The sequence below is a fragment of the Chitinophaga caeni genome, from assembly GCF_002557795.1.
Classification (GTDB): Bacteria; Bacteroidota; Bacteroidia; order Chitinophagales; family Chitinophagaceae; genus Chitinophaga; species Chitinophaga caeni.
In genome coordinates this window covers 807,401-922,743 of the sequence record NZ_CP023777.1, presented here as the reverse complement: position 1 = coordinate 922,743, position 115,343 = coordinate 807,401, and the positions used below count along the sequence as shown (strand labels likewise).

The 115,343-nt window shown below is 42.2% G+C and carries 111 protein-coding genes and 1 tRNA gene (1 of these 112 cut by a window edge); 70 read left to right on the top strand and 42 right to left on the bottom strand.

Annotated elements, in window-relative coordinates; translation table 11 throughout:
- Positions 1–98: 98 nt before the first annotated feature.
- The 13 genes from nrfD (at position 99) to COR50_RS03805 (ending at position 11,665) form a co-directional block, all read left to right on the top strand.
- Positions 99–1,535, top strand: a complete 1,437-nt coding sequence (gene nrfD / locus COR50_RS03865) for an NrfD/PsrC family molybdoenzyme membrane anchor subunit (RefSeq protein ID WP_098192766.1) — start codon at positions 99–101, stop codon at positions 1,533–1,535.
- Positions 1,536–1,627: 92 nt separating this feature from the next.
- On the top strand, positions 1,628–2,212 hold the full coding sequence (locus tag COR50_RS03860; RefSeq protein WP_098192765.1) for a DUF3341 domain-containing protein: 585 nt from the start codon (positions 1,628–1,630) through the stop codon (positions 2,210–2,212).
- Between the two features lie 43 nt (positions 2,213–2,255).
- Positions 2,256–2,849, top strand: a complete 594-nt coding sequence (locus COR50_RS03855; RefSeq protein WP_098192764.1) for a c-type cytochrome — start codon at positions 2,256–2,258, stop codon at positions 2,847–2,849.
- Between the two features lie 41 nt (positions 2,850–2,890).
- Positions 2,891–4,099: a quinol:cytochrome C oxidoreductase gene (locus COR50_RS03850; RefSeq protein ID WP_098192763.1), complete on the top strand. Its 1,209-nt coding sequence runs from the start codon at positions 2,891–2,893 to the stop codon at positions 4,097–4,099.
- A 65-nt stretch (positions 4,100–4,164) separates the two neighbouring features.
- Positions 4,165–5,211 (top strand): cytochrome c oxidase subunit II, encoded by a 1,047-nt coding sequence (locus COR50_RS03845; protein ID WP_098192762.1) that lies wholly within the window; start codon positions 4,165–4,167, stop codon positions 5,209–5,211.
- Positions 5,212–5,314: 103 nt separating this feature from the next.
- Entirely contained in the window at positions 5,315–7,150 is a 1,836-nt protein-coding gene (locus tag COR50_RS03840; RefSeq protein ID WP_098192761.1) for a cytochrome c oxidase subunit I, read from the top strand.
- Between the two features lie 98 nt (positions 7,151–7,248).
- A complete protein-coding gene (gene cyoE / locus COR50_RS03835; protein WP_232516268.1) occupies positions 7,249–8,124 on the top strand; it encodes a heme o synthase in 876 nt (291 codons plus the stop codon).
- A 10-nt stretch (positions 8,125–8,134) separates the two neighbouring features.
- The gene (locus COR50_RS03830) at positions 8,135–8,698 is read left to right on the top strand and encodes a cytochrome c oxidase subunit 3 (protein ID WP_098192759.1); all 564 of its coding nucleotides are present in this window, start codon (positions 8,135–8,137) and stop codon (positions 8,696–8,698) included.
- A gap of 56 nt (positions 8,699–8,754) precedes the next feature.
- Positions 8,755–9,432 carry a cytochrome c oxidase subunit 3 gene (locus tag COR50_RS03825; RefSeq protein ID WP_098192758.1) on the top strand — a complete coding sequence of 226 codons (678 nt, stop codon included), beginning with the start codon at positions 8,755–8,757 and terminating at the stop codon, positions 9,430–9,432.
- Between the two features lie 81 nt (positions 9,433–9,513).
- Positions 9,514–9,921 carry a cytochrome C oxidase subunit IV family protein gene (locus COR50_RS03820; RefSeq protein ID WP_098196088.1) on the top strand — a complete coding sequence of 136 codons (408 nt, stop codon included), beginning with the start codon at positions 9,514–9,516 and terminating at the stop codon, positions 9,919–9,921.
- An 83-nt stretch (positions 9,922–10,004) separates the two neighbouring features.
- The gene (locus COR50_RS03815; RefSeq protein ID WP_157760606.1) at positions 10,005–10,670 is read left to right on the top strand and encodes an SCO family protein; all 666 of its coding nucleotides are present in this window, start codon (positions 10,005–10,007) and stop codon (positions 10,668–10,670) included.
- Between the two features lie 20 nt (positions 10,671–10,690).
- Positions 10,691–11,263, top strand: a complete 573-nt coding sequence (locus COR50_RS03810) for a DUF420 domain-containing protein (RefSeq protein ID WP_098192756.1) — start codon at positions 10,691–10,693, stop codon at positions 11,261–11,263.
- A 174-nt stretch (positions 11,264–11,437) separates the two neighbouring features.
- The gene (locus COR50_RS03805; RefSeq protein WP_098192755.1) at positions 11,438–11,665 is read left to right on the top strand and encodes a hypothetical protein; all 228 of its coding nucleotides are present in this window, start codon (positions 11,438–11,440) and stop codon (positions 11,663–11,665) included.
- A 48-nt stretch (positions 11,666–11,713) separates the two neighbouring features.
- Here the strand turns inward: COR50_RS03805 and COR50_RS03800 are convergent, their stop codons facing one another.
- The 5 genes from COR50_RS03800 to meaB form a co-directional block, all read right to left on the bottom strand.
- Complete coding sequence (locus tag COR50_RS03800; RefSeq protein ID WP_098192754.1) at positions 11,714–12,328, bottom strand: MarR family winged helix-turn-helix transcriptional regulator; 615 nt, start codon at positions 12,326–12,328, stop codon at positions 11,714–11,716.
- Positions 12,329–12,572: 244 nt separating this feature from the next.
- On the bottom strand, positions 12,573–12,896 hold the full coding sequence (locus COR50_RS03795) for a DMT family transporter (RefSeq protein ID WP_098192753.1): 324 nt from the start codon (positions 12,894–12,896) through the stop codon (positions 12,573–12,575).
- A gap of 198 nt (positions 12,897–13,094) precedes the next feature.
- Positions 13,095–13,766 carry a DNA alkylation repair protein gene (locus COR50_RS03790; protein ID WP_098192752.1) on the bottom strand — a complete coding sequence of 224 codons (672 nt, stop codon included), beginning with the start codon at positions 13,764–13,766 and terminating at the stop codon, positions 13,095–13,097.
- A gap of 10 nt (positions 13,767–13,776) precedes the next feature.
- The gene (locus COR50_RS03785; protein ID WP_098192751.1) at positions 13,777–14,160 is read right to left on the bottom strand and encodes a VOC family protein; all 384 of its coding nucleotides are present in this window, start codon (positions 14,158–14,160) and stop codon (positions 13,777–13,779) included.
- Between the two features lie 29 nt (positions 14,161–14,189).
- Complete coding sequence (meaB, locus tag COR50_RS03780) at positions 14,190–15,131, bottom strand: methylmalonyl Co-A mutase-associated GTPase MeaB (protein WP_232516267.1); 942 nt, start codon at positions 15,129–15,131, stop codon at positions 14,190–14,192.
- A gap of 140 nt (positions 15,132–15,271) precedes the next feature.
- On the opposite strand from meaB, the gene COR50_RS03775 reads away from it, so the two are divergent.
- From COR50_RS03775 to COR50_RS03755, 5 genes are all read left to right on the top strand, one after another.
- Entirely contained in the window at positions 15,272–15,907 is a 636-nt protein-coding gene (locus COR50_RS03775; protein ID WP_098192750.1) for an LON peptidase substrate-binding domain-containing protein, read from the top strand.
- A gap of 9 nt (positions 15,908–15,916) precedes the next feature.
- A complete protein-coding gene (locus COR50_RS03770; protein WP_098192749.1) occupies positions 15,917–16,663 on the top strand; it encodes a type III pantothenate kinase in 747 nt (248 codons plus the stop codon).
- Positions 16,644–17,948 (top strand): hypothetical protein, encoded by a 1,305-nt coding sequence (locus tag COR50_RS03765; protein WP_098192748.1) that lies wholly within the window; start codon positions 16,644–16,646, stop codon positions 17,946–17,948. Before COR50_RS03770 ends, COR50_RS03765 begins: the two co-directional genes overlap by 20 nt.
- An 8-nt stretch (positions 17,949–17,956) precedes the next feature.
- Positions 17,957–18,667, top strand: a complete 711-nt coding sequence (gene lptC / locus COR50_RS03760; RefSeq protein ID WP_098192747.1) for an LPS export ABC transporter periplasmic protein LptC — start codon at positions 17,957–17,959, stop codon at positions 18,665–18,667.
- Positions 18,668–18,864: 197 nt separating this feature from the next.
- Positions 18,865–19,854, top strand: a complete 990-nt coding sequence (locus tag COR50_RS03755; RefSeq protein WP_098192746.1) for a potassium channel beta subunit family protein — start codon at positions 18,865–18,867, stop codon at positions 19,852–19,854.
- Positions 19,855–19,926: 72 nt separating this feature from the next.
- Here the strand turns inward: COR50_RS03755 and COR50_RS03750 are convergent, their stop codons facing one another.
- The gene (locus tag COR50_RS03750; protein WP_098192745.1) at positions 19,927–20,400 is read right to left on the bottom strand and encodes a hypothetical protein; all 474 of its coding nucleotides are present in this window, start codon (positions 20,398–20,400) and stop codon (positions 19,927–19,929) included.
- Positions 20,401–20,520: 120 nt separating this feature from the next.
- Here COR50_RS03750 and COR50_RS03745 point away from each other — a divergent pair, with 120 nt between their 5' ends.
- Positions 20,521–20,859: a tRNA-binding protein gene (locus tag COR50_RS03745; RefSeq protein ID WP_098192744.1), complete on the top strand. Its 339-nt coding sequence runs from the start codon at positions 20,521–20,523 to the stop codon at positions 20,857–20,859.
- Positions 20,860–23,057: 2,198 nt separating this feature from the next.
- On the opposite strand, the gene COR50_RS03735 is transcribed toward COR50_RS03745, so the two are convergent.
- Both COR50_RS03735 and lysS read right to left on the bottom strand, forming a co-directional pair.
- Positions 23,058–25,205, bottom strand: coding sequence for a S9 family peptidase (locus COR50_RS03735; protein WP_098192742.1), 2,148 nt, complete (start codon positions 25,203–25,205; stop codon positions 23,058–23,060).
- A 235-nt stretch (positions 25,206–25,440) separates the two neighbouring features.
- Positions 25,441–26,988, bottom strand: coding sequence for a lysine--tRNA ligase (lysS, locus tag COR50_RS03725; protein ID WP_098192740.1), 1,548 nt, complete (start codon positions 26,986–26,988; stop codon positions 25,441–25,443).
- Positions 26,989–27,254: 266 nt separating this feature from the next.
- On the opposite strand from lysS, the gene COR50_RS03720 reads away from it, so the two are divergent.
- Together COR50_RS03720 and COR50_RS03715 are read left to right on the top strand one after the other, a co-directional pair.
- Positions 27,255–28,088, top strand: coding sequence for a universal stress protein (locus tag COR50_RS03720; protein WP_098192739.1), 834 nt, complete (start codon positions 27,255–27,257; stop codon positions 28,086–28,088).
- Positions 28,089–28,181: 93 nt separating this feature from the next.
- Complete coding sequence (locus tag COR50_RS03715) at positions 28,182–29,000, top strand: DUF4197 domain-containing protein (RefSeq protein WP_232516265.1); 819 nt, start codon at positions 28,182–28,184, stop codon at positions 28,998–29,000.
- A gap of 165 nt (positions 29,001–29,165) precedes the next feature.
- Here the strand turns inward: COR50_RS03715 and COR50_RS03710 are convergent, their stop codons facing one another.
- Both COR50_RS03710 and COR50_RS03705 read right to left on the bottom strand, forming a co-directional pair.
- Entirely contained in the window at positions 29,166–30,053 is an 888-nt protein-coding gene (locus COR50_RS03710) for a flavin reductase family protein (RefSeq protein ID WP_098196085.1), read from the bottom strand.
- A gap of 14 nt (positions 30,054–30,067) precedes the next feature.
- Positions 30,068–31,081 carry a fumarylacetoacetate hydrolase family protein gene (locus COR50_RS03705; protein ID WP_098192738.1) on the bottom strand — a complete coding sequence of 338 codons (1,014 nt, stop codon included), beginning with the start codon at positions 31,079–31,081 and terminating at the stop codon, positions 30,068–30,070.
- 149 nt (positions 31,082–31,230) lie between these two features.
- Between COR50_RS03705 and COR50_RS03700 the strand changes: the two genes are divergently transcribed.
- Positions 31,231–32,475 (top strand): serine hydrolase, encoded by a 1,245-nt coding sequence (locus tag COR50_RS03700; protein ID WP_098192737.1) that lies wholly within the window; start codon positions 31,231–31,233, stop codon positions 32,473–32,475.
- A gap of 627 nt (positions 32,476–33,102) precedes the next feature.
- Positions 33,103–33,765: a sterol desaturase family protein gene (locus tag COR50_RS03690; protein WP_098192735.1), complete on the top strand. Its 663-nt coding sequence runs from the start codon at positions 33,103–33,105 to the stop codon at positions 33,763–33,765.
- Between the two features lie 69 nt (positions 33,766–33,834).
- Here the strand turns inward: COR50_RS03690 and COR50_RS03685 are convergent, their stop codons facing one another.
- From COR50_RS03685 to COR50_RS03660, 6 genes are all read right to left on the bottom strand, one after another.
- Positions 33,835–34,185: a hypothetical protein gene (locus COR50_RS03685; RefSeq protein ID WP_098192734.1), complete on the bottom strand. Its 351-nt coding sequence runs from the start codon at positions 34,183–34,185 to the stop codon at positions 33,835–33,837.
- Between the two features lie 5 nt (positions 34,186–34,190).
- Positions 34,191–35,150: a DUF6263 family protein gene (locus tag COR50_RS03680; RefSeq protein WP_098192733.1), complete on the bottom strand. Its 960-nt coding sequence runs from the start codon at positions 35,148–35,150 to the stop codon at positions 34,191–34,193.
- The gene (locus COR50_RS03675; RefSeq protein ID WP_098192732.1) at positions 35,151–35,924 is read right to left on the bottom strand and encodes a TIGR02757 family protein; all 774 of its coding nucleotides are present in this window, start codon (positions 35,922–35,924) and stop codon (positions 35,151–35,153) included.
- Between the two features lie 146 nt (positions 35,925–36,070).
- Positions 36,071–37,210 (bottom strand): cystathionine gamma-synthase, encoded by a 1,140-nt coding sequence (locus COR50_RS03670; protein ID WP_098192731.1) that lies wholly within the window; start codon positions 37,208–37,210, stop codon positions 36,071–36,073.
- A 505-nt stretch (positions 37,211–37,715) separates the two neighbouring features.
- Positions 37,716–38,345 (bottom strand): DUF2911 domain-containing protein, encoded by a 630-nt coding sequence (locus COR50_RS03665; protein ID WP_232516264.1) that lies wholly within the window; start codon positions 38,343–38,345, stop codon positions 37,716–37,718.
- A 108-nt stretch (positions 38,346–38,453) separates the two neighbouring features.
- Entirely contained in the window at positions 38,454–39,050 is a 597-nt protein-coding gene (locus COR50_RS03660; RefSeq protein WP_098192730.1) for an acyl carrier protein phosphodiesterase, read from the bottom strand.
- A 413-nt stretch (positions 39,051–39,463) separates the two neighbouring features.
- Between COR50_RS03660 and COR50_RS03655 the strand changes: the two genes are divergently transcribed.
- The 3 genes from COR50_RS03655 (at position 39,464) to COR50_RS03645 (ending at position 42,391) form a co-directional block, all read left to right on the top strand.
- A complete protein-coding gene (locus COR50_RS03655; protein WP_098192729.1) occupies positions 39,464–39,919 on the top strand; it encodes a PepSY-like domain-containing protein in 456 nt (151 codons plus the stop codon).
- 170 nt (positions 39,920–40,089) lie between these two features.
- Complete coding sequence (locus COR50_RS03650; protein WP_098192728.1) at positions 40,090–41,064, top strand: deoxyhypusine synthase family protein; 975 nt, start codon at positions 40,090–40,092, stop codon at positions 41,062–41,064.
- Between the two features lie 241 nt (positions 41,065–41,305).
- The gene (locus COR50_RS03645; RefSeq protein WP_232516263.1) at positions 41,306–42,391 is read left to right on the top strand and encodes an aldose epimerase family protein; all 1,086 of its coding nucleotides are present in this window, start codon (positions 41,306–41,308) and stop codon (positions 42,389–42,391) included.
- Between the two features lie 230 nt (positions 42,392–42,621).
- Here the strand turns inward: COR50_RS03645 and chrA are convergent, their stop codons facing one another.
- The 5 genes from chrA to asnS form a co-directional block, all read right to left on the bottom strand.
- Entirely contained in the window at positions 42,622–43,818 is a 1,197-nt protein-coding gene (chrA, locus tag COR50_RS03640) for a chromate efflux transporter (RefSeq protein WP_098192726.1), read from the bottom strand.
- A 155-nt stretch (positions 43,819–43,973) separates the two neighbouring features.
- A complete protein-coding gene (locus COR50_RS03635) occupies positions 43,974–44,930 on the bottom strand; it encodes an isopenicillin N synthase family dioxygenase (RefSeq protein WP_098192725.1) in 957 nt (318 codons plus the stop codon).
- A 117-nt stretch (positions 44,931–45,047) separates the two neighbouring features.
- Complete coding sequence (locus tag COR50_RS03630; RefSeq protein ID WP_157760605.1) at positions 45,048–45,563, bottom strand: ExbD/TolR family protein; 516 nt, start codon at positions 45,561–45,563, stop codon at positions 45,048–45,050.
- A 766-nt stretch (positions 45,564–46,329) separates the two neighbouring features.
- Positions 46,330–46,770 (bottom strand): PepSY-like domain-containing protein, encoded by a 441-nt coding sequence (locus COR50_RS03625; RefSeq protein ID WP_098192723.1) that lies wholly within the window; start codon positions 46,768–46,770, stop codon positions 46,330–46,332.
- A 143-nt stretch (positions 46,771–46,913) separates the two neighbouring features.
- Positions 46,914–48,350 carry an asparagine--tRNA ligase gene (gene asnS, locus COR50_RS03620; protein WP_098192722.1) on the bottom strand — a complete coding sequence of 479 codons (1,437 nt, stop codon included), beginning with the start codon at positions 48,348–48,350 and terminating at the stop codon, positions 46,914–46,916.
- 513 nt (positions 48,351–48,863) lie between these two features.
- Here asnS and rho point away from each other — a divergent pair.
- On the top strand, positions 48,864–50,570 hold the full coding sequence (gene rho / locus COR50_RS03615; protein WP_098196083.1) for a transcription termination factor Rho: 1,707 nt from the start codon (positions 48,864–48,866) through the stop codon (positions 50,568–50,570).
- Positions 50,571–50,684: 114 nt separating this feature from the next.
- Here rho and COR50_RS03610 read toward each other — a convergent pair whose 3' ends face one another.
- The 8 genes from COR50_RS03610 to trmB all read right to left on the bottom strand — a co-directional run bounded on the left by COR50_RS03610 (position 50,685) and on the right by trmB (position 56,300).
- Positions 50,685–51,293 carry a TetR/AcrR family transcriptional regulator gene (locus COR50_RS03610; protein WP_098192721.1) on the bottom strand — a complete coding sequence of 203 codons (609 nt, stop codon included), beginning with the start codon at positions 51,291–51,293 and terminating at the stop codon, positions 50,685–50,687.
- Between the two features lie 89 nt (positions 51,294–51,382).
- Positions 51,383–52,123 carry a LytR/AlgR family response regulator transcription factor gene (locus COR50_RS03605; protein ID WP_098192720.1) on the bottom strand — a complete coding sequence of 247 codons (741 nt, stop codon included), beginning with the start codon at positions 52,121–52,123 and terminating at the stop codon, positions 51,383–51,385.
- Positions 52,124–52,141: 18 nt separating this feature from the next.
- Positions 52,142–54,202: a histidine kinase gene (locus COR50_RS03600; protein WP_198405770.1), complete on the bottom strand. Its 2,061-nt coding sequence runs from the start codon at positions 54,200–54,202 to the stop codon at positions 52,142–52,144.
- A 20-nt stretch (positions 54,203–54,222) separates the two neighbouring features.
- Positions 54,223–54,453, bottom strand: coding sequence for a 4a-hydroxytetrahydrobiopterin dehydratase (locus COR50_RS03595; protein ID WP_098192718.1), 231 nt, complete (start codon positions 54,451–54,453; stop codon positions 54,223–54,225).
- A gap of 100 nt (positions 54,454–54,553) precedes the next feature.
- Entirely contained in the window at positions 54,554–55,111 is a 558-nt protein-coding gene (locus tag COR50_RS03590; RefSeq protein WP_232516262.1) for an IPExxxVDY family protein, read from the bottom strand.
- Positions 55,108–55,491: an MGMT family protein gene (locus COR50_RS03585; RefSeq protein ID WP_232516261.1), complete on the bottom strand. Its 384-nt coding sequence runs from the start codon at positions 55,489–55,491 to the stop codon at positions 55,108–55,110. The genes COR50_RS03590 and COR50_RS03585 overlap by 4 nt, the downstream gene beginning before the upstream one ends.
- Entirely contained in the window at positions 55,430–55,567 is a 138-nt protein-coding gene (locus COR50_RS22405) for a DUF5522 domain-containing protein (protein ID WP_232516361.1), read from the bottom strand. The genes COR50_RS03585 and COR50_RS22405 overlap by 62 nt, the downstream gene beginning before the upstream one ends.
- A gap of 25 nt (positions 55,568–55,592) precedes the next feature.
- Positions 55,593–56,300, bottom strand: a complete 708-nt coding sequence (gene trmB, locus COR50_RS03575; RefSeq protein WP_098192715.1) for a tRNA (guanosine(46)-N7)-methyltransferase TrmB — start codon at positions 56,298–56,300, stop codon at positions 55,593–55,595.
- A 156-nt stretch (positions 56,301–56,456) separates the two neighbouring features.
- Here trmB and COR50_RS03570 point away from each other — a divergent pair, with 156 nt between their 5' ends.
- Positions 56,457–58,058, top strand: a complete 1,602-nt coding sequence (locus COR50_RS03570) for an ArnT family glycosyltransferase (RefSeq protein WP_098192714.1) — start codon at positions 56,457–56,459, stop codon at positions 58,056–58,058.
- A 78-nt stretch (positions 58,059–58,136) separates the two neighbouring features.
- Here the strand turns inward: COR50_RS03570 and COR50_RS22215 are convergent.
- Positions 58,137–58,282, bottom strand: a tRNA-Asp gene (locus tag COR50_RS22215).
- 188 nt (positions 58,283–58,470) lie between these two features.
- Here COR50_RS22215 and COR50_RS03565 point away from each other — a divergent pair.
- Positions 58,471–58,938 carry an Lrp/AsnC ligand binding domain-containing protein gene (locus tag COR50_RS03565; RefSeq protein WP_098192713.1) on the top strand — a complete coding sequence of 156 codons (468 nt, stop codon included), beginning with the start codon at positions 58,471–58,473 and terminating at the stop codon, positions 58,936–58,938.
- 103 nt (positions 58,939–59,041) lie between these two features.
- Complete coding sequence (locus COR50_RS03560; protein ID WP_098192712.1) at positions 59,042–59,968, top strand: tryptophan 2,3-dioxygenase family protein; 927 nt, start codon at positions 59,042–59,044, stop codon at positions 59,966–59,968.
- Positions 59,969–60,030: 62 nt separating this feature from the next.
- Here COR50_RS03560 and COR50_RS03555 read toward each other — a convergent pair whose 3' ends face one another.
- A complete protein-coding gene (locus COR50_RS03555; RefSeq protein ID WP_098192711.1) occupies positions 60,031–60,816 on the bottom strand; it encodes an SDR family oxidoreductase in 786 nt (261 codons plus the stop codon).
- Positions 60,817–61,060: 244 nt separating this feature from the next.
- Here COR50_RS03555 and COR50_RS03545 point away from each other — a divergent pair, with 244 nt between their 5' ends.
- The 8 genes from COR50_RS03545 to COR50_RS03505 all read left to right on the top strand — a co-directional run bounded on the left by COR50_RS03545 (position 61,061) and on the right by COR50_RS03505 (position 69,701).
- Positions 61,061–61,738: a DUF4290 domain-containing protein gene (locus COR50_RS03545; RefSeq protein WP_098192709.1), complete on the top strand. Its 678-nt coding sequence runs from the start codon at positions 61,061–61,063 to the stop codon at positions 61,736–61,738.
- Complete coding sequence (gene murA, locus COR50_RS03540) at positions 61,735–63,042, top strand: UDP-N-acetylglucosamine 1-carboxyvinyltransferase (RefSeq protein WP_098192708.1); 1,308 nt, start codon at positions 61,735–61,737, stop codon at positions 63,040–63,042. Before COR50_RS03545 ends, murA begins: the two co-directional genes overlap by 4 nt.
- A gap of 295 nt (positions 63,043–63,337) precedes the next feature.
- A complete protein-coding gene (gene gmk / locus COR50_RS03535; protein WP_098192707.1) occupies positions 63,338–63,910 on the top strand; it encodes a guanylate kinase in 573 nt (190 codons plus the stop codon).
- A gap of 68 nt (positions 63,911–63,978) precedes the next feature.
- Entirely contained in the window at positions 63,979–65,247 is a 1,269-nt protein-coding gene (locus COR50_RS03530) for a hemolysin family protein (protein WP_098192706.1), read from the top strand.
- 810 nt (positions 65,248–66,057) lie between these two features.
- A complete protein-coding gene (gene tatC, locus COR50_RS03520; RefSeq protein ID WP_098192704.1) occupies positions 66,058–66,906 on the top strand; it encodes a twin-arginine translocase subunit TatC in 849 nt (282 codons plus the stop codon).
- A 40-nt stretch (positions 66,907–66,946) separates the two neighbouring features.
- Positions 66,947–67,405 carry a ribose 5-phosphate isomerase B gene (gene rpiB / locus COR50_RS03515; RefSeq protein WP_098192703.1) on the top strand — a complete coding sequence of 153 codons (459 nt, stop codon included), beginning with the start codon at positions 66,947–66,949 and terminating at the stop codon, positions 67,403–67,405.
- Positions 67,406–67,536: 131 nt separating this feature from the next.
- A complete protein-coding gene (locus COR50_RS03510; RefSeq protein WP_198405769.1) occupies positions 67,537–69,039 on the top strand; it encodes a M28 family peptidase in 1,503 nt (500 codons plus the stop codon).
- 113 nt (positions 69,040–69,152) lie between these two features.
- The gene (locus COR50_RS03505; RefSeq protein WP_157760604.1) at positions 69,153–69,701 is read left to right on the top strand and encodes a DUF4136 domain-containing protein; all 549 of its coding nucleotides are present in this window, start codon (positions 69,153–69,155) and stop codon (positions 69,699–69,701) included.
- Between the two features lie 248 nt (positions 69,702–69,949).
- Here COR50_RS03505 and COR50_RS03500 read toward each other — a convergent pair whose 3' ends face one another.
- Entirely contained in the window at positions 69,950–70,255 is a 306-nt protein-coding gene (locus tag COR50_RS03500) for a hypothetical protein (RefSeq protein WP_098192701.1), read from the bottom strand.
- 547 nt (positions 70,256–70,802) lie between these two features.
- Between COR50_RS03500 and COR50_RS03490 the strand changes: the two genes are divergently transcribed.
- From COR50_RS03490 to COR50_RS03470, 5 genes are all read left to right on the top strand, one after another.
- The gene (locus COR50_RS03490; RefSeq protein ID WP_098192699.1) at positions 70,803–73,133 is read left to right on the top strand and encodes an ATP-dependent helicase; all 2,331 of its coding nucleotides are present in this window, start codon (positions 70,803–70,805) and stop codon (positions 73,131–73,133) included.
- Positions 73,134–73,179: 46 nt separating this feature from the next.
- A complete protein-coding gene (locus COR50_RS03485) occupies positions 73,180–73,656 on the top strand; it encodes a regulatory protein RecX (protein WP_098192698.1) in 477 nt (158 codons plus the stop codon).
- A 74-nt stretch (positions 73,657–73,730) separates the two neighbouring features.
- Complete coding sequence (locus tag COR50_RS03480; RefSeq protein ID WP_098192697.1) at positions 73,731–74,519, top strand: amidohydrolase; 789 nt, start codon at positions 73,731–73,733, stop codon at positions 74,517–74,519.
- A gap of 40 nt (positions 74,520–74,559) precedes the next feature.
- Positions 74,560–75,675, top strand: a complete 1,116-nt coding sequence (gene nagA / locus COR50_RS03475; protein WP_098192696.1) for an N-acetylglucosamine-6-phosphate deacetylase — start codon at positions 74,560–74,562, stop codon at positions 75,673–75,675.
- 35 nt (positions 75,676–75,710) lie between these two features.
- On the top strand, positions 75,711–77,393 hold the full coding sequence (locus tag COR50_RS03470; protein ID WP_098192695.1) for an ArnT family glycosyltransferase: 1,683 nt from the start codon (positions 75,711–75,713) through the stop codon (positions 77,391–77,393).
- A gap of 177 nt (positions 77,394–77,570) precedes the next feature.
- On the opposite strand, the gene thiL is transcribed toward COR50_RS03470, so the two are convergent.
- The gene (thiL, locus tag COR50_RS03465; RefSeq protein ID WP_098192694.1) at positions 77,571–78,602 is read right to left on the bottom strand and encodes a thiamine-phosphate kinase; all 1,032 of its coding nucleotides are present in this window, start codon (positions 78,600–78,602) and stop codon (positions 77,571–77,573) included.
- Between the two features lie 32 nt (positions 78,603–78,634).
- Positions 78,635–79,405, bottom strand: a complete 771-nt coding sequence (locus COR50_RS03460; RefSeq protein ID WP_098192693.1) for an inositol monophosphatase family protein — start codon at positions 79,403–79,405, stop codon at positions 78,635–78,637.
- A 755-nt stretch (positions 79,406–80,160) separates the two neighbouring features.
- On the opposite strand from COR50_RS03460, the gene COR50_RS03455 reads away from it, so the two are divergent.
- On the top strand, positions 80,161–81,705 hold the full coding sequence (locus COR50_RS03455) for a GH3 family domain-containing protein (protein WP_098192692.1): 1,545 nt from the start codon (positions 80,161–80,163) through the stop codon (positions 81,703–81,705).
- A 135-nt stretch (positions 81,706–81,840) separates the two neighbouring features.
- On the top strand, positions 81,841–82,482 hold the full coding sequence (locus COR50_RS03450; RefSeq protein ID WP_098192691.1) for a LysE family translocator: 642 nt from the start codon (positions 81,841–81,843) through the stop codon (positions 82,480–82,482).
- 67 nt (positions 82,483–82,549) lie between these two features.
- Here the strand turns inward: COR50_RS03450 and COR50_RS03445 are convergent, their stop codons facing one another.
- The 4 genes from COR50_RS03445 to COR50_RS03430 form a co-directional block, all read right to left on the bottom strand.
- Positions 82,550–83,584 (bottom strand): 2-oxoacid:ferredoxin oxidoreductase subunit beta, encoded by a 1,035-nt coding sequence (locus tag COR50_RS03445; protein WP_098192690.1) that lies wholly within the window; start codon positions 83,582–83,584, stop codon positions 82,550–82,552.
- A gap of 79 nt (positions 83,585–83,663) precedes the next feature.
- Positions 83,664–84,008, bottom strand: coding sequence for a carboxymuconolactone decarboxylase family protein (locus COR50_RS03440; protein ID WP_098192689.1), 345 nt, complete (start codon positions 84,006–84,008; stop codon positions 83,664–83,666).
- A gap of 184 nt (positions 84,009–84,192) precedes the next feature.
- A complete protein-coding gene (locus tag COR50_RS03435) occupies positions 84,193–85,941 on the bottom strand; it encodes an N-acetylmuramoyl-L-alanine amidase (protein WP_098192688.1) in 1,749 nt (582 codons plus the stop codon).
- Positions 85,942–86,412: 471 nt separating this feature from the next.
- The gene (locus tag COR50_RS03430; protein ID WP_098192687.1) at positions 86,413–88,206 is read right to left on the bottom strand and encodes an acyl-CoA dehydrogenase family protein; all 1,794 of its coding nucleotides are present in this window, start codon (positions 88,204–88,206) and stop codon (positions 86,413–86,415) included.
- A gap of 81 nt (positions 88,207–88,287) precedes the next feature.
- On the opposite strand from COR50_RS03430, the gene COR50_RS03425 reads away from it, so the two are divergent.
- Together COR50_RS03425 and COR50_RS03420 are read left to right on the top strand one after the other, a co-directional pair.
- A complete protein-coding gene (locus COR50_RS03425; protein WP_098192686.1) occupies positions 88,288–89,088 on the top strand; it encodes an alpha/beta fold hydrolase in 801 nt (266 codons plus the stop codon).
- 10 nt (positions 89,089–89,098) lie between these two features.
- Positions 89,099–90,238, top strand: coding sequence for a glycosyltransferase (locus COR50_RS03420; protein ID WP_098192685.1), 1,140 nt, complete (start codon positions 89,099–89,101; stop codon positions 90,236–90,238).
- 94 nt (positions 90,239–90,332) lie between these two features.
- Here COR50_RS03420 and COR50_RS03415 read toward each other — a convergent pair whose 3' ends face one another.
- Positions 90,333–91,337, bottom strand: a complete 1,005-nt coding sequence (locus tag COR50_RS03415) for a terpene synthase family protein (RefSeq protein ID WP_157760603.1) — start codon at positions 91,335–91,337, stop codon at positions 90,333–90,335.
- Positions 91,338–91,697: 360 nt separating this feature from the next.
- Between COR50_RS03415 and COR50_RS03410 the strand changes: the two genes are divergently transcribed.
- The 21 genes from COR50_RS03410 to COR50_RS03310 all read left to right on the top strand — a co-directional run bounded on the left by COR50_RS03410 (position 91,698) and on the right by COR50_RS03310 (position 111,488).
- Positions 91,698–92,846 carry an ABC transporter permease gene (locus COR50_RS03410; RefSeq protein WP_098192683.1) on the top strand — a complete coding sequence of 383 codons (1,149 nt, stop codon included), beginning with the start codon at positions 91,698–91,700 and terminating at the stop codon, positions 92,844–92,846.
- A 66-nt stretch (positions 92,847–92,912) separates the two neighbouring features.
- Positions 92,913–93,341: a hypothetical protein gene (locus tag COR50_RS03405; protein WP_098192682.1), complete on the top strand. Its 429-nt coding sequence runs from the start codon at positions 92,913–92,915 to the stop codon at positions 93,339–93,341.
- Positions 93,342–93,422: 81 nt separating this feature from the next.
- Positions 93,423–94,505 carry a glycosyltransferase gene (locus COR50_RS03400; RefSeq protein WP_098192681.1) on the top strand — a complete coding sequence of 361 codons (1,083 nt, stop codon included), beginning with the start codon at positions 93,423–93,425 and terminating at the stop codon, positions 94,503–94,505.
- A 52-nt stretch (positions 94,506–94,557) separates the two neighbouring features.
- Positions 94,558–94,911: a gliding motility protein GldC gene (gene gldC / locus COR50_RS03395; protein WP_098192680.1), complete on the top strand. Its 354-nt coding sequence runs from the start codon at positions 94,558–94,560 to the stop codon at positions 94,909–94,911.
- Positions 94,912–94,975: 64 nt separating this feature from the next.
- The gene (locus COR50_RS03390) at positions 94,976–95,428 is read left to right on the top strand and encodes a GatB/YqeY domain-containing protein (protein WP_098192679.1); all 453 of its coding nucleotides are present in this window, start codon (positions 94,976–94,978) and stop codon (positions 95,426–95,428) included.
- 37 nt (positions 95,429–95,465) lie between these two features.
- Positions 95,466–96,005, top strand: a complete 540-nt coding sequence (locus COR50_RS03385; RefSeq protein WP_098192678.1) for a CvpA family protein — start codon at positions 95,466–95,468, stop codon at positions 96,003–96,005.
- Between the two features lie 75 nt (positions 96,006–96,080).
- Positions 96,081–96,848: an alpha/beta fold hydrolase gene (locus tag COR50_RS03380; RefSeq protein ID WP_098192677.1), complete on the top strand. Its 768-nt coding sequence runs from the start codon at positions 96,081–96,083 to the stop codon at positions 96,846–96,848.
- Between the two features lie 205 nt (positions 96,849–97,053).
- Positions 97,054–97,716: a CBS domain-containing protein gene (locus COR50_RS03375; protein WP_098192676.1), complete on the top strand. Its 663-nt coding sequence runs from the start codon at positions 97,054–97,056 to the stop codon at positions 97,714–97,716.
- A gap of 74 nt (positions 97,717–97,790) precedes the next feature.
- Positions 97,791–99,218 (top strand): BamA/TamA family outer membrane protein, encoded by a 1,428-nt coding sequence (locus COR50_RS03370; protein WP_098192675.1) that lies wholly within the window; start codon positions 97,791–97,793, stop codon positions 99,216–99,218.
- Between the two features lie 81 nt (positions 99,219–99,299).
- Entirely contained in the window at positions 99,300–100,193 is an 894-nt protein-coding gene (locus tag COR50_RS03365) for an NAD kinase (protein ID WP_098192674.1), read from the top strand.
- A gap of 73 nt (positions 100,194–100,266) precedes the next feature.
- Entirely contained in the window at positions 100,267–101,142 is an 876-nt protein-coding gene (locus COR50_RS03360) for a DUF6089 family protein (protein WP_394336705.1), read from the top strand.
- Between the two features lie 206 nt (positions 101,143–101,348).
- Positions 101,349–102,110, top strand: coding sequence for an isoprenyl transferase (locus tag COR50_RS03355; RefSeq protein ID WP_098192673.1), 762 nt, complete (start codon positions 101,349–101,351; stop codon positions 102,108–102,110).
- Positions 102,091–104,814: a BamA/OMP85 family outer membrane protein gene (locus COR50_RS03350; RefSeq protein WP_098192672.1), complete on the top strand. Its 2,724-nt coding sequence runs from the start codon at positions 102,091–102,093 to the stop codon at positions 104,812–104,814. Before COR50_RS03355 ends, COR50_RS03350 begins: the two co-directional genes overlap by 20 nt.
- Before the next feature lie 141 nt (positions 104,815–104,955).
- A complete protein-coding gene (locus COR50_RS03345) occupies positions 104,956–105,468 on the top strand; it encodes an OmpH family outer membrane protein (protein ID WP_098192671.1) in 513 nt (170 codons plus the stop codon).
- A gap of 56 nt (positions 105,469–105,524) precedes the next feature.
- Positions 105,525–106,037 carry an OmpH family outer membrane protein gene (locus COR50_RS03340; protein ID WP_098192670.1) on the top strand — a complete coding sequence of 171 codons (513 nt, stop codon included), beginning with the start codon at positions 105,525–105,527 and terminating at the stop codon, positions 106,035–106,037.
- A 276-nt stretch (positions 106,038–106,313) separates the two neighbouring features.
- A complete protein-coding gene (gene rpmH, locus COR50_RS03335) occupies positions 106,314–106,469 on the top strand; it encodes a 50S ribosomal protein L34 (protein ID WP_012788729.1) in 156 nt (51 codons plus the stop codon).
- 13 nt (positions 106,470–106,482) lie between these two features.
- Positions 106,483–106,911, top strand: a complete 429-nt coding sequence (locus COR50_RS03330) for a ribonuclease P protein component (protein WP_098192669.1) — start codon at positions 106,483–106,485, stop codon at positions 106,909–106,911.
- A gap of 12 nt (positions 106,912–106,923) precedes the next feature.
- Positions 106,924–107,154 (top strand): membrane protein insertion efficiency factor YidD, encoded by a 231-nt coding sequence (yidD, locus tag COR50_RS03325; RefSeq protein WP_098192668.1) that lies wholly within the window; start codon positions 106,924–106,926, stop codon positions 107,152–107,154.
- Between the two features lie 55 nt (positions 107,155–107,209).
- On the top strand, positions 107,210–108,865 hold the full coding sequence (locus COR50_RS03320; RefSeq protein WP_098192667.1) for a S41 family peptidase: 1,656 nt from the start codon (positions 107,210–107,212) through the stop codon (positions 108,863–108,865).
- Between the two features lie 440 nt (positions 108,866–109,305).
- Positions 109,306–110,694: a Gfo/Idh/MocA family protein gene (locus COR50_RS03315; RefSeq protein ID WP_098192666.1), complete on the top strand. Its 1,389-nt coding sequence runs from the start codon at positions 109,306–109,308 to the stop codon at positions 110,692–110,694.
- Positions 110,695–110,705: 11 nt separating this feature from the next.
- The gene (locus tag COR50_RS03310; RefSeq protein ID WP_098192665.1) at positions 110,706–111,488 is read left to right on the top strand and encodes a 3-keto-disaccharide hydrolase; all 783 of its coding nucleotides are present in this window, start codon (positions 110,706–110,708) and stop codon (positions 111,486–111,488) included.
- Between the two features lie 156 nt (positions 111,489–111,644).
- On the opposite strand, the gene COR50_RS03305 is transcribed toward COR50_RS03310, so the two are convergent.
- Entirely contained in the window at positions 111,645–112,247 is a 603-nt protein-coding gene (locus tag COR50_RS03305; RefSeq protein ID WP_098192664.1) for a superoxide dismutase, read from the bottom strand.
- A 330-nt stretch (positions 112,248–112,577) separates the two neighbouring features.
- Between COR50_RS03305 and COR50_RS03300 the strand changes: the two genes are divergently transcribed.
- Together COR50_RS03300 and COR50_RS03295 are read left to right on the top strand one after the other, a co-directional pair.
- Complete coding sequence (locus COR50_RS03300; RefSeq protein WP_198405767.1) at positions 112,578–113,270, top strand: LuxR C-terminal-related transcriptional regulator; 693 nt, start codon at positions 112,578–112,580, stop codon at positions 113,268–113,270.
- Between the two features lie 338 nt (positions 113,271–113,608).
- Positions 113,609–113,818, top strand: a complete 210-nt coding sequence (locus COR50_RS03295) for a hypothetical protein (RefSeq protein WP_098192662.1) — start codon at positions 113,609–113,611, stop codon at positions 113,816–113,818.
- Between the two features lie 631 nt (positions 113,819–114,449).
- On the opposite strand, the gene COR50_RS03285 is transcribed toward COR50_RS03295, so the two are convergent.
- Positions 114,450–114,890 (bottom strand): nucleoside deaminase, encoded by a 441-nt coding sequence (locus tag COR50_RS03285; RefSeq protein ID WP_098192660.1) that lies wholly within the window; start codon positions 114,888–114,890, stop codon positions 114,450–114,452.
- Between the two features lies 1 nt (position 114,891).
- Positions 114,892–115,343, bottom strand: partial view of an NAD-dependent DNA ligase LigA gene (gene ligA / locus COR50_RS03280; RefSeq protein WP_098192659.1) — the 3' end only. It continues 1,663 nt past the right edge of the window; the window shows 452 of its 2,115 coding nt (coding positions 1,664–2,115); its start codon lies beyond the right edge, outside the window; it ends in the stop codon at positions 114,892–114,894.

Sequence of the window (115,343 nt, the reverse complement as noted above, 5' to 3'; positions counted from 1 at the left end):
GTACCCTTCCGGTACTTTGCTGCATTTTGAAGAAAGAGAACAGGATTTAAAAAAGTAAAAAGCCCGTGGGGGACTGCCGGCTAAAAGCTTAAAACATTATGCAATTAAAGTACGAATCCACACTGAGAGAACCTTTAGTAGATGGGGTTAAGGATTATCACCAGGTAACCGAAGACATCGTGCGTCCTATCGAGGCGAAGCCTGGTAAAATGTGGTATGTAGGTTTTGCTCTCTCGGTGATTTTATTGTTATTCGGTGTATTCTCCGTATTCTGGGAAGTTTACTTCGGTATCGGTGTATGGAACTTGAATAAAACGATCGGCTGGGGTTGGGATATCACCAACTTCGTATGGTGGGTAGGTATCGGTCACGCCGGTACACTGATCTCCGCTATCTTGTTATTATTCCGTCAAGGCTGGCGTACCGGTGTAAACCGTGCGGCGGAAGCGATGACCATCTTCGCCGTTATGTGCGCGGGCCAGTTCCCGATCTTCCACATGGGTCGTGTTTGGATGGCTTTCTTCGTATTACCTTACCCTAATACCCGCGGTCCTTTATGGGTGAACTTCAACTCGCCTTTGCTTTGGGACGTATTCGCGATCTCCACTTACTTCACGGTATCTTTATTGTTCTGGTATTCTGGTTTATTACCTGACTTTGCAACGGTTCGTGATAGGGCAAAAACTAAATTGCGTAAATTATTATACGGTATAGCGTCTTTCGGTTGGACAGGTTCTACCAAGCACTGGCAACGTCACGAGGCATTGTCCTTGGTATTGGCAGGTTTGTCTACCCCGCTGGTACTTTCCGTACACACCATCGTATCATTTGACTTTGCAACTTCCGTGATTCCCGGTTGGCACACCACGATCTTCCCGCCGTACTTCGTTGCGGGTGCGATCTTCTCCGGTTTCGCGATGGTACAAACATTATTGATTATCTGCCGTAAGATCATGGGCTTGGAAGAGTACATCACCATGGGACACATCGAAGCGATGAACAAAGTAATCGTATTGACGGGTTCTATCGTGGGTGTTGCTTACTTGACCGAGTTGTTCATGGCATGGTACGGCGCTAGCCAATATGAATTTGCAACGTTCTACAAATACCGCGCTGCCGGTCCTTTGGGTTGGTCTTACTGGATCATGATGACCTGTAACGTAATCACCCCGCAAGTATTCTGGTTCCGCAAGATGAGAAGGAATATCATGGTAACCTTTATCATGTCCATCATCGTGAACATCGGTATGTGGTTCGAGCGTTTCGTGATTATCTGTACTTCTTTGTACCGTGACTATTTACCATCAAGCTGGGCTTACTATCGCCCTTCTTGGCCGGAAATCGGTTTCTACGTAGGTACCTTCGGTTTATTCTTTACTTGTTTCTTCTTATTCTCTAAATACTTCCCGGTAATTGCAGTAGCAGAGATCAAGAGTATCTTGAAAACTAGCGGTGAAAGCTTCAAGAATAAGATGACAGGTTACGAAGAAGAAAGCATTGAGAAATTTGAACACGATGCACATCACGCGCACTAAGTAAGATCGGGTTTCGAGTTTGAACCTGTGAAGGAGGTAAACCCGGGTAAAAAGAATAAACAGTATTACAAGGAATTTGAATTTATCATAATATGGCTGTAAAAAAATTTGTTGTAGGTTGCTTTGATGATGAGGCGGTATTGTTCCCAGCAGTAAAGAAAGTAAGAACAGCTGGTTACAAAATACACGATGTGTACACGCCTTTCCCTGTGCATGGATTAGATCATGCTTTGGGTTTACGTGAAACGAGCTTGCATACTGCCGGCTTCATCTATGGTATTACCGGTACAACTACGGCACTGTCTTTTATGAGTTGGGTGTTTACGTCAGATTGGCCGATGAACATCGGTGGTAAACCTCACTTCCCATTACCGGCATTCATCCCGATTACTTTCGAGTTGACCGTATTGTTTGCCGCCGTGGGTATGGTACTTACTTTTTGTTATCTCTGCCAGTTGGCTCCATTCGTGAAGAAACACGTTTTCCATCCCCGTCAAACAGACGATCTATTCGTGATGGCGATCGAGATCAGTGAGAAAGCTAATGCCGAAGAAGCGAAAGCCTTCTTGACAAGCGTAGGCGCTAAGGAGATCAACGAGCAAACAGCAGAAACAGGCTGGTGGATAGGTAGATTTGACAAAGTAGAGACCTTCTATTCAAAAGCAGTAACTGCTTAATGTATAAACAATTAAGACTAGAAAGTAAGTAATAAATAAATTGATGAAAAGGACTTCCAACATATTGATCGCAGCTGCTTTGGCAAGTGGAACTTTCCTCGCGGCTTGTAGTACAGATCACAGAAAGCCTGGTAGGATCTATATGCCTGATATGTACGAATCCCGCGCATATGAATTCTATAATAAAGATTTAGCTAGCTTGAAACCAGTGGAAGGTACTGTGAAAAGAGGGGAATTGTTGCCTTACCATTTGAAAGAAGCAGATACAGCACAAGCGAATTTGCATAAGAATCCGTTAACGCTGACAGCTGATGATATCACAGAAGGTAAGCGCTTGTACGATATTTACTGTGGAATTTGCCACGGGCAAAAATTGGATGGTAACGGTCCATTGTATAAAGATGGAACCGGTCCATTATTAGCTGCTCCAGCCAACTTCTTGTCTGGCAAAGTTGCCGCTTATACCGAAGGACGCATCTTCCATGTTATTACTTACGGTTTCAACATGATGGGTAGCTATGCTAGCCAGCTCGACCAAACGCAACGTTGGAAGGTCATAGCTTATATTAAGAGCGTTCAACATCCGGAATCTGCACCGGCAGCCTCCGGATCTGATTCAACTGCTACAGCGCAGTAATTTTTAAACAGTATTTCTATTAAGTATTTTAATATACAGTAATGAAAGACCAATTTGTAGTACCAGCAAGATTTAGAACGATAAGTTTCGTGCTTTTAGGGATCGGCTTGCTGACTTTATTGATCGGCTTATTCACATTTAGTGGTGAACACAGCACCCGTATTTGGGCTGGACTTTTGCAAAATGTTACCTTCTTTACCTTGGTAGCATTGGCAAGCACCTTCTTCTTATCGGTTACTACCATGGCTCATGGTGGTTGGCAGATTGCGTTCCGCAGGGTACCGGAAGCGATTTCTATGGCAGTACCTGTATTGGCAGTGATTACTTTCGTGATCCTGATGCTGATCGTATTTACTGATCAACATCATATTTACCACTGGGTAGATGCCGAGCACGTAAAACACGATAAAATCCTTACCTGGAAAAGTGCCTTCTTAAACCCTACCTTCTTCACGGTAGCTACAATTATTACTTTAGCACTCTGGTCTTTCTTTACTATTAAAATCCGTAACCTTTCATTACAAGAAGATACTTGGGCAATGACCCCCGAATTGGGCAGGAAATTGATCTGGAGAAATACCGTATGGTGCGCCGGGTTCGTAGTAGTATTTGCATTGAGCGTTGGTTCCACTACACCTTGGTTGTGGTTGATGAGTATCGATGCGCACTGGTTCTCAACTATGTATAGCTGGTATACATTTGCCAGTACTTGGGTATCCGGTATCGCCTTGATCACGCTTTTCGTGATTTACCTGAAAAGGTTGGGTTATTTACCATTCGTAACAGAAGAACATTTGCATGACTTGGGTAAATTCTTGTTTGCCTTCAGTATATTCTGGACTTACTTGTGGTTCTCTCAATACATGTTGATTTGGTATGCAAACTTACCTGAAGAAACAATCTACTTCCAACCACGCGTATGGGGTGAATTCAGGCCGGTGTTCTTCCTGAACTTGATCGTGAACTTTATCGTTCCGTTGTTATACTTAATGAAGCGTAGTACTAAACGTAACTATACATCCTTAGTGTTTATTTCCGTGTTGATTTTGATTGGCCACTGGGTAGATTTCTTCCAAATGGTTGCTCCCGGCACTCAAAATGGCGAATTGCACTTCCCTTGGTTTGAATTAGGTTTAGGTGTAGGTTTCGTTGGATTGATCATGTTGCTGACTGGCCGTCAATTGGCTAAAGCACCGTTAACGGCGAAGAACCACCCTTACCTGAGGGAAAGTATTATTCACCATACTTAATATGGCTGGATAAACTATTAAGAAACAACAAACGCAATTAGATAACTTAATTATTTCAAATAGCAATGTCAGGATTTTTAGCAGTCTTAGTTGTTGTCCTCATATTCGTAGTCATCTTCCAGATTTCGAAGGCTAGTGAATATGTGTCTATTCTGAAGGGAGAAAAGAAGACGCGCGAGCAAAGTAACCGTATTAACGGTTTCCTTATGATCGTGTTCCTGGTCTTAGGACTGATCGGAGTATGGTGGTGTAACGATTTATTGAAAGATAAAATGTTACCGGAAGCATCTTCCGTGCAAGGCGAAGGGATTGATTCGATGATCAAAACCACGCTTTGGATGACAGGTGGTGTATTCTTGATCACCCAAATATTACTTTTTTGGTTTGCATACAAATACCAGGAGAAAAGTGGTCGTAAAGCCGCTTTCTTCCCTCATAATAATATGATGGAAATAATTTGGACAGTGGTTCCGGCAATCGCTTTGACCGTCCTGGTATTGAACGGTATCAGGCACTGGATGAATATCACTTCCGAAGCTCCGGCAGATGCCATGGTGGTTGAAATTACCGGTAAGCAATTTAACTGGTTAATTCGCTATCCAGGGCATGACGGTCAATTTGGCCGTAAGAACTATAAATTAATCAATGATATCGACAACCCTGTTGGCCAGGATTGGGATGATCAATTGAATAAAGATGATTTCATGTCAACTGAAGTTCACTTGGTAGTAAACAAACCGGTGAAATTCGTAATCGGTTCCCGTGATGTTGTACATGATGTAGGTTTGGCGCACTTCCGCATGAAAATGGATGCCGTCCCCGGTATTCCTACTACGATGTGGATTACGCCTAAGTTCACTACGGCAGAGATGAAGAAGAAAACAGGTAATCCTGATTTCGTTTATGAAATCTCTTGCGACCAGATGTGCGGCAGTGGTCACTATTCCATGAAAGCGAACATCGTGGTTGAAACACAGGAAGAATTTGATAAATGGACCGCCGCTCAGAAGTCTCAATATAGCTTAGCACATGCTGATGAGACTCCAGCCGCACCGGCCGCCGCAGCAGATAGCACTTCGAAATTAACCGCTGATGCTACGCCGGTAAAGTAAATTCGTGATTGATAAGTTTTTGACGGAGATTAAAATAATTCAATGCAATAATTGCCAACAACGATATTACCGCGTTTTTGGCGAACAATAAACAGAACCGATTATGAGTAACGACGCAACATTGCACAGTCAACAAGAGGTAATGCATGGTGCAATAGCACACGATCACAATGGCCACGGCCACGATCACCATCATGAAGAGTCCTTCATATCGAAGTATATCTTCAGTATGGATCACAAGATGATCGCAAAACAATTCTTGGTAACAGGTATTATTTGGGCTATCATCGGTGCATTTTTTTCTGTACTGTTCCGTTTGCAATTAGGTTATCCTGATGCTACTTTCCCATGGTTGGAAAGCATTTTAGGGCACTGGGCCGAAGGCGGTAGAATTTCGCCGGAAGCATATTATGCCTTGGTAACTATGCATGGTACCATCTTGATATTCTTTGTACTAACAGCAGGTTTGAGTGGAACATTCTCTAACTTCCTGATCCCTTTACAAGTGGGCGCTCGTGATATGGCATCACCATTCATGAATATGCTGAGCTATTGGTTCTTCTTTATAGCTAGCGTTGTAATGATGAGCTCTTTATTTGTACAAACAGGGCCTGCTTCGGGTGGTTGGACTTCTTACCCGCCGTTAAGTGCTTTGGGGGATGCCTCTATCGGTTCGAAAATAGGTATGGATCTCTGGTTAATAGCCATGACCCTATTCGTTGTGTCTTCTTTATTGGGTAGTTTGAACTATATCTCTACCATCTTGAATATGCGTACGAAAGGTATGAGCATGACCAAGCTGCCGTTGACTATCTGGGCATTGTTCTTCACCGCTGTATTAGGTGTGTTGTCTTTCCCTGTATTGGTTTCCGGTTTCGTATTATTGATATTCGACCGTCACTTCGGTACAAGCTTCTACCTGTCTGAATTATTCGTGGCCGGTAAAGCATTGTCTAACGAAGGTGGTTCCGCTATATTATATCAACACTTATTCTGGTTCTTGGGTCACCCTGAGGTATATATCATTATCCTTCCCGCGATGGGTATGGTGTCCGAGATCTTGGCGGTTAACTCCCGCAAACCGATCTTCGGTTACCTCGCGATGGTGGGCTCCATGTTCGCGATCGTGCTCCTGGCTTTCTTGGTTTGGGCGCACCACATGTTCGTATCCGGTCTTAACCCCTTATTAGGTTCAGTATTCGTATTGTTGACATTACTGATCGCGATACCTTCTGCGATCAAGGTGTTCAACTGGTTAACGACCATCTGGAGAGGTAATATCCGCTTTACCCCTGCTGCCTTGTTCTCTATCGGTTTCGTAAGTACTTTCATCTCCGGTGGTTTAACGGGTATCTGGTTGGGTAACTCATCAATCGATATTCACTTACACGATACATACTTCGTAATTGCACACTTCCATATCGTAATGGGTGTATCTGCCTTCTTCGGTATGTTCGCCGGTATTTACCATTGGTTCCCGAAAATGTACGGTCGCTATATGAACAATACCGTGTCTTACATGCACTTCTGGATTACTTTGGTCGGCGCTTACCTGATCTTCTGGCCTATGCACTACGAAGGTATTGCAGGTATGCCACGTAGGTATTATGATTACGCTACATGGGAAACGTTCAAGCAATTCGCAGAATTGAACAAGTTCATTTCAACCGTGGTAATCATCGTGTTCTTGGCGCAATTGATGTTCGTATTTAACTTCTTCTACAGCATATTTAAAGGTCGTAAAGTAACTAGCTTGAACCCTTGGGGCGCTACTACTTTGGAATGGACGGTTCCATTGAGACCCGGGCACGGCAACTGGCCTGGAGAAATTCCGGAAGTACACCGTTGGCCGTATGACTATAGTAAAGAGAGCGGTGAAGAAGGTAAAGACTTTATTCTTCAAACAACGCCGCTGGGCCCGAACGAAACGGCTCACTAGGTGTTGCATAAGTAGGATTACAATCTTTGAAATATGGGCTATGTAACATAGCATGGCCCATATCTTGAAATAAAATGTTACAAGAAAATTCCATAAAATTGTCTGTATCATATGCAGTAGCAAGCCGGGCTAAAGATTACTTCCAATTAATGAAGTTCACACTTACTTTTTTGGTAGTTTTCTCCTGTGTTGTGAGTTATTTGTTGGTGCCCGGGGTGGAATTTACACTGGTAGAAGTTCTTTTATTATTCTTGGGAGGTATCTTGGTATCCGGTTCGGGAAGCATCGTGAACCAGATCATTGAGCGGGACTCTGATAAACTGATGGCCCGTACTGCCAACCGCCCCTTACCTGCAGGACGGGTATCGGTAACGGAAGCCAGCATATTGGCTTTTATTACCGGTATTGCTGGAATCTTGGTAATGGGACTCGTTTTCAACTGGTTAAGTGCCGGCTTGAGTTTGCTTTCCTTGGTTTTATACGGCTTCGTTTATACTCCTTGGAAAAAATGGAATTCATTCGCGGTATTTATCGGGGCTATACCGGGAGCATTACCTCCGTTAATCGGTTGGGTTGCAGGCGCCGGGGAGTTCTCTGAAGGTGGTTGGGCTATGTTTGCCATCCAATTTTTATGGCAGTTCCCGCATTTTTGGGCTATTGCTTGGGTTGCACATAATGATTATACCAAGGCCGGGTTTAAACTATTACCGGCAGGGACAGGACCAAGCAGGTATATCGCGATCCAGTCAACATTATATACATTATTGTTGATACCTGCGGGCGTTGCGCCATATTTCTTGAAATTGTCAGGTGCAATTGGCGCAGTTGTTACGATCTTGGCAGGCCTGTTTTACCTGTACCGCGCGGTAATGTTGGTGAAGAATGCTGATGTACCATCAGCTAGGAGATTAATGTTCGGTTCTTATATTTACTTAGCAGTAACATTCTTGGCTATTTTGGCCGATAAACTATAAAATTGAGGAGATGGCGACAATGAGTGTACAAAGGAATAAAATCCACCCGCATAAATACTCTTTGTGGATTGCAATGGGCAGCATCGTGATGATGTTCGTAGCATTCACGAGTGCTTACGTGGTGAAAAGGACTCAAGCCAACTGGCAAGCATTCGAATTGCCGCATATCTTTTGGTTGTCAACAGCTTTTATATTGATCAGTAGTTTGACGATCCAATTAGCCATGCGTCAATTCAAGGCGAGGAATTTAACTCAATACAAGTTATTGATCACGATCACGGCTATTTTAGGTTTCGCTTTTATCATCTGTCAATACCTGGGATTCAAGGAGATGTATGATCGCAACCTGCCCTTGGATGGACCGGCTTCCGCCTCGTTCATTTACGTGATCCTGGGGATGCACATTTTGCACGTTTTGGGCGGAATTGTAGCATTAACGGTGATTTTTTTGAGGGCCTTTAATACGAAAGTGAAAAGTTATAATCCTGTTCCGATAGAAATTGTTGCAACTTATTGGCATTTCGTGGACGGACTCTGGATATATTTATTGATCTTTTTAACTTTGGCTAGATAAGATCCGGAATTAGGATTTAAATCAATTTAAGAAGCTAAAATTCACAAATAATACAAATGGAATCAGCAGTAACAGCGAAGAAAAAATGGTGGGCCGGGGGATATTCTCCCTTTAACGTGAGCTATGGAAAGTTGATGATGTGGTATTTCCTGATGTCGGATGCGTTTACATTTGGCGCATTACTGATCTCATACGGTACAGTTCGTTTTTCCAACACCTCATGGCCTGACCCTAACGAAGTTTTCCATTCCTTCCCATTAATGGGTGAGGCTCATATGCCACTCGTATTCGTGAGCTTGATGACCTTCATCTTGATCATGAGTTCCGTGACCATGGTATTGGCTGTACATGCCGGTAAGTTCATGGACAAGAAACAAGTTGTTAAATGGCTTTCTTTGACTATCGTAGGTGGTATTGCTTTCTTGAGCTGCCAAGCTTGGGAATGGACACACTTACACCATCAAGGTGCTTGGTGGGGAAGTAATCCATTTGTTAACATTGATGGTACTGGTCCGCTCAACTCTAACTTTACAGATTTCTTCTTTACCATTACCGGTTTCCACGGTTTGCACGTAACTTCCGGTGTGATCTTGAATATCATCGTTCTGATCAATGTATTGAAAGGTACGTACGAGCATAGGGGGCATTATGAAATGGTTGAGAAAGTTGGTTTATACTGGCACTTTGTAGATTTAGTTTGGGTATTCGTATTCACCTGTTTCTATTTGCTCTAAACCTTGACCTGCATTCACCTAAAAGCGAAAGCTTTAGGTATTGAAAAGAATTTTTAGAACTTATTTGAACTTTATATGAGCATGGAACATACATCAGAAGAACTGATTTATCGTCACGCACCGCAAGATAAGTCTACTAAGACGATCTGGAAAACTTTCTGGATCTTATTAGCTATCACTATCGTGGAAATCGTTTTCGCATTTATTCACTTGGAATACCATTGGCCTGCAAGATGGATTTTAAATGGTTTCTTCATCATCATGACCTTGTTTAAAGCATACTTCATCGTGGATGAATTTATGCACTTAGGTCATGAAGTGAAAAATCTGATTATGACGATTATTATGCCTTTGTTGCTTTTCGTATGGTTTATCATCGCGTTCTTATATGAGGGAGATGCTTGGAAAAACCTTCGTAAAGATTTAGCGCCCGGTACCCCGGCTGCTGTAGAAGCTCCTGCTGCCCCGGCACATGGCGCTCATCACTAAATGGAATTATTGTAAACTTAAATTTTACTGTCATCTCAAAACGTGCTTTAATAGGGGTTGCGTTGGCCATATTGGTGCCACTTGTGGGGTTTTTGATAGTAGATCATTACAGTAAAAATATTGTATCCATACCGAGGTATTACGTTGCCGAAGGTGTGGATACTGTTTTTAAAGACGGTAAGACTACTTACGATACGGTATATCATCAAGTCAAAAATTTCCAATTAACCAACCAACTAGGTCAGCAGGTAAGCCTTGATGATCTCGATGGGAAAATCGTAGTAGTGAATTTATTCTTTACCCATTGCCCGGTAGTTTGTCCGAAATTAACTAAGAATATCAAATCACTACAGGATGCTTTCGTTAAAAACGATACGCTGGTACAGTTTCTTTCGCTTTCCGTTGATCCGGTAAGGGATAGTGTTTCGCAATTGAAGCGTTACGCGGATCATTTCGATATCGATCCCGGAAACTGGTGGTTAATGACAGGAAGTAAACAGGAAATATATGACTTGGCCCGTCATGAACTTTTTGTTTCAGCTACGGAAGGTGATGGTGGCCCCAATGATTTTATACATAGCGAGAAGCTGATCGTACTGGATAAGAACCGCTATATCAGGGGGTATTATAATGGGTTAGATTCAACCGATTTAGGTCGTTGCGCAGCAGATGTGGCGTTCCTCTTCCTTGAAAAAGATCATACGAAACCGGGTTTGCTCAAAAGAATATTTAGCGGGGGCGATCATTAATCAACAAATTCTTTATTAACATGGAACTGAAGAATAGGAACTTGAATGTACCGATAGCCATCATTTCTATCGTGATACCGGTGGTGGTAGCCATCTTATTCTACCTCCCGCACCCGGGAATTGAGGCCGGTTTCGACATCAGGATATTACCACTTTTCCACGCCATCTTGAACTCGGCTACCGCTGTGCTTTTGGCGGCAAGTCTTTATTTCATTAAGAATCAATATAAGAAAGCGCATAAAATAGCGAACTTGATAGCGGTTGTATTATCAATAGTGTTCCTGTTGAGCTATGTTACGTACCATTTCCTGGCGCCCAAAACAATGTTTGGTGATATGAACCATGACCTTGTACTGGATGCCGCGGAGAAGGCCGCGGTGGGTAGCGTGCGTTATGTTTATTATTTTATCCTGCTTACACACATCGTATTGGCGGCAATCATTATCCCATTTGTACTCTTTACTTTGCTGAGAGCCTTTCAAGGAGATTGGCCAAAGCATCGTAAAATTGCTAAGATTACTTGGCCCATGTGGTTTTATGTAGCAGTAACCGGGGTAATCGTATATATTATGATTTCTCCTTATTATGTTTAATAGCTTTATATAAAATATATTGGAACCGTTACAATCTTGTAGCGGTTTTTTTATACGGATTTTTTCAAACTGATGAAAATCATGAATAAAATGGCGTAATCAGGCGATCTTTATTATTCTCAGAACAGTTGAAATGATGTAATTTTACACAGCAAACAGTCAAAACAATACATTATGAAGAAAATATGGGGTAGCTTGGTATTCGCTTTGATCTTATTTGCCGGGAATACAGCTTCGGCACAATGTTCGCTTTGTACCAAAACCGCGCAACAACTGGGTGAAGGTCCAGCCCAGGGCTTGAACCAGGGGATATTATACCTGGCATTTACGCCTTTATTAATTATCGGTGTATTAGGTTACCGTTGGTGGAGAAATAATAGGGAAAGCAACCCGGTTGATTAGGCGCTTCCCTATTCAATTCATTTGATCCTTTGCATTACTTATTGATTCTTACGCTTCTGCCAACAAGAACTCCGGGCATTCTACCCTTAGGTCGGCAGCTTTTAAATTCTTCTTTACAAATTGGCAATAATGCCCCCTTGATTTCTGTTCGTAATAGTTGCAATTAAAGCACATATGTTGAACATTAATCACATCATTACAATTCAGATCGTAAATAATTTCCATTAATTGTTCCAGCAAGTAAGCCTGCTGTGCGGAGGGGATGTTTGCTATGGTTTTTTGCATCGGTTGTGCAAACTGTTCCACCTTGGCTGCCAAGGACTTTCCCTGCTTGGTCAGTACTAAGCTATGGCTGCGGGTATCGTTTGGTATAACTTCCCGTTTTAAATATCCTTTTTGTTCCAAGGTTTTTACCGCATCACTGATCGTTGCCTTGGTCAAATTAAAATGTTCTGCCAAGTAAGTGATCGTCTTTTGTTCTTTCGGATAATGTAATAAGAACGTTAGCAATTGTACTTGAATCGTACTGCTAATGCCATGTTGCTTGGCCTCTTGCCACATTAAAACGCGGAATGCTTCTGATAACCGCTCCAGGGCGGCAACAATCTTGCTGGCGGTATTGCTTGATTGTTGAGCTGGGTTAAAGGTAAACTCTTTTGCCATAGAAAGTTATGGTTACTGCTTAAGGTTATTAAACGGGCAAAGTACGAAAGTTTCAGAATCCTTTTATCCCACATTCATGGCATATAGGCGGAGGTTGGGCTGCATGCGTATGTAGAGCCAAGGCAAACCTCGGCTCTACAATTTCCCTTATGAAAATCTCCCGTAAAGGGGAAATTATATTTTCCATTTACGGTGGGAGACACGCGGATGCACCGCGCGGATGGATCCAAGGCATGCCTTGGCACTACTCGGGGGATACGAACTTTAGACCTATGATCGATCCGATCAACATCAACAAGAAAAATACCCTCCAAAAAAATGCCGGCTCCTTGAACAACAACATCCCGGCAATGGCCGTTCCTGCCGCCCCGATACCCGTCCACACGGCATAAGCCGTACCGATGGGAATGCCTTGGTTAATGGCCCTGTTTAGAAATAGGAAACTAAGCGTAATACAGATTACGAAGCTGATCGATGGGTATAACTTGGTAAAGTTCTCCGCGTATTTCAATGAAATGGTAAAGCCAATTTCAAATAATCCACCGATTATTAAGAATAACCATGCCATAATCTCAATGATTATTTAAATAGTAAAACAATAAATTAATAAAGAAAGTTGGTTGGGGGAAATGAACAAACTGTTTACGGAATTATAGCATCCCGTAGTTGTATACCGCGTAAGTGAAGCCTAATTGTATGATTGCAAATTCTAGCATCCCGTGATTTTTTCTATTTGCGAGTATGCAAACTTACACCTTTTATGCGATTAACCAATATGCTTTAATGCTTCCCGCTTCGATAAGGGCGCTAGATCTGTTGAACTAACAAAATGGTAAACCGATTTCGGGGCTATTTTGGCATATTGTCGCAAGGCTGTGCCGATGGCCTTCTGGATAAAAAATTCTTTAGATGAACATTGTTGTGCAATATATTGATACAGTAGTTTTTGATCTGTTTTATCCTTGTAATGTACTTGAAATAAAATGGCGCTTCTTTGCAACCACATATTGTTTGAATGGATCCAACGCGAGGTAACCGGCCGCATTTCAGCGGGGAATCTCTTAAAGAAATCTGCCGCTGCATGGCTCGCTAAAAAATCAACTGTATCCCACCACGATTTATGTACGATTAAATACTCTATTAACTTGATATCATTAGGAACCAGGTGTTTCCTCATTTTATCCCAGGTATCTATTGCAACATATTGCATTTCTCTATAGGGGCTTTCCCAGAGATCTTTCATTACACGGCTCAGTTCTTCTTTAGTTGGCAGTCCATTCGAAAGGATAAATTCATTGAGAAGGAATTTTCTTCTTGGCGATGGGATGCCTAAAAATTCGAATTGCCCTTTCATGTATTTTGCCATCGGGCTGGCAGATGTTGCATTTTTATAATGGTAAAAGAATAAAAGTATCGATTCTGAATATGAATGTGGCATTATTGATATTTTACTGTTCAGAATGCAATGCCATCCTGTTGCCTTCGGTGTCATTAAAAAATGCCATGTAGCCTAATTCTTCATTAATCATGGTTTTGGCTAATGTTATTTTTCCGCCGGCTTTGGGTACACGGTTCAAAATTTCCAACAAATCCGGGTTGCCATTTAAATAGATAATTACACCTTTATGTGAAGGCTCATAGCCTTCGCCTTGGCAAAGTGCGCCATGAACTTTCCTACTATTTAGCTCACTGGGAAATAAAGCCATTTTAACATCGTTGATCTCCATTTCTATCATATGCAGATCGAAGATGTATTCGTAGAATTTTTTGGCTCTTTCAAAATCGAGGACGGGTATCTCGAACCAGTTGATGGAGTTTACATTGGGTGTCATGTCTCATAATTTTGGTGAATATTAACAATTCAATTAACAAAACTTTTTACCATTTTATAAAGATTGAAGTTCCCCTTTTCCAATTCTTCTTTAACAACATTCAATAACTCCAATTTGTTAATATCATGCATGCGCCGGTATTGTATAAGCTGGTAAAGTTTGTCTGTTAATAACAATGCTTTCCTTGCCGGTATCTGTTCTAAGGCCTCCTGGTGTTTGTTGATCGCTTCAATGATAGCGTCAATTCCAACTCCCCGCGTAGCTATGGACTTAATTACCGGGATTTCCCAGCTTTCGCTCCGTTTTGTATGGGCCAATAACCGGAGGTTCTTCACGAAAGTATCCGCCGTGGGACGATCAGATTTATTTACGACAAATATGTTGGCAATTTCCATTAACCCGGCTTTCATCGTTTGTATTTCATCTCCCGCTTCGGGAACCAATACTACGATACTTGTATCGGCAATACCCGCGATGTCAACCTCGCTTTGTCCTACCCCAACTGTTTCTATAAATAAATAGTCGAAATGGGCTGCTTTCACAACTTCTGCAATCTCGATGATTTTGGGGCTTAGTCCGCCCAAGGCGCCACGGCTAGCTAATGATCGTATATATACATTGGGGCTGTTGAAATGCTGGCTCATCCTGATACGGTCCCCGAGTAATGCTCCCATGTTAAATGGGGAAGATGGATCCACGGCGATAATAGCAACTTTTTTCCCCACTTTCAGCAATGATTGGATTAATTCATTTACCAAGGTACTTTTTCCGGCACCCGGGGGGCCTGTAATACCTACAATCTTCGTGCTATTCGCACCCGGTAACTTCTCCAGCAACTCTTCAAACCCTGCCGATTCATTTTCCACGATGGAAATACATCGCGACAAGGATCGTATATCTCCTTTCAATAACCCTGTTAAATAATTTGCTATCATAATTCCTGCCGGTGGTAAGATTACGAAAATAAGCATTTCACCAAGAAAATTCCCTTATTGGGAAACTGGCATGAATCTGTTAACTTTAGAAAAGCCCGTGGTTATGCGGCGGAAGCTGACGAAGGAAGCATGGGTGAAATAACAACATTAAGCACCAAGGGTAAAAGCAATGCAGCATGACAAATTTTATTCCCATATTTCCATTGAATGTAGTGGTATATCCAGGAGAACACCTCAATTTGCACATATTCGAACCGAGGTACAAGCAATTAACCAGGGAGTGTTGGGAAGAGGGGAAGCCATTTGGCATTCCTACCGTGCTGAATGACAAAGTTGGTGAATACGGGACCTTGGTACAGATCAACTCGATCGAAAAGGAATACGAGAACGGCGAATTGGACATTAAGACTGAAGGGGTGAAGGTATTCCGCGTACTGGAGATAATCAGGGATGTGCCTGAAAAATTATATGCAGGCGCCGTGGTTAATTACCCCGATGAAGAAGCCGCCCAGCATCAAAAACTATTAAAGCAGGTGGTAGGAGCAGTTAGGGAGTTGCATAAAATCTTGCAGATTGATAAGAATTTTAAGAAGGAAGACGAGGCATTATTATCCTACGATATAGCCCATCATGCGGGTCTCTCCCTGGAAGAAGAGTACGAGTTGCTTCAATATTTCAATGAAACTTTCCGCCTGGAATATTTGAAAAGACACCTTTATAAAGTCATTCCCATGATGGCCGAGATGGAAAATTTAAAAGAAAGGGTGAAATTGAACGGTCATTTCAAGAATTTATCTGTAGATAATTTTTAATTTGGCCGAATGATTGGGCGATTTTTATGTGTCGATTTCGGGAATTCAAGGCAAAAATGTGCCTTGATGGAGCATGGGCAGCTAAAAGATGAGATATATTTTACTGCCGGGGAAGATCTATTACAACAAGTGCAGGGCGTTGTAAGGAAGGAAAACCCCCAAGCTGTAATCTTATCTTCCGTTATCAACCATCCGCCGGGGTTAGAAGCATGGCTTAACCAGCATGTTCAATTTATCAAGCTGGGGCATCAAACTCCGTTACCAATTAAAATAATGTACGATAAACCGACTACCCTCGGGGTAGACAGGATTGCACTGTCGGTTGGCGCATGGTCAAAGTTTCCGGGGCAGCATAGCCTGGTAATCGCAGCAGGTTCCGCCATTACTTACAATTTTGTTCACAAGTCGGGAAGTTTGATCGGTGGGGGTATCAGCCCGGGTATAGAGATGCGTTTTAAAGCATTACACAGCTTTACGGATCAATTGCCCTTGGTGGAAGCCAGCACCCAATATTCAATGATCGGCTACAACACCAGGCAATCGATTTTGAGTGGTGTAATGGAAGGGGCGGTAGCAGAAGTTAGCGGTATGATCCAGTCCTACGCCCAAAAGTACCGGAACTTTAACGTGCTTTTAACAGGGGGAAATTTGGAATTTTTTGCTTCCCGCCTTAAAAATAAGATATTTGCAGACCCATTTTTATTATATCAAGGCTTAAATTCAATACTCGAACTCAATGCAATGGATCAAAGCTAGCATTATATGCTTACTGAGTGGCGCATTCCTATTAGTAACTAGCGGTGTTTCCGCCCAAAGTAATTCACCCTATTCCCGCTACGGTATCGGTGAATTGAGTAATACTCAAAATGCGGTAAACCGTGCTATGGGAGGCGTTTCACAGGGGTATGCAGATCCCCAGGTGGTGAACTTCGTAAACCCTGCGAGCTATTCTAACTTGATGCTGACCACTTTTGATGTGGGCGTTGAAGCAGGTTATAAAAGCCTATCCAACGGGGTAGATAATTATAGATCCGGGTTCGGAACGCTTTCATATATCCAGCTGGGTATCCCGCTCCGTAAGAAATGGGGGATGAACGTGGGGCTTCGTCCTTTTTCCGATGTTTCGTATAATATCAGCTCTACCGAAGAACGTACCATGTTTGATACCTTGAACACCACGGTATTGAATCAATATGAAGGAAGCGGCGGTATTTACCAGGCTTATATAGGTACCGGTTTCGGCATCGGAAATTTAAGTATAGGTGCTAATTTAGGTTACCTGTTCGGGAATATTAATAATAGTACGAAGACTATTTTGCCGCCAGCCGGTGGTGTTTATCCCAGCATGCACAGCGTTAAAAGAGTTTATAATAGTTTTTATTACAACCTGGGTTTACAGTATGCATTCAAAGTGTCCAAGGATGTAAAAGTAACAATCGGGGCTACGGGAAGTTTCCAACAGGAACTTAAAACCAAGCAGAGTAGTATGATCGAATCTTTATATTACGATGCTACCTCCCAAGATTATGGCACCCTGGACACGATAAGCTATACCAGGAATGCACAAGCCAATACCATCTTCCCAACACAATTAGGAGCCGGTATCATGGTGACGAAAACAGATAAATACTCCTTCGGGGTGGATTATAATATGGGAAAATGGAGCGATTTTAGAAATTACGACAAGATCGATTCTGTTTCTGATGCTTGGAAATTGAGCATAGGCGGACAAATTACCCCCAACGCAACGGCAGTATCTGGAAGTTATTGGAACAAGGTTACTTACAGGCTGGGGGCGTTCGTTGGTAAAGATTATATCCATCTAAACGGGGAAAACCTCCCCATATTCGGGGTAAGTGCGGGTGTTGGATTGCCGATCCGTAGGTTTAGCAATTATACCAGCCAATTTACTGCCATCAATATCGGTTTTGAGGGCGGACGAAGGGGGAATAATAACTCCCCGCTGAAAGAGTCATATTTCCGGGCTATAATCGGTTTTACCTTGAGCGATATCTGGTTTAGAAAGAATACTTATCGTTAGACAAATACTTGAGACAGATACTTTTATACAGCGTTTTTCTTGCCATTGTTAGTTTGGCCGCCTGCGAAAATGATATCGCGGAAGTGGCCGCCTTCGATGACAAAAATACGGGCGTAGAAAAGGCTGATAGCATAGAAGCTATTTATAGCCAGATTGGTATTGTAAAAGGAAGGTTGATTTCTCCTTACATGGAAAGGCATATCGAATCGGCGAAACCTTATGCCGAATTTCCAAAAGGGCTACATGTTGATTTCTATGAAGATAGCACCTTGCAAGTTACCGGTACCCTGGATGCCGACTATGGCAAGTATTTCGATGTTGAAGGAGATATCCTGTTAAAGAAACACGTTGTATTTATAAACTTCAAAGAGAAACGCCGCCTGGATTGCGAAGAACTAAGGTGGGATGCCAAGAAAGCCAAGTTCATTTCAGAAACCAATATCAGGATTTCAACTCCGACCGATACCCTGTACGGAACAGGCATGCAAACAGATCAAAATTTCAAGAACTATGAAATTTATGTGCCGAGGGGTTCATTACCGGGTGAATTTATGAACGTAGAAAGAGGTGCGGAAGTTTCCACTGATTCAACGGTGTCAAACGCTGCTGACACAGCCGTAACCGGATTACCTAAACCGCCTGCCGCAAGGGACAGCTTTAGGCTACGGAGCCCCCAAATAAAACCTGGTTCCAACAAAGCCAAGTTACCACAGCAATAAACAAATTGATCTATAGATAAATACACGAAAGCCCAACATGTTGAATGTTGGGCTTTTATGCTTTAACCTATTTTTAACCTAAAATTTCTATACTTGTTAGCCCAAAAAACATGCCAAGGATATGACAAAACAGCTGTTCCAGGTAAAGGGAACTTGGTAATTTTGAGCTAATTTGTATTATTAAAACTTTATTTGTTATGGAATACAGAAGGTTAGGTAAAACAGGATTACAATTAAGTGTATTGTCTTTCGGGAGCTGGGTAACTTTCCATAAGCAGATTGATGACCAGTTAGTAGATCAGCTTATGGGAATTGCCTACGATCATGGTATCAATTTCTTTGACAATGCCGAAGTGTATGCATTGGGCCAGTCTGAACTAATGATGGGGCGGATACTGAAGAAAAAAAATTGGGACAGAACTTCGTATACAGTTTCGAGTAAAGCTTTTTTCGGAAGTAGGGGTAAGGAAAATAAGCCTAATCAAACCGGTTTAAGCCGCAAACACCTGGTAGAAGCTTGCCATGAAGCATTACAACGGTTACAGGTCGATTACCTGGATTTGTATTATTGTCACCGTCCGGATAAAAACACGCCTATCGAGGAGGTGGTATGGACGATGAACTTATTAATTCAGCAAGGAAAGATCTTGTACTGGGGTACTTCTGAATGGAGCGCCCAAGAAATTATGGAAGCCCATATGGTAGCGCGCGAATTGCATTTGATTGGACCGGCCATGGAGCAACCGGAATATAATATGTTCAACAGAACTAAGGTTGAGAAGGATTATTTGCAAATCTATAAAACTGTAGGCCTAGGTACCACGATATGGTCGCCGCTGGCTTCAGGTTTATTGACCGGAAAGTATAACGATGGCATCCCCGAAGGCTCCCGTTTAGGTTTGGAAGGGTTTGAATGGTTGAAAGATTCAACTTACGTGGAAGAGAAACTACAGAAAGTTCGGAACTTGAAAAAAGTTGCTGATCAGTTGGGAACGAGCTTGGCAACATTATCAATCGCTTGGTGTATTCAAAATCCAAATGTTACTACGGCGATTTTAGGCGCCACGAAACCGCAACAACTGGAAGAGAATCTGAAAGCCATTGAAGTGGTAAAACAATTAACGGCCGATCTAATGGCGCAGATCGAAGGAATTATAAAAACAGCGCCGATCCAACCGCTTTATTAATTCTAGGCCGGTATTCAAAAAGTCCTTCCATTTGGCATATAATCCTTGGAAGGACTTTTTTAACAGTACACCCTAAAAGCGTTGAAACAGTATAGGGTACCTTGTCCGGATACTATCTTCTTGTTCTCTCGATAACTTTTCAGCAGAAACATGGTATAAATCGTTTGCAACGATGCTCAAGATGCTTTTTTGCGCTTCCCCAACCACATCTTTTACATTTCCCCTTACACCCATAAGTATAATATCAGAAAAACGCAGCTCCAGGTGCTTCGGGAGTGAATGCATAGTTTGGTACATCGTATTCAGGGTATCGATAAGTTGGCTACCGAGGTCGGCATTGTTATAAACCTGTTTTCCTGCTACGGTAACCATGCCGGTATCCACGGAGACCAAGATATCTTCAGGAACAATCATGGCAGGAAGCGTGGTGGTATCTCCATCCGGAAGCACCATCACTGTATCTTGGGATTTATTGGGGCCATTATTATTTTGACATGCGGCAAAGCCGGTGCAAACTAATAAGGAAATAATGGTGAAAAATTTCATACGAAAGATTTTTTTAAAGCAATTCAATTGAATATACTCAGAAATTATTCCAAAATAACGGGAATAGTAATTATTTTACTATAACAACTTTGTTAATTGATTGATAATAAATAAGTAATAATGGAAACGATCACATGGAACGATTTTGAGAAAATTAATATACGTGTCGGAACGATTATCGAGGCCAAGGTATTTGAAAAGGCTAAGCGGCCGGCATATCAACTTTTAATTGACTTTGGATCAGAAATCGGGCTCCGAAAATCCTCGGCGCAGATTACAGATCTTTATAATGTTAATGATTTGATTGGAAAACAAATTATCGCGGTTATCAACTTTCCGGTGAAGCAAATTGCGAACTTTTTTTCCGAATGCCTGGTACTAGGAGCGGTCGATGAAAATAAACAAGTGATTCTTTTACAAGCAGATAGGAAGGTTGAAAACGGTCTGAAAATCGCCTAATGGTAAATAATATTAATTTGTAAAAATATTTAATATGTATGCTCCCTGCTCGATTTAGGTGCTTCACGAACAATTTTGCTACGTTCACGGAAATAGGAAAATATTACAGATCTTATGAGCTTATATTTGCATTAGGTTTTTCATAGGATATGGTTAAAATTATTACAAAGGCGGTATTCTTACCGCCTTTCTACTTTTAAGGAACCTTTCATTTCCGCCCACTTCTCTTTTTACATCCTTGAATTTCAAGTTCTGTACTCAAATTACATTTTTACCAACTGTAGGGATGGATTCAATTGTATGTAAACTATAATTATGTTTTATCTGTTGATAAATAGTGCTATATAAAGAATTTGCTGATTATGGAGCTTTCCTGCTAAGCTAAGCCGGAATCTAATTGTTTAGAGATGTGGGAAAACGATAATCCTGCATTTTGATACGTTCACTAGAAAAAATATAGCGTTTACTAGATTGCAGATTAATGTTAGTTCTAAATTATAGAAATTTGTACTAGGTTTTTCAATAAAGATATGGTTAAAATTTTTCGGGGCAGTATTCTTACCGCCCTGTTTTTTTGCCCCTACCCCAAGGATTCATTCTCTTAAACAATCCATTTTTTACATTCACATTCAGTATTGCCGGACTAAATTCTCAATGGGCAGATTAATAATCTCCCTCAAAAGTTTGACTGAATGTCCATCAGCCCGTTTCTTGTATTTTTTGTGCTGCCACAAAAAGTTGCGCTTGCCTGTTTCAATCACCTATAAGAACACTCCTGGTAAGGGGCGGCATACCCGGGGTAAATTACTCTAACGATGGCGCCCGGAACTCCAACGAAGAAGTCCAAGAAGGCAAAGCCGCTGTTCGGAACTCCAGTGCCGGAGTCCTGGGCTTGAAAGCTAGGGTAAATAACTCCGGCGCTGGTGTTATTTACCCCGACTTTGGATCTCCGGGATCCGGCATCGGGGTTCTAAACCCCGACTTTGGAGCAAATAACCTCTTCATCGGAGCTCGGAGCGCCTAATTTGGGAATTTTTTCCCACTTGTATACTTATTTTGAATAAAAATGGTGTATAAAATCCCAAACATTCATGAAAAATACGGTATTGCCTTTTATAAATATTGAAATTCTAACTCGGGAACTATCGTGTTGGCAGCATTAGAACTCCGGCAAATGGGCGTTTATGGTGCAGGGAGTACTTGCCGCGCGGTTTCGTTTTCAATACAATTTTATGTGTCCTTGATTGCGCGTTGGTCCGAGCTTGGAAGCTCGAACCAGCAAGGGGATTTTTTCCCACTTGTATATTTATTTGAATAAAAAATGCCATATAAAATCCCACTCATTCATGAAAAATACGGGTAATAACTTTTATCACTATTGAAATTCTAACTCGGGAACTACCGTGTTGGCAGTATTTGAACTCGGACAAATGGGTGTTTATGGTGCAGGGAGTACTTGCCGCGCAGTTTCGTTTTCAACACTATTTTAAGTTTCCTTAATTGAGCGTTGGTCCGAGCTTGGAAGCTCGAACCAGCAAGGGGGGGCGCTAGCATATTTATTTTGAATAAAAATGACATATGAAATCCTACTCTTTCATGAAAAATACGGTATTGCCTTTTATCACTATTGAAATTCTAACTCGGGAACTACCGTGTTGGCAGTATTTGAACTCGGACAAATGGGTGTTTATGGTGCAGGGAGTACTTGCCGCGCGGTTTCGTTTTCAATACAATTTTAAGTGTCCTTGATTGCGCGTTGGTCCGAGCTTGGAAGCTCGAACCAGCAAGGGGATTTTTCCCACTTGTATATTTATTTGAATAAAAAATGCCATATAAAATCTTACTCATTCATGAAAAATACGGGTAATACCTTTTATCACTATTGAAATTCTAACTCGGAAACTACCGTGTTAGCAGTATTTGAACTCCGACAAATGGGTGTGTATGGTGCAGGGAGTACTTGCCGCGCGGTTTCGTTTTCAATACAATTTTATGTGTCCTTAATTGCGCGTTGGTCCGGGCTTGGAAGCTCGAACCAGCAAGGAGCCAATGTTTTTGGGCGTTTTGGCAGGCATTCAGAAACCTAAGCGGGGTTTCGAACACTTGTGGATTCAGGGCTCGGACTTCATTGCCATCCATTGGCACGAAAAAAGCAGCCATGAACTGAATCATGACTGCTTTAAAAAAGTTTCAAAAAACTATTTCCAATGGGTGTAAAATTCCTTTGGTAATTGTTTTTCCAATAAGTTGTTGTAATAAAAACGGTATGCTTCCAGGGTTGAATGGCGCGACTTAAGTCCTCCCCAACCATGACGTTCACCCGGATATAACATAAATTCGAAATGCTTATTCAAATCTTCGAGTTTATCGACAAGTTGAATGCTGTTTTGCATATGAACATTATCATCCATCGTACCATGAACGATTCTTAGCAAACCTTTGTACTTATCGGCATGCGTCATAACTGCCGTATTTTTATATCCTTCGGGATTATCTGCCGGGGTGTCCATATATCTTTCGGTATAATGACTATCATATAATTGCCAGTCTGTTACGGAGAAGCTGGCAATCCCGTATTTGAATACATCGGCGCCATAAGTCAAGGCCATGCAGGTCATATAGCCGCCAAAGCTACCGCCGGTGATACAAACCTTATCCGGATTCACCCCTTCCCTGGTATTCAACCAACGGGTAGCGTCCATGAAATCTTCAATTTCGTGGATGCCCAAGTTGCGGTGGATGTAGTTCATGCCGATTTTTCCGAGGTGACCACCTGCCCTATTATCGATCGTTACTTGGATAACTCCTTCTTTCGCAAGCCACTGTTTTGCTAATCCCCGTGGCCATATTTCATAAATGCTGCCCGCATCCGGTCCGCCGTAAACGGAAATTAATACCGGGTATTTTTTACCTGCTTCCATATGTAGCGGCCACATGATGGTCATGGGTAAGGTCAGACCATCCCGGGTTTTGTAGCTGGTCAGCAAGGTTGGCGCCAAGTTATATTTATCAAATTCCGGCCCTTTCATATCTCCCAGTTCCCGGATGATTTTGCCGTTGGTATTTAACAAAGCAACTTTCGTTGGTGTGCTGAGATTGCTATAAGTGGTGATGAAATATTTTCCGGAAGGGGAAAGTTTCACGCTATGGGAATAATCACCGAAGGTCAGCCGTGTAGGTGTACCGCCTTCCAGGCTCACTTTATACAAGTCGTACCGCGTAGTGGCTTCTTTACGGGCCGTAAAGTAGACGAGATTTTTCTTTTCATCAACTAACAATACATCCTTTACCCGCCAATCGCCGTTGGTGATTTGTTTGTTTAAAGAGCCGTCCATATTGTAATGGTAAATATGATCCCACCCGGATTTGCTGCTCAGCACGATAAAGCCTTTATTGTTTTTTAAGAAATTGACATCATAATACCAATCCACCCAAGTATCCTGTTTCTCATCATACATCTCTTTCTTTTTACCGGAAGCAGGATCGATGGCGTAGATTTTTAAATTATTTTGATCACGCGGCATCCATTGCATCCATAGGGCGCTGCCATCGGGAGTCCAAAAAGGAGTACCGAAATATTGATCTTCTTGTTCATCGAAATCGGCCCAGGCAATGTGCCCCCCGGTTACGGGTACAATACCCATTTTCACCGTTGGGTTCGGATCCCCCGCTTTGGGGTAACGGGTATTCTCCAGGTAGCCATGTTGACCTACTTCGCTATAGATCGGGAAGATCGGCACTTTCGTATCATCGAAACGCATGAACGCTATATGGCGACTATCGGGGCTCCACCAAAAGGCGCGGTATCTCGTGGCACGACCTAAAATTTCTTCATAATAAACCCAAGAAGCCCAACCATTATAAATTACGTCGGAACCATCCCTTGTGAATTGCGTTTCTTTTTTGCTGGCAACTTCCACGGCATAGAGGTTATTATTCCGGGTGAAGGCCACGTATTTTTCATCTGGAGAGAGGGTTGGATTTTTTTCTTCTTCCCCGTTGTTGGTAAGCCTGGTTTCTTCGCCTGCCGGGGTTTTAATGAACACATCGTTATCTTTCACGTACACGACATTATGCGTTCCTACCGGTGGTACATACACGCTGGCTTTACCTTTATCGGCAGTAACCCTGTATGATTGGGATTTACCGTTGGCATCAGTACGAATTTCGATATAAGCATCATTATCTGCCCATTCACCGATGCGGGGTAAAGAATTGTAAAAACCTTTGGGTTGATTTTTCCAAATCTCATCGAAGCTGAGATCTTTTTTTGTTTGCGCATCCGCTAGCATAGGGCTAATTAACAGCGCTAACCCGGCAAAAGCTGCTGGGAATAATTTGTTCATACTGCTCATTTTTAGTGTATTGTGCCAATTTAATTCAGAATAATGAATAAATGGCCGATGATTATATGAAACGGAGTATTCATAATGTGTACGGAAATGTACAGGCAATAGTCAAAAAATTCTCCTGGAAAAAAAGAGCCGGGAACATTCCCGGCTCAAGTATCAAAATAATTAATTCAAAAAATAAAAAAGGAAAAAAGAATAAAAATCCTGAAAACGGTGATCAAAATTCGTGTTAATCTTCATTTTCCGTATTAATCCTTGACTCTGGGCGCATTTGTGGGAAGAACAGCACATCTTGAATCGAAGGTTGATTGGTCATCAACATCGTCAAACGATCGATGCCGATACCGATACCGGAAGTTGGCGGCATACCGTATTCCAGGGCCCTCAAGAAATCATAATCGATATACATCGCTTCATCATCCCCCCTTTCCATCAATTTCAATTGCTCTTCAAAACGCTCCCGCTGATCGATCGGGTCATTAAGCTCCGAATATGCATTGGCGATTTCTTTACCGTTTACTATCAATTCAAAACGTTCTACCAGCCCGGGTTTGCTCCGGTGTTTTTTAGTTAAAGGGCTCATCTCGACAGGATAATCGATGATAAACGTAGGTTGTACGTAATGATCTTCACATTTTTCACCGAATATTTCATCGATCAACTTTCCTTTACCCCAAGACGCTTCAGCATGGATATCTAATTTTTTACAAACCTCGCGGATGCCGGTTTCATCCATTTCGCTGATATCGAAGCCGGTATGTTCTTTAATAGCATCATACATAGTCACCCTTTGGAACGGCGCTTTGAAGTCGATCAATTTATCGCCCACCGGTACTTCCGTAGTGCCATGCAGGTTCAAAGCGATCTTTTCCAACAAGGTTTCTGTCGTTTTCATCATCCACTCGTAATCCTTGTAAGCGGCGTACATTTCCATCACGGTAAATTCCGGGTTGTGTGTACGATCCATTCCCTCGTTACGGAAATCCTTGGCAAATTCATAAACACCTTCAAACCCGCCTACAATTAACCTTTTGAGGTATAATTCATTCGCAATACGCAAGTACAGCGGCATATCCAAAGCATTGTGATGCGTAATAAACGGCCTTGCGGCAGCTCCACCGGGGATTGCTTGCAAAATGGGCGTTTCCACTTCAAGGTAACCCAGGTTATTATAAAAATCCCGGATCGTTTGCATGATCTTGGTACGCTTGATAAATACTTCCTTCACATCGGGATTGATGATCAGGTCAGCATAGCGTTGACGGTATTTAAACTCGGGATCAGTTACGGCATCAAAAGTCTCCCCTTCTTTCTCCTTTACGATGGAGATCGGGCGTAAAGATTTTGATAACAGCACCAGTTCCTGCGCATGGATAGATATTTCTCCTTTCTTCGTAATGAATACAAATCCTTTCACACCAACAATATCACCGATATCGATCAATTTTTTCCAAATGGTATCGAACAGTGTTTTATCCTCGCCGGGACAAATATCATCCCTGCGGATATAAACCTGTATGCGGTCGGTATGATCTTGAAGTACTGCAAAGTTAGCCTTACCCATATCGCGAACAGTCATAACACGGCCGGCGATGCAAACATTTTCGAAATCAGCTTTGGTTTCTTCAGTATAGCGTTGCTTTATATAACTGGCCGTAGTATTTACCGGGTATTCCGGCGCCGGGTATGGATCAATGCCCATTTTTTGCAACTCCTGCAATTTCTCGCGCCTGATAATTTCTTGTTCAGATAAATGTTGAGTACTACTTACGCTCATGTTATTAAGATTCGGGTTTGTCGCCCCTTTGATAAATAATGCTTCAATTATTGGAGTGCAAAAATAATTTATTTCGACGTTATTGCTGCATTCTCGTTTATTGTATTAAAATTTAGCTTAACTTCTACTTGTATTCCGCACCTGTCCCCGTTCTTTATATAAATTATTTTTAAATATTATGAAGTGGTAAGATTATTGTATAATAATTAATTGTTATTAGACCAATCGTTCGAGTGGTGCGGCTTTTACTTTTAAATTAGTTTAACATGAAAACGATCTTAGTTCCAACAGATTTTTCCGATGCAGCTTACAATGCTGCCGAGTATGCTTTGAAGTTAGCCGCCCAAATTGAGGCGACGCGGGTAGTATTGTTTCATGCTTATGAGCTGGTTGTCCCGATACCGGATTTACCTACCGCAGTACCCATGGTAGACATGGAAGAGTTGAAAGCGTCTAGTTTGGAAGGGCTGAAGAAAATGGCGGATGATCTGAAAGGTACCGTTCCGCAAGGTTGTGAGCTGGCTTACCGTGCTGAAAATCAATTGTTAGCGGCATCAATTAACGATGTGGCTACAGCAGAGAAAGCCGATTTTATCGTGATGGGGATTATCGGTGGCAGCAATTTGGAAGAAATATTCGTGGGTTCCAATACGGTGGATGTAGTGAAAAATACGCAATTCCCTGTAATCGTAGTGCCGGTAGAAGCCAGCTTCAAAGGTATAAAGAAAATAGTTTTTGCCTGTGACTTGAAAAGGGTAATGGAAACCACGCCGATTAAAAAATTAACCGCTTTGCTGGATATTTTCAAACCGGAACTCGTCGTGGTGAATGTTCATAAAGAAGGAAAGGAAATCACCGGCAATCAACCGATGGAAGGTTTGATGCTGGATGCATTCCTCGCCCCTTATAATCCCGATTACCGTTTCGTGGAAAGTGATAATGTTCCGAATGCAGTAGTAAATTTTGCAAAAGAAGAGAATGCCGATCTAATTTTGGTCGTGCCACGCAAGCATGGATTTTTCGATAGTATTTTCAAAAGAAGTAATACGTCTAAAATGGCCTTTAGGTCAAGTATTCCGCTGATCAGCCTGCACCAGTAATGTTAAATTGTGTTAGCATTCGCCTAGAAAAAGGAATTATTTTGTTTCTTAGTGCCGGGTAAGCATACACTTATACCGAATCTTATTAAAAGTATGAAAAAATCAATCCTGTTTACGTTGATGCTTGCTTTAGTGGCAGGTGCATCTTTCGGTCAAAAAAAGAAAAAGAAATTTAGTCTCAAGGATATTTTGAGCGACAGCACTCAAACAAAATCCACCGCTGATACTACCCCGGCGAAAAGCTCCGGTATCTTGGGGAGCGTTTTGAAATCAGTATCCGGTAGCACTAGTGGAAGTGGTGACTATACAGAAAGCGAAGCGGCTGCCGGTATCAAGGAAGCCCTTGCCCAAGGCGTTGCCAACGGTATCAGTTTCCTCAATAAAAAAGACGGCTTTTTTGGAAGTGATATTTACAAGGTGTTATTGCCACCCGATGCCGTGAAACTTGAAAGTACCTTGCGTGGTATCGGTTTAGGAAAACAGGTTGATAAAGCTATTTTGCAAATCAACCGCGCTGCTGAAGATGCAGTGGGTTTTGCGAAACCAATCTTTGTAAATGCTATTAAGCAGATGTCTATCCAGGATGCTATAAAATTAGTAACCGGTGGCAGTCATTCGGCAACGGATTATTTCCGTTCCAAGACAACAGATACCTTAAAGCAAGCATTCATGCCATCGATAGAGAGCTCACTGAATAAAACCAGCGCGACTCAATATTATACGCAGATCGTGAATACTTACAATAAGCTGCCCACTACGATGAACAAGATGGATCCGGACCTGAAAAGTTATGTAACGGGGATGGCGGTCAATGCTTTGTTTGATCAAATCGCGAAGGAAGAAGAAAATATCCGTAAAAATCCCGGGGCAAGGGTTACTTCATTGTTACAAAAAGTATTTGGTGGAAGTTGATGATAGGCTTGCATTGAAGTAGATAAATATCCATCTCTAAAGAGATCAATTCTGAATAATAAAAAATCCCTGTTGGTATAAAAACTAACAGGGATTTTACTTTTTATCCTGTTCGCGGGGATGGCTGATTAGAGTTCGGAAGCTTCAACCAGCATGATTTTATGGCTAATTCCCTCCTGCCAATAAGACCTGCCAGGCAGCCGCTACTTCCGACTGTTCCAGTAATTGCTTTGCATAGCGATGCAATTCCTGCTCCATTTCTGTTGGATTGACACTATAATATTGGATAATCTGCTTGAGATGATCGTCGTTGAAGCCCGGATCTATCATCGGCACTTCGGTTACATTCGCTAATTGCCCCAGATCGTTGCCGGTTAAAATATGGCTATTCTTGATGGCAAGGGGAAGAGCATCTACCCCGATCCCCAAATTGGTATTGGGTTTGGCTACTTCGAATACGGCATTCCCGGAAGCGCGGCAATAATAGTCGCCGCCCATGCGTGCCACGAGATCAATCTTATGAGGATCAATCTTCCCTTCCGCATTCAGTATGTCTTCATTGATGTGAATCGCTACCGGCTCGCAGATCACGAGGTTGCCGGCGCCACCTTCGGTTCCGGTTTCAATAACTTCCCTAACGATACATTCAATCTGCACGGGGCTTTCCTTCACTCTAAAGGGTTTGATTTTTTCCGATGGCAGCGGTGTAAAGCCCGCCTTCTCAAATTCATTCACCCCTTCGGGATATTCACAACTAGCCAATGACGCCTGTTGCACCATGGCATAATTAACCACGTTGATAACAACTTCCCTGGTAGCATAAACATTATTCAGGGTATGCTTAACCGTATTATCGCGTACCCTGCGAGAAGGTGAAAATATTAAAGTGGCGGGGTTCGATCCAAAAACATTGAAGAAACTAAAAGGCGATAGATTTGGTCGCCCCTGCTCATCGATCGTACTGGCGAAGCAAATCGGGCGCGGGGCAACGGCGCTTAATAAATAAGCGTGCAATACGTTAGTTTTAACCGTACCGGGTATGATCGTTTTCATGTTAAAGGATTGCATTAAACGTTTTTCTTTAGAGCCAAGATGGAGAAGTCGTTTTCTTCTTCCACGATGGTGTTTTTCAAGATGCCCAGGCCGTCAATTTCCATTTCAACGACATCCCCGGGTTGAAGCCATTGCTCTTGGTAATTAGGGTCATTTAATTTACCGGTACCGTTCAATTCCAGGAAACAACCCGTACCTACCGTACCGCTTCCGATCACATCGCCGGGGAGAATGTTGGCGCCGTAAGCGCATCTTTCCACGATTTCGGCAAAGGTCCAATCCATATCGGACATATTGCCCTGGCTAACTTGTTTGCCATTAACCCAGCAGCGCATTTGCAGGTTGTAATTATTGCCTACATGACCCTCTTTGGCCGGAACCTTAAAAGCTTCCAGTTCGTCTGGCGTCACTAGCATGGGACCGATTACGGTGCTGAAATCCTTCCCTTTGGCGGGGCCGAGGTTCAGCTTCATCTCTTCCATCTGCAAAGTGCGGGCGCTCATATCGTTCATGATCATGTAACCGCCAATGTAGTCATCTGCTTCTGCAGCGGAGATGTTCCTGCCTGCTTTACAAATTACGATGGCAGCTTCCAATTCAAAATCCAGTTTATTGAAATGATCCGGCATGCAGTAAATATTACCCGGTCCCTGGATAGCGTTATGGTTGGTGAAATAAAAGATCGGGTATTGATCAAATTCGGGGATCATTTCAACGCGGCGGTTTCTGCGTGCTGCTGCTACGTGTTGGCGGAAGGCATATCCATCGCGGCAAGAAGTTGGAAACGGCACAGGAGCCAATAGGTGAACACTTTCAAAAGGAATACCTTGTGCTTTCGTTGCACGTTGACCAGATTTTAAGCTAGCATCCACACTTTTGGCAAGATCGATCACGTCTTCCCACATCATTAAGAACATGTTCATGTTCGAAGGAAGATCGGGATGTAAGTCTTGTAGGTTGTAGAGTTGTCCATCGACCAATAAGGCCAAGTGGTCTACTTCATCTTTTAGATAAGTTACCAGTTTCATTTTGTTGTATTTTGGCGCAATAATTCATCAAATATAAGCCGACACCCCAAGATTGCGAAATCTCCGGGGGATTATAGAAGCTGGGAAGGATTTTATATCTTTAATTATAGCCACCCTTACAGATTGATTCAACTAATTTGCATTTCAACATGAAATATTATTGCAGTTTGTTGCTGCTTTGTACCTTCTTGTCGAACGTTAGAGCACAGGAGCGTAACAGCAAATTTTTAAAACAATTGATTTATGAACAGGCTTCCCCGGCCTTGAAACATATTTTGGCCCATCCCGACTCTTTTCAATACCAATTGATATATACTAAAATTGATCGCGGCAGGGATAACCGGCCTCAGCTGTCAAATTATTATTTAAATGTAGATTCTACCCGCTATTTCAACCCGGCCTCCACGGTAAAATTACCTACGGTTTTATTGGCCTTGGAAAAAGTACACCGGCTGCCGGTTAAAGGCATTGATAAATATACCACGATGCTTACCGATAGCGGATACAGCAGGCAAACGGAGGTTGCGGAAGATAGCTCTGCCGAAGATGGTTTGCCCTCTATTGCCCAATACGCCCGGAAAGTATTTCTTGTAAGTGATAATGATGCCTATAATAGGTTGTACGAATTTGTAGGGCAGCAAACATTAAATGAAGGGTTATGGAAAAAAGGGTATAAAAATGTAAGGATCGTGCGGCGCTTCGTAGCGATGAACGAAGATGAAAATCGACATACCAACCCGGTTCGGTTCATGAAAGATGGACAATTATTATATAAGCAACCGCCGGAAGTGGCCACTGTAAAGTATGATTTCAGCAGGCCTGTATTTTTCGGCAAAGGACATTGGGATGCACAAGATCATTTGATCGAGCGGCCGATGGATTTTACCACGCATAATAATTTGCCGTTGCAAGCGCTTCAACGGCTATTACAATCAGTGATCTTCCCCGAAACGGTACCCGCGTGGCAAAGATTTGAGCTAAATGATGATGATTACAGGTTTTTATATCAATATATGAGCGAATTGCCTTCCGAATCTGCTTATCCGGAGTATGATACGGTAGAATATTTCGACAGTTATACCAAGTTCTTCCTGTTCAAAGACGGGAAAAGGAAGCTGCCGCTGAATATTAGGGTTTTCAATAAAACGGGGTGGTCGTATGGCTTCCTGACAGATGCAGCATACATTGTTGATTTTGAGCACAAGGTGGAATTTATGCTATGCGGGGTGATTTATGTAAACCGGGATGGCATTTTAAATGACAATAAATATGAGTACGAATCCCTGGGTTATCCTTTTTTCCGTGAAATAGGAGAGATCATTTACCGTTATGAATTAAGTAGAAAGCGAAAAAATGAACCGCGACTGGATAAATTCCGTTGTACATATCAATAATAATGAATAATAATCATTGTTGACCGACTAAAAATGCTTTAAAGGTACTTGAATTCCTTACCAGGTCAAGGATATAAGCGAAGGATGATACATTCACCCCCCGCCAAGAGAACCGTGGCACTTCGCACCGTTGATAGCGAAGGGAAGCTTGGCCATACAGTAGTAGTAAGGCCGGATCGAGCGATCAAATTGGCGGCCGTGATGGCCAATTTGTGCCCTTTTTTGGTACCTTTTTTGGGCAAGCAAAAAAGTACAAGAAACGGGCAGATGAACATTGAATCGAACTATTGAGGGCCCCGGTTAAAATTTCGTCGGACAATAATGAATAATAGTGTAAAATTTAGGATGAAGGCAAGGGAGAAGATTGTTAAAAAGGAATAAAATTTACATTTGCATATAAGGTTGGAGCTTTTTTTGCTTGAAATACTGATGAAAATCATATACTTACTCCATTTGTAAAGCAAATTTCTTTTTTCAAATGGACAAATTGATACGATATTTGTAATATATAATACAGGACAATTAACCGGGTACCCCCATAAATTATAAGATATCCGTTTTGTATAAATATTGTGAACCTACAGCCGTTACCAAGTGTTTTGGGATACATAAATTAAATAGGAACACATGAAATTCGAAAAGATAAAGAATAAAGGCCAGGCAAGGTTATTTGAGAGTCAATATTTGGAAATGCTTACGAAAACCCATCCATTGGTGATATGGGGTATGTATATTCCGATCATTGGGTACTCTCTTTTCTATAGTTACGACAGTTTACATTTCAGTTTGGGAACCATCGCGGCGATATTTTTCGGGGCCATGTTTTTTTGGTCATTCTTCGAATATATCATGCACCGGTATATTTTTCATTTCGCGGCGGAAAGCCCGCGAATGAGAAGAATAATATATGTCATGCATGGCAATCACCATGAATACCCCAGGGATAAAGAGCGTTTGTTTATGCCGCCGGTGCCGAGTTTGATCCTGGCTTCGGCATTGTTCGGCATATTTTATTTGTTGCTGCAACAGTATGCATTCATGTTCTTCCCCGGCTTCTTACTTGGCTACCTGATCTATGGAAGCATGCACTACGCGATCCATGCTTGGAACCCTCCATTTAAATCTTGGAAACCGGTTTGGAGAAACCATCATTTGCATCATTATAAAAATGAAGAAAAGGGATTCGGCGTAAGTTCTTCTATATGGGATTATGTATTCGGAACCTCTTTTGATTTGGATAAGGAAAAGGAAGATAAGGAGAAAGTGAAAGAGTTGATGTTTGAGAAATAAAGAGTAAATAATTATACGATAATAACAAAGGGGTTGATGCTATCACAAGTAACATCAACCCCTTGTTTTTTACCATCTTTCTTCCCCGTCATCATCTTGGGGATTATTATTTTTGTTGGCCTGCCGGGAAATAAACTTTTGTACTTGCCGGTCGATTATTAACCGTGCAATATGGTAGTATACTTCAGGATATTCACCCGTAGCTAATAGCTCTTTAACCTTGATTTCCGGGACATCGATCCTGTATAAGAGCTGGATAAATTGCTCGAAATCGTCATTGACTAACTTTTCCAGTCTTTGTGCTAAAATCTTTACCAAGGTAGCTTCGTCAAGCTGATTTGGTGGTAAGCTCAACCCAAAGTTTTTTGATAACCAATGACCTGTTGCTTCGAGGTGTTGAGGAAGCATGGGTTGTTGCATATACGTTATTTGTATCGTTTAATTTTATACGATGCATTATTTACGATACGTACCGGTACCTCTATATCTTTTTTAATCCTTTTCTTCTTGTTCGCTTTATAAATATATTTACCATTCATCTCGGTGTTTTGCACACAGATACGGGGTAAGCCGGTTTCACGATCGATTAAATAATTGCTTTGAACGGTGCCGGTAATTTCGGCGGTTGCTTGAATGCCTTCTTCTACTGTGAATGTTTCTAATTTATCGGTTTTAATATTGCCCGTGCCAGCAATTTTCGCCGTTTGGGAATCCCAATGTTGCAAGTTCCAATATAAATCGATGCGGCCTATCAAGCCTGTTCGTAACGGAACGCTTTCATCCCATTGGGTACCCGTTTTGATGGCATGGGATTGATATATAACTAGTAATTGTTCCAACCAGGAGCGGAATGCATCCGTTCCAAACTGATCGGCCAATATTTTTCTATATGCTGCCTGTTCGTTTTCTTTCAGATCTTTAAAAGCTACTTCGCAAGCTTTTAAAGCGTACTCCAAGCCTGAAACCTGCTTGATATAACCGGAACCATCAATATCGACGGTAAAAGTTTGATCCAGTAGAATATTCAATGCTTTCTGGAGAGGTTCTTTCGGATCATCTTTCTTGGCATCTACCACGATATTGCGATTGCTTGCATTGAAGATGAATAGTAATTCCTTGTACTGGAATTGCAAGGTAAAGTGATTGGGGCCGGCATCGCTGATCGTAAACGCCAACGTGTTGTTAAAATCGCGGGTAGTGCGATTCATGATATCATTGACGGTAACATAGCTTTCATTCTTACTCTCCTGTTTCAACTCAAATTCCCATCCCTTCTGGAAATTATATCCTAATTCAATATATTCTTGTGCATTACTGGAGAATACAATACTAAAACTGGCAATCAGTAAAAAAAGTAAACGCTTCATCTTCAATCTTAAAATCATTTAAACATATTTTTCTTCTACGCCCAAACCAAATAAAGCATAATCATACACTGCCGGATCTTCCGGGTTAAATTCCCGTAATGCTTCCGTTAGCTGCAAAGCATGTTGCCAATTGGCCACCGGTTTGTCTATTAACCCGAGCTTAAAAGCTACGCGGGCAACGTGTACATCCATCGGGCAAACTAGTTGCCGGGGCTGTATGTACTTCCATAATCCAAAATCCACGCCATTTTCATCTTGTCTCACCATCCAGCGCAGGTACATATTCAGCCGCTTACAAGCCGCGTTAGCCGCGGGGGTTGCAATATGCTTGCGTGTCCTGTCGGGATGCTCCAATGAAAAAAACATCTTTCTAAAGCCGATCAATGCTTTTTCTACGGTTGCATCTTCCGCGGTTATATGGCCGCTAAAAGCAAATTCCAAAGAAGTTACTTGCTGGTAATAATGTTGCAAGTACTCCACGAAATACAGCAAGTCCAAGCCGTTGAACGTGCGGTGCTTAAACGACATAAAACGCATCCTGTCGCGGGCCTGGTGATTAATAATGAAATCGTAAGGCGCATTGTCAAACAATTGCATCAGTTCGTTGCACTTGTTGATGATGGTAGTACGATTTCCCCAAGCTAGTACTGCTGCAAATAAACCGGCAATTTCTATGTCCTGCAACTTGCTAAATTGATGCGGTATAGTGACCGGGTCTTTGGTAACAAAACTAGGTTGATTGTAATGTGCCGCTTTCGCGTCTAAAAATGCTTTCAGTTCCTGGCGTTTCATAGTCTATTTTCAGCACTTGCTATTACAAGTTATGGTTCGGTGCGATCGGACCCGCTACTTTTATGTTGCGGGTGGTTAAATTTAAGGTCTTTCAATAAAAAAAACGCATCCACGGTGATAAAGTGGATGGGCGGTAGTTAAAATAATTAGCCGATGGCCTGTTTTAGATCATCTTGCAGGTCCCCGGCATCTTCAATTCCGACACTTAACCGGATCAGCGAATCTACCAGGCCGTTTTTTAAACGCTCTTCCCTCGGTATCGATGCATGGGTCATGCTGGCAGGGTGACCGATCAGCGACTCCACGCCACCTAATGATTCGGCAAGAGAAAAGAAATGGGTGCGGCTCAATACTTTTTGAGCTGCCTCGGCGCTATCATCTTTTAATGTAAATGACATCATGCCACCGAAACCCCTCATTTGTTCCTTGGCAATATCATGGTTGGGATGGTCCGTAAACCCACACCAAAATACTTTATCTACCTTCGGATGGTTTCTTAGAAAATGGGCGATGATCTCCCCGTTTTCGCAATGCCGCTGCATCCGTACATGCAGGGTTTTTAATCCCCTGAGCACCAGGAAGCAATCTTGCGGCCCCGGAACAGCTCCGCAACTATTTTGTATAAAGGCTAGCTGTTGCGCGATAGATTCTTCTTTCACGATAATAGCGCCATGTACAACATCACTGTGGCCGCCAATATATTTCGTGGCGGAATGGACAACCATATCGGCCCCCAAATCCAAGGGATTTTGCAGGTAAGGCGAAGCAAAGGTATTATCAACGCAAAGCAACAGGTTATGCTGTTGTGCAACGCGCGCAGCTCCTTCGATATCTATAATATTTAGTAAGGGATTAGTAGGCGTTTCGATCCATACCATCCTGGTATTTTCATTAACAAAGTTGCTGATGTTATTCACATCACTCATGCTGATGAAATGGAAGCGGATACCATACCGTTCAAATACCTTGGTAAAAATGCGGTATGTACCGCCGTATAAATCGTTGGTAGCAATGATTTCATCACCGGGGTTTAATAGCTTCAATATCGCATCCGTAGCCGCTAAGCCACTACCGAAACAAAGACCGTGATTTCCATTCTCAACCGCGGCGAGTGCATTTTGTAAAGCAGTCCTGGTAGGATTTCCCGTACGGGCATATTCATATCCTTTATGCACACCGGGAGCTTCCTGGACAAATGTAGAAGTTTGGTAAATGGGCGTCATGATGGCGCCGGTAGCAGGGTCAGGAGCTACGCCGGCATGGATTAATTTAGTGCCTAACTTCATGGTGACTTAATTTTTCATTGGTTAAAACGCAATCTATATCCGATTCTTTCCAAGTAGCTAAAGGTACACAAAAAAAGAGTGTATTCGACAGCGTGAGAGCGCCGGGTCATAATACTATCCATAACTATATGAAGTTTTTAAACATTATTGCTAAATGTAAATTATATGTTAATGGCTCTCAGCGCTGAAAAAATGATGCAGGAAAATTTAGGGGGAATTAACCTGGGAGGTTTTGCAGAAAAAGGGAATTTTAATGCACTCACAAGGTTTTTTAATGCGTTCACGAGAATGTGCTTCCCTTGTATAGTAATTTAGCCTAATTTCATGTCAGGTTTTTCATAGGATATGGTTAAAATTTCTGAAGGCGGTATTCTTACCGCTTTTTTCTTCTTAAAGAGTTGCTGCGATCGGGAGACGTTTATATCCTGTAGCGGCGTAGGAATATATCAAATAAAAAAAGCGTCTTGTTGTTCAAGACGCTTTTTTTATTTACCTGGTAACCAGGTTATTTCTTCGCGGTAGCCTTACCTTTTTTCATGGTATTGCTAGCCATATCGTTAAACTTGATCGGTAAACTTACCTGGCTTTTATCCCAAGCCATTACCAAATTGGCGCCTCCCGGGGCTTTTTCGAATATCATGGTTAATGCTTCTACCTCGTTAGCTGTTGTTGTTACCGGGATTGATGTACGGACAACATCTAACTTCTCATCGTATTTATAAGCGCCCCAGATGTCGGTTTCTTTATTCAAGATGATTGTCCAGTTATTAGCTGTTGGTATACAATATAAAGTATACCTGCCTTTAGCAATGTTTTTGCCGCCAATGGAAACAGGTTGATAAAATTCTACTTCGGTAGCTTCATTCGCTCCCAAGCGCCATACCTTTCCATATTCTTCCAATTCACCGAAGATCTTACGCCCTTTCTTTTGCGGCCTGCTGTATATAACACGGGCTACAAGGTTGCCAGGCTGACCTTTCAACTTTACTAGGTAAGGATACATCGGAGGATAATATGCCATATCCATGGGGCTTTGATCCAAAGGTGGCAGTTTTTTATCTTGACCATTGGAAATCAATGCTGCACAAACTAGGAATGCGGACATACCCAGCGCTAATAACTTATTTTTCATCATGGTAAAATTTTGTTGTTGGAGTTGTTGTCAATGTAAAATTATGTGTTTATACATGTATTGCCAAAAATTGAATGGCAATCGGCATAATCAGCAATCTAAAATAACAAATTATTTGCTAAAATGCTGACTGGCATAGATTTTAACAAAATCTTCCATTTCGGGGAAAAGCATTTTATATTGATCTCCCAGGGCATAATAATTTGCTTCGAATACAGCGAATGTTTTTTCAGGGGGTACTGTAAGATATTTGGCTCTCCGGCTAACACCTTTAAAAGTTTGAAAAATACCTTGCCTTGTTCCGTATCCGACCAGCCAGTTCTCCCGTTGCATATAAAAGAAAATCCTTTCAAAGGCAGCAGGGAGTATTGGTTGGTGTGTATTTAAGACGTTATAAGCTTCTTGTGCAAATTCTTGGAGCTCCTTGCCCGGGAACCGCGTGGCATCATTCGCTAAGAAATGATCGAACAGGATATCGGTAAATACACCGCTATACAAGCCAACTACCGGCTTGAAAAATTCCTTGGCAGCGAGAGTCGCTTTATGATGATCCGTAAACTCATCTATAGCCCTGTGCAACAAGATGCCTTGTTGTATAGCGGGGCTGAATTTCATCCAATTTTTTCCTTTTACGAAATCCGCGATGAAGTTTCCCGTCATTATAGCGGGATCATGATAAGATAAGTAAGCGTGGGCCAGGTAATTCATTTGAAACGTTTCTATTATTAGTCCTTACACATGCTAGATTTCGGAGGTAATTGTTATGACAATGATTCCCGGAAGCTATTTTCAAATATAAGATAATTTGATGGTGAGGGTATAAAAATGAACAATAGTGTCCGCTTTTGTAACACCTTAATACCCCTTTACCAATGGTACCAGATTTTGAGTTTAACAAAAGCTTAACGGGGCATTTTGAAACTATTTTTAATTCCGCGCAACACTGCTTCCAGTAAGTGTTTTGGGGAGCTTTTTACCCCCTTTTTTTATAAGTGTGATAACACGCTTAACACTCAATTAATCATGCTCCGCCACTCTTACAGTATTTCTTGCCGCCCGTCACAACACGTACTACTTTTGTATCAGCAATAAAATTATGCGAAACAAAAAATTTTTCCGCCATGAAAAAACTAATCGCCATTTTAAGTATTGCTACCCTATTGATCGCAAATTCAACTTTTGCCAAGGATAGCAAGTCTATTAGTAACCAGAAGGTAATGGATACATTCAACGAAGAATTCGTGGGTGCCTCCGATGTAACCTGGTACACCAGCGACAGCAAAGATAGTTATGTTGCTCGCTTCACTATTAAGGAAACCAAAGTTACCGCGCATTTCGATAAGCATGGTAATTTGTTGGCTACCTCCCGCTACATTTCTGATAGCGATCTTCCATTGCCTGTTATCACCAGGCTCATGAACCGTTACCCTAATGAAAACATTAGGAACATCGTAGAATATACGGTGTCCGGTCAAGTCAGCTATGTAATTACGTTAGAAAATACAACTCAATGGAAAGTTGTAAAAGCGCATCCGGGTGGGGCTTTGAGCATTATGCAAAAATTGCGTAAGGCTTAACAACTACTAGATGTGTATGTGTTAAAACTGAATTAAACTGTTAATTGAATCCCGGTATTTCATATGCCGGGATTTTTTTATGCGTTTTAAGCTTTTAAATCACCTGCCCAATATCCCGACATTCCCTTAACTTTGCGGTCTTAAGCATTTATATAAAATACTTGTAAATCATGAATAAGGGACCTGTTTCTCAATTTATCCAACATCATTACCGCCATTTCAATGCCGCGGCCTTGGTGGATGCTGCTAAGGGTTATGAAACTCACTTGCTGGAAGGTGGTAAAATGATGGTAACCCTCGCCGGTGCCATGAGTACCGCCGAATTGGGGATTTCTTTCGCGGAAATGATCCGCGCCGGAAAAGTTGATATCATCTCTTGCACGGGCGCTAACCTGGAAGAAGATATCATGAATCTCGTTGCCCATACGCATTATAAAAGGGTGCCCCATTACCGTGATCTTAGCCCGAAGGAAGAATGGGAATTATTAGAACAAGGGTTTAACCGCGTTACAGATACTTGTATCCCTGAAGAAGAAGCATTCCGCCGCATACAAAAACATATTTATAAAATATGGAAAGATGCCGATGATAAAGGTGAGAGGTATTTCCCGCATGAGTACATGTATAAATTGCTCTTAAGCGGCGTAATGAAAGAAAATTACGAGATCGATCCAAAGAATAGCTGGATGCTGGCCGCTGCCGAGAAAAATATTCCGATCATCGTGCCGGGATGGGAAGATTCTACCATGGGTAATATCTTCGCTTCCTACTGCATCAAGGGCGAGCTGAAAACGGCTACCATGAAAAGCGGTATCGAATACATGATGTTTTTAACCGAATGGTACCGCGCCAACTCGGCCGGTAAAGGTGTCGGCTTCTTCCAAATTGGTGGTGGCATCGCCGGTGACTTCCCGATCTGCGTTGTGCCGATGATGTACCAAGATTTGGAATGGAAAGATGTTCCTTTCTGGAGTTATTTCTGCCAGATTTCTGATTCTACCACTTCTTATGGTTCTTACAGCGGCGCTGTTCCCAACGAAAAAATCACCTGGGGTAAATTAGATATCGATACGCCTAAGTTTATCGTTGAATCTGATGCAACCATCGTTGCACCTTTGATTTTCGCTTATTTATTGGGTTGGTAATTCAATCCTTGATCATATGTATTACGGTCGGCCACGGGTAAGTTGGTCGACCGTTTTTTTTATATAGGGTACATTTTTGGATTTTTTTTGTAGTTTTCAAGGCGGGTAAATACTCCGCATCATTTTGAATTTAATTTAAAGCCAAAGTCTAATGATACGTTCCTCACTTTTTGTAGCAATATGCAGCCTTGTATTTTTAGCCTGCCAAAATTCTCCCAGCTCTAAGAATACGGGTACTGGTATGCAAGATTCACTAGCCCCTGCTTACGATTCTTTTATGCTGGATGCTAAGAAGTTTGATACGACGATAGGTGGCAATCCCGTTGCCTTGTATTTCTTGCGAAATTCGCACGGGATGAAGATGGCGGTGACCAACTACGGCGCCAAGGTAGTATCCTTGTTAGTGCCGGACAAAAATGGCTTGCCGGAAGATGTCGTATTGGGCTTTGATCATATTGGAGGGTACTTTAATGCCGCGGAAAAATATTATGGAGGTGTTGTAGGAAGGTTTGCCAACCGAATAGGCAAAAGTAAATTTACCATGGATGGTAAAACCTATCACCTGTATTCTAATAATGGTAATAATACTTTGCACGGCGGCAAAAGTGGCTTCAATAGCGTTGTTTGGGAAGTGAGCCAGCCAGATAGCAGCAGCCTCGTATTTCATTACCGCTCCATCGATGGTGAAGAGGGCTTCCCCGGGAACCTGGATGTAACGATGGTTTATACCCTAACTGAGAATAATATCTTCAGGATTCATTATAAAGCCATCACCGATAAACCAACGCAGGTGAATCTGAGCCATCATTCCTTCTTTAACTTGCACGGCGCGGGAAATGGCAGCATAGAAGATCATATCGTAACGATAAATGCCGATAAGTACACGCCTATAGATGACGAATTTATTCCTACTGGCATCATTGCACCGGTAAAAAATACGCCGATGGATTTCACCAACCCTACTAAAATTTCGGATGCATTGGATAGTACTTTTGACCAGGTCCGTTTCGGAAAAGGTTATGATCATAACTGGGTATTAAATAATCAACAGGGAAATCTATCATTAGCTGCAACCGTTTACGAGCCTAAAAGCGGGAGAACCATGGAAGTATGGACAACCGAGCCGGGTTTGCAATTTTATACCGGCAACTTTCAAACCGGTGCAGACACAGGGAAGCTACATAAAGCATACCGCTTCAGGGAAGCTTTCTGCATGGAAACTCAGCATTTTCCTAACACGCCTAATCAACCTAATTTCCCAAGTACAAGGTTAGAGCCAGGGCAAACATATACGCATACTTGTGAATACCGTTTTTCGGCTAAATAATATTATGCGCGGAGCGGACTGGATGCATCTGGTTGTTGAATGCCTTTTATCTTAATTTTCGGAAAATGACCTCAATTGTTCGTGGGTGCGAGCTTGGAAGCTCGAACCAGCAAATGTTTTGGGTATTTTGGGAAAGGATTGACAAAAAACGCGCCCGGGTTTCGAATACTTGTTGCTTCGAAGCTAGAACCAAGTAGGTTTTTGGATAGGCTCATTTGAAAATTTCAAGATCATTTACACAACCAGCCCAAAAGGATGCAGGCCAACACGATAACCGGGGAAGGAATCTTGGTGTAAAGTAAGATCAGCAGGGCGCCTAACATGAAGGCTATGTTGTACCAATTCATCGTGATTGCCGAGATGAAGATGAAGGTAGCCGACCACATTAAGCCAACCACTACGGCATTAATACCTTCTAATGCCCGGTAAATCACAACGTGTTTCTTCAGGTTTTGCCAGATCGGGAAGAAAAACAGTACTAACAATAAGCTTGGTAAAAAGATGGCTACCGGTGCAATCATACAACCCAATAACTGGTAACCTGTTCCGAAGTTGCGCATAACCATACCACCTACATACGCAGTTACCGAAAATGTAGGCCCGGGAATTGCCCGCATAATACCGACACCGGTCAATAATTCTTCAGCAGATAAATATTGTGTTTTCTCGCGCGATACATACTGTTCCAACATCATCGCGATGAGTACATCGCCGCCGCCGAATACAAGGCTGCCGAAACGGTAAAAGTTCTCAAAAAGGTTGAACGGTCTCCTGGTGATCCAATCATTCGTACGCGCTACTTCCGATAAGACACCCGCGAGGATGAAGATTAATGCGAACAACCATAGATTGTTCCATTGGATCTTTTTCGGTTTCTCCTCTAAATCGGGGATCCTTTTATTAGAGAAATTGGAAATGACCCCACCGATGATGATCAAGGCAGGAAACGTCCAAGGTGATTTAAAGAATAATGCAATGACCAGGGAAAAAATTGCAATAAAAAATGTAGCGATGTTTTTTACGCTGATCTTGTACGCTTTGATACCGCCGAATAATAGGAAACCTACCGCCATTGGCTGCACGTACTTGAAAATATCTTGATGTAAAGCTTGCTTGTCGAAATATTGTAGTAAAAAGCTAAGGGAACCCATTAATAAGCAGGCGGGTGAAATCCAGATCAATAGCGTGACTATTGCCAAGGGTATGCCGCCCCTTTTATAACCGATTAACGTTAAGGTTTGGGAAGATGATGCACCCGGTAGTAGCTGGCAAAAGGCTGTATATTCCATCAGTTCCTTTTCCGTAACATCCTTGCGTTGTTGCACGAAAGTTTTCATCATCATTGCCAGGTGCCCCTGCGGACCTCCATAGGCAGAGATGCTGTGCAACAAAACAGCTCGCAAGAAAGTAAGGTGTCTTAGAAACAAATTTTACTCAGTTATAAGGTTCTATCAGCCGAAAATAAGTAATTGTACGCGGATTTTCATCTAAAGGGGCCACAAATTGACGAGTATCATGATTTCCCGGTTTTGTTCAATTAGAATTTAAACAAAACCGGGAACCTATATTGAAATACAATTTCTTATTTCTTCAGGCCGATTTCCCTTAACCGTTCATCGAGGTATGCTCCAGCTGTGATAGGTTCGTATTGCAATGGGTTATTTTCAGATATGCAGCTTTGCAGGCTGCTGAGATCCATTTCGGACTTGGGATGTAAAAAGAATGGAATGGAAAAACGGGATGTGCCCCACTTTTCCCTGGGTGGATTTACCACCCGGTGCGTGGTACTTTTCAGGCGGTTATTGGTGAGCCTTTGTAGCATATCGCCAACGTTCACCACGATCTGTTCCGGTAAGGATGTAACCGGCACCCAGTGATCTTGTTTGTCCAAAATTTCGAGCCCATCGGCAGAGGCGCCTACCAATAATGTAATCAGGTTAATATCTTCATGCTGTTCAGCGCGGATAGCGGATTTTGGTTCTTGAGTAATGGGAGGGTAATGTATTGCTCTTAAAATGGAATTCCCATTATGTATTTTATCATCGAAATAATATTGATCCAAGCCCAAGTAGATAGCGATGGCTTGTAATAATGATTTCCCCGATCTTTCGAAGTAACGGTAAGCTTCTTCCATGGTCGGTGAAAACTTGGGGACTTCCCGCACTTGAACATTATTAGGGTATTCGGATTGAATAGGATCACTGTCAATCACGGTTTGTCCAAATTGGAAAAATTCTTTCAGATCCGGGGCATCGAAACCCTTGGCGTGTTCTTTACCGAAAGATGTATAGCCTCTTTGGCCCGCAAGCTCCGGAATTTCATATTGTTCTTTTACATCGAATGGCAGCGAAAAAAATTCTTGGACATGTTTATACAATTGTTCTATCAATGCATCGGGGATGCCATGATTTTTAACGGCCACGAAACCTACTTCTTCGTAGGCTTTTCCAAGTTGTTGTACAAATGCTGCTTTTTGCTGCGCATCTCCGCTGGTGAATAGGGAGAGATCTACCGTTGGGATTGAATTAACATTAGCCATAATATTTATTTTGGAATAATAAAGATACGGCTTTTCAAAGTATCCAATCAAAACAGCAGCCCACAAAAGAAGGCTGCTGTATCGTGTTTGCTTAGTGGAGTTACAACAATAGTTAGGTTACTTGTTTTGTAGTAAAGCAATTTCAATAGAATCTATTTTTACGGTAGCGTATTTTCTTATATCATTAATTGATATTTCATCCATTATGTCAATATAGTCTTTGTAAACGGATTGATCGGTTGGTTTTATGATGACCATTAGTGAAGATGCATCTCCGTATTTATCGGCTACCAGTTTCTTTTTCCATCTTAAAACTTCCCCGATTCCTTTCGCCGGACTGAAATTGGTTTCCTGTATTTGTTCGATATTTTCTCCTTCGTAATAATAAACTTTGTGTTGATCGGCCAAGATGACTGTTAATGATTTGCTGGAAGATATCGGCATGGGTGGCCCATCGGCGGGCATTACAAGATTCATAGTCCTAGGTTTTGCCAACATTGCCGTGAGCATAAAGAAGGTAATCAGCAAAAAACCAAGGTCAACCATCGGCGTCATATCAACCCTTGTTGAATGTTTCTTGCTCCTGTTTTTACTATTCCCATCGAGGGATGGGTGTTGATTTATTTCAGCCATAGCTAAGGTTTTTGGTTGAAAAACGGATTTAAATTCCAGCGATGGGAACGATACCCATCGCTGTTCCATTGGTACACACACATTGTATACTTGTCATCCTTTTCTATGCTATATAGATGTTGATCTTTTCAAGATTCCATAAATAAGCTTGAAATTTTTTTCTTTTTCATTATTGTCCGACTAAATTTAAACCGTGAGAACTTTTGATCCCTCAATAGTTCGATTCAATGTTCATCTGCTCGTTTCTTGTACTTTTTTGCTTGCCCAAAAAAGCACCAAAAAAGGGCACAAATTGGCCATTACGGCCGCCAATTTGATCGCTCGATCCAGCTTTTGTACTACTGTATGGACCAGCTACCGTTCGCTATTAACAGTGCGTAGATACACGGTATTCTTGGCGGGGCTGAATAGATCATCATTCGCTTATATCCTTGACCAGGTAAGGAATTCAAGTAAATTGGATGCAATTTTAGTCGGATAACAATGATTCTTTTTAAATGTTGAACTGTGGAAGGTTTGGCAGAAAAATATGTTTATATGCCGCTGAATTATAAGCGTGTAGATTACTGCATTATTGTATCTAAACAAACAAACGGCATGCAGAATGCGGATCAGTTCCCTGTTCTTTTGGTCATATCGATTTAATGCTAAATAGTATGGGGGAGATGAACGGAGCGTCGCAACTACTGTTGGATAGCAGCACAATGTTGATTACAAAAATATTATGTCAACCCCGGGTGATTCATTCAATATATCAATAAAAGCATCACATTAATATAGTAAACAATTCGCCGCTGGGTGTATAAAGGTTTGTAATAATTTTTTTCTTTTCTTGGAAGGTGAGTTTATAATAAATATTGTGTAAGGCGGAGTTAATTTTAGCGGCGTTTTTCAATACATCGCCGGTATGTTGCCGGTCGATGGCAGTTTGTACTGCCGGGGGCAAATCCTTTGCAGAGATGGTATATTCCTCTTCCATCCATTCGCCGGACTGGTTAAAACGGGCAAGTTTGCGCTTATTGTCTTGGCGGAAAGAAACTTGCCAGCGGTTGTAGGTGATGCTTTCCCATTTACCGGGTTTTACATCCGGGTACTTCTCCGTGAAATTTTGCACGATTTCACTGGGTACCTTATTTTTATTTTGTTGGGCTGTTGCGGGGATAACGATGCCCAAACATATCAAGAGGGTATAAAACAATTGTTTCATCGTCAACAGGTTGTAAGGTGTGAAAAAAAGCTAGTATTTTTCGCTCCGACCGGGATGAGTGCCTATAAAATAAGGGATAAAAAAATACCCCGTACTGGAGAATCCATACGGGGTAAAATTAAAATTTTATACTGACTTATAGCTTAAAATTCTGCATTTTTTGGCGTCCTGGGGAAAGGTATTACGTCGCGGATGTTAGTCATTCCGGTAACGAACAAGATCAGCCTTTCGAAACCTAGCCCGAAGCCGCTATGTACGGCAGATCCGAACCTGCGGGTGTCGAGATACCAATACATTTCCTCAACCGGGAGATTCAATGCTTCCATTTTGGCAACCAGTTTATCATAATTCTCTTCCCTTTGTGAGCCGCCTACGATTTCACCGATGCCTGGGAACAGGATGTCCATAGCGCGAACCGTATTACCATCATCATTTTGTTTCATGTAAAATGATTTGATAGCCGCTGGATAGTCCGTGATAATTACCGGTTTTTTGAAATGTTTTTCGACCAGGTAACGTTCGTGTTCACTTTGCAAGTCCGTACCCCAATCGTTTACCGGGTATTGGAATTTTTTATTTTTGTTAGGCTTGCTATTTTTCAGGATATCAATTGCCTGGGTATAAGTAATTCTTTCGAACTGGTTGTGTAATACAAATTCCAGTTTTTCTACCAACCCCATCTCGCTGCGTTCTGCCTGCGGTTTTTGTTTTTCTTCTTCTACCAAACGCTGAGCTAAGAACTCGATGTCATCGCGGTTGTGTTCCAAGGCGTAACCGACAACGAACTTGATAAATTCTTCAGCGAGGTTCATATTGTCCTCGAGGTCGTAAAACGCCATTTCCGGTTCTATCATCCAGAATTCGGCCAAGTGCCTCGCGGTGTTGGAATTTTCTGCGCGGAAAGTGGGGCCGAATGTGTATATATCGCTGAGAGCCATGGCGCCCAGCTCACCTTCGAGTTGCCCGGAAACCGTTAAGTTGGTAGCGCGGCCGAAGAAATCTTCCTTGAAGTCAACCTGTCCTTCATCGGTAAGTGGCGGGTTGATGGGATCGAGGGTGGTGACGCGGAACATCTCCCCTGCACCTTCGGCATCGGATGCCGTTACGATAGGGGTATGTAAATAAACAAAACCCTTGTCGTTAAAGAACTTATGCACAGCGTAAGCGAGGGTGTGCCGCACGCGGAACACGGCGCCGAAAGTAGCGGTACGGAACCTGAGGTGGGCGATTTCCCTTAAAAATTCAAGGCTGTGTTTCTTGGGTTGTAGCGGGTATGTTTCCGGGTCGCTATCGCCCAGGATTTCAATGTTTTTGGCCTGCATTTCCACCTTTTGGCCGGAGCCGAGGGAAGGAACGATGGTACCGGTAGCGCTGATGGCAGCGCCCGTGGTGATCCTTTTCAAAGTGGCAGGATCCATATTTTCAAAATCTACTACGATTTGCAAATTATTATTAGTAGAGCCATCATTTAACGCTATAAACCGGTTGCTGCGGAAAGTGCGCACCCAACCCTTAACCGTTGTTTCATACTGCACAGCTTCATTGCTCAGGAGCTGTTTAATCTTAACTCTTTGGCTCATAAATAAAGTTTTATAAAAGTTTTAAGGACTGCAAAAATAGCAAATCTCAACTATTGTAATAGTAGGAGTTACGACGAAAAAGCGAAGAAATTTGTTAAATTGGCCTAGAAATTGCTATATTTGCAGGTAACCCGCGATCAAAAAAGGAAACCCACAGTTTCCGAGGGGTATAAAAAGCTAAGCAAATAGCCATAATATACTACCAACTCGAGTTAATCAGCACTGATTCCAACAATATAGTCCAAAAAAATGTTAATTATAGAAAGGTGGAGCTTGTTCGTATAATATTTTTTTGGATAAATCTAAAACTTGTTTTAATCTTGTGCTCTAATCTGCCTGATTAAGTAATGTTTCTTTTGCCATCTTCATCAGCAGTCCTTAACTCAAGTGATCCCTACTAAATTTAATGACCAAACTTTTTTAATTGAAGGAAAACAATTATTCATAATTGGTGGATGTTGGTATGCTGTGGTACCCGCCTCACAATACTTCTAAAATTTGACAACTCAGATGATGTACGACATCTTACAACTGAACGACATGCTCGTTCCTGAACTGCTTGATATAGCAGAAAAAATCGACATTCCAAACGCGAAGAAACTTGATAAGCAATCCTTAATCTACAAAATCCTTGATAAACAAGCAGTAATGGCTTCTGAAGATCAGCAGGAAGGTGAAGAGAAAAAGACCAGGAAGCGTAAAACAACAACGAAGAAAGAAGAACAACCCGCTACGGAAGAGGAAGAAAAACCCAAAAGAGGACGTAAGCCTGCTGCCAGCAAAACTGCTGCTAAGGAAGAGGAGAAAGAAAAAAAGGAAACCAAAGCTAGCGAAGCACCTAAAAAACGCGTGTTAGACCTCGATATCGATCTTGATATACCTTCCCTGACTTTTGATGACGATGAAGATATCATTTTGCCGGCCCTCACGGGTGAAGAAGAAGCCGTGGAAGAAGTAGAGGAGGAAGAAGATGATGAACCGATCGTAGATCTTTCGGCTTTCGAAGATCTTCCTGCCGCGACAGAAGAGGCTAGCCCGGTGGAAGAACCGGTTGCTCAACAAAAGCAAAAATTTGGAAAAAGGGAATCCTCTTTTAATATTGAATTTGACGGCGTAATCGTTAGTGAAGGCGTATTGGAAATGATGCCTGATGGCTATGGGTTCTTACGTTCCTCCGATTACAATTACCTCAGTTCCCCAGACGATATTTACGTATCTCCTTCCCAAATCAAATTATTCGGTTTGAAGACCGGGGATACGGTGAAAGGCGCTGTTCGCCCACCCAAAGAAGGTGAAAAATATTTCGCCTTACTGAAAGTGGAAACCATCAATGGCAAACGCCCGGATGAAGTGCGCGACCGCGTTCCTTTCGATTACTTAACACCGCTGTTCCCATTCGAAAAATTCACGCTTACCACTACTCAAAATAACTACTCAACCCGTATCATGGACCTGTTTACCCCGATCGGTAAAGGGCAACGTGGTTTGATCGTAGCGCAACCGAAAGTTGGTAAAACCATGTTGCTGAAAGAAGTGGCTAACGCGATCGCTACCAACCACCCCGAAGTTTACCTGATGGTGGTTTTGATCGATGAGCGTCCTGAAGAGGTAACCGATATGGAGCGTAGCGTCAAAGCGGAAGTGATCGCTTCTACTTTCGATGAACCGGCTGAAAAACACGTAAAAGTATCTGCTATCGCCTTGCAAAAAGCAAAACGGTTGGTAGAATGCGGCCACGATGTTGTGATCTTATTAGATTCCATCACCCGCCTGGCACGTGCCCACAATACCGTGGCTCCTGCTTCCGGTAAAGTATTGAGCGGTGGTGTGGAAGCTAACGCGATGCAGAAACCGAAACAATTCTTCGGCGCTGCCCGTAAGATCGAAAACGGTGGTTCCCTTACCATACTGGCTACAGCCTTGATTGACACCGGCTCCAAAATGGATGAGGTGATCTTCGAAGAGTTTAAAGGTACCGGTAACATGGAATTGCAATTGGATCGCCGCTTAGCTAACAGGCGTATCTTCCCTGCTATTGATGTGGTAGCTTCTTCTACCCGTAGGGATGACTTACTGTTGGATAGAGAGGTGTTATCCCGTGTTCATATCCTGCGCAATCACTTGGCAGATATGAATACCGAAGAATCGATGCAATTTATGTTGCAGCATATGCGCGGCACGAGAAGCAACGAAGAATTCTTGACAACGATGAACCGGTAAGATCGGTTTTATATATGACTTTATACACGGGAAGAGACAAGGCATGACTTGTCTCTTCCCGTTTTATGATGACTCATTTATAAGTTTATAAGGGCAAAAATCATCCCGTGATTTTTATCGCAATCCCCGGAAAAATATATTCAACAAGGTATTTTCCAATTGCATATACTCCTGCAATTTTTCCCGGTTTTGAAGATCCAATTCGTTGCCCTGCCTCTTACACCAAACCACCCAGTTTCCGAATAAGGTGCCGGCGAGTATCATTGCTACTTTTCCGGGATCATGTTCTTTAGAAACCTCTCCCAAAGCCTGCCCTTTCTCGATCCATTGGCTTAAAAATTGAATTTCCGATTGTTCTACCAAATCGCTTACTTGCCGCATCAATGATGAAGGGCGATCCGAAATCCATTCGTGGATGCCGAATAGGAAATGGTAGTCGGACAGTACTTTTTCCTTTAACATCTGGTATCGTTCCTGTACGGCTTTCATCGAGGAAGTTGTTTTCGTGAAAGCGCTAATATCTTCAAAAACGGTATTTACAATCTGTTCGATGGCGGCAACGTAAATACTATCTTTATCAGCGAAATAATAATATAAAGAGCCTTTGGATATATCAAGATCCCTGGCAATCTCTTCCATCGTAGTTTTAGCTAAACCGTAACGTTGGAAGCGTTTGACCGCTGCATCGATAATAAGTTTTCTTTTCTGATCTTGCACCGCCATAAGTGTATGTAATTGTTATAGGTGTTGAGCTGCAAATATGTGATTATTCATTGAAAAGTTATTACATAATTGCCAGAACTGTATGGAATTTATTTTAATTGGCTGATCAAATCTTTCCTTCTACGATCGGTAACCTCCAATTTTGTACCACTTTTTAGATGTAAAAAATTACTGCTATCAAGTTTTTTGACATGTGAAAGTTGTACGAGCTGCGTATTATTGACCTGGTAAAAGCCCATGTGCGAGAACAGTTCCGCATAATATCGGAAGCTTTTAGTAGTGCGGATCGTGCCGGCATCGGCAAGGTGTATGAAAGCGTATTCCCCGTTGTTTTCTATATAGTCAATCTTATTTACCGGTATACAATTTTCTTGCCCATCCGCTTGTGTGCTAATAAGGTAACGGGGATAAGGCGCATGAGGATCGAAATTTTTAAGCAATGCATCATAGCGCTTACTTTCCATTTTATTGGCCAACCTTTCTTCAACTTGGCCGACAGTTTGAACGAGGCTTTCTTTGTCGATCGGTTTAAGCATTAAAGCGATCTCGCTAAAGCGTATGGCATGCAGGAAACGTTTTTCGAATGCGGTTACGAAAACAGCTTCGAAAGAACCATCGTAGGCGCCGTTCAATACATCGAAGCCGGTGCCATCGGGCATTTCGAGATCAAGAAAAACCAGTTGTGGACGGTGAATCTTGATGTGTTCGATACCTTCTTTACAATTGGAGGCCATGGAAACCACCTCGATCTGCGGGCAATACCTAGCTAACATTAAAGAAATGATATCGCGGCTATTACGTTCATCGTCTATAATAATGGCTTTAATCATATTGGCAATATTGGGGTCTTATAATTGCGGTATCAATATCCTTACCAATGTACCTGTGCATGAACTTTCTTGGCTACTTTTATCTATTATTTCAATTTGGATACCGGTATTATACATCTTATTAAGAATTTCAGCCCTATTATGGCTGATCTCCAAACCGGAAGATTGGTGATTTGAATGTAAGTTACGAATTGCTTTGCTTCGTTCAATGCCGATACCATTATCTTCTATTATACATTCTAAAATATCATTATGAAGCAAATGAAACCTGATGTATAACATCCCTGTAACCTGCTGTTCATTATTCATCCCGTGTTTTACAGCGTTTTCAACATAGGGTTGTAATAACATCGCGGGGACTTCCAGTTCTGAAATGGGTATATTGTTTTCCACCAGGACCTGGTATTCCATTTTATTTTCAAAGCGCATCTTCTCCAAACCGAGGTAAGTATTTAGGTAAGCTATTTCATCGGAAAGGGTGATGAAATTTCTACGGGAGAAATCCAGGGTTTTACGGATAAGATAAGAGAAATCGGATAGGTATTTTTGCGCGTATTCGTAATCTCTCTGCATCACGAATAGCTGGATGGAGTTGAGGCAGTTGAAAATAAAATGGGGGTTGATTTGTGCCCTGATGGCTTTCAGTTCTATTTCAGAGAACTTCTTCTCGTATTCCATCTCCATCTGTAATTTACGTTGCTCTTCCAGCTCCTGTTTTTTCCTGAGAATTTCTGTCGTTTGTTCTTTTACGAGTTCTTCTAGTTGTTCGTTTAGCTTTCTTTGTAAGGATTTATTTTTATTTAATTGTTTTATCAATAATTCCTGTGTCTTAGTTTTATCTTGATGCAGCATCTTGTTCCTGTAGCTCAGTCCCGCGGCAAAGAAGAGCGCCTGTAATATTACCCCGGCAGAAAGCGTTGCAGGGGATGGTGCGAGTTCTGGTAACGCGCTTACATTCGGAGCATGGTGAAGGAAAAGGAAGCTGTAAACGGAAACGAAATAAGGGCATAATGAACCCAGTATAAAAAATCTTGCCAATGGGTGGTGCTTAGTTCTCCTTGTTAGCGCAATTAACACGATAACTAATGGTACGAAGCTGGAGAAATATGTATATGAAAAAATGTTGGCGGCTATATCGAAATGATCGAAATAAATGCAACTTGCCGTAATGATTAATAAAACCGTAGCAAGAACGGCTGCTATTTTAAATACCTTACCCATGAGTGGGTAACGTTCCCGCAGGCTAAGAAAACTGTTCCCAAACAGTAAGTGCACGATGAAAAAGCAAAACAAAATGGCGGGGATATCTGCATAGTACTTCAGCATCGGCCAGCGGTGGAAATACGATAATTGGAAGGGCCGGAACTCTATCCTCAATGCATACATGAATATTAACCCGAGAAGGTATGCCGCGAAAAATAAGGATGATCTATCCGGCAATTGTGTATAGTTAATAATTGTTATGCATAGCAAGGCCAATAACATGCCGATCATCGTATTATAAATGATCGTCATGGAATCGTATTTTACATATTCGCGGTGTTTAAAATTTTGATACGTTAAGGGGTTATGTAAAGTTGGTGAAAAAGCGGCCTCGACATAAAATGAATTTTTGATATGTAGCAGGAAAGTCCTGGTTTCGCCGGGGGGGACCTGCACGGGCATCGCGAAGTTGTCCCATCGTCTTACCCCGGTTGGATCCATCATCATCCCGGCAGTTTGCAGGAGCTGATATTTTCCTGAAACATCTTTTTTATACCAGTATAACTTATCGTGCCAACCAGTAAACAGGTAATTATCGAGCTCGGATGCAGTAGCGTTGTGGATAGAAAAACGGAGCCAGTAATCTCTTTTCCCGTTAGCCCTGATCTTATCATCATGGAAAATGCCGGCTGGGGTGGCGAATAATTTTTCATCGATCTGCGTAGCGTCGACCCGGTGGCTGCTGTCAACCATTGCTTGAAGATTATCTTGCAGGTTTACCGGGTAATGCAGCCCTTCATCTATGCGCACCGTATCCTGGGCCAATGAAATTTGACCAAAAACCAAGCAGCAGCAGATGAGGAATAAATATCGCACAGGTAGGGAAATATTAGTCATTAAACCAGTTCATCGATCGCTTTCGCGAGGCGCCGATCCTTATCAGTTACAGTATCCCCGGCATCGTGGGTAGATAAAGATATTTCTACCTTGTTATATACATTCGACCAATTGGGATGATGATCCATCTTTTCGGCTATCAAAGCCACCTTGGTCATGAAGGCAAACGCCTCTTTAAAGTCCTTGAACGTAAAGGATCGAAACAAGCGATCTCGTTGTTCTTGCCACATAAAGAATTATTTTGGGATGAAGGAATCCCATCGGAAAAGGATTCGAAATACTATCTATATCAAAAAGATACAATACTTTATCAAACGAACGGAAAAGATACTAAAAAATTAGGTTCATTCTATTTCTTAAATCCTTTATATCCACTATAGAAACAAGCTGGACGAATTCTAATTTACGAACCTGGTCAATCAATTTCTTGATATCATCAACCTGGTAATAATTGCCTTTTATCAGCCATAAATAATCAATGTGTTTTAGTTCCGGCATTAAAAATTCGGCCTTGCAATGATTATTATATAAATAGTGTGATACGGATTTTATGTTTTCCCGGTCTTCGTAAACGGTAAAGTGAAAATGGCGGTTATTTTTCGTAAGGTTAATCTCCAAGGTATTGTTGACCTTAAAACGGTATCCCAGCTCACGGTTAACCTGCCAACAAAGTTGGTAATCCCTCACGGGAGAAACAATCCCGACCAAGTAAGTAGACTCAAAAAAGTCATCTACTAGTTGATCTTGATCCAATTTCAGCTTTAATACCGACATATACGGAGATTGTGGATAAATACTATCGTATTGTTGTGTATACTGATTACCGCTCGTCGATGAATACTTTACTACCTTTAATTGATGATTACTGCCGTTTCCTTTATCTTTCATTTATGTTCATTCGGATCCCAGTAAAACTTTTTGAACTGTTGGATTTTGCCATCCTTCACGGTAAGCCCTTCGGCTTCTAACAAAGCTTGCATTAAACCGGGCTGTTCGAAATGGTCTTTGCCCGATAATTCCCCCAACCTATTCACAACCCTATGCGCCGGTACTTTCGGTTTTGCCGAACCTGCGGCATGCATGGCCCAACCTACCATCCTCGGCGTTATGCGCAAACCAGTTGCTTCCGCAATGGCGCCGTAAGTACTAACGCGACCTTTCGGTATTTTCCTGGCCACCTCGAATACGGCTTCAAAGAAGGAGGTTTTATCCTTGCTTTTGCCGGTCGTTGAGGAGCTTTGTTTTTTTGGGCTCGGGAACATTTTCATAATTATACGGGCAATGTTTACAGCCGTTACCACAGCAATGCCCTCTTTCCAAGTGAAATTTTGCTGTCAATACCATCAGGCCATCGCCGTTATAATAAAAGTCAATCCCCTCCTCCAGTTTCTTTTTCATCGGTGCTGAGTCTGATTTTTTTCCAATCTATCGGTTCACCCGGTAATGTAAATTTAAGAAAACGAATGGTTCTGCCATCGGCAAGATGCATTCTTTCGTAAAAAGTTTTAATATCTAGTATGGGTTCAATTGCTGGTTGGGCATATACATCCGGAATATCTTCCAATAAAGGGCAATTTACCACGGAAACTACTTCCTTGGTAAATTCATACAATTCCGGTGAATCCGTTTTGAGATTTACGGTAGCACCGGGTATTAATACTTTTTGATATATACCCAGGAATTTCGGATGCGTCAAACGTTTCTTGGCTTTGGAATTACGTAAAAACGGATCGGGAAAAGTGATCCATATTTCGGCTACTTCGCCGGGATTAAAATAATTATCGAGCTTGTCGATCTGGGTACGTAAGAAAGCCACGTTTTGCAAACCTTCATCCAAGGCCGATTTGGCGCCTTTCCAGATGCGGTTTCCCTTCAGGTCCACGCCCATAAAATTACGATCGGGAAACATCCTGGCTAAACCAAGGGTGTAGTCGCCTTTCCCGCAAGCCAACTCCAGGGTTAGCGGATGATCGTTCTTAAAATGTTCCTTCCATCGCCCTTTCATGTTTTCAGGGTAGATCAAAACGTTGGGGAACGTTTCTATTTCAGCGAATCGTTGCAATTTCTTTTGTCCCATGGGGCGCAAAATTACTTAATTATTTCAGTACTTATAAAACAAGTATACGCGGTATCATTTTGCCAATTAGCAGCTATTAATGGGTAATTAACAAATAGAAATAGGAATTTATATTGAATTTCTTTTACTTCACGCTACACGCAAATACAATTGTGAATGCATCCCATACGTAACCAGGCCTCAAATAATTGGTGGAGATACTTACTTGTTTTCGGAGTAATATTATGTTTCATTTTACTTTCTTTTCCCGGTAACCGCAGTGAGGCTGATGATGGATTTTATTATGCGTACCTGGTCCGCGATAATTCATGGGAACGGCTGTTCCAATCCAGGTATTTACTATTCTTGCCATTTTTGAAAGCTGCGCATACTTTCTTCTGGCAGCTTGGTTGGCATGCCGATGTATACAAATTCATGTGTTATGTAAGCGCAGCCTGTAGTGCTGCTACCTGCGTGCTGGTCTATTATACGTTGAATAATGTATTTAATATAAAGAGAACTACCGCGGTTTGGGGTGCGGTTTTATTAATGATCTGCTATGGCTTTTGGAGATATGCCGTGGAAGCAGAAGTATATGCCATTTCCAATTTATTGTCTATCCTCGTTTTTCTGTGTATGTGGCGTATGACCAAGGAGCGGGGTTCCAGGAAATGGTTGTTGATCACCAGCGTGCTGGCCGGGGTATCCGTATTGTTTTACAAGCCAAACGTGATCCCGTTGTTTTTTGCGTTCCCCTTCTGGTTGCTGATTAGGCGGCAATGGTCATTTACATTTGCTTACGGTATTTTGGGGTTCTTGGTTGTTTTGGCAGGTTATTATTCCGTGTACAGCGTATTCCCGGGCGATATGACATTCAGGGAGTTCTTTTTAGATGGCGCCAGCCAGTCATACGGTAGTCCTTTGGTTACCATTTTCGTGATCGGGGCCAATATTTTGGCAACCGGTTTTATATATGGATTTGAGAAGGTCGCGGGGTTTATTCATCACCGTTTCCCGGCAAATATTATCGCGGAAGAAGTATATGCCGCTAATTCCAATCCTGTCGGTAATAAGATTGCCGTAGTGACCACCATTTTGGCCGTGCTGAGTATCTTGGCAACTTTGATCCTGGTGTTCTTGAAACGGAAACGGTTAAAATTGTTAACTGCACAGGTCATCCTGGTTTTATGGATCGGGATTTACGCGATGATGTTGCTATACCTCGACCCCAATTCCCCGGAACCCTGGACGATGCTGTTGTTGCCCATGGTATTATTGATCAGTTCCTGGGTGGGGCAATTGCCGCGGGACAAGTGGGTATTCTTACCTTGGGCCATGCTGCTTTGCATCGGTCTGCATAATTTTTTCGGTGGATATCAAGTGATCCGGAAGCAATCCGGCGATTTGATCGTCCACGAAACCGGGTGGCTGGAAGGACATACATCGCAGGGCGATTTGGTAATGTCTCTAGGCGCCGGTAGCAAGCTAAACTATATTGCTTATAATACGCCGGCAACCGTTTATTCGCTGGAGCAACATTATGATAAAGCCAAGTTGAATATCCGTAATACTTTGGCAGGGCAAAAGAAGGTCTATATCCTCGAAGATGCGATCGAAATCGACCCGGCTGTGAAGTTCCGGCATCCTGAAGCGTATGAAAAGTCTATGGCGATCGTCGCGGAGCTAAAACCCTATTTAATATTGCAAAACCCCGGTGATCCTAAGTTTGCACCGGTATATGCTTTGGATCCCACTTATTTAAAAATATTAGAAAGATGACCATATGGGGGCTAATGCTTACATTAGCGGAAAATAAAAAAAGCCTGGGATGTTATAATCCCAGGCTTTTAGATAAATTGGCTGTAGGGGGAGGAGTCGAACCTCCACGTGGTAGTTAGCCCAGGCACAAGTAAGATTAGTGGTCAACCCATTATGCGAAGGTTTATCCTATGCTCCACACCCCCGAGACAAGAGGGCATGTCTGCCAATTTCATCACCCCACAATTTTTATAATGATTCGTTGTGCGTGAGAAATGATTGCTTTGAAATCACTATCGTTTTTCAATGAATCTGATGCAAATCTAAAGAGATTGGTTATTTCTTGCAAATTTTTCAAGAAAAATTTTTCAATTTTCGAAATTTTTCAAATATTTGCATAACGGTTTAAAACATTCAAAAACAAATTGTAAAAATGAGCCACAATTTGAATATTGACAAACTTGATTTACAGATCATCAGCGAGATGATGACCAATGCGGAAATTTCATACGCTGATCTCGGTAAGAAGCTATTTGTTTCCGGGGGTACGATCCACGTTAGAATGAAGAAGCTGCAAGAACTGGGTATAGCTAAAGGAACTAAATTACAGGTAGATCTGAAAATGATCGGTTACGATGTAATCGCGTTTATCGGCATTTACCTGGAAAAAAGCTCCTTGTATGACGGGGTTGCCCGTGATTTGCGCAAGATCCCCGAAATTGTTCGCCTCAATTATACAACCGGTAGTTATAGCATGTGGGCCGAGATCATATGTAAAGATATTACACAGCTCCGCCGCGTATTACACGATGAATTGCAAAAAATCAAAGGAATCGAACGCACCGAAACTTTCATCTCCCTCGAAGAAAGCTTCACCCGTACTATTAACGTAGTAGAATAGTTTATTCCAGGTAAAGATATTAGGTTCCATGGCCCGGTTGTATTTGCCGGGCCTATGAACTGTGACCATTGGTAATTACAGGTTAATTACTTAATCTTGTTCCATGGTTACAACTGAAATCGCCGAAAAAATCAAGCGGCTGGAAGAAAAGTATGCCGCTATGGGCCAAGATCTGTCGTCGTACCTCGACGGCCTCCTGTACGCAGATTATCTTACCTATTGGGATTACATCCAGCTGGATGTATTGCTCAACCTGCAACATCCCCGCACGCCCATCCCCGATGAAAGCATCTTTATTATTTACCACCAGATCACGGAACTGTATTTCAAGCTTGTGTTGAAAGCCATCGACCAAATTTGCCTCGCAGACCAACCAACCGAAGAAATTTTTGCCACCCAAATCAAGCGGATCAACAATTATTTCCGCAACCTGATTAACTCTTTCGAGATCATGGTAGACGGGATGGACAAACACCAATTCTTGCAGTTCAGGATGGCATTGCTCCCGGCGAGTGGCTTCCAAAGCGGACAATTCCGTAAGATCGAGATCTGTTCTACCGACCTGCTCAACCTCGTTTATGAATCGGAAAGACCGGCGGTAAATACGAAAGATTTGAAGTCGGTGTTGGAACACATCTACTGGCGTAAAGGAGCTACGGAATTAGCTACGGGCAAGAAAACGCTGACATTGCGTCAATTTGAAGCGAAGTACATGAACGAGTTCCTGGAACTGGCCACGAAGTATGAAGGCCGTACCATGGCTGCTACTTTTGCCAAATTGCCCAAGGATGCGCAACAAAACTTGCTGCCGCTGCTGAAAGAGTATGATTTGAACATCAATGTTAAATGGCCATTGATGCATTACAAATCTGCCGTGCGCTATTTACATAAAAAGCCGGAAGATATCGCGGCAACAGGTGGTACTAACTGGCAACAGTATTTACCTCCTAAAAATAAGCGTATCGTGTTCTTTAAAGACATTTGGACAGATGCCGAATTGGATGATTGGGGTAAGAACATCGTGATTTGATGCCGAAGTATTTCGAGATCTTGCAAGGTAGTAATATCCTTGCAAGATCTTTTTTTATCTAGTTATAAACTTGGGCTGCGTCCACCATCTACCGGGAGGTTGATCCCCGTAATATAGCTCCCGGCCGGGCTGGCTAGGAAAGCAACGGCGGCGCCAAACTCCCTTGGATCACCGAATCTCCCCATCGGTATTTCCTTCAGCCATTCGGCCTCGATCTCCTTTTCTCCCACCTGCCTAGCGGCTGCTTGCGCTTTGAATAAGCTGAATAATCGATCCGTAGTCATCGAGCCGGGCAGCACATTGTTGACCGTGATCCCGTAGGGTGCTAATTCCCCGGCTAAAGTTTTTGCCCAGTTGGCCACGGCGGCGCGGATGGTATTAGAAACGCCGAGGTTTTTAATGGGGGCTTTAACCGAGGTGGAAATTATTTGTATAATCCTCCCATACTTTTTGGATTTCATTCCCGGAATGACTGCCTGCACCAATAATTGATTCACGATCACATGCTGTTGGAAGGCATTGAGAAAGGCTTCAGGTTGAGCCCCGGTGATTGGCCCGCCGGCAGGTCCACCGGAATTATTGACCAGGATGTGTACCGGTTTTTCCTGCACTAAAGATTGGATCCATTCTTTTACGGCCGAAAGGTTGGAAAAATCGATGGAAAAATAACGATGTTGTTGTCCTTTCGATGTATCAAGTGAAGCCAGGGCCGTTTTCAACGTTTCTTCATTTCTAGCCACGAGTGTACAATCAGCGCCCAATAAAGCGATTTCTTGTGCAGAAGCTAGACCTAAGCCCTGTGAACTGCCGCAGATCAGCGCATGATTTCCTGTCAATGATAAATTCATGGTATGAAAAGTTTTGAGTATAAAAATAAATTTACAATAAAGTGGTATGGTTATTGGCAAAATGAAAATATTCTGCTATTTTTCGTTAAGTTTGCAGTTCAATTAATAAACTGCACCCTTACCAGGGCTATTATATACCTTAGGGCAAATAAAGAATTCCTTCCCTGCTTACATTTGTCCCCTCTGCGTAAGAAATAGCATTTAGCAAAAAATTTAATATTTTTTATAGTTATAATAACTACAAATGGAATATAATACCACACGCAATCATTTAATTATGCGGGAGTATGGCAGGAATATCCAGAAAATGGTAGAATTTCTGCTGTCCATCAAAGATAAGGAGCAGCGCCAACGCAATGCTTTTGCGCTAATAGAGTTGATGGGAACTTTGAACCCGCACTTGAGAAATGTCGAAGACTTTCGCCATAAATTATGGGATCATTTATTCTTGATCTCCGATTTTAAACTGGATGTGGAATCCCCTTACCCCATCCCTACCCGCGAATCTTTAAAGGCCAAACCGGATCCTTTACCGTACCCAAAAAAATACCCGGAGTTCCGGCATATCGGGAAGAACCTGGAAATGGTTATCAAGAAAGCCATAGAAGAAGAAGATCCGGAAAAGAAAGAAGGCTTTACCCAATGCGTCGGCAATTACATGAAACTGGCTTATGCTAACTGGCATAAGGAAAATGTTCATGATGACGCTATTAGGACTGAATTGTCTGCCATCACGGACAGCCAGTTGCAATATCAAACCGGCCTGGGCAGCGCAAGTTTCAGTAGCGGCGATAATTACCGTTCTTCAGGTTCAGGCGGCAGCAACAAGCGCAAGAATTTCCAACAAGGAAGCAAATTCAAAGGCGGTAGTAACAACAACAAAGGAAATAAGCATAATAAATACAAAAATAGGAACAAGTGAGTAGCGCTTTCGAAGTAAGAGGCGGGCAACGCCTTTCCGGTGAAATTATACCACAGGGTGCTAAGAATGAAGCCTTGCAAATTATCAGCGCCGTTCTTTTGACACCCGAAAAAGTAGTCATCCATAACATTCCCGATATCTTGGACGTCAACCTAATGATCGAATTGTTAGGTGATATGGGCGTTAAGCTCAATAGGATTTCCCGTTCTGTTTGCGAATTCCAGGCTGATGAGGTAGATTTCGAGTACATGCATTCTCCCGAGTTTAAGAAAAAGACGGGGAAGCTGCGTGGCTCGGTGATGTTTGCAGGCCCCTTATTGGCCCGGTTTGGTAAAGCTTTTATTCCAAAACCGGGTGGCGATAAGATCGGCCGCCGCAGGTTGGATACGCATATCATCGGTTTTGAAAAATTAGGCGCCAAGTTTGTTTACGAAACGGGCGATAATTATTTCAGGTTAGAAAGCGAGCAACTGAAAGGCGCGTACATGCTTTTGGACGAACCTTCAGTTACCGGTACGGCCAATATCGTGATGGCGGCAGTGATGGCAAAAGGGACTACTACCATTTATAATGCCGCTTGCGAACCTTACCTGCAACAACTTTGTAAGATGCTCAACGGCATGGGCGCCAAGATCTCCGGCGTTGGTTCCAACCTGTTGACCATTGAAGGGGTTACTTACCTCGGTGGATGCGAGCATACAATGTTGCCGGATATGATCGAGATCGGCTCTTTCATCGGTTTAGCAGCCATGACTCAAAGTGAGATCACCATCAAAAATGCCGGGATTCAACACCTGGGTATTATCCCAGAAAAGTTCCAACAGTTAGGCATACAGATGGAGTTCCGGGGAGATGATATTTATATCCCCTCGCAGGAACAATACGAAATACAAACATTCATCGACGGTTCTATACTCACCATTTCCGATCACCCTTGGCCAGGCTTTACACCTGACCTCTTGAGTATCGTTTTAGTGGTAGCAACACAAGCGAAAGGCAGCGTGTTGGTGCACCAGAAGATGTTTGAAAGCAGGTTGTTCTTCGTCGATAAATTGATCGATATGGGTGCGCAGATTATCCTTTGTGATCCACATCGCGCGGCCGTAATTGGCTTGAATAGGACACACGAACTAAGAGGAATCACGATGACATCGCCAGATATCCGTGCCGGCGTCAGCTTATTAATCGCCGCATTGAGTGCAGAAGGGAAAAGCACGATTCATAACATTGATCAAATCGATCGCGGTTATCAATATATAGATGAACGCTTGAGGAATTTAGGTGCTGATATCAAAAGGGTGTAAGTCAAAAATTTGACTATCAATAAATATAGCATCTCGATAGAACGTTTGTTTTAATTGCAATATTAATTTGTATAATGTAAGGGAACGGAAGCTTGACTTCAGGGTAGTACTATAGCATCCTCGAACGACCGTGGAAGGTATTGCTGGTTTGAGCTTCCAAGCTCGGTTGAAGACATTCAGGATTTTATTGAGAACGAAAATGCAGGTATATACAATGGAGCTTACAATTTGCTTTTATTCGTAAATATATCTTTGTCATTAATACTATATCCAGAAAGGAAATTTTTTATTTATAATGGCTTCGAAGCATAAAATCATTATCGTAACAGCGCCATCAGGCGCCGGTAAAACCACCATTGTAAGGAAATTATTGAGCAGCATGCCCGTGCTGGAGTTTTCCGTTTCAGCGGCTACACGCGCCCCCAGGGGGAATGAACAAGATGGGAAAGACTATTACTTTATGAGTCCCGAAGCATTCCAACAGAAAATCGAGGAAAATGCTTTTGCCGAATACGAGATGGTATACGCCGGGAAGTATTACGGTACGCTTAAAAGTGAATTGCAAAGGATCTGGGACGATGGAAGGGTGCCAATGGTGGATATCGATGTAAAAGGAGCTTTGTCGATCAAGGAAAAGTATCATGGGGATGCTTTGACTGTATTTATCGAACCCCCTTCTATAGATGCATTGCGCGAAAGGTTGAGCGAAAGGGGAACGGAAAACCAGGCATCGATAGAAGAAAGGCTTGGGAAAGCGAAATATGAATTATCATTTGCCCGTGAATTTGATTATATTGTAATAAATGAAGTCTTGGAAACTGCTTATCAAGAAGTTAGGTCGATCATTGAGAATTTCTTGAACAGTTAACCGGGAATAGCGTTATCCTAGGGTAAGCAAATGATGGGATTGGATTTATTCACGTTATCTTTGTTTCGATGGATATTACTACGGTTATCTTTCTAGTGCTAACATTGTTACTGACCGGTTTATTTGCCGGTGTAGAAACCGCCTTTGCAAACATCAACAAGCTAAGTGTAGAGCTGCGTAAAAAGCAAGGTCGCACCACGGGTCGTATCTTGGCTGGATTTATAGAAAACCCCGCCCGGCTTTTGGCTACCAGTTTAATCGGTTTATGTATCATGACCGTGATTTACGGGATGTTGGTGGCCGGCTTGTTGGACCCGGTTTGGAATTATTTTTGGGATACGGAATACCAGGAGCGTATCCGTCCTGCCCTGATCTTCGCAGAAGTGATCATCGCCTCCATCGTGATGTTATTTTTCGGCTTTTTTATCCCGAGGAGTATTTTCCGTTCAAGGCCGGAAGGGATGCTGAGTTTCTTCGCATTGCCAATTTCCGTTTTGGCTAAACCTTTATATGTAATCGGCAATGTTTTGGTCTCCATCTCCGAATGGATACTGAAATACTTGTTTAACGTGCGGTTGATTGATTCGGATCAGCCATTTATCCGCGTTGATGTCGAACAGTTTACAAGGCAGTCGCAGCAACATATGAATGAAAATCAAGACTTGAATACGGAGTTGTTCGAAAATGCCCTATCATTAGTTCATGTAAAGATCCGGGGTTGCCTCATCCCGCGTAAAGAGATCGAGGCGGTGGATATCAATAATGATATCGGGACTGTAAAACGGAAATTAATCGAGACGAAATTGTCTAAAATTATCGTGTATGATAAGAATATAGATAACATCTTGGGATACGTTCACCAGCTGGATATATTTAAGAACCCTCCCGATATAAAGTCAGTGATCCATGAAATAATAGCTGTTCCTGAAACAATGAGCGCTATAGACTTGTTAAATAAGTTTAATAAAGAGCATCGCAGTATTGCCTGGGTGGTTGATGAGTTTGGAGGGACCGCGGGCATCGTTACGATAGAGGACGTGTTGGAAGAGATTTTCGGGGAGATCAAGGATGAACATGACGTGGAGGAATTCGTTGAAAGACAGATTGCTGAGAAGGAATATATATTTTCCGGACGGTTGGAGCTGGATTACCTGAACGAGAAATACGGGTTCAATTTCCCGGAAGACGAAAGCGAAACTTTATCTGGCTACATTATTGCTCACCACGAGAAAATCCCGAAGAACAAGGAACGGATTATTATAGATGATTACGAGTTTGACATTATCAGTGTGACAGATACGAGGATTGAGATGGTTAAAATGAAAAAATTTAATTAAAATAATTAGAAAGTATTATTTTTACACACACTAAAGCAAAAACGATATTGCTTTTTTATGATATAAGTAATGATATCCAATAACTTATAAAAAAGATGGCCTGAAAGTGGCCATTAGCAATAAAAAGAGGGCTAAATCGTTTTTGTAAAAAAGTAGTATAAATTAACACGAAAGGTGTAAATTTAAGTTAAGCAGCGTAACACAATAATTTGATTTTTGTTAAAAGGTTGTAAAAAACTTTGTTATAACATTGATAATACGATATTTCTTTCTAAATTTGTTGTAGAAATTCAAAAGCTCTTAAAAAATCTATTACTCGATTCTGAATAGCTTGCCATTAAAAGGAATTAGTAAAGTTATAATAGAGAGCGATAAGACATTCTCGAATTCAACTTTTTTGGGGTTAACAAACAATGGATGAAAGGCCGGCTCTTGATTCTTCTTGGGCTGGCTCTATTTTTTTTAGCAATCATGTTGATGATTGGAACCTCATAAAATTATTATATGTTAAAACCACCCCCCTGCGGGTGGTTTTTTTATGCGTTGAAAACATTGGCAATATTTGTCTATCCCCGGATAATTTATTGGGTTAAACAACCTAACATCCCTAGATTTCGTAGGTATATAGAAATTTTAACCTGGTTTTAATACAGCTTATGTAACTTGCAAAGGGCCTGTAGGCTTTCATTTTTATCATTAATATGGTTGGCAAAAGCCTGTTAGATCAAAGGTTTTTTGAGGACTTACATCATTTTGAAAAAATGTGCTGGCCTTCTGTTATATTTGTGATCCTTGACTATTAGATAACGTATGTTTAAAAAGATTTTCGCCAATAATCAGGATAAGGCAGAGATGTCATTTTTCGATCACCTGGAGGAGTTACGTTGGCATTTGGTTAGATCGGCTTTCGCTATCGTGATTTTAAGCGTTTTCGGCTTCATCTTTACGAAGGAATTCTTAGATTATATCGTATTTGGTCCCACGCAGGATTGGTTTCCAACTTACCATTGGTTATGTAAATTCAGTAATTCCGTCGGGTTAGGAGACAAATTATGTATTTCGCCGACGGACTTCAATTTCCAAAACCCGAAGATGGCCGGGCAGGTAATGTTGCAATTTAAACTGGCCTTCATATTGGGTCTTGTAGGCGCTTTTCCATACATATTCTGGGAATTTTGGCGCTTCGTAAAACCGGCGTTGAAAGAAAAGGAAAGAAATGGCGCGCAAGGCCTGATCTTCTGGATTTCTTTCCAGTTTTTCCTGGGGATATTATTCAGTTACTTTTTAATTGCCCCATTTACAATTAATTTCTTAGCAGGATATACAATAACCGATAATGTTCAGAATTTCTTTTTTATCGATGACTACTTCTCCTTGCTGACCCAGATAGTAATCGGTATGGGGGTGTTGTTTGAACTGCCCATCTTGGTGTTCTTTTTAACCAAGATCGGCTTTTTGACGCCTAGTTTCATGCGTAAATACCGCCGCCATGCTATCGTGATCATCCTCGTTTTAGCAGCGATAATTACCCCGCCGGATGTGATCGATCAATTGTTGGTATTCATACCTTTGTATACATTATACGAGATCAGTATCATTGTTTCTAAAAGGGCAATGAAAGGACGTGAAGAAAAAGAAGATGTTGAAGAATGGTCCTAATTGATCAATTGTTCACCAAGGAATGAAAATTACATACACCATGGAAAACAAAAGCTTTAACCTGTCGCTCCCAATCGCAATTGGGAGCGACCATGCAGGTTACGATTATAAAGAGGAGTTGATCTCCTTTCTTGAAGCGAAAGGTTTGCAAGTCAATGATTTCGGACCTTTTTCCAAGGATTCGGTGGATTATCCCGATTTTGCCCATCCCGTTGCCAATGCAGTTGAAAAAGGCGAAGCCGCCTTCGGTATACTGATCTGCGGTAGCGCAAACGGTGTAGCCATCACGGCAAACAAACACCAAGGTATCAGGGCCGGCTTAAGCTGGGGGGAAGAAATTGCACGCCTCGTTCGTCAACACAACGATGCCAACATCTTGTGTATCCCTGCCCGCTTCGTGGATGTTGCCCTGGCAACCCAAATGACGGATATTTTTATGAACACCGAATTTGAAGGCGGTAGGCATGCCAACCGCGTGCACAAGATAGCCTGTAGCTAAAAATTTAGAAAGCTGGTTGAAGTTATTTACCGGGGCTCCCGGTAACTGCCCTTGCAGGATAACTCTACCAGCTTTTTTATTGCCCAAGCTTACTAAAACCAATATACATTACAACCAAGATCTACCTGATTATGAAAAGAACAACGCAATTGACCGCGGGACTGTTAGTGCTGGCTCTTGCTGCCCAGGCGCAAATGAAGTCCCCCGATGCTGCCATCAAGCAGTTTGGGAACACAATTACGGCGGCCGATCTCAAAAAGCAATTATATATCGTGGCTGGACCAGGAATGGAAGGCCGGGAAACAGGTACTGCCGGGCAACGCAAAGCGGCGGATTATATCCGCGATCAATTCAAAGCATTCGGTTTGCAACCAGGGGCTAATGGCGAATGGTTCCAGTATTATTCCCTCTTCCAAGATGTTCTGGAAAGCAGTCAAATCAATATTGGCGGCACGAATTATGAGTTTGCCAAGGATTTTTACGCTTCCTTGAAGGACAGCAAAAGCGAATCTCTCACGGTAAATAATACCGTGCTTGCCGGTTATGCAGATAAACCCTTACAAGGAAATTATAAAGGGAAGGCCGTGGTGTTTTTACAAGATGCCCCGCAACCTGGAATGAGAAGGAGGATGAACCCTGTTGACCAGGTTAAGGATGTTGTGAAGGATGCCAAGGTCGTGATGTTCGTAATGAATAATAGCTCCATGGCTAACATTTCCCGCATCGCCGATCGTTTGAAAAGATCGGGTTTATACATGGGACAGGCTGATGAGCAGGAATCGCAAAACGTTTATTTCATTTCTGAAACAATGGCCGCGGCAATATTCGGACAAGCCGCTTTCGATACTTACAAAGCTAGCCCGAAAGAAAGCTTGAAATCATTAGAAAGCAAAACTCCCCTGGAAATCGAGCTAAAAAAGAAAACCGATGAAACAAAATCGTCCAATGTATTAGGTTACTTGGAAGGAACGGATAAAAAGGATGAAATCGTGTTTATTACGGCTCACTACGACCACCTGGGAACGCATGACGGGCAAATTTACTACGGCGCCGATGACGACGGTTCCGGTACCGTCTCCGTTATAGAAATGGCCCAGGCCTTCACCGAGGCTAAAAAAGCCGGTCACGGACCGAGAAGAAGCATGGTGTTTATGACGGTTTCCGGCGAAGAAAAGGGCTTGCTCGGCTCCCGCTATTATACGGAACACCCTATTTATCCACTGGAAAAAACCGTCGTAGATCTGAATATAGACATGGTGGGAAGGGTTGATCCGGCGAAAGTGGCCGATACAAATTACATATATATAATTGGTGATGATAAGTTGAGTTCTGAACTACGTCCGATAAGTGAAGCCGCTAACAAGATCACGAACCTTGAATTGGATTATAAATACAATGATCCCAATGATCCTAACCGTTTTTATTACCGTTCAGATCATTACATGTTTGCGCAACATAACATCCCGATTATCTTCTATTTCAACGGTGTACATGAAGATTATCACAAGCCGACAGATACGGTGGATAAAATTCATTATGAACTGATGGCTAAAAGGGCCCAGCTAGTATTTTATACCGCCTGGGAGATCGCTAACCGTGAAGATAAGCTGCCGGTAGACAGGCACGAGAAATAATGTTTCCCTCGATTCGTTTATAAAAGGATGGCCGCCAAGCCATCCTTTTCTTATGGAAATGAACGAAATGCTGCATCCAAGCATTATATTATTATATAAATAAAATGCTACGTATGAAAAGAATCTTGATTTTAACTATTGTTATTACCGCCGCCTTACTTTATTCCTGTAGCTCTACGAGGGTGTTACAACATGAAGGGGTCGATGGATTTTCGATCAATCAGTATAAGACTTACCAATTTTACGAGATCGATTCCACCGCCGCGGATTCCAGCAACATGGAAAATTACAAGAAAGGCATCGCGATGTTGGAAGATGCGATTTCCAAACAATTAGCCACCAGGGGTTTAACACGGACATCTAATAATCCCGATCTCCTCGTTAACATAGGCCTCGTCGTAAATGAAAAAATACAAACCCGGCAAACCGACTTTAGGACAGACGCCCCCCGTTACATGGGGCAACGCCGCTATTCCTGGAAAAGCGAAGAAGTGGAAGTGGGACGTTACAAAGAAGGTACGGTAAACATTCACCTGGTAGATCCCAAAAGCGAGAAACTGCTCTGGCAAGGAACGGTTTCTGATGTTATTACCAAGAAGTCATCCAGCTTGCCAGCACAAGCCGATAAAGCCATGGAAGCACTTTTCAGTAAATTACCATAAAAATCAACGCCTATGGTACCCCCCCCTATCCGGCCTATCTAAGACACTAGTCCATCCCATCTATGACTTTTGTCTGCTACACTCATAATACAAGTTAATCCTAACTGTAATACATGTAAATCCTATCTGCGATACATGTAAATCCTATCTGCGATACATGTAAATCCTATCTGCGATACATGTAAATCCTATCTGCGATACATGTAAATCCTATCTGTTATACATGTAAATCCTATCTGTGAAATCCTCTAATCCGTGATCCTGTTAGCGATAACCGTTACAAGGTGTTGCATGCTTACATCGGGGACTTTCAATTCTTGAAACTCCACTTCCGTTTGTTTTTCGTGGTTTGTATACTGTAGTTTGCGTACTTCTTCTGAAGGTGAAAAATACGTTTTATCGCCGTGAATAGTAATGGAAATATGGCTGATGCTTTTATCGCAATGCAACTGCAACTCATTAAATACAGTGCGAAGAAATTGCTGTAAATAGGTATTCCCTTGTAAATGCTTGAACTCGATTTCGGAAATTACCCCGGTTGTCTCTATAGCCATGTTAGAAGCTTTAGCGGTTAAACAAAAAATGAAGCCATGCCGGTTTTATAAGTTTTTGATTGCAGGACTTATCATAAGGCCGGATAATTGAAGATGATTCAAGGTTTCCAGTAGTTTGGTTTTCAGTTATTATCCAACATACATTACAAGCGATGCGGGGGAATTGTTGGCCCGGGGCCATGAAATCTACCCTATAACTTATCCACAGTTATTAACATCAATTCACATGAAATCCACTGCTTAATTCACATTAGTAATCGATTTATATGTGAAAATGTTTGTATGTTGATTTTCCATTGGATTTATTTCATTCACGCTTATCCCCGGCATGAAGAAAAAGAAATGACAGTTGCCCAACTTGGAAAATGCTTATCTTGGAAAAGGGCAATAGCACTTCCGGGAGGGAGATAATTATTCCCGGATCGGGAAGTAAGAAAATCAATGTAGCTGATCGTTGCCAACGCTTCGGGAACCTAATTTTTCAAAACCCTTTTCAAGTTGTAATTTTACTGCTTGCTCCTAGCATCAATTTAAATAGAACGATTACATGAATGCAAACTACCTCGATGAACTGAATGATCGGCAGCGTGAAGCCGTTTCCCATATCAACGGTCCGCTTATGATTGTTGCAGGTGCTGGATCTGGTAAAACTAAAGTACTCACAACACGTATCGCGCACCTAATGAACAATGGTGTGGATGCTTTTAATATCCTAGCGTTAACCTTTACCAACAAGGCCGCCAGGGAAATGAAAGAACGTATTGAAAGGATCTTGGGTGGACATGAAGCCCGTAACTTATATATCGGTACTTTCCACTCCGTATTTGCCCGTTTACTTAGGACGGATGCACCCAAAATGGGCTATCCGAACGATTTTACCATATACGATGCAGATGATGCCAAGAGTGTCGTTAAAACCATCATCAACGAGTTGAACCTCGATGATAAACATTATAAACCCAACTTGGTATACAACCGTATCTCGGCTGCTAAAAACAGCCTTATGAGCCCGCAAGAATACCAGCATGATTATTATATCCAGCAGGAAGATCAAAGATCCGGCAGACCGATGATCGGCAAGATTTACGATATGTATGCCAAGCGCTGCTTTAAAAATGGCGCGATGGATTTCGATGACCTGCTTTACAAGTTTTACGTGCTGCTCAAGAGTTTCCCGGAAGTGCTGAGCAAATACCAGCACAAGTTCCGGTATATCATGATCGATGAGTATCAGGATACGAACCCCGCGCAGTATGAAATCATCAAGCTGTTGGGCGCCGTACATGAAAATATTGCAGTCGTGGGAGATGATGCCCAAAGTATCTATTCTTTCCGCGGGGCTACCATCCAGAATATTTTACAGTTCGAGAAAGATTATGATGATGTGAAAGTGGTTAAGCTTGAACAAAACTACCGCTGTACCAAATCGATCCTCGACGTGGCCAACCAAGTTATTAAAAACAATAAGGGCCAGATCGAGAAAAGCCTGTGGACGGATAATGACCAGGGCGAAAAAATTCGATTGGTTCGTACTTCGACGGATAATGAAGAAGGTAAATTCGTAGCGGATACTATCGCGGAACAGAAGTTGAGAAACCATTATTCCAACCGGGAATTTGCCATATTATACCGCACCAACGCGCAAAGCCGTGCTTTCGAGGAAAGCTTGCGGAGGATGAATATCCCCTACCGCATTTACGGTGGATTGTCGTTTTACCAAAGAAAAGAAATCAAGGACTTCGTAGCTTATTTAAGGGTGATCATCAACCCGCGAGATGAAGAAGCGTTAAAAAGGATTATCAACTACCCAGCCAGGGGCATCGGTAAAACGACGATCGATAAGCTGACGTTGTTGAGCAATACCCATGACCTTACTTTTTGGGAAGTATTATCCAGCGCCGGTAATTTCGGATTCCGCTCCGGTACGCTCGAAGCGATTGATGGTTTCGTAACTATGATCAAAAGCTTCCAAAGCCAATTGGAGAAAAGCAACGCTTATGATGTAGCCGTGCAAGTAGGTAAATCCACCAACATTGTTAAAGAACTTTTCAACGATAAAACTACGGAAGGCTTGGCCCGTTATGAAAACGTGCAAGAGTTGTTGAACTCGATCAAAGAGTTCACCGAAACGCCTACCGAAGATGGTGAGTTGCTGGAAAAAACCTTGGGCGCTTATTTACAACAGATCACATTGTTGACAGATGCCGATCAAGGGAATGATGAAGATAGCGATGTTGTTAAACTAATGACCATCCACGCAGCCAAAGGATTGGAATTTCCGGTCGTGTTTTCGGTAGGATTAGAAGAAACTTTATTCCCCAATAGCATGGCTATCAACTCAAGGGAAGAGCTAGAAGAAGAAAGGAGATTATTTTACGTGGCTATCACCCGTGCCAAGTCTAAGTTATGGATCACTTATGCGAATAGCCGTTACCGCTTCGGTAACCTCGTTCAAAATGAATCCAGCCGTTTTATCGATGAAATTCCACCGCAACACCTGGATCGCAGCTACGCGGGTGGCGGTGTTCGTAATATGGGAAGCACACCCTCATGGGGAGGTGGTAATGGTTTGTTTGATCGCTCGAACCGTAAACCGGCCCCGGGGCATAAAACAACTACTTCGATCGGTACCAACCCCAATCCCGGCCCCAGGCCAGCTACTACTGTCACTAATCACGTTCCAACGGAAGGGTTTGCCCCTGATGACCCGGTAAACATGGAAGTAGGTATGAAAGTAGAGCACCAAAAATTTGGTTTCGGAACGATTACGAGCATGGATGGCGCGCCGAATAACCGGATTGCTACCGTGAATTTCCCGGCAGCAGGAGGGGATAAAAAGATCATGTTGAACTATGCCAAATTGATGATTATTAAATAATAAAATATCAAAAATGGCCACTTGATTCAACCGGGTGGCCATTTTTATGTCTATTCGAATGCAGGAAGTAATCTTACAGAAGTTGAAACATTATTGCGCCTACCAGGAAAGATGCCATAAAGATGTACGGGATAAATGTTACGAGTTAGGTGTAAGAGGTCATGAGCAAGACGAGTTACTCGCACAGTTGGTTGAAGAGAACTTCTTGAATGAAGAACGTTTTGCCCGCGCCTTTGCCGGTGGAAAATTCAGGCTAAAACGCTGGGGTAAAAACAAGATCAAGGCGGCATTGAAAATGCGCGACATCTCCGGCTATTGCATTAATAAAGCCATGGAAGAAATTGATATGGATGATTACATGAAGACCTTGAACAAGGAAGCCGCGAAGAAATTTGCATCCGTAAAAGAAACTAAGGAATATCAAAAGAAATATAAAACACTGCAATATTTAATGCAGCGCGGTTTTGAACAAGATTTAGCCCGCCAAGCCATTGAAGAAATCGCAAACCAAGCCGGGAAATGACGGTATTATTTCAAAATTTCTAATGGAGAAGGCTGTAATTTTGTTTATATTTTGTTGGTATCAATTAAGCATTTATGAAAGATTTAACCGTTACGTTGATTCAAACGCAGTTGCATTGGGAAAACAAGGCGGCAAATCTTGCCATGCTCGATGCCAAGATCGATGCTATTCCCGTTAGAACTGAAGTGATTATCCTACCGGAGATGTTTAGCACCGGGTTCAGCATGGAGCCCGAGAAATTGGCCGAAACGATGGAAGGAGAAACACTGCAATGGATGAAAAGAAAGAGCAGGGAGAAGCACGTAATCATCGCCGGTAGTGTCATTATAGAAGAAGGCGGTCAATATTATAATAGGCTGATCTGGATGCAGCCCAACGGTGTATTCGGAAAGTATGATAAAAGACATTTATTTGCATATGCCGGTGAACACGAACATTACACTGCCGGGGATCAACGTTTGATAGCACAAGTGAAGGGTTGGAAAGTGTGCCTGGCAGTTTGCTACGATTTAAGATTCCCTGTATGGGCACGCAACCAGGTAATAAACGACCAGGCGGCTTACGATCTTTACATCAACGTTGCCAATTGGCCGGAACGGCGCAATACCGCCTGGCGCACGTTATTGCAAGCCCGGGCGATCGAAAACCAATCTTACGTGATCGGTGTTAACCGTGTAGGGGAGGATGGCAATAAAATATATTATAGTGGCGATTCAAGTATTATCGATGCGCTGGGTGAAATTATTTACCATAAAGCGCATGATGAAGATATTTTTACATACACCTTGAAAAAGGAACCCCTTGAGCAGATCCGTAGTAAGATTCCTTTCTTGAAAGATGCGGATCGTTTTATGATTATATAAGGATTTATATCAAATTTTATTCACCCGAAAATTGAAAAGTATGGCCATAGCGTATTCCAATTTTATATTTTCTGAAGAAGGTAATTGGCAAACAGGGAAAGCCCTATTATGTGAGCAAGGAAAAATTGTAGGTTGGGTGAATGATAAAGATATTCCTACAAAATATGATACGGTTGATTTAAGGGGGGCTTACCTGCACCCGGCATTAATTGATTTGCAAATTTATGCCGGGAACGGGAAGGTTTTCTTGCAAAATCCTAACCCTGAAACTATTGCCGCCGTTTACCAGTATTGCCTTTCCGGAGGCGCGGCGCACTTTATGATTACCTTGCCCACCGTTTCGGAGGAAACGATGTTCAAGGGAATGGATGCCGTAAATGAATATTGGAAGAGCGGTGGGAAAGGTTTGTTGGGTTTGCATCTCGAGGGTCCATATATTGACCCGGCAAAGAAGGGCGCGCACCTCGAACAATATATACAAGTGCCCACTCCGCAAAAAGTAAAGGAGCTGCTGAAGCGTGCCAACGGCGCCGTGAAAATGATGACCATTGCACCGCAACATGCATCCAAGGAAATCATTGAATTGCTGAAAGAACACCAGGTGTTAATTTCTGCCGGGCATAGTAACACCAGTTATGAAATTGCAACGGAAGCATTCGAAAACGGCATCCCTGCCGCCACGCATTTATTTAATGCGATGAGTCCATTCGAAAGCCGCTCGCCGGGGATGGTCGGCGCCATATTCGACCATTCGAAAGTTTGCAGCAGCGTTGTTGCCGATGGAGTGCATGTAAGTTTTGACGCTATCCGTATCAGTAAAAAAATAATGGGTCAGCGATTATTCTTGATTACAGATGCCGTGGATGAAAACCCGGTGGGCGATTATGTTTACCTGCGCGGGAAAGATCGTTTTGTAAGCGCTACAGGCGTACTTTCCGGCTCCTGTTTAACGATGTTGCAAGCCGTGAAAAATTGTGTTACCCATGTCGGTATTTCAGCGCATGAAGCGCTCAAAATGGGCAGTGAGTATCCTGCCAAGCTAGTTCAAAGATTGGATCTTGCCCAACTCAAACCGGGAGCGCAGGCCAATTTCATGATATTCGATGAAAGCTTTCAATTGGTATCGATGATTTTGGATGGTTTGCCCAAGGAATAGCAAGCTCAAGACTAATTTATTACCTTCGCAACACTATGGATCGTATTTTACATTGGTTGAAGAAGGATCAGTACAAGCATACATTTTTCCTTGCTTGGGCAATTATAGGCCTAATTCAAGCCTGTTTTACGCAGCTAATGGATGACGAAGCCTATTATTGGGTGTATTCCCAGCATTTGGCCTGGGGATATTTCGATCATCCACCGATGATAGCCGTGTTGATAAAGGCCGGCTACAGCTTATTTCACAACGAGTTGGGTGTAAGGCTATTCATGGTGCTTTTAAATGTAGGTACGTTAGTATTATTGGACCGTTTAATCCCGGTAAAAAATAACAAGGTGCTTTACCTGGTATTAGGAGGCATGGGAGCCATGCAATTGGGCGGCATGCTCGCGGTTCCTGATTTACCTTTAATATTTTTCGGTACTTTATACTTTGTAGCATATAAAAAGTTCTTGGAAGCGCAGGATTGGAAACAAACGATCTTCTTGGCACTTTCTATGGCTTTGATGTTTTATAGCAAATATCACGGTATACTGCTTGTGTTCTTTACGTTAATCAGCAATTTGAGTCTGTTGAAAGTGCGCAGGTATTACATTGCCGTCGTTATTACTACCATATTATTCTTACCCCACCTTATTTGGCAATACCAACATGATTTTCCTTCCTTGCAGTACCATCTCGTGGAACGGAATGCCGCGCATTACCGCATCAGCTTTACATTGGACTATTTACTCGGTCAAATTTTGTTGTTCGGTCCATTAGTTGGATGGTTGTTGTTGTATTACGGTATCCGTTGCACTTTGCAAAGCGCCTTCGAAAGAGCTTTGAAGTTTTCATTGGTAGGGGTATTGGTGTTTTTTATGATTAGCACTTTCAAAGGTCGTGTAGAAGCTAACTGGACGGTAATGGTATTCACTCCCCTCGTGATTTTAGCGCACCAGGCAATCACCAGGATGAACTTTTCCATCAAACCGTTATTATACACCTTGCCAGTTTCACTGTTATTGGTTTTAATCGTCAGGGTATACATGGTATGGGATTTTGTGCCCGGTCTAAAAGTGCGCCCGGAGATCCATCACAATCATGAATGGACGGAGGCAATTGCCCGAAAAGCCGGTGATAAACCCGTAGTGTTTTACAATTCTTATCAGCTCCCATCTAAATATATGTTTTATACCGGTAAATTGGCTTATAGTTTAAACAATGTATTCAGCAGGAGAAGCCAATATAATTACTGGGAAACAGAACCGGCATTATGGGGAAAAGAAGTGCTCGTTGCAGATAAATCCAAAGTTTGGGTACAAGCCACGGATAGTATGACTTTCCGCATTAATAAACACCTGTATTTTATGACGGTGAAGCCCTATTACAGTTACAATCTCATTCAATTTAATAGCCCGGTCAAGAAGTTTGAAGCAACGGTAGGACAAACGGTTCAACTGAAATTGGGCGTGTCCAGCAATTATAATATTCCTGTTCAATTAAATGAAGAAGCCCCGGCTATTATCGCGTATGGATTTTGGGATAACGAGGGTTGGAATGAATTGCAGGAAACGGATATAACCTTGCCGATGGTTGTGCAAAAAGATAGCGTGATAGTGCCCGTAAAAGTGCCGGATAATCCCGGGCTGTATAAAATGAAGATGTCAATTTTGGTGAAGGGATTACAACCGACGCATAACAGTCAAACGATGGTGTTTGAGGTGCGCCCTTAGAGACTAGGCAAGCCTCGTCCCGTGAATCGCTCAATAAAAAAATATTCATTCAAACATAAAAATCCCCCAAGAATATATATATCAATTCTTGGGGGATTTTTATGTTAAAATACAGGACGTGTCAATTAAAAGAGGTGACTATTGGGGAAATGCTCATGAGACAAGGCTTTCCTTGCCCTACTGTTTGAATGCATTCCAGCCCTGGGCTTGCAACTTATGCTTATTCCCACCCTTGGTAATGATATGCGTTCCTTCCGAAATATCCGTCATATATCCTACCACGCTGATTTCCTCGGAGAGAGTAATCTTATCGTAATCCGATTGAGACATCGTGAAAATTAATTCATAATCTTCCCCGCCACTCAACGCGCAGGCAGTGGGGTCTATCCCAAATTTTAAGGCCGCCTGCTTGGTCCTGTCGTCTATCGGGATTTTATCTTCATAAATCACGCAACCGAGGTTACTCTGTTTACAAATATGGATCGCTTCCGAGCTTAAACCATCGCTAATATCCATCATCGCGGTGGGCGTAATATTTTTTTCTTTTAGGAAAGTGATAATATCTTGCCTGGCTTCCGGCTTCAATTGCCTCCCGATGATGTAAGTTTCGCCTTCCAGGTCCGGTTGGATTTGTGGATTTTCTAAGAATATTTTCTTTTCTCTTTCCAATAAAGTCAAGCCTAGGAACGCAGCGCCAAGATCGCCTGAAACACAGAGTAAATCTCCCTTTTGAGCGGTAGAGCGCTTAATAAATTCCATCGGCGTCACTTCCCCGATCGCGGTTACGCTAATTACGAAGCCTTTTTGGGAAGAGCTGGTATCACCACCGATCAAATCAACATTATATTTATCGCAAGCCGCGTAAACACCTTCGTAAAATTCGTTCAATGCTTCTACCGATAGGCGGTTAGAGAATGCAAGGCTTATAGTGATTTGCGTGGGTGTAGCGCCCATGGCATAAATGTCTGAAAGGTTCACCACCACTGACTTGTACCCCAGGTGTTTCAATGGTGTGTACATGAAATCGAAGTGAATACCTTCTATTAGCATATCGGTGCTGATAACCGTTTGTTTGCCAAAGTGGTCAATAACAGCGGCATCATCTCCTACCCCCAGGATAGTACTGGCATGATGAATTTCAATATTACGCGTCAGGTAATCAATCAGCCCAAATTCACCCAGGCTATCTATTTCTGTTCTTTCCTCCATGATCTTTTAATTGAGGGTTAATATATATAAGATTAGCCGTTGTTGATCACTTGCAACATGTCGCCATGCAATAAGCCGTTCGTAGCTAATATCGGTTTTTGGTAAATGGAATACGGGTACCCATCGAAATCAGTAACAACGCCACCGGCTTCTTGCACGATTAAAGCGCCTGCTGCCGAGTCCCAAGGTTGTAAATGATGTTCCCAGAAAGCATCAAACCTACCGCAAGCCACCCAGCAAAGGTCTAATGCGGCAGATCCGAGCCGTCGAACCGGGTTCCCGTTTTCTACGAAGCGTTTAAAAACTTTGACAGGATCATTTCTCATTTCGCGCCAATTGTATGGAAATCCTGTTACCAGGCAAGCGCTGGCAAGATCTTCTTTCGTCGAAACATGAATTTCCTTGTCATTCAACGTGGCTCCCTGTTCTAATTCGGCCATGAAAAATTCGTTCATGAAAGGATTGTAGACGGCTCCCATGATTACCTCTTCATCTCTTTCAACAGCGATGGAGACGCAGCAGATAGGAATACCGTGCGCGAAATTCACCGTACCATCGAGCGGGTCTATCACCCATTTCATATTAGAATCCATCCTTAACTCCCCAACTTCTTCACTGAGTATGAAATGGTCGGGGAATGTTTCCCTGATCACATCGATGATGGCAGATTCCGCTTCTTTATCGGCCTGCGTTACGAGATTATTGATAGTGTCCTTGCTGGATACTTCAAATGTTCCATTAAAATACTGTTGTAAAACTTTGGCACCAGCTTGTGTAGCTTTAAGTAGGGTCTGTTTTAACATGGTCACAAAGTTAAATTGATTTTAGAATTTTAGCGCCCCTAAAATGGCAATTTTATATGTTCAAAACCCTGTTTTTCTATAAAATACTGTTAAAAATAAAATATAGAATAATAATATATTTATAGGTAAATGACCTAGCTATTACGGGGATAAGCTTTCATAATGCCGGTATTCATATTATAACCAACGAAGTATATCTATGTTTAATAAAATCACTTTATTTATAACCCTTATTCCCGGGAAAGCGGCATTATCACTTTATCATCAACGGTAGCCGCTTAAATGGATCGGAAGTAACAGGTCTAACTCGCCGGATGGCCCCGGTAGTAGCATTGCGCTGAATTACGGCATGGTGAAATACTCCTAAACTACTTGGTTTATCCCGGTAGCATAATCCAGGCGATTGACTTGCATGAAACAATATAATCATGAATTTCTAAAAAAATAGAAGAACTACTTGATAATTAAATAATGAATATTGAAATAATTATCTATTATCAAAACCGGCTGCGGCGCGACCTTTACAAACCATGGATATAGTGCCCTGGCAGTATTGATAATGTAGTTTGAAATGTAAAATTTATTTAGTTGATTTGTAATAAGTTATATTTAAATATGGCATTCAGTAGCGGTAGCGTGGTTTTAGGTATATAGTTTGGAAGTAAAAGATGTTGAGGGGATAACCGTTCTTGGAACTATTCAGAATTTATAGCGGTTAAATACCTATTTTTGCAAATTAAATAAGGAATGAATTAATGGCCATTTTTGGTAATCTAGTATCCAGATCCCTTAGAATACGGAAGAAATTTACGTTAAAAACAGGGACGCCACGTCAATACCAGGTACAAGTGTTGCACCGTTTGCTTGAAAAGGCTAAGCATACTCAATTCGGGGAACATTACGATTTTCAAGGTATCTTGTCAAACCCCCAATGGGTAAGCCAATACCGGAAATCGATACCGGTGCATAACTACAATAAAATGCACGATGAATGGTGGCATAAATGCTTAGAAGGTGAAGGCAATGTAAGTTGGCCGGAGAAAGTGAAATATTTCGCCCTAAGCTCGGGTACCTCAGAAAGCGCCAGCAAACATATTCCCGTTACCAAGGATATGCTCCGCTCAGTGAAAAAAGTGGGTGTGAAGCAACTTTATTCCATGGTGAACTTTAACATTCCCCCCAAGTCTTTCGAAAAAGGTATCCTCATGTTGGGCGGTACCACTTCACTATACGAAAAAGGTGATTATTACGAAGGTGATATGAGCGGTATCCAGGCGAAGAATATTCCCAGGTGGTTTCGCCGTTTCTATAAACCCGGTGGTAATATTTCCAATAAACCGAATTGGGAACAAAGGATTAAGTTGATCGTCCGCAAAGCTCCTTCTTGGGATGTGGGTACCGTTTGCGGCGTTCCCGCCTGGGTGCAGATCGTTTTCGAAGAGGTGATCAAGTACCACAAGGTGAATAATATCCACGAGATTTGGCCGAACCTGGCTATCTACATTCACGGTGGCGTATCCTTCGAACCTTACCGCGAAAGTTTTCAAAAATTACTGGGTAAACCTATTACCTTCATCGAAACATACATGGCTTCCGAAGGTTCTTTCGGTTTCCAAGCCCGCCCCGGTACCAAGGGGATAAAACTCGTACTAAATGCTGGCGTGTTTTACGAATTTGTACCTTTCAATGAAGAAAACTTTACGGCTGATGGTGAAGTAAAACCGAACCCTAAGTCTTACATGATTCACGAGGTCGTGGAAGATGTTGAATATGCCGTGATGCTATCTACCTGTGCAGGAGCATGGCGTTACCTGATCGGGGATGTAGTTAAGTTTACTTCTGTTAAAGAGCATGAGATCATCATTGTTGGCCGTACCAAGCAATTCCTAAGCCTTTGCGGCGAGCATATGAGTATCGATAATATGAATAAGGCGATCGATACCGTTCAAAAGAAAATGGGTATCACGATCAAGGAATTTACCGTGGCAGGATTTAGCTACGAGAACTTGTTCGCCCACCGTTGGTATATCGGTACCGATGCGGTAGATTCCGATGTAGAACAGATCCGTCAAATTATCGATGAAACTTTAAGCGAGATCAACGATGATTATGCTGTTGAGCGAACTTCCGCGCTGAAAGAAGTATTCGTTGAAATTATACCGAACCAGGTGTTTATCGAATATTTACGTTTCAAAGGAAAAGAAGGAGCTATGAATAAATTCCCACGCGTGTTGAAAGGTGCCAAATTGAAAGATTGGGAAGAATATTTAGCACATAAAGCTATTAATACGAATGTTTAAAACCTGTATAGATCTTTTTTTAATTCTATTTAGGTTAAAAAATGATAGCAGGGGAACGATAAGTAGATATATTAATTGATCATCCAGTATGAATCAATTAAATTTATCTTTTATTAGCTTACGGATTTTAGATACATGTGGACAGCCATTATCGCAGGTTTAGGTTTGGGGATATTTTTATCGGTTTCAGTGGGGCCGGTAATCTTTGCCATTATAAAATATAGTATCAACAACGGTTTTAAAGCGGGGATCGCTTTCGCGTTAGGCGTTTCCTTTAGTGATACTACTTTTATTTTAATGGGAAATCTAGCAACTTCCTTTGTTACTAACCTCGAGAAATATAACAAGTTAATTGGCATCGTAGGTGGGATCCTACTGATCTGTATGGGAGTATACGGCCTTTTCTTTAAAAAGGTTAAGATCGCTTCCGGCGATGAAAGACCTGAAATGTTCCGCACCCGGGATTATGCCAAGATCTGGTTAGCCGGTTTCCTCATGAATACATTGAATCCCGCCGTGATCGTGTTTTGGTTGGGCGTATGTATTGCTAATAGTCCCCTTCAAGTTAGCTACCGCGTTATTTTATACACTACCTGCCTGGTTTTTGTATTATCGATGGATATCCTGAAAGTATTTATTGCCGATAAGATTCGCCATAAACTCACTTTGACCAATGTTGAATGGTTAAACCGCATCGCGGGTATTTGTATGATCCTGTTCGGGGTAATACTGCTATATACCGTGTTCTTCGATCCTCAAAATCTAGGTGTTCATTAACCTAAATAAAAATGGAGGTAGCTAAAAGGCCACCCCCATTGAAAATGGTTATGTTGATATCATTCTTTTACCTGATCACCCAAGTTTCTTTCCCTGCTAATAATTTGTCGAGATCCCCGCTACCTTTTTTATTCATCGCATCTTCTAATTGCGCTGTCATCAAGTCGTCGTACGTAGGTCGGAAGGCTTGGTAGAACACGCCGAATGGCCTTGGCATATGCCCTTCGATCCTCGGATCATCGAACATGCGGGTTAAAATTTGAGCCTTGTAAAAATCTTGCTCATCGTGCACCCAAAGATCGCTCGTAGAAAAACCTTCGTTTAAATCAACCACGACAGGTTTAAATCCGTCCAGGCGGATACCTTTATCTTTCTGCGCACCGAATACCAAGGGTTGCCCCTGTTCCAAGAACAATGTTTCGTTTGCCTTGGACGATTTCTCTGTGAAAGCTTCGAAAGCGCCATCGTTGAAGATATTACAGTTTTGATAGATCTCCAGGAAGGAAGCGCCCTTGTGGGCATGGCTTCTTTTCAACATCTCCTGCAAATGCTTGGGATCCCTGTCCATACTTCTCGCGATGAAAGAAGCATCTGCGCCTATGGCCAAAGCCATCGGGTTAAAAGGATGATCGATGCTACCGAATGGCGTTGATTTAGTAACCTTGTTGGTTTCCGAAGTCGGGGAATATTGCCCTTTCGTTAAACCGTAAATCTGGTTGTTAAACAACATGATATTGACATCGAAATTCCTTCTCAACAGGTGGATCGTATGGTTTCCCCCGATTGACAAGCCGTCGCCGTCACCGGTAACGATCCAAACACTCAACTCGGGCCTCGCGGCTTTCAATCCGGATGCGATCGCGGTGGCACGGCCATGTATACTATGCATCCCGAAGGTGTTCATGTAATATGGAAAACGCGAAGAACAACCGATCCCGGAGATGATAACGATATCTTCCTTGGGAATACCCAAGCCCGGCATGATGGTTTGTACTTGCTTTAAGATAGAATAGTCGCCACAGCCCGGGCACCAGCGAACTTCCTGGTCGGTAGCAAAATCTTTTGCCGTTAATGGCTGTGGAGTTATAGTGGCTGTTGACATTATTAAGATTTATGAATACAAAGTTACGATATAACAGGCTAAACATCTTAGATTAAACCCTGTTATACCCGGTTGGTTATTATCCTGCAATTAATTCTTCCCAAAACTCGGCGGCGCGGCGCGTATGCGGAATTACGATAGTACCGCCCACGATGTTGGCCACGGCAAATATTTCGTACATCTCTTCGGTGGTAATGCCTTGCTCATGGCACTTTGCGACGTGATATTTGATACAATCATCGCAACGGAGCACCATTGAAGCTACCAAACCCAACATTTCCTTGGTTTTGGTACTCAGTGCACCTTCGGCGTAGGTATTGGTGTCAAGGTTGAATAAGCGGTTAATCACTTTATTCTGCTTACCCAGGATCACCCCGTTCATCTTCTCCCTATATGCGTTGAATTCGTCTAATTGTTGTCCCATTGTTTATGTAGATATTGAAATATTTATAAGAATCTGTAAATCAATGTGTTTATATTTTGATCTAACCTGCTCATTAAATTGATGTCAAATATCCTTCATTCTAAGGAAAAAAGGAAGGCAAATATATTAATAATCTACTAAAACAGTAGGGTAATGGTTTTAAGATGATAAATATATGACAGCCTTAACGGGCATTTTTCACGAAGTCCTTGATGCCTGCAATGATTTCATCGGCCATCTTTTCCCTGAATGCGGGGTCAAGCACTTTCATCTCATCTTCGGGATTGCTGATGAAAAGTGTTTCCACCAATGCGTTTGGATATTCCGTAGGAGCGTTAAGCGCGAAGTTGAAGCTGCCCACGTTGCCAAATTCTTTCAATCCCGTGCCTAACATCTTTTTATAAATGGAAGTACTCAGATCCCGGAAGCCGATATGCTTGTAATAGGTGCTAGTACCTTCAACACGGATGGGATCTGCCGAGGAGTTTGTATGGATGCTGATGAGTAAATCCGGATCTTTCTCTTGATAGTAAACAATCCTATAACGATTATCAACATAAGAATCGTTGACACGGGTCATCAGCACGTTTACTCCTTCATCTTCCAACTTCTTGGCAACAATTTTTGATATGGCCAATGTCATATCTTTTTCATAAACCCCCGTTGGGCCGCGCGAGCCGCGGTTTCTACCACCATGCCCTGCATCCACGGCAATGGTTAGTCCCTTGATATCTTTACTTTGCGGTGGACGTTTAACTTTAATCATCAAGGTATTACCATCATAATAAACTTGGTGCCCCCAATGTTGTTCATGTTTTAATTCTATGATCACGCGGAATACACCATCTTCTTTTTGATCGTAATAAACATTCTTAATTTCCTGCACGTTCTGCAATTGGGTAATCCAATTGGTATTGCTGGTAGCGCCGTACACATCTACGATAATCTTGGATGGATTTATTTCTTGAATAGAGCGGTAAGGTAATTTGCAGGAGAGCCCGATGCTTACATAATCAAATTTATCATCGCCATACACCTTCCAAGAACCGGTATTCGATCTTGGCGGAAATGTTCCTCCCGGCAATAATTCCACCATTTCAGAAGGGATGTAAGCGGATAGTGTGCTGGATAGTTTTACCCGGTACTCATCTCCCACTTTCCCTGTAATGGATAATAAGACGGCAGTATCTAAATAACCCATCTTGGCGCCTCCCAGGCGGTCATCGCCTAAGCCGTATTCGAGGTAAGGGAGTTCGCCTTTCGTTTTGCCGATAAGTGGTTGTTCATTAGTATTTAGCAAAGTATAAGATGATTCGGTACGCTTGGCAACACTTTGGTTGTTATTGCGTAAAACAATATTTAACCTTCCGCCATTTATCAAGGGATCGTTGCATTGCACGGTGTATGTTCCCTGGTAAATGCCCGGCATTTGTTGCGTTCCACCCAATGGAATCTCTTGTAACCTGAATTTATCTTCTACAGCCACTTCTCCCCCGGGTTGCGCTTTTACGCGGAATTGTATTTTATCGCCGGGTGCAACAATGAGATCTCCAGATGGAAAAGTTTGTACATACGCGATGCTGAATGAAGTGACCGGCTGCGGTGGCGCCGGTTCCGTATAATTATAATTAATGACCTTGGTAGTTGACTTGCCCGATTTATTTTTAGCAATCAGTTTAAATTGATTATTGCCCTGTTGCAAATCCAGTTGTATGGCGAATGCGCCGGTAGGATAAACTTTCTGTGCTACATTATTCATAGTGATAGTACATGATTTACAGGTGCTACCAGTAATGAATTGTTTCGAATAACTACTGGAATTGTCTGTTTTCAGTGGATTGGTAAGCCGTATAAACGGTTGTTGTCCCCATGATGTAATAGCCGTTGATAAAAGAATGATTAAGAATGCTAACGGTCTAATATTTTTATTCATGTCCTATGATTTTGAAATTAATTTTTTTGCATGTATCTCCGCGTTGTGTGCCGGTACAACTATGGTGGGAAAGCATTCACAAAGATTATAACAATTTTTACATTGAAAGGATGAATATCATAAAAAATGAATCAAAATGAAAATACAATCGTTTTTATCCAGAAAAAAACCGGTATCATCATAGATACCGGTTCAAGGGAATTATTATTTTAATCCACTATTGTCCGACTAAAAATGCTACGCACAGTTGATAGCGAACGGTAGCTTGGCCATACAGTAGTAGAAAGGCTAGATCGAGCGATGAAATTGGTGGCCGTAATGGCCAATTTGTGCTCGTTTCTTGTACTTTTTTGGGCAAGCAAAAAAGTACAAGAAACGAGCAGATGAACATTGAATCGAATTATTGAGAGATCAAAAGTTCTCCCCGCTTAAAATTTAGTCGGACAACAATGATTTTAATCTACAAAGAAATCAAAAAATATACTTTTGCGATTCAATCATCTTGTCAGCGATTCTTCTTCTCGCATCCTTGGTGTTAAAAGGCTCTACTTTAGTAAAGCGTTTCAACCCGAGTAACATCATCCTTTGCTCATCACCTTCTGCAAAGCCGTTAATAGCATCTTTACCTGATTTATTGATCTTGTCAGCTGCATCTGTAATATAAACCCGCACGATATCTGCCAACAGCCCGGAGCTTGGTTCGCCTTTGGTAGCGTTCAGTTTCATTAATCGCAGTAATGCACTCTCGGCTACGAATGTTTCAATTGCCATGTCCGCGATGTTCATCAATATTTCCTGCTCGGTTTCCAATTGCATCATTAGTTTTTGTGCGGCTGCACCGGCAGTCATCAATATGGCTTTCTTAAACTGTGCTATAGCCTTCTGTTCTTTAGCGAAAGGTCCTTCATCATCATTCCCGAAATCAGGGATGCTCATCAGTTCATTCATAACTTCCATGGCGGGTTTCATCAAGTCGATTTTACCTTTCATGGCACGTTTCAAGGTCATGTCTAAAGTTAATAAGCGGTTGATTTCATTCGTACCTTCAAAGATGCGGTTGATGCGGCTATCGCGGTAAGCTTTAGAAATAACATATTCATCGCTGAAACCGTTACCGCCGTGAATTTGCACGCCTTCATCCACAACGAAATCCAGCACTTCGGAACCGTTTACTTTCAGCATGGCGCATTCCACGGCATATTCTTCGGCTGCGCCGAGTAACGCTTCGTTAAATGCTTTTCCTGATTCCAACAGTTCTTTCTCTTTCTGGTCGATGAGCTGCGCCGTTCTATAGAGGGCAGATTCGCAAGACCAGGTTCGGATAGCCATCTCTGCTAGCTTATGTTTGATAGCGCCGAAATTTGCGATCGGTTGTTTGAATTGTTCGCGGGTAGCCGCGTATTGAACGGATATATCAATACAATCCTTGGCCCCACCTAAAGCGGCAGCACATAATTTCAGCCTACCGATATTTAGTATATTGAAAGCGATTAAATGTCCTTTCCCGATTTCTCCAAGTACATTTTCGGCCGGAACTTTTGCATCCTGGAAATAAATTTGGCGGGTAGATGATCCCTTGATGCCCATCTTGTGTTCTTCTGCACCCAAGGTAAATCCCGGGGTATCCTTATCAACTATAAAAGCGGTGAATTTTTCGCCGTCAATCTTAGCAAAAACGGTAAACACATCGGCAAAGCCGGAGTTGGTAATCCAGGCTTTTTGTCCATTGATTAAATAAAATTTGCCATCATCAGACAACTTCGCGGTTGTTTTGGCACTCAAAGCGTCGGATCCGCTGTTAGGTTCCGTAAGTGCATATGCCCCTTTCATCTCGCCGGAGGCCAGCTTGGGTATATATTTTTGTTTTTGTTCTTCGGTGCCGAAATACAAGATGGGCAAAGAGCCGATACCGGTATGCGCGGCCATTGCAACGGAGAATGAATGCCCGGCGCCGAGCGCTTCGTTGATCAATGTAGCCGTGATGAAGTCCTTACCTAGACCGCCGAGTTCTTCCGGGAATGCCGCACCCAGCAATCCTTGTTCACCAGCCTTATCCAGCAAGGAAGGCATCAAACCTTCTTCCAGTTTATCGATACGATCCAACACCGGTTTTACTTCTTTATCGATAAATTGCTCTGCCATATCTTTGATCATCACCTGTTCTTCAGAAAAATCTTCCGGGATAAACACGGCATCAGGTGAAGTATTTTTAACTAAAAATTCAGCTCCTTTTAAGGCTGAAGGGTTATTTACGGCTGTCTCCATCTTTGGTGTTTTTGGTCTAATGTAATTTAAGGATATTGCAGCAAATGGCAAAAGTTGATTATCATTGCGAATGTTAAAATTATGGAAACTTTATTCTTGGATCATATGGCAAGCAAAATACATGTGGCCCGGTTCGGACAAGGATCGCGGCTGTTGATTTGCTTTCATGGATTCGGGGAAAGTGCCAGGCATTTTAGCGAGTTTGCAAGCGCTTTGGGTGATGTATTTACACTCTTGGCCATCGATCTGCCTTTACATGGGAAAACGGTTTGGCGGGAAGAAAGGCCCCTTGAAAAAAGTGACCTGGCCCTATGGATCGGGCAATTGTTAACCAGGTTTCGATTTGAAAAATTTTCACTTTTCGGATATAGCATGGGCGGGAGAATATCTCTTTGCGTCGTAGAATTGATGGCAGATCAAATCGACCAACTCTTCCTTGCTGCTGCCGATGGCCTCAAGAATAACCCCTGGCATATGATCGCTACCCAAACCAAGCTGGGAAATAAAGTGTTTAAATACAATACTTATCACCCCGCTTTTTTCTTCCGGCTTCTTACACGGTTGCGGAAATGGAAACTGCTCAACGAAAGTGTCTATAAATTTGTTTTATTAAATATGAATGATCTGCAAAAGCGGGAACAAGTCTATAAAGTATGGACGATTCTTAGGCATATGATGCCGCGAAAAAAGAGATGTAAACGCTTGCTGGCTAGCCATCATATTCAAACATTCCTGTTTTTTGGTAAATACGACCGGGTAATACCTCCTATTCTTGGCAGAAAATTTGCTGATGGGAGTTTTCCTTGCCAGGTGATTGTCTTAGATAAAGGGCACCAGTTGGTGGATCATGAGCTGGGTATTATCTTAAAGCAATATTTATAAACATTCCTGCATGAACGTGTTGCTGATTATTACGTTGGGTTTGGCATTTTTGTATGTCGTATTAATTCTTACCTATCGATACGGTTGGGTGAAATTACCGGAATTTCATCCCCGGCAAAACAATTATAATACTACCGTTAGCATCATAATTCCCGCGAGGGATGAAGCGGCCAACATCCCGGCACTGCTGGATGCCTTACAGTCGCAAACATACCCGGCTAGCTTATTCGAAGTGGTGGTTGTAGATGATTTTTCGACGGATAATACTGCCGGTTTAGTGGATCTTCACCCGATGCCAAATAAGCGTTTGATCAAGCTTTCGGATCGACTGAATCCGGATGAAAGGCTGAATGCCTATAAAAAGAAGGCTATCGATCTTGCCGTGCAAACTTCGAAGAGTACCTTGATCGTTACAACGGATGCAGATTGCATTATGGGAGAACGTTGGCTGGAAACGATCGTTGCTTATTATGAAGAAGCCCAGCCCAAATTTATTGCCGCCCCCGTTTGCTTTTACGGGGAGGATAATTTCTTTAAATGCTTGCAATCGTTAGATTTTACAACGATGCAGGGCATTACGGGCGCCATGGCTTACTTACAAAGCGGTACGATGTGCAATGGCGCTAACTTGGCTTATGAGAGGGAAGCTTTCGAAGAGGTTGGCGGCTTCAAAGGGATTGATATGATCGCTTCGGGTGATGATATGTTGTTGATGTATAAAATTTATAATGCTTACCCGAAGGGGGTATTGTATTTAAAAAATAAGGACGCTATCGTACGTACCTTGCCGGTAGATACTGTGAAAGGCTTTATGAATCAAAGGATCAGGTGGTCTTCTAAGGCTGATAAATATGAGGATAAACGTATTACCAGGGTTTTGGCGCTGGTGTATTTTTGGAATTTGAGCCTGTTGATCTTGTTTATTGCCGCCATCTTTCAGCCATTGCTATGGTCATGGTTACTGGGTTTAATGATCCTGAAGATCATCGTTGAATTATTCTTTTTATACCCTATCGCGAGTTTCTTTTCACAAGAACATTTGTTGAAGTGGTTTATTGCAGGGCAACCGTTCCACATCTTGTATGTTATCTCCGCGGGATGGCTCGGTAAGTTCGGAAGTTATGAATGGAAGGGCCGCACCGTGCAATAATAGGAAAAATGAAGTTGCAGCGCTTCATTTATACAAAGCGCTGCAACCCCGGGATACATAAGAACAAATCCTTTACTTGCTACCTGGAAAATCCTTATTCCTCAACATGGGAAAGTGCCCATTTGCCATTGGCCGTTTCCTTGATGTTCATAGCATAGCGTGCAGTGTCGCTAAAACTCCAATCTAGGTTGGCCCGCATCCATGAACGTAGTATGTCGATATATCTTTCCAACTCTATATTTAAGGCTGGTCCGAAGTTGGGCAAATGCAAACTGGTGTTGATAAATTTTTGTACTTCTGCATCGTGCATCACCGCGGCTTTAGCAATTGCTTCATCCAAGCTGGATTGATGTTCATGTTGTAATGCTATGACCAGGTTGTGAACGTCATGATGTTTCAACTCTTTTGCCAAAGAGAATAAATCATTAGCCCAGCATACCACGTTATTGCAACTGAGCGCTAACTGTTGCACATCGGGATGTAAACGGACTTCATCGGGCAAGTAAATTTTTTCCAGCACTTCGATCAATTCGATGTCGGCATATAATGCGCCGGTGTAAGGTCTTTTTTCAACATAATCTTTTACGCTTGGAACCATATGCTGTACCCTGTTTTCTGCTTCCCAACTACAAGCCTCCAGGTAATCGATCATGCTTTGGTTAAAACGTACATCCCAATCCGGTGTACTGATTTTTTTCATGCGGGAAACGAGGTCGCTAAAGCTGGCAGCTAAGCCTTCCCCATCCGGCGGTACTACCATCGTTTTACCTTTCAAAATATTGGTGACAATCTGGATGATCATATCCAGGAAATCAACCTTGCCGAACTTCATTTCATCGTTTTGATCGTCCAGCATAAAAAGCCAGGTGTTAAAGTCGGCGGCGATGAACAGTTCATAGGGATCGGCAGTAGGGAAAGCCCTTGCTGAAAGAGCGGCGAACCGGGCACGGTGGAACTTCTTCCAAGCTTTTTCAGAATTAACAAGACCGAAATGCTTGACCCATTCTGCCGTGTGTAATTCTGCTTGTTGGGCAAATTGACTGATTTTGCTCGGGAATGGGCAATAGATTTCCGGCAATTGGATTGTTGACATTGACATAGTATGATAGTTTTTGGTTAACGATTCGGTCTAAAGTGGTTTAAGTTGACGTGTCTCTTAGTCTTCGTTGGATAGCGTGTGTCTTTACTAGAAATTACGACAAATTAAACAGATAAAAAATATGTGTTACTATGCATTCATTCACCTGAAACTCAATCACTGCAAGGGTTTGGCAGCATGCTGTCAGCTAGGCAATAGGTAATAGGGTATTATGTATTGTATTTAAATTTACATCAATATTTCAACCCCTTTATAATTATTTGCATTTTTATTTTTTACCGGGATTTAACGCCAGTTATTGAATAGGACGAAAATGCCATCCTATTTTTATAACTTGTTACTTTTAAGTATTTATAATTGATGTCCTCGACTTCTGAAAATATATCATCGACCCTGTTGGCTTGGAGAAGGCTAAGGAAGAACAAAGCTGCCCTCGTCGGCTTATTCGTTATCGGGCTAAGCTTCATCATCGGCATATTTGCTTATTTTATTGCGCCGGATGGTACACCGGCGGCCAACCGGATGGTATTGGAAGTTAGCGGTCAGAAGCCCGGTTTTTCCATCGATATGCTGGCCTTAAAAAAAGAAAGGGATATTGAAGAGGCCGGTTTTTTACAGCGGTTACTGTTTGGCCAGGAGTCGCCGGACATTTGGATACCGGTAAAATCATACCGTTTCCAAAATGATTCGATCATCGTCGAAAAATATGTAGATGAAAGTTTATCCGCAACGCAAGCATATCCATTGACACGGGTACTTTACGGAAGGCAATATACCAAGGTGACCGATAGCCTGGCCTTGCGTCAGCAGGTATTGAAAAAGATACATCATTTTACCTATTGGCTAGGTTCCGATAAGTTTGGCCGCGATATATTGAGCCGGCTTTTATTGGGAACAAGGGTTAGCTTGGGCGTCGGCTGCATTGCCGTATTGATATCGCTGTCGATCGGCGTTTTTTTAGGCGCTATCGCCGGTTATGTGCGTGGCTGGTTGGATGACCTGGTAATGTGGTTTATAAATGTTATTTGGGCCTTGCCGACGCTTTTGTTGGTATTCGCGATCACGCTTTCATTGGGTAAAGGTTTTTGGCAAGTATTTATTGCCGTCGGGTTAACGATGTGGGTAAGCGTAGCGAGGATTATCAGGGGACAAGTGCTTTCTATCCGCGAGTTACAATTTGTAGAAGCTACAAGGGCATTCGGGTATAGTCATTCAAGGATTATTCTGAAACATATATTACCGAATATACTGGGCCCTGTAATGGTTGTTGCAGCAAGTAATTTTGCAACGGCTATAGTAGTAGAGGCCGGGTTAAGTTTCCTGGGAGTCGGGGTACAACCTCCCCAACCTTCCTGGGGGCTAATGATCAAGGAGAATTACAATTTTATCATCACCCATAACCCTATGTTGGCCCTAGCGCCGGGTTTCGCAATCATGATATTAGTGCTTGCCTTTAACCTCCTGGGTAATGGCTTGAGGGATGCCCTGGATGTTAAAGGGAAATTATAAGCAAGGATGAAATTGTCATAGTATAAATATTAAAAATTAGTAATTTTAGTATATCAATTGCCAATTATGTCCATACAACCATATTTGAAAACCATTTTTGCCTGCCTATTTATTGGCTTGTCTTGCAGTTTTTGTAGCAAGAAAGATAAAGCTAAGCCCAAACCCGTAGAAAAAGATCTTGCCGTTACGATCGACGGGGTCATCGTGGATAGTGATATGAACGCCACGCAGGGAACGACCCATAATATTACGATTAACATTACCTCCGAAATGCCCCCCGGGGGTGTAACGATTGAAGTTACGGCTATGGAAACACCGCAGAACACCATGATTCCGCAGGATGGGCCGATAACAACTTCTGAAAAGAGCACTTCGTTTACCCTCAAAGATCTTACTAGTTTAAAGCTGGTACAGGTTACGGTAAAAGTGACCTCGGTTTCAAAGCCCGGTAACACGGTTACCTTACAATTCGGAACCTGGAATAAAGTACAATAAAGCTTCGAAAAATAGCTTGATTTAGCCATTTTAACGTAGGTTTGTGTCGTTTTTCCAAAATGGAATAAGAATTAGAGAAAGATGCGAATCGCCGTTATAGCTCCTCATATTGCTGAAGATCATATTGCCGATACCGGTTTAGCTAGTACATTATTATTGCAATCATTAGCCGGCCAAAATCCCGCAAATGATTGGAATATCCTTACGGATGCCAGCTTTCAATTTGCTGCCCCGATGCCTTCGAACCTGCGGCAAAGCTTGGTGAAAGGAAACACCGGCAGCGGATTAGGTAGGCTGCTACAGCAATCGCTACATTGGCCCAATGCAATGAAGCAATACCAGCCGGACATATTATTTTGTATCGATTTTATCTACCCTATCAAGGCGGGCCGCAAAGCTTACCTGGCATTGATGTACTTCCCAGGTATCCTACAATCTGAAAAGGCGAAGAAGCATTTGCCATTATATGAAGGGATCATTGTTTTCTCGGGATACATGAAACAGCAGGTGTTGCAAGCCTTTCCAGCAATGGAAGGTAAAGTTACGGTGGTTGCGCCGGGCGTACCTGCCGGGTTGGCGCCGCTGGATTGGGATGAGAGACAGGCGCTGAAACAGAAATATGCCAATGCCGCAGAATATTTTGTAGTAGTAAGTAGTATCCATCCTAAAAATAATATTATCCCCTTGTTGAAGGCGTTCTCAGCTTTCAAGAAGCGGATGCGCAGTAGTATGAAGCTAGTGATCGTGGGTAGTGTTAGTGCCGCCGGCGCCGAGATAATGGAATCACTTAAAACATACCGTTTCCGGGATGAAGTGAAGTGCCTCCAAGATGTGACGGCAGCAGAGCTTTCAAAAATTATTGCAGGCGCTTATGCCATGGTTCACGTCGCGGGAAATGACGGCATGGCCTTGCCGGTTTATATTGCCGCCGCTACGGAGGTTCCATTGGTCGTTACAAATGGATCGGCTGCCGCGGAAATCGGGAAGAATGGCGCATTGCGTGTTGTACCGGGCGACATCAACGATTTAGCGGAAAAAATAGGCGCCATATATAAAGATGAACACCTCAGGGCAAAAATATTACAACAGTTGCCTACCGGGAATAATTTCCCTTCCTGGCGAGATGCTGCCAATAACATCCTGGAAACCTTGCAAGAAGGCTAGGATTAGCAAAGCCTGTAACAAAATCTTATTTTTGCCTTTCAAAATTGAAATAATGGGAAAAACTTCAAACATCGAGATAAAGGTAACCTTGGATGATCAACGGGTGCCTGAGCAATTGGAATGGAGCGCTGAAGGTGCCGGGGAAAGAATGAACAAAGCCAAGGCTATGATGCTCGCTTTCTGGGACGGCGCCGATAAAACCGCCCTCAGGATTGACCTGTGGACGAAAGCTATGATGGTAGATGAAATGGCTGACTTTTTCTATCAAACCATGATGACGATGGCCGACACCTACAACAGGGCTACTCCTTACCATGATATGGCAGAAGATATGCGCAAGTTCGCCAAGGATTTTTATCAAAAATTCCAGGAGAAACTTAAGAACGAAACGCAAGGTCAACAATAATTAATGAATTATTTATTCTTTAATTATTACATTTTCAGTATTTTAAGATAGTAAATTTAATCCAATGTCATTAGAAACAACGATAAACGGCGCAATTAAAACAGCCATGCTGGGCAAGCAGGAAGCGGAATTGAGAGCTTTGAGAGCTATTAAAGCCGCCTTGCTACTGGCAAAAACTGCCGATGGTGCAAATGGCGAATTGAATGAAGCAGACGAGATCAAATTATTGCAGAAACTGGCAAAGCAAAGGAAAGATTCCCTGGAAATTTTCCAACAACAAAACAGGGAGGATCTCGCAAAGAAGGAACAGGAAGAGTTGGATGTGATCGAGAAATTCTTACCGAAACAGTTGGATGAACAAGAGTTACGCGGCATCATTACCGGTATAATTGGTAAAACTGGCGCCAGCTCCCCTGCCGATATGGGTAAAGTGATGGGCGTTGCCACCAAAGAGCTGGCCGGTAAAGCAGATGGTAAGATGATCTCTACGATCGTGAAAGAGCTTTTAGCTAAATAATTGGCCCCGGTTTACCGGGCGACCAAGCATTTCGAAAATGGGTATCGACATCATATTTGCGGTCATCATGGCATTTGCCATTTACAAGGGGTATTCCCGGGGATTGATCGTGGCCATATTTTCTTTTTTGGCAATTATACTAGGTATTGCTGCCGCGATGAAGCTGGGTGCAGCGGTTGCCACATACCTGCAAGCCCAATCCGGGATGCCTTCCCGCTGGTGGCCAATTGTAGCCTTCTTGGTCATTTTCATCGCTATTGCGATCATCATCAGGATAGGCGCTACTCTCCTGGAACGGGTCGTGGAACTTGGATTAATGGGTTGGGTTAATAAACTCGGTGGAATACTGCTTTACGGCGCCCTATATACGATCGTTTTCAGCGTACTTTTATGGTGGGCAAACCAGTTGTATTGGTTGTCCCCGGATACTAAATTGCAATCGGTGGTATATCCTTATATAGAACCCATTGGTCCATTTGTAATCAATAGTTTAGGAAAGGTGTTACCTATATTTAGGGATATGTTTGATGCCATTCAAGAATTTTTTGAGCAATTGGCCCACAAAATTCCATCCTGATACATTCTATTCAAAGATTATTTGAATACATAAAAAGAATTATTTTAGCGCAAAATTGACTTTTAAGCATAGGCAATGGATTACGAAATTAAAACACAGGGCAAGTTTAAATTTATCGAAGAAGGAGAGGGAGAACCGCTGGTATTATTGCATGGCTTGTTCGGAGCCTTGAGTAATTTCAAGGATCTGATTGACTATTTTAAGCAATATAATAGGGTTGTTGTTCCTATATTGCCTCTGTTTGATTTAAATATCCTGGAAACAACCGTGAGCGGATTGGCAAAATACGTTCACAAATTTTTAGAGAGCCGCGGTTATCACCATGTGCACTTGCTGGGTAACTCCCTGGGCGGCCACGTAGCATTACTGTATATCTTGAAACACCCCGAAAATGTGAAGTCATTGATTTTAACGGGTAGCTCCGGTTTATTTGAAAACGGGATGGGGGAAACATATCCTAAACGCGGCGATTATGAATACATCCGCAAGAAAACGGAACTTACTTTCTATGATCCTGCCATCGCTACGAAAGAATTGGTAGATGACGTGTTTGAAATCACCAGTAACCGCTTAAAGGTAATTAAGATTATTGCCTTGGCTAAATCTGCAATCCGTCATAACCTGGGTGAAGAATTGAGAGATATCCAAGCCCCTACCTGTCTTATCTGGGGGTTGAATGATACGATTACCCCGCCGATGGTTGGAGAAGAGTTTAAAAAATTGATTCCAAATTCTGAACTACATTTTATCGATAAATGCGGCCATGCTGCCATGATGGAAGTTCCCGTAGAGTTTAACAAGATTTTACACGGCTTCCTTGATAAGTTAGCTGAAAAACAATAGGTTTTCAAAATAAAAATATTTACCTGTAAAGCCGCCAGCATTTAATGTTTGGCGGCTTTACTGCATCCTGCCCGCAAGTATTTCTTTAATTTACCGGGGAAAGTTGCATGCAGATCGAACCAAATCCATTAATAATTGATTATTTTTACTATAGGATGGGCTAGTTGGAATATTCTTTGTTAATATTGTAAAAGAATCATGGCTTATGGTGGCAAAGGAACTTATATCAGCATTAATACCGGTTATACACCCTACGGATTCCGGAGCACAAGCACTGGGTTTGATGAATGAATTCCACCTCTCCCAATTGCCTTATGTTATGGATGGCAAATACGTTGCCCTGTTGGAAGAAGATGATATCCTCGATTGGGATAACCCGGAAATACTCTTCGAGAATATTCCTCTCAATGCTTTTAAACCGGCAGTAAATGAGCAAGCACATATCTTCGATGCGCTCAAGTTATTCTACGAATTTAAACTATGCTTATTACCGGTTATCAATAAAGAGCAAGAATATACCGGGGTAATTACCCGCGAAAACATGATCGCCACCATGGCGCAATTAAATGCAGTGAACGAGGCGGGGGGTATCTTGGTCCTTGAAATTGAACCGAGGGATTACAGCCTCAGCGAGATTGCCAGGATTGCAGAGTCTAACGATGTAACCTTGCTGAGCGTGAATACCTTCTCTAACCCGGCTACCGGCAAGTTGGATGTGACCCTTAAAACAAATAGGCTCGAACTACAATCATTAGTAGCAACTTTCGAACGTTTCAATTATATCATAAAGCATCTTTTCGTCGAAGAAACCGGGGAAGATGTGCTGCGTAAGAATTATGACCTGCTCATGAACTATATTTCCATGTAGTTGAAAAAGGATAAAGGGCTTTGTGAATGCTTATTTTTGCCTATTTTTAGCCGATTTTAGCACTATCTATTACTTTGAACCGTATCATCAGCCTTTTTTTACTGTTATTGTTTAGCTGTATTACTACGGAAGCTGCCGTTGCAACAGTTATTCCAGGTACTACCGGAAACAAAATCGTTGTTCCCAGTAGTTATTTTATTATCAAGAAAGTCAGGATCAATGGTAATAAGAAAACCCGTAGCTCGATTATAATGCGGGAACTCGACTTCCGCGCCAACGATACTATTTATTACAAGGATTTAGCGGCAACCCTCGAAATCAGCAAAAAACGCCTGCTCAATACTTCGCTGTTTTTAAATGTTAGCTTGAATGTAAAAAATTGGGATAACAATTATGCCGATATCGTGATCGATGTTTGGGAACGTTGGTATACCATCGCCTTCCCGATCTTCAAATTGGCAGACAGGAACTTTAACCAGTGGTGGGTAGAACAAAAAGCCAGCCTCAATAGGGTGAACCTGGGAATCAAGGGCTTTCAAGACAATTTAACAGGCCGCAATGATGAATTGGGCCTGGAGCTACAGGTAGGGTATACGCAAAAAGTTATATTGTCTTACGTTTTACCATACATAGATAAGAACCTTCAACATGGTCTCGGTTTCGTCGTGTCTTACAGCCGTAACCGCGAAGTAAATGATACTACCATACTTAACAAGCAACATTTCTTTAAACAAGATGATTTCCTCCGTAAACAATGGTTGGTTGGTTTGCAATACACATACCGCCCCGCGATCCGGTCCCAGCACCGTATTTCATTAAATTATAATTACGAATATGTTAGCGATTCCGTGGCCAAAGTTAGCCCTAGTTACTTGGGCGATGGCCGCACGGAAGTTAAATACCTGGAACTTGCTTACCGATTCAATTATATCGATGCTGATAGTTGGGTTTATCCTCTAAAGGGGACTGCTTTCAGGGCGGAATTAACGAAAGCCGGGTTATTGGGCGTTTCGGGATTAAATTATTTCAAGATCCGCTTGAAAGGAACGCGTTACTGGGAATTGGATAAGAAATTTTACGCGGCTGCCGGCGCCCGCTTCGAAGCAAAATATGGAGCAGATCAGCCTTATATCGCGCAGAAAGGCATGGGGTATTTGGAAGATTATCTACGGGGATTGGAATATTACGTGGTCGATGGAACAACGTTAGCCATCGCTAAATCAACTTTACGTTACGAATTATTCAACTTCAAGATCCGCCTGCCGCTGGTTCCCAAGAAATTCAGCGCGGTGCCATTCAGGATATTTGCCAAGACCTATGCGGATGCCGGTTATGTTTACAGTAAATTTCCCGGCGATAGTTTCCTGGATGAGCGCTTTTTATATACCGGCGGATTCGGCTTAGATATCGTTTCATTTTATGATGCTTGTTTAAGGATCGAGTATAGCTTTAACCAATTAGGTCAAAATGGTTTATTTTTGCACACTAAGATTGACATGTAAGGTGTTTGTGAGCCGGGAGATCGCTTTCCCAGGTTATATATTTAGCATCTTTATTTCAAAGCCCAGGAACTAAACTTAATTATGCAAATAGCCCTTTATAGTAGAGGATTTAACAAGGAAGATATAGATGATATCAAGTTACTGTTAGACGAATTGAGGAAGCAGGAGATCACCCCCGTTATCTATGAGCCTTTCTACCAGGATTTGAAACCCCACGTCACATTCCCGGCAGATGTAGATACATTTTCCGGTGCAGAAGACTTGGACGGCAAAATCGAGTTCCTGGTGAGTTTAGGAGGAGATGGCACCTTGTTAGACACCGTTTGCTATATCCGCGATAAAAATATTCCCGTATTGGGCGTTAATTTCGGTCGCCTCGGGTTCCTGGCAAGCATCGGTAGGGAAGAAATCCACGATGTGGTGGTTTCATTGGTCGATAGAAATTATACGCTTGACCAACGTTCACTGATCCACCTAGACGCAAGTATCCCGTTATTTGGAGATGTGCCTTACGCGCTGAACGAATTTACCATACATAAGAAAGATACCTCCGCGATGGTTAAGATCCATACTTACCTGAACGGGGAATTTCTGAATACCTACTGGGCAGATGGCCTGATCGTTTCCACGCCTACCGGTTCAACCGGGTATTCCTTGAGCTGCGGCGGCCCGATCGTGTTCCCGGAAGCCAGTAATTTCGTCATTACACCGGTAGCGCCCCATAATTTGAATGTCCGCCCGATCGTAGTTCCCGACGACCAGGTAATTTCCTTCGAAATCGAAGGACGGAGCGATCAATTTATCTGCACCTTGGATTCCAGGATGGAGATTATCGATAACCGGGTACAATTGGCGGTTAAGAAAGAACAGTTTTCCATAAGCCTGGTACGTTTGAATGAAGGAAATTTTTTACATACGTTAAGGCATAAATTATTGTGGGGAATAGACACCCGCAACAGGGGAAACAACCAATAAATCCGGGCAAGGGTATTGAACCGTAAAAATAACTCATACGAAAAACCCCTATTTTACGTTTTTAGAAAGATTTATGAACCAAATGAACCCTTGTTTCCGTAGAATAATTCAGATAACACTATTATCAACTTGCTTAGCAATTGTCGGTATTGGCCCATTGATGGCGCAATACGAAAAAAGATACATTGGGGAAGTCGGCATTACAGCCGGGGCTGCGCATTATTTTGGAGATTTAAATACGAGAACAGCATTAAACTCACCAAAGCCCTCGGTAGGTATTTATTATAAATATTTATTTAACAATTATCTCGGGGTCAAGGGAACGTTCCGTTTCCTGCAGCTAGGTTATTCGGATGTTTATAATACGAACGATTTTGAGCATAAACGAAACTTGAGTTTTAATTCAAATGTATTTGAGTTTGATGTACAGGGTGATTTTAACTTTTTTCGTTTTGAGCCGGGGAGTTTGGATTATGAATTTACGCCATATTTAACCGCGGGTTTGGGCATATTCGGCTTCGATCCTTATACCTATTATGAAGGAACGAAGTATTATTTGCAGCCCTTACGCACGGAAGGACAGGGCAGCCCGCTTTATCCCGATAGGAAACTTTACAACCGCTTATCCCACGCCTACTTGATAGGTTTCGGTTTTAAATATAATTATTCCAGTAAAATAAATTTGGGGCTTGAATTCCTGTATCGCTTCACCGGTACGGATTATCTTGATGATGTGAGCACGACTTACGTCGGCGAGAATTTCTTTCCCTTGAATGCGGATGGTTCCCAGTCAATTGCGTCTATCTTGCAAGATCGGTCGGGTGCAGTTACCAGCCCGAAGATCGGTGAAGCGGGCAGACAAAGGGGAAATAGCCGCGATAAGGATCATTTTGCCAGCATAGAATTTACGATCGGCTTCCTGTTTACCAGTTATAAATGTAAATTTTAACCGGTAATATTATAAAATTTGTCGATGAAAAATGCCCATACTTTCGTTGTATATTTGGCAATCTGCCCCCTGGTATTGGGTTTACGGACGCTTCCGTTAAAACTACGTTAAAAGACCCCTCCTCTCTTTGATGGAAACTACATTGCGGTATTTTTGTATCTTTGCACACTTTTAGTAAATCTGTTTTTAACACGCCTGGAATACTCATGAGTTTGAAGGATCAAATAGACCTGCAACGTCTTCCCCGTCACATTGCCATCATTATGGATGGGAATGGTCGATGGGCAAAAGAACGGGGACAGGATCGACTTTATGGGCATCACGAAGGGGTTGAGAGTGTGCGCACCGTGGTAGAGGCATGTGCCGAACTGGGTGTCGAATACCTCACGTTATATGCCTTTTCTACCGAAAACTGGGATCGCCCGGTTTACGAAGTAAATGGCATAATGGAGTTGTTGGTGACTACGATACGTAAGGAGATTCAAACACTCTCCAAGAACAACATCCGCCTCCACGTGATCGGCGATATGACCATGTTGCCACCGCAATGCATCAAGGAACTGGATGAAGCGATGGCTATTACAGCCCAGAATAAGGGCTTAAACCTCGTTATGGCCTTAAGCTATAGCTCAAGGTGGGAAATCCTGCGAGCCACCAAGAATATAGCGCTGGATGTCCAGGCCGGTAAATTGAAACCGGAAGACATTAACGGCGAAGTTTGGCAACAGTACCTTTGCACGGCAAAACTGCCCGATCCCGAACTAATGATTAGAACCAGTGGAGAATGTAGGATTAGCAATTTCTTACTATATCAACTGGCCTATGCGGAACTTTACTTTACCAACACCCGTTGGCCGGATTTCCGCAGGGAGAACCTTTACGAAGCCATCTTAAATTACCAAACCAGAGAACGTCGATTTGGCAAAACAAGCGAACAAATACAGCAGAATGAAGAAATTGTTTCCTAAAAGTCTTTTGGCCATAGTTTTATGTTGCAGCGCAGGACTCGTATCAGCTCAAAATAAAGATACAATACCCGTTTACGGAATACCTCCTTTCGGATTGGATAATCCACAGCAATATGAAATTGCGGATATTTCCGTTTCCGGTACGCAATACCTCGATAAATCATTATTGCTCTCGCTTACTGGCCTTAATGTTGGAGACAAGATCGTTTTACCGGGCGATCATTTCGCCAAAACGATTAACACCCTGTGGGGGCAACGCCTCTTTTCTAACATCGCTATCGATATTACCAAGATAGAAAATGGCAAGATATGGCTGGAAATTGTACTCACGGAAAAAGCTAGGTTATTTAATTATTCTTTCAAAGGCGTTAAAAAAACCGATGCCGACGAGTTAGCTAAAAAGGCCGGCCTGAAAAAAGGTTCGGTTATTACGGACGCCTTGTTGTTAAATACGCGATCGGTTATCAGGAAACACTATGCTGATAAGGGTTTCGGAAATACCGTGGTAGAAATCTCCGAAAAGCCGGAACCGAACCAAGTGAACTATAATTCGTTGGTTATCACTGTAAATAAGGGTGAAAAAGTTAAAATATACGATAATGTAATCTTCGGTAATGAAGCTATCTCCGATCAGGCGCTCAAGAGAAAAATGAAAGGCTCCAAGGAGAAAACCCGTATTACTTTATACCCGGATACAGAAAATGTTTATTCCGATAGTACACACGGAAATGTTGATTACTGGAACTCTTACAGTTTCTTATCCCCTTCCCGCACTTTATCTGCTTTAGATCCATACTTCCGTTTCAAGTTGTTCAGTTCTGCTAAGTTCAATGCTTCGAAATTCGAGGAAGACAAGGAAAAAGTAATTACTTATTATAACTCTAAAGGTTATCGTGATGCGGTAATCGTAAAAGATACCACCTTCACCACTTCCCAGGGTAATTTTAAAATTAACATGGAAGTAAGCGAAGGGAAGAAATATTATTTCGGTAACATCACCTGGAAAGGTAATACCGTTTACACGGATGAAATATTGGACCGTTTGCTCGGCATCAAGAAGGGCGATGTATATAACCTGGAGTTGTTGGAAAAACGCTTGGGTAAACAAATGTCTGCCGAAGGTGGCGATATCATGGGCGCCTATATGGATAACGGTTACCTGTTCTACCGCGTAGATCCCGTGGAGGTTGGCGTACGCGGTGATACCATCGATTTTGAAATCCGCATGGTGGAAGGCCCGCAAGCCGATAATCGTAACATTACGATCGTGGGTAACGAGAAAACGAACGAACACGTAATCCGCCGCGAGTTAAAAACCTTACCCGGTGAGAAATTTAGTCGCCAAGAGCTGATCCGCTCGCAACGTGAGATCTCCAACCTGGGCTTCTTTAACCCAGAAAAAGTTATCCCGACACCGAACCCGAATATGCAAGATGGAACCGTTGATATCGAGTATTCGGTAGAAGAAAGGGCTAATGACCAGTTGGAATTATCAGCCGGTTGGGGTGGTTATATCGGGTTAACGGGTACCTTGGGGGTAACATTTAATAACTTCTCCCTGAGGAATATCTTTAAGAAGGAAACATGGGATCCTTTACCAAGTGGTGATGGACAGAAATTATCCGTTCGTATTTCATCCAACGGTAGGGCATACCGCTCGTATAATCTTTCTTTCACGGAGCCTTGGCTCGGTGGAAAGAAAAGGAACCCGTTCTCGGTAAGTTTCTATTATACTTTCCAAGATCCGAATGCATATGCTAAAGCGATCGGTGGAACGGTGACTAACCCGAATGCTTATTTCAAGGTTTTGGGTGGATCAATTTCCCTGGGTAAACAATTACGTTGGCCTGATGACTACTTCTCCCTGATGTATGCCATCAACTACCAACAGTATAAACTCCGCGATTTCAACTACTTTAACATACCTGGTTTCGATAACGGAACATCGAATAACGTCAGTTTGAGGTTAACCTTGGCCCGTTCTTCCGTAAACCAGCAAATTTATCCAAGTAGCGGTTCTAACTTTATGTTGTACGGCCAGTTTACACCGCCTTATTCGGTTTTTAACCCCGATAAGGACTATAAATCGGAGCCGATCAGCGAGCAGTTTAAGTTTATCGAGTACCAAAAGTACCGTTTAAACGTGGATTGGTATGTGCCTTTGAGCCGCCCGACCGGAACAGAGGGTAAAACATTGGTATTGAAAGTGGCCGCTAAATTCGGTTATATTGGAAGTTATAACAACCGCACAACCTTGTCGCCTTTCGGCAGGTTCGAATTGGGTGGTGACGGGTTGAGTAATTTTGCTATTTATGATAGGGATATCATCTCGCAGCGCGGTTACCCGGTTTATTATACATCCAACCCGAGGTTGAACCCGGATGGGGCATCGCAACCAGCAGGTTACCAAGGGTTTTCCATCTTTAATAAATACGTGATGGAGCTCCGTTATCCCTTTAGCCTGAATCCAAGTTCTACGATCTTCGGTTTGATGTTCTTCGAAGCAGCAAACGGTTATACGGATTTCAACGATTACAACCCGTTCCGTTTACGTAGGTCTATCGGTTTGGGCGCCAGGTTCTATTTACCGATGTTTGGATTGCTAGGGTTTGATTACGGTATCGGTTTGGATAGGCTACGTCCTGGAGGCGGATTGAAGGATGCCGGTAAGTTTACATTCATGTTAGGTTTCGAACCGGAATAAGGACTTTTGTTAAAATGGCATGGCACTTGCAACAACTTATAATTTTTATTATATATTGCAAATCCAAGCGCCAAGTTTGATGAAGTTGAAATATGGAGCTGGAAGTAAAGACCCATTCGAAACTTAAAAATGTTAACACGCATGAAAAAACTATTCATTACAGCGGTAATATTGTTGAGCACGGTGGTTTCCACTATGGCACAACGCTATTGCGTGATAGATACAAAGTATATCTTGGAAAACATCCCGGAATACAAGGAAGCCCAGAAACAACTGGATGCAATTGCCGAGCAATGGCAAAAAGAGATCGATACCAAGTTCCAGGAAGTAGATAAGATGTATAAATCATACCAGGCGGAGCAAGTTATGCTCACCGATGAGCTGAAGAAAAAAAGGGAAGACGAGATAGTAGTTAAGGAGAAAGATGCCAAGGAATTACAAAAGAAGAGGTTCGGTTACGAAGGCGATTTGTTCAAGAAAAGGGAAGAATTGGTAAAACCCATACAGGATAAAATTTATAACGCGGTACAAAAATTAGCAGCCAGCAGGATGTATGATTTTGTACTCGATAAATCCAATGGTATTACCGTGATTTATTATGATCCAAAACTCGACAAAAGCGACGAAATTTTGAAATCCATAAATGCCAAGTAATTAGTTACCAGTTTTTTACCTATAAGTATTCAAATAAAAAAAATCCAGACAACATCATGAAGAAGTATGTAATTATCGCTTTTGTTGCCGTTGCAGGTCTGATCAGCGTGAACAAAGCTACTGCTCAATCTAAAGTGGCTCATATCAATGCGCAACAATTGATCGAAAGTTTACCAGATGCCAAAACTGCTATGACTAAACTTCAAGCCTATGCCGATACATTGGAAAATGATGGTAAATCTCTTGTTGAAGAGTACCAAAAGAAGATGAAAGACTACAACGACAATTTTGAAAAATGGACTGATAACATCAAGGAATTGAGGGGTAAAGAGCTACAAGATGCTAACAAAAGGTTGCAAGAGTACCAACAATCTGCCGAGCAAAAAATCGATATGCGCAGGGGCGAATTGTTGAAACCTATCTACGATAAAGCTAGGAAAGCAATTGAAGATGTAGCTAAAGAGAAAGGGTACCAATACGTGATTGATAACTCTTCAGGCGTATTATTGGTTTCCCCGGCTTCCGATGATATCATGGGCGCAGTGAAAACTAAATTGGGCGTAAAATAAGGCAGCTCTTAAACCGGTTTACCGCGTATTAAAGATTGTCTGAATATATTTTGAAAGGAACAAGAAAACACCGGTTTTCTTGTTCCTTTTTTAAAGGGGACGTCCGCCAGTGGCCGTTTCTATAAGATAACCCGGGCCGGGTGAAAAAAAATGTGGAATTACTTCTCATTTCAATATTTTTCCACTACCTTTGCCTTCCGTTTTAAAAACAGGGTTATCTGTCCTGGGGCCTCCGGCCAGCAGGCTTTTAGTACAGGAAAAAAATAAAAAAACAAGATGAAACGTACTTTTCAACCGCACAATAGACGCAGAAAGAGCGTTCATGGCTTTAGAAAGAGAATGGAAACTGCCAACGGCCGTAAAGTATTGGCTAGCCGTAGGGCTAAAGGTAGAAAGAAACTCACCGTTTCTGACGAGCGCAAGTTAAAATAAGAATCGCAGATAAATTTACTTTGCTATAAAGACTTATTCTTTTAAAAAGGAAGAAAGGTTAAAAAGTAGGAAACTGGTCGAAACGCTTTTTCAGGATGGAAAAGCGTTTTCTCTTTTCCCATACAGGGTCATCTTTATGATCGCTGAACTGCCTGCGAATGCCCCTGCCCAAGCAGGATTTACTGTTTCCTCCCGGAAATTTCCCCGGGCTGTCGACCGGAACCGCATCAAGCGTTTAGGACGTGAATGTTGGCGCTTACATAAATCTCCCCTCCTGCAATTATTGCAGGAAAAACAATTGCAATTGGCGGTATTTTTCATTTATACCGATAAAAAAATCCCCGAATTCACACCGCTTCGCCATAAATTTTCGCTAATTTTAAATCGGTTGGAAAAGGAAATACTCAAAATGAGTGTTGAACCCGGTTCCAGTGAGATTTGAATGCCGTAATTTATGAAACAAGTACTCCGCTGGCTTAGCTACCCGTTTATTTTTTTAATCAAGATATACCAATGGTGTATTTCCCCGTTATTAGGAAGTAAATGCCGGTATACGCCCACTTGCTCCCAATACGGGCTGCAAGCGCTGAAGAAATACGGCCTCTTTAAAGGTGGGTACCTTACCGTCAAGCGGATCCTCTCCTGCCACCCCTGGGGTGGCCACGGCTACGATCCGGTTCCTTGATCTGCCATATCCGCCGGTTATTTTTGATCGCTTTGATTCATTTAGACCACACTATATGAAAAATATTTTCAAAGTAGCGATGCCGCTGCTTTTATTAGCCGTTTTAGCGCTCGGTTTTAACGAGAACGATAAATACTTCCAAATAGCTAAAAACCTCGATATTTTCGCCGCTTTTTACCGCGAATTGAATACTTATTACGTGGATGAACTTCCCCCGGAAGAACTGATGAACCACGGCATACAAGCGATCCTCGAAGAAACCGACCCCTACACAGATTTTATCCCGGAAGAGAACCTCGAAGAACTCAAGTTCATGGCTACCGGAAAATACGGGGGCATTGGCGCGGCAACCATCACTGATAGCACCTGGACACGTATCACCGATATTTATGAAGGGGGTCCGATGGAAAAAGCCGGCGTCAGGGTTGGCGACATAATCATTAAACTCGATGGAAAAGATGCCAAGGGGCTTTCTAATGAAGAAGTAAGCAAATTTCTAAAAGGAAATGCCGGGACCGGTTTAGATATTTTATTGCGAAATCCTGTTACCGGGAAAGATACCCCCAGGCATATCGTGAGGGAGGAAATAAACGTGCACCCTGTTAGTTATTACGGTATGGTAGGTAAAATGGCTTATATCAAGATGATTCAATTCACGGAGATGAGCGCCCACCAAGTGCAGGAAGCATACGAAAAGCTGAGATCTGAAAACAAGAATATTAAAGGTATTATCCTTGATCTTAGGGGAAACCCCGGTGGTTTACTGGACGAAGCCGTGGCTTTAGCTAATATTTTTATCGATAAAGGACAACTGGTTGTTAGCACCAAGGGTAAAGTAAAGAACTGGGATCGTGAATATAGAACTATGCAACCTGCTGTTGATATCAATACTCCCCTGGTTGTACTAACTAACCGCAACTCTGCCTCCGCTGCCGAAATTGTAGCCGGGGCTGTCCAGGATTTGGATCGCGGGGTTATACTCGGACAGTTATCGTTCGGTAAAGGGCTGGTACAGACCACGCGGCCATTGCCATATAATGCTAAGTTAAAAGTAACTACTGCAAAATATTATACCCCGAGCGGCAGATGTATTCAAGCAATAGATTATTCGCACAGGGGGGAAGATGGTGAAGTAAGCCATGTTCCCGACTCCTTAAAGAAAACATTTTTCACTTCGAATGGCCGACCCGTGAAAGATGGCGGCGGTATTGAACCAGATGAGAAAATTCCAGTTTCTTATTATAGTCCTATCGCGGTTTCCTTAATTAGGAAACAATATATTTTTGATTATGTAACGAATTATTATTACCGCCATAAGACTATCCCCGAACCGGGTAATTTCGAATTTACCGATAAAGATTTCGAGCAGTTCCTAAAGTATATCGAAGACAAGGATTACAACTATCAAACCAATAGTGAGATTGCCCTGGAAAGCTTTAAGGAACAGGCGGAAAAGGAGAATTATTTCGATGCTGTAAAGAAAGAATATGAACTATTACAGCAAAAGATTCACCACGATAAGAAGCAAGATATTTTGAAACATAAAGAAGAAGTAAAAAGGTTGATCGAAGAAGATATCGTGAATAGGTATTACTTTCAAAGGGGGCGTATCCAAAAGAGTTTAACCTGGGATACCGATGTAGCCGCAGCTGTGCAGCTATTGGAAGATCCACTTAGATATAAGGCAATATTGAAAGGCACCAGCGAGTGATACCCGTTTTTGCAAGCCTTTACCATTTATTTACTACCTGGCCCATCGCTGAAATGTGCTGAAAGAAATTTATATACATTGTTAACTTGCTGATTATTAATAAGATGAACAGGTGTCTACTGTTCGTTCCGCGAAGGGATTATTAAATATCAGGATGGATTATTATCTTAATACCCGGAATCAATGCGGGGATAAGTGCTACTCTTAATCTATTTATAAATTCACAATTTAATTTATCATTTACTTGTTTACGGGAACGTATACACGTTATTATTGCTGTTGATAAAATAAATTGATATATCTGGAAAGGGTTTTCTGTACAGTTATCGCCTCCATTTACCAGTAGTGTAAAAAATTATGAATTGCTATCAATAATTTTTATTTTGATCTACTGAAAACCAAGCAGCACACATTTTTAATTAGCAATAAAACAATCAAGAATGCCAGTAAATTCCAATGAAAACAACAACCGCCGTGGGTTTATCTCCAAGGTAGCCAAGGGGGTTATTGGAGCATCGCTGTTGCCAAACATTATCACGGCCGCGGATCGCAAAAGAAATATTGAATCTTTGGCAAGGGAAAAATCCCATTATAGCGCTAATGATCAAATTCAGATCGCGTTAATCGGGGCCGGCGGTATGGGAACTGCCGATGCTAATACTGCCATCACCGTACCGGGTGTTAAGCTCATCGGTGCTTGTGATCTTTATGATGGACGCTTAGCGGATGCCAAGAAGAAATGGGGCAACGATATCTTTACGACCCGCGATTTCCGCGAAGTATTGGACCGCAAAGATGTGGATGCGGTTATCATTGCAACTCCGGATCATTGGCATAAAGATATTTCCGTTGCAGCAATGAATAAAGGTAAGTCCGTGTACTGCGAAAAACCCATGGTACATGATATTACCGAAGGACCAGCCGTAGTAGCTGCACAAAATAATAATAAAGTTGTATTCCAAGTTGGTAGCCAGGGGATGAGTTCTCTGGGTAACGAAAAAGCCAAACAATTGCTGAAAGATGGTGCGATCGGTGAATTGAACTACGCGGAAGGTTTCTGGGCGAGGATGTCTCCATTCGGCGCTTGGCAATACCCGATCCCCGCTGATGCTTCCCCGAAAACTGTTGATTGGGATCGATTCTTAGCGAATACCACCAAGAGGGACTTTGATCCGGTTCGTTTCTTCCGCTGGAGAAATTACCGTGATTACGGTACGGGCGTGTCCGGTGACTTATTCGTTCACCTGTTCTCCAGTTTACACTTCGTTACAGGTTCTATGGGGCCTAATAAAGTGATGGCAACCGGAGGTTTACGCTATTGGAAAGATGGCCGCGAGGTACCCGATATTATGCTCGGTATGTTTGACTACCCTGAAACACAGGTACACCCTGCCTTTAACTTGTCATTAAGGGTGAACTTCGTTGATGGCACCGGTGGTACTAACTACTTGCGCATGGTGGGTAGCGAAGGTTCTATGACAGTAGAATGGGATCGCGTAACATTATACCGCAACAAGGCATATTCAGCAGAAGATGATCCGTTATTACAAACCAAGAAAGCTCAAGAAAATGGTAGGCAATATGTTTACGATCGTAAGAGCATGTTACCGCCGGATAAGCTGATATACGAAGCAGAAGAAGGTTATAAAGGCGCTCACTTCGATCACTTCTATAACCTGTTCAACGCGATGCGTACTAATGGTAAAGTCAGTGAAGATGCACTGTTTGGTTACCGCGCGGCTGCACCTGCTTTGCTTTGCAACGATAGCTATTTCAGTAACAAGATCGTTTACTGGGATCCTAAAAACTTAAAACTCATCAATAAATAAAATCTAGTGATATGAGAAAATTATTCATCCCAGCATTGAGTGCCGCAACTTTGTTAGCGGTTTCCTGTGCAAATACTTCCAATAAAAGTGATGCTGATAGCACGGCAACGAAAGATAGCGTAACCGTTACAGGTGATGTGGTGGATCCTTCTGCCAATACATTAACAGATGCCGAAGCAACTGGTGGATGGCAATTATTATTTAATGGTAAAAACCTTGATGGTTGGCACATATATAAAGGGAAAGCATCCAACACTTGGAGCGCTGAAAACGGGTTGCTGCATTGCGCAGGTAGCTCGACAGATAAAAGTGATATGCGTGGTGACCTGGTTACCGATAAAGAATTTGATAACTTCGAATTTACTGCCGATTGGAAATTGTCGCCCCAAGGAAACAGCGGTATCTTGTACCTGGTTTCCGAGGATTTCGATGCTTCTTATCTCAGCGGGCCGGAATACCAATTAATCGATGACAATAACTTCCCGGAAAAACTGGAAGATTGGCAAAAAACCGGCGCCAACTACGCGATGAACCCACCTTTAAAGATGGCCGCAAAGCCAATTGGGGAATGGAACACCACGAAAATCATCGTAAACAAAGGCCATGTAGAACACTGGCTGAACGGTGAAAAAGTAGCCGATTACGAACTTTGGACAGACGAGTGGAAAAAGCACAAAGCCGAAGGAAAGTGGAAAGATGCCGAACATTACGGCTCCGTAAAAAAAGGACACATCGTATTCCAAGATCACGGCAGCGAGATCTGGTTTAAAAATGTAAAGGTCAAACAACTTTAGTCAAACACGATCAACCTTTTGGTTGATTAAAATTGATAAAAAGGAACGAATAAAAACAAAAAACGGGATGAAACATCATCCCGTTTTTTTATCCATCAGAAATAAGGAACACACAAAAAATCCGTGCCATCCCTAAATCCAAAAAATCCCTGAACCTTAGGCAGCATCAAACCTCTTAGCAACCTCATCCCACTTAACTAGGTTCCAGAATGCGTTCAGGTATTCGGCCCTGCGGTTTTGATATTTAAGATAATAGGCGTGTTCCCAAACATCTACACCCAATAAAGGGGTACCTTTAGTTTCGGCAACATCCATTAAAGGGTTGTCTTGGTTTGGAGTAGAAGTGATCTCTACTTTACCGTCTTTAACGATCAACCAAGCCCAACCGGAACCGAAACGGCCCATACCGGCTGCGTTGAATTTTTCTTTAAAAGCATCGAAGGAACCGAAAGCGCTGTTGATAGCATCAGCTAATTTACCGGAAGGCTGACCGCCGCCATCTGGAGATAAGCTTACCCAGAAGAAGCTATGGTTCCAGTGACCACCACCGTTATTTCTAACTGCAGCACCGTATTTACCAGCATTTGCAACCAATTCCTCTAAAGATTTGTTTTCATTTTCAGTACCGGCAACAGCTTTGTTTAAATTATCAACATAAGCTTGATGGTGTTTGCCGTGGTGAATTTCCATCGTCATTTTATCAAAATGCGGTTCTAATGCATCGCTTGCATATGGTAATGCAGGAAGTGTAAAAGCCATAATCCAATTTTTTATGGGTTCAAAAATGAGTTTTCTTTCGCGTCACCAAATTTACAGCCTTCCCTTGTATTGTCAAATTGAATTAATTGTCAATCTTTTAATCGAAGGATAAGAACCGCAAAAAAGTACACATTTTAAACGCAACAAAAAGAACGCCAAGCTGTTACTGAACCGTTATTGCAGTAAAATATTATATTTCCATATATGATAAATTCATTTATATTTACATATAAGTGTTATAACTATTACCCAAGGAATTTTTATATTCGTAAGGATTTTGTTTTTGTACCCTTTCACTATTGTTTGTTTAAATAAAACCATATGCAGGACATGGGCACAGCACATAGCGACTCTCTAGATGCTTTGATATCGGAGAATACGCATTTAAAAAGCCAATTGGAACGGTTGAGGAAGATCATGGATGAGATGCCGGCAATGGTTTATACATCTAATAATGAGCGGAAATCGATCAATTGGTGCAACAAGACGATGGAAGATACCATGGGGTATACCTTGGATGAGATCACGGAGAAGGGCATGGAATTTTTTAAAGAAATTATGCACCCGGAAGATTTTGATATTGCATTGGTAGCACGCAACCAGTTTAAAGATAATCAACCTTTATTCGGCGGTGTTTTAAGAGTAAAGGGCCGCAATGATGAAGATTGGAAATGGGTGGTTGGATTAGGAATACCATATAAGCATGACGAATTTGGAAACCTCCAGGACGTACTCTGCGTATTCCTGGATTTCTCATATGCCATTAATACTAGTAACCAGATCAGCGAGGCGTTGAGGGAAGTACTCCGGAAAAGCAATGAAAGCATTTTAAACAAGCTAACTCCCCGCGAGAAAGATATTTTCATGCTTGCCGCACAAGGGAAAAACAATAAGGAAATTGCTGGATTTTTGAGCCTCAGCAGGTATACCGTTGAAACCCACAGGAAGAACATAAGGCTCAAACTTAAAGTACGCAATACTTCGGAACTCGTTGCCCTAGCCAAACAAATAGGGGTGCAATAAAACATATATATTTTTATTATACCAACAAAAAGCTTACCGGGCTTACTATATACTACATTTTATATATATTATATAATAAATTAATTTATTTATATTTTTTATGTTTTTTAATTAACAAGTTGCTAATCATATCGATAAAACATTAAGAATTTACTATTAAAAGAAAGGGGCAATGATCTATCGAAAGGGGAAAAAAGACGGTATTTCATCATTTTTTTAACAAAAATACCCAAGCTTGGGTATTTGCCCGAGACTATAACTCCACTAATTTAGTAGCCTGAACGTTGATAATGAACTTTTGAGTGTTAGCCGGGTCGTTTTTTGAAATATGTATCACTATGATAACCGAAGAAAAAGCGTATAACATTTTGATGCTTGATCGTACTGCAACTCCCGATCAAATCATATCAAAATATGAATTATTGAAAAATCAGTATAGGAAAATAAAAGAAGAAACCCAGGATCTGAAAACCCAGTTGGCCTACCAACTTAAGCAGATAGAGCTAGATGACGTATTTATTTTCTTTAGGAAACATCAAATTTTATAATTGGAAGATATAGTCTTTCATGCATTGTTCGTTCCTATTCGTTCATTGTTTGTAGCCGCCAGTTTCGCTACAAGTCGGTCTTACATCCGTTTTCTTAACCCGGGGTAATAACCTTACCTTTCTCCGAAGTCTCACCGTAATGCTTGCTCAAATAAGCATTACGGGTGTGTCGGTAGAAAAGTTATCAAATCATGTTCCATCCATGTGAAGGGAAATCTCCTTGGATGGCATCGATTGTTTTTATTAACCCATTCTTCCCTGCCTGTTAATCCCATTTAGATATTAAAATTCATTGTTGTCCGACTAAATTTTAACCGGGGAACGCTTTTGATCCCTCAATAGTTCGGTTCAATGTTCACCTGCTCGTTTCTTGTACTTTTTTGTTTACCCAAAAAAGGTACCAAAAAAGGGCACAAATTGGCCATTACGGCCGCCAATTTGATCGCTCTATCTGGCCTTTCTACTACTGTATGGCCAAGCTACCCTTCGCTATCAACGGTGCGAAGTTCCACGGTTCTCTTGGCGGGGGGATCCCGGATTTTGAATGTATCATCCTTCGCTTATATCCTTGACCAGGTAAGGAATTCAAGTACCTTTAAAGCATTTTTCGTCGGACAACAATGATTAAAATTCATTTTCTTCTTTGTACAAAGAAAGACCGCATTAAGTTTAAACTCTCTTCACCGTAAGGGCCCAGTTCAACTTTCGTCTTAGGGTGAAACGGTGATTGTTGACCCGTAACGCTTCTATAACCGTTTTTATCATCTGCCGCGGCGTAAACGATCCGCCCAATTTTACTCCAATACAAAGCGCCGGCACACATTACGCAGGGCTCCAGGCTTACGTAAAGCGTGGCATCCACCAGGTATTTACTCCCCAGGTTGTTGAATGCCGCTGTCAACGCGATCATTTCCGCATGGGCGGTACAATCGTTTAGCCGTTCTACCTGGTTATGCCCCCGGCCGATAATTTGGTTTTGTACTACTACAACGGCGCCAATCGGCACTTCCCCTTCTTCTAATGCCAGTTTAGCTTCCCGGAGCGCTTGTTGCATGAAATATTCATCTGTCATATCAGGAAGGCATTAAGTCTAAAAATTCGTCTTCAGTTAATATTTTAACGCTGTTGATCTTCTTGGCTTTTTCTAGCTTGCTGCCGGCATCTTCGCCAACAACCAGGTAGTTTAACTTGCTACTTACGCCACTTAATATTTTGCCGCCTTGTGCTTCGACCATCTCTTCGGCATCGCTTCTTTTCAGCTTAGATAAGGTGCCGGTAAATAGAAATGTTTGTCCTGCTAAGGCGCCCTCGGTATGGTCAAAACTTCCTTTAACCCCTTTCATATTGATGCCCAATTCGGCTAATTTCGCCAGCATGGATAGGTTATCTTCATTATCGAAGAACGCTTTTACGGCACCTGCTACCTTCGGGCCGATATCTTCCAATGCGAGTAATTGTTCTTCGGTGAAATTGGCTAAGGCCATCAATTCATTTACAGCATTGGCCAGTGTTTTAGCGGTTGTTT

Bases quoted from the DNA above. Each gene is read 5' to 3' on its own strand.
- COR50_RS03480 (WP_098192697.1), top strand. From the start codon at position 73,731: ATGAAAGATTTAACCGTTACGTTGATTCAAACGCAGTTGCATTGGGAA.
- COR50_RS03850 (WP_098192763.1), top strand. From the start codon at position 2,891: ATGAAAGACCAATTTGTAGTACCAGCAAGATTTAGAACGATAAGTTTC.
- COR50_RS03585 (WP_232516261.1), bottom strand. From the start codon at position 55,491: ATGAAAATGTTCCCGAGCCCAAAAAAACAAAGCTCCTCAACGACCGGC.
- gldC (WP_098192680.1), top strand. From the start codon at position 94,558: ATGGGAAAAACTTCAAACATCGAGATAAAGGTAACCTTGGATGATCAA.
- COR50_RS03590 (WP_232516262.1), bottom strand. From the start codon at position 55,111: ATGAAAGATAAAGGAAACGGCAGTAATCATCAATTAAAGGTAGTAAAG.
- COR50_RS03380 (WP_098192677.1), top strand. From the start codon at position 96,081: ATGGATTACGAAATTAAAACACAGGGCAAGTTTAAATTTATCGAAGAA.
- COR50_RS03355 (WP_098192673.1), top strand. From the start codon at position 101,349: ATGAGTTTGAAGGATCAAATAGACCTGCAACGTCTTCCCCGTCACATT.
- COR50_RS03490 (WP_098192699.1), top strand. From the start codon at position 70,803: ATGAATGCAAACTACCTCGATGAACTGAATGATCGGCAGCGTGAAGCC.
- COR50_RS03670 (WP_098192731.1), bottom strand. From the start codon at position 37,210: ATGAAGTTAGGCACTAAATTAATCCATGCCGGCGTAGCTCCTGACCCT.
- COR50_RS03350 (WP_098192672.1), top strand. From the start codon at position 102,091: ATGAAGAAATTGTTTCCTAAAAGTCTTTTGGCCATAGTTTTATGTTGC.
- rho (WP_098196083.1), top strand. From the start codon at position 48,864: ATGTACGACATCTTACAACTGAACGACATGCTCGTTCCTGAACTGCTT.
- meaB (WP_232516267.1), bottom strand. From the start codon at position 15,131: ATGCTTATTTTCGTAATCTTACCACCGGCAGGAATTATGATAGCAAAT.
- COR50_RS03285 (WP_098192660.1), bottom strand. From the start codon at position 114,890: ATGACAGATGAATATTTCATGCAACAAGCGCTCCGGGAAGCTAAACTG.
- COR50_RS03820 (WP_098196088.1), top strand. From the start codon at position 9,514: ATGGAACATACATCAGAAGAACTGATTTATCGTCACGCACCGCAAGAT.
- COR50_RS03555 (WP_098192711.1), bottom strand. From the start codon at position 60,816: ATGAATTTATCATTGACAGGAAATCATGCGCTGATCTGCGGCAGTTCA.
- COR50_RS03545 (WP_098192709.1), top strand. From the start codon at position 61,061: ATGGAATATAATACCACACGCAATCATTTAATTATGCGGGAGTATGGC.
- COR50_RS03460 (WP_098192693.1), bottom strand. From the start codon at position 79,405: ATGTTAAAACAGACCCTACTTAAAGCTACACAAGCTGGTGCCAAAGTT.
- COR50_RS03625 (WP_098192723.1), bottom strand. From the start codon at position 46,770: ATGAAACAATTGTTTTATACCCTCTTGATATGTTTGGGCATCGTTATC.
- lysS (WP_098192740.1), bottom strand. From the start codon at position 26,988: ATGAGCGTAAGTAGTACTCAACATTTATCTGAACAAGAAATTATCAGG.
- COR50_RS03605 (WP_098192720.1), bottom strand. From the start codon at position 52,123: ATGATTAAAGCCATTATTATAGACGATGAACGTAATAGCCGCGATATC.
- COR50_RS03665 (WP_232516264.1), bottom strand. From the start codon at position 38,345: ATGATGAAAAATAAGTTATTAGCGCTGGGTATGTCCGCATTCCTAGTT.
- COR50_RS03745 (WP_098192744.1), top strand. From the start codon at position 20,521: ATGGAAACGATCACATGGAACGATTTTGAGAAAATTAATATACGTGTC.
- COR50_RS03440 (WP_098192689.1), bottom strand. From the start codon at position 84,008: ATGGGACAACAATTAGACGAATTCAACGCATATAGGGAGAAGATGAAC.
- yidD (WP_098192668.1), top strand. From the start codon at position 106,924: ATGAAACAAGTACTCCGCTGGCTTAGCTACCCGTTTATTTTTTTAATC.
- COR50_RS03530 (WP_098192706.1), top strand. From the start codon at position 63,979: ATGGATATTACTACGGTTATCTTTCTAGTGCTAACATTGTTACTGACC.
- COR50_RS03390 (WP_098192679.1), top strand. From the start codon at position 94,976: ATGTCATTAGAAACAACGATAAACGGCGCAATTAAAACAGCCATGCTG.
- COR50_RS03570 (WP_098192714.1), top strand. From the start codon at position 56,457: ATGCATCCCATACGTAACCAGGCCTCAAATAATTGGTGGAGATACTTA.
- asnS (WP_098192722.1), bottom strand. From the start codon at position 48,350: ATGAGCCAAAGAGTTAAGATTAAACAGCTCCTGAGCAATGAAGCTGTG.
- gmk (WP_098192707.1), top strand. From the start codon at position 63,338: ATGGCTTCGAAGCATAAAATCATTATCGTAACAGCGCCATCAGGCGCC.
- COR50_RS03610 (WP_098192721.1), bottom strand. From the start codon at position 51,293: ATGGCGGTGCAAGATCAGAAAAGAAAACTTATTATCGATGCAGCGGTC.
- COR50_RS03415 (WP_157760603.1), bottom strand. From the start codon at position 91,337: ATGTCAATGTCAACAATCCAATTGCCGGAAATCTATTGCCCATTCCCG.
- COR50_RS03320 (WP_098192667.1), top strand. From the start codon at position 107,210: ATGAAAAATATTTTCAAAGTAGCGATGCCGCTGCTTTTATTAGCCGTT.
- COR50_RS03825 (WP_098192758.1), top strand. From the start codon at position 8,755: ATGGAATCAGCAGTAACAGCGAAGAAAAAATGGTGGGCCGGGGGATAT.
- COR50_RS03680 (WP_098192733.1), bottom strand. From the start codon at position 35,150: ATGATTTTAAGATTGAAGATGAAGCGTTTACTTTTTTTACTGATTGCC.
- COR50_RS03445 (WP_098192690.1), bottom strand. From the start codon at position 83,584: ATGTCAACAGCCACTATAACTCCACAGCCATTAACGGCAAAAGATTTT.
- COR50_RS03360 (WP_394336705.1), top strand. From the start codon at position 100,267: ATGAACCAAATGAACCCTTGTTTCCGTAGAATAATTCAGATAACACTA.
- COR50_RS03310 (WP_098192665.1), top strand. From the start codon at position 110,706: ATGAGAAAATTATTCATCCCAGCATTGAGTGCCGCAACTTTGTTAGCG.
- COR50_RS03595 (WP_098192718.1), bottom strand. From the start codon at position 54,453: ATGTGGCAAGAACAACGAGATCGCTTGTTTCGATCCTTTACGTTCAAG.
- COR50_RS03420 (WP_098192685.1), top strand. From the start codon at position 89,099: ATGAACGTGTTGCTGATTATTACGTTGGGTTTGGCATTTTTGTATGTC.
- COR50_RS03720 (WP_098192739.1), top strand. From the start codon at position 27,255: ATGAAAACGATCTTAGTTCCAACAGATTTTTCCGATGCAGCTTACAAT.
- COR50_RS03500 (WP_098192701.1), bottom strand. From the start codon at position 70,255: ATGGCTATAGAGACAACCGGGGTAATTTCCGAAATCGAGTTCAAGCAT.
- COR50_RS03830 (WP_098192759.1), top strand. From the start codon at position 8,135: ATGGCGACAATGAGTGTACAAAGGAATAAAATCCACCCGCATAAATAC.
- nrfD (WP_098192766.1), top strand. From the start codon at position 99: ATGCAATTAAAGTACGAATCCACACTGAGAGAACCTTTAGTAGATGGG.
- COR50_RS03800 (WP_098192754.1), bottom strand. From the start codon at position 12,328: ATGGCAAAAGAGTTTACCTTTAACCCAGCTCAACAATCAAGCAATACC.
- tatC (WP_098192704.1), top strand. From the start codon at position 66,058: ATGTTTAAAAAGATTTTCGCCAATAATCAGGATAAGGCAGAGATGTCA.
- COR50_RS03345 (WP_098192671.1), top strand. From the start codon at position 104,956: ATGAAAAAACTATTCATTACAGCGGTAATATTGTTGAGCACGGTGGTT.
- COR50_RS03630 (WP_157760605.1), bottom strand. From the start codon at position 45,563: ATGGCTGAAATAAATCAACACCCATCCCTCGATGGGAATAGTAAAAAC.
- COR50_RS03645 (WP_232516263.1), top strand. From the start codon at position 41,306: ATGCAAGATTCACTAGCCCCTGCTTACGATTCTTTTATGCTGGATGCT.
- thiL (WP_098192694.1), bottom strand. From the start codon at position 78,602: ATGGAGGAAAGAACAGAAATAGATAGCCTGGGTGAATTTGGGCTGATT.
- COR50_RS03405 (WP_098192682.1), top strand. From the start codon at position 92,913: ATGTCCATACAACCATATTTGAAAACCATTTTTGCCTGCCTATTTATT.
- COR50_RS03765 (WP_098192748.1), top strand. From the start codon at position 16,644: ATGCAATGGATCAAAGCTAGCATTATATGCTTACTGAGTGGCGCATTC.
- COR50_RS03770 (WP_098192749.1), top strand. From the start codon at position 15,917: ATGATTGGGCGATTTTTATGTGTCGATTTCGGGAATTCAAGGCAAAAA.
- COR50_RS03845 (WP_098192762.1), top strand. From the start codon at position 4,165: ATGTCAGGATTTTTAGCAGTCTTAGTTGTTGTCCTCATATTCGTAGTC.
- COR50_RS03340 (WP_098192670.1), top strand. From the start codon at position 105,525: ATGAAGAAGTATGTAATTATCGCTTTTGTTGCCGTTGCAGGTCTGATC.
- COR50_RS03675 (WP_098192732.1), bottom strand. From the start codon at position 35,924: ATGAAACGCCAGGAACTGAAAGCATTTTTAGACGCGAAAGCGGCACAT.
- COR50_RS03315 (WP_098192666.1), top strand. From the start codon at position 109,306: ATGCCAGTAAATTCCAATGAAAACAACAACCGCCGTGGGTTTATCTCC.
- COR50_RS03750 (WP_098192745.1), bottom strand. From the start codon at position 20,400: ATGAAATTTTTCACCATTATTTCCTTATTAGTTTGCACCGGCTTTGCC.
- COR50_RS03795 (WP_098192753.1), bottom strand. From the start codon at position 12,896: ATGGCATGGTTATTCTTAATAATCGGTGGATTATTTGAAATTGGCTTT.
- COR50_RS03565 (WP_098192713.1), top strand. From the start codon at position 58,471: ATGAGCCACAATTTGAATATTGACAAACTTGATTTACAGATCATCAGC.
- COR50_RS22405 (WP_232516361.1), bottom strand. From the start codon at position 55,567: ATGGTATTGACAGCAAAATTTCACTTGGAAAGAGGGCATTGCTGTGGT.
- COR50_RS03685 (WP_098192734.1), bottom strand. From the start codon at position 34,185: ATGCAACAACCCATGCTTCCTCAACACCTCGAAGCAACAGGTCATTGG.
- COR50_RS03655 (WP_098192729.1), top strand. From the start codon at position 39,464: ATGAAAAAACTAATCGCCATTTTAAGTATTGCTACCCTATTGATCGCA.
- COR50_RS03425 (WP_098192686.1), top strand. From the start codon at position 88,288: ATGGAAACTTTATTCTTGGATCATATGGCAAGCAAAATACATGTGGCC.
- COR50_RS03510 (WP_198405769.1), top strand. From the start codon at position 67,537: ATGAAAAGAACAACGCAATTGACCGCGGGACTGTTAGTGCTGGCTCTT.
- rpmH (WP_012788729.1), top strand. From the start codon at position 106,314: ATGAAACGTACTTTTCAACCGCACAATAGACGCAGAAAGAGCGTTCAT.
- COR50_RS03855 (WP_098192764.1), top strand. From the start codon at position 2,256: ATGAAAAGGACTTCCAACATATTGATCGCAGCTGCTTTGGCAAGTGGA.
- COR50_RS03300 (WP_198405767.1), top strand. From the start codon at position 112,578: ATGGGCACAGCACATAGCGACTCTCTAGATGCTTTGATATCGGAGAAT.
- COR50_RS03690 (WP_098192735.1), top strand. From the start codon at position 33,103: ATGAAATTCGAAAAGATAAAGAATAAAGGCCAGGCAAGGTTATTTGAG.
- COR50_RS03660 (WP_098192730.1), bottom strand. From the start codon at position 39,050: ATGAATTACCTGGCCCACGCTTACTTATCTTATCATGATCCCGCTATA.
- COR50_RS03470 (WP_098192695.1), top strand. From the start codon at position 75,711: ATGGATCGTATTTTACATTGGTTGAAGAAGGATCAGTACAAGCATACA.
- COR50_RS03735 (WP_098192742.1), bottom strand. From the start codon at position 25,205: ATGAACAAATTATTCCCAGCAGCTTTTGCCGGGTTAGCGCTGTTAATT.
- COR50_RS03305 (WP_098192664.1), bottom strand. From the start codon at position 112,247: ATGGCTTTTACACTTCCTGCATTACCATATGCAAGCGATGCATTAGAA.
- COR50_RS03505 (WP_157760604.1), top strand. From the start codon at position 69,153: ATGAAAAGAATCTTGATTTTAACTATTGTTATTACCGCCGCCTTACTT.
- trmB (WP_098192715.1), bottom strand. From the start codon at position 56,300: ATGGGACAAAAGAAATTGCAACGATTCGCTGAAATAGAAACGTTCCCC.
- COR50_RS03385 (WP_098192678.1), top strand. From the start codon at position 95,466: ATGGGTATCGACATCATATTTGCGGTCATCATGGCATTTGCCATTTAC.
- COR50_RS03840 (WP_098192761.1), top strand. From the start codon at position 5,315: ATGAGTAACGACGCAACATTGCACAGTCAACAAGAGGTAATGCATGGT.
- COR50_RS03650 (WP_098192728.1), top strand. From the start codon at position 40,090: ATGAATAAGGGACCTGTTTCTCAATTTATCCAACATCATTACCGCCAT.
- COR50_RS03295 (WP_098192662.1), top strand. From the start codon at position 113,609: ATGATAACCGAAGAAAAAGCGTATAACATTTTGATGCTTGATCGTACT.
- COR50_RS03365 (WP_098192674.1), top strand. From the start codon at position 99,300: ATGCAAATAGCCCTTTATAGTAGAGGATTTAACAAGGAAGATATAGAT.
- COR50_RS03410 (WP_098192683.1), top strand. From the start codon at position 91,698: ATGTCCTCGACTTCTGAAAATATATCATCGACCCTGTTGGCTTGGAGA.
- COR50_RS03455 (WP_098192692.1), top strand. From the start codon at position 80,161: ATGGCCATTTTTGGTAATCTAGTATCCAGATCCCTTAGAATACGGAAG.
- rpiB (WP_098192703.1), top strand. From the start codon at position 66,947: ATGGAAAACAAAAGCTTTAACCTGTCGCTCCCAATCGCAATTGGGAGC.
- COR50_RS03560 (WP_098192712.1), top strand. From the start codon at position 59,042: ATGGTTACAACTGAAATCGCCGAAAAAATCAAGCGGCTGGAAGAAAAG.
- COR50_RS03635 (WP_098192725.1), bottom strand. From the start codon at position 44,930: ATGGCTAATGTTAATTCAATCCCAACGGTAGATCTCTCCCTATTCACC.
- nagA (WP_098192696.1), top strand. From the start codon at position 74,560: ATGGCCATAGCGTATTCCAATTTTATATTTTCTGAAGAAGGTAATTGG.
- COR50_RS03715 (WP_232516265.1), top strand. From the start codon at position 28,182: ATGAAAAAATCAATCCTGTTTACGTTGATGCTTGCTTTAGTGGCAGGT.
- COR50_RS03705 (WP_098192738.1), bottom strand. From the start codon at position 31,081: ATGAAACTGGTAACTTATCTAAAAGATGAAGTAGACCACTTGGCCTTA.
- COR50_RS03810 (WP_098192756.1), top strand. From the start codon at position 10,691: ATGGAACTGAAGAATAGGAACTTGAATGTACCGATAGCCATCATTTCT.
- COR50_RS03805 (WP_098192755.1), top strand. From the start codon at position 11,438: ATGAAGAAAATATGGGGTAGCTTGGTATTCGCTTTGATCTTATTTGCC.
- COR50_RS03700 (WP_098192737.1), top strand. From the start codon at position 31,231: ATGAAATATTATTGCAGTTTGTTGCTGCTTTGTACCTTCTTGTCGAAC.
- COR50_RS03775 (WP_098192750.1), top strand. From the start codon at position 15,272: ATGACAAATTTTATTCCCATATTTCCATTGAATGTAGTGGTATATCCA.
- COR50_RS03485 (WP_098192698.1), top strand. From the start codon at position 73,180: ATGTCTATTCGAATGCAGGAAGTAATCTTACAGAAGTTGAAACATTAT.
- COR50_RS03375 (WP_098192676.1), top strand. From the start codon at position 97,054: ATGGTGGCAAAGGAACTTATATCAGCATTAATACCGGTTATACACCCT.
- COR50_RS03450 (WP_098192691.1), top strand. From the start codon at position 81,841: ATGTGGACAGCCATTATCGCAGGTTTAGGTTTGGGGATATTTTTATCG.
- COR50_RS03755 (WP_098192746.1), top strand. From the start codon at position 18,865: ATGGAATACAGAAGGTTAGGTAAAACAGGATTACAATTAAGTGTATTG.
- COR50_RS03790 (WP_098192752.1), bottom strand. From the start codon at position 13,766: ATGCCACATTCATATTCAGAATCGATACTTTTATTCTTTTACCATTAT.
- COR50_RS03430 (WP_098192687.1), bottom strand. From the start codon at position 88,206: ATGGAGACAGCCGTAAATAACCCTTCAGCCTTAAAAGGAGCTGAATTT.
- COR50_RS03785 (WP_098192751.1), bottom strand. From the start codon at position 14,160: ATGACACCCAATGTAAACTCCATCAACTGGTTCGAGATACCCGTCCTC.
- COR50_RS03400 (WP_098192681.1), top strand. From the start codon at position 93,423: ATGCGAATCGCCGTTATAGCTCCTCATATTGCTGAAGATCATATTGCC.
- COR50_RS03435 (WP_098192688.1), bottom strand. From the start codon at position 85,941: ATGAATAAAAATATTAGACCGTTAGCATTCTTAATCATTCTTTTATCA.
- COR50_RS03860 (WP_098192765.1), top strand. From the start codon at position 1,628: ATGGCTGTAAAAAAATTTGTTGTAGGTTGCTTTGATGATGAGGCGGTA.
- COR50_RS03710 (WP_098196085.1), bottom strand. From the start codon at position 30,053: ATGAAAACGATCATACCCGGTACGGTTAAAACTAACGTATTGCACGCT.